95 protein-coding genes and 1 riboswitch (1 of these 96 only partly in view) are annotated in these 103,797 nt (G+C 41.0%); of the genes, 59 read left to right on the top strand and 36 right to left on the bottom strand.

Annotated features, from left to right (window positions below):
* Nucleotides 1–589, top strand: partial view of a DMT family transporter gene (locus MHN79_RS03320; protein ID WP_239171713.1) — the 3' portion only. The gene continues 302 nt to the left of window position 1, outside the view; 589 of the gene's 891 nt are visible here — the last part of the coding sequence; its start codon lies beyond the left edge, outside the window; the stop codon is at nt 587–589.
* A gap of 159 nt (nt 590–748) precedes the next feature.
* Here MHN79_RS03320 and MHN79_RS03325 read toward each other — a convergent pair whose 3' ends face one another.
* The 3 genes from MHN79_RS03325 to MHN79_RS03335 form a co-directional block, all read right to left on the bottom strand.
* Nucleotides 749–1,465 carry a YebC/PmpR family DNA-binding transcriptional regulator gene (locus tag MHN79_RS03325; protein ID WP_160928928.1) on the bottom strand — a complete coding sequence of 239 codons (717 nt, stop codon included), beginning with the start codon at nt 1,463–1,465 and terminating at the stop codon, nt 749–751.
* Between the two features lie 87 nt (nt 1,466–1,552).
* Nucleotides 1,553–1,762: a DUF3283 family protein gene (locus MHN79_RS03330; protein WP_239171714.1), complete on the bottom strand. Its 210-nt coding sequence runs from the start codon at nt 1,760–1,762 to the stop codon at nt 1,553–1,555.
* Nucleotides 1,763–1,884: 122 nt separating this feature from the next.
* On the bottom strand, nt 1,885–2,082 hold the full coding sequence (locus tag MHN79_RS03335; protein ID WP_152432389.1) for a hypothetical protein: 198 nt from the start codon (nt 2,080–2,082) through the stop codon (nt 1,885–1,887).
* 403 nt (nt 2,083–2,485) lie between these two features.
* Here MHN79_RS03335 and MHN79_RS03340 point away from each other — a divergent pair, with 403 nt between their 5' ends.
* Nucleotides 2,486–6,403, top strand: a complete 3,918-nt coding sequence (locus MHN79_RS03340) for a hypothetical protein (protein WP_239171715.1) — start codon at nt 2,486–2,488, stop codon at nt 6,401–6,403.
* Nucleotides 6,404–6,768: 365 nt separating this feature from the next.
* Here MHN79_RS03340 and MHN79_RS03345 read toward each other — a convergent pair whose 3' ends face one another.
* On the bottom strand, nt 6,769–8,742 hold the full coding sequence (locus MHN79_RS03345; protein WP_239171716.1) for a replication initiator protein RctB domain-containing protein: 1,974 nt from the start codon (nt 8,740–8,742) through the stop codon (nt 6,769–6,771).
* Nucleotides 8,743–10,052: 1,310 nt separating this feature from the next.
* On the opposite strand from MHN79_RS03345, the gene MHN79_RS03350 reads away from it, so the two are divergent.
* The 16 genes from MHN79_RS03350 (at nt 10,053) to MHN79_RS03425 (ending at nt 28,552) form a co-directional block, all read left to right on the top strand.
* Nucleotides 10,053–11,270, top strand: coding sequence for a ParA family protein (locus MHN79_RS03350; RefSeq protein WP_114785284.1), 1,218 nt, complete (start codon nt 10,053–10,055; stop codon nt 11,268–11,270).
* Between the two features lie 7 nt (nt 11,271–11,277).
* Nucleotides 11,278–12,252, top strand: coding sequence for a ParB/RepB/Spo0J family partition protein (locus MHN79_RS03355; protein ID WP_239171717.1), 975 nt, complete (start codon nt 11,278–11,280; stop codon nt 12,250–12,252).
* A gap of 143 nt (nt 12,253–12,395) precedes the next feature.
* Nucleotides 12,396–14,384 carry a GNAT family N-acetyltransferase gene (locus tag MHN79_RS03360; protein WP_239171718.1) on the top strand — a complete coding sequence of 663 codons (1,989 nt, stop codon included), beginning with the start codon at nt 12,396–12,398 and terminating at the stop codon, nt 14,382–14,384.
* 344 nt (nt 14,385–14,728) lie between these two features.
* Nucleotides 14,729–15,010: an STAS domain-containing protein gene (locus tag MHN79_RS03365; RefSeq protein ID WP_239171719.1), complete on the top strand. Its 282-nt coding sequence runs from the start codon at nt 14,729–14,731 to the stop codon at nt 15,008–15,010.
* A gap of 5 nt (nt 15,011–15,015) precedes the next feature.
* Nucleotides 15,016–15,375, top strand: coding sequence for a response regulator (locus MHN79_RS03370; RefSeq protein ID WP_114785288.1), 360 nt, complete (start codon nt 15,016–15,018; stop codon nt 15,373–15,375).
* A 46-nt stretch (nt 15,376–15,421) separates the two neighbouring features.
* Entirely contained in the window at nt 15,422–17,494 is a 2,073-nt protein-coding gene (locus MHN79_RS03375; RefSeq protein ID WP_239171720.1) for a chemotaxis protein CheA, read from the top strand.
* A gap of 60 nt (nt 17,495–17,554) precedes the next feature.
* Nucleotides 17,555–18,052 carry a chemotaxis protein CheW gene (locus MHN79_RS03380; RefSeq protein WP_239171786.1) on the top strand — a complete coding sequence of 166 codons (498 nt, stop codon included), beginning with the start codon at nt 17,555–17,557 and terminating at the stop codon, nt 18,050–18,052.
* Nucleotides 18,049–18,519: a chemotaxis protein CheW gene (locus tag MHN79_RS03385; RefSeq protein WP_152432380.1), complete on the top strand. Its 471-nt coding sequence runs from the start codon at nt 18,049–18,051 to the stop codon at nt 18,517–18,519. The genes MHN79_RS03380 and MHN79_RS03385 overlap by 4 nt, the downstream gene beginning before the upstream one ends.
* Before the next feature lie 34 nt (nt 18,520–18,553).
* Nucleotides 18,554–20,959 carry an aerotaxis transducer Aer2 gene (gene aer2, locus MHN79_RS03390; RefSeq protein WP_239171721.1) on the top strand — a complete coding sequence of 802 codons (2,406 nt, stop codon included), beginning with the start codon at nt 18,554–18,556 and terminating at the stop codon, nt 20,957–20,959.
* A complete protein-coding gene (locus tag MHN79_RS03395; protein WP_239171722.1) occupies nt 20,944–21,798 on the top strand; it encodes a protein-glutamate O-methyltransferase CheR in 855 nt (284 codons plus the stop codon). Before aer2 ends, MHN79_RS03395 begins: the two co-directional genes overlap by 16 nt.
* 8 nt (nt 21,799–21,806) lie before the next feature.
* Nucleotides 21,807–22,457 carry a chemotaxis protein CheD gene (locus MHN79_RS03400; protein ID WP_239171723.1) on the top strand — a complete coding sequence of 217 codons (651 nt, stop codon included), beginning with the start codon at nt 21,807–21,809 and terminating at the stop codon, nt 22,455–22,457.
* Nucleotides 22,454–23,494: a chemotaxis response regulator protein-glutamate methylesterase gene (locus MHN79_RS03405; protein ID WP_239171724.1), complete on the top strand. Its 1,041-nt coding sequence runs from the start codon at nt 22,454–22,456 to the stop codon at nt 23,492–23,494. Before MHN79_RS03400 ends, MHN79_RS03405 begins: the two co-directional genes overlap by 4 nt.
* 27 nt (nt 23,495–23,521) lie before the next feature.
* Nucleotides 23,522–24,682 (top strand): methyl-accepting chemotaxis protein, encoded by a 1,161-nt coding sequence (locus MHN79_RS03410; RefSeq protein WP_239171725.1) that lies wholly within the window; start codon nt 23,522–23,524, stop codon nt 24,680–24,682.
* A gap of 60 nt (nt 24,683–24,742) precedes the next feature.
* Nucleotides 24,743–25,042: an STAS domain-containing protein gene (locus tag MHN79_RS03415; RefSeq protein ID WP_152432374.1), complete on the top strand. Its 300-nt coding sequence runs from the start codon at nt 24,743–24,745 to the stop codon at nt 25,040–25,042.
* Nucleotides 25,043–25,059: 17 nt separating this feature from the next.
* A complete protein-coding gene (locus MHN79_RS03420) occupies nt 25,060–26,754 on the top strand; it encodes a fused response regulator/phosphatase (RefSeq protein ID WP_239171726.1) in 1,695 nt (564 codons plus the stop codon).
* A 124-nt stretch (nt 26,755–26,878) separates the two neighbouring features.
* Entirely contained in the window at nt 26,879–28,552 is a 1,674-nt protein-coding gene (locus MHN79_RS03425; RefSeq protein ID WP_239171727.1) for a FapA family protein, read from the top strand.
* Between the two features lie 71 nt (nt 28,553–28,623).
* Here the strand turns inward: MHN79_RS03425 and MHN79_RS03430 are convergent, their stop codons facing one another.
* Nucleotides 28,624–29,058 (bottom strand): universal stress protein, encoded by a 435-nt coding sequence (locus MHN79_RS03430; protein WP_239171728.1) that lies wholly within the window; start codon nt 29,056–29,058, stop codon nt 28,624–28,626.
* A 254-nt stretch (nt 29,059–29,312) separates the two neighbouring features.
* Between MHN79_RS03430 and mrdA the strand changes: the two genes are divergently transcribed.
* From mrdA to MHN79_RS03445, 3 genes are all read left to right on the top strand, one after another.
* Nucleotides 29,313–31,193: a penicillin-binding protein 2 gene (gene mrdA / locus MHN79_RS03435; RefSeq protein ID WP_239171787.1), complete on the top strand. Its 1,881-nt coding sequence runs from the start codon at nt 29,313–29,315 to the stop codon at nt 31,191–31,193.
* 84 nt (nt 31,194–31,277) lie between these two features.
* The gene (locus tag MHN79_RS03440; protein ID WP_239171729.1) at nt 31,278–32,915 is read left to right on the top strand and encodes a methyl-accepting chemotaxis protein; all 1,638 of its coding nucleotides are present in this window, start codon (nt 31,278–31,280) and stop codon (nt 32,913–32,915) included.
* Between the two features lie 486 nt (nt 32,916–33,401).
* On the top strand, nt 33,402–35,279 hold the full coding sequence (locus tag MHN79_RS03445; protein WP_239171730.1) for a PhoX family phosphatase: 1,878 nt from the start codon (nt 33,402–33,404) through the stop codon (nt 35,277–35,279).
* A gap of 92 nt (nt 35,280–35,371) precedes the next feature.
* On the opposite strand, the gene MHN79_RS03450 is transcribed toward MHN79_RS03445, so the two are convergent.
* Entirely contained in the window at nt 35,372–36,475 is a 1,104-nt protein-coding gene (locus MHN79_RS03450; RefSeq protein ID WP_239171731.1) for a DSD1 family PLP-dependent enzyme, read from the bottom strand.
* Nucleotides 36,476–36,755: 280 nt separating this feature from the next.
* On the opposite strand from MHN79_RS03450, the gene MHN79_RS03455 reads away from it, so the two are divergent.
* On the top strand, nt 36,756–37,211 hold the full coding sequence (locus MHN79_RS03455) for a VCBS domain-containing protein (protein ID WP_160928970.1): 456 nt from the start codon (nt 36,756–36,758) through the stop codon (nt 37,209–37,211).
* A gap of 13 nt (nt 37,212–37,224) precedes the next feature.
* Here MHN79_RS03455 and MHN79_RS03460 read toward each other — a convergent pair whose 3' ends face one another.
* Nucleotides 37,225–38,055 (bottom strand): HDOD domain-containing protein, encoded by an 831-nt coding sequence (locus MHN79_RS03460; RefSeq protein WP_239171732.1) that lies wholly within the window; start codon nt 38,053–38,055, stop codon nt 37,225–37,227.
* Nucleotides 38,056–38,180: 125 nt separating this feature from the next.
* A riboswitch (TPP riboswitch) is annotated at nt 38,181–38,295 on the top strand.
* 94 nt (nt 38,296–38,389) lie between these two features.
* Here MHN79_RS03460 and thiD point away from each other — a divergent pair.
* Both thiD and MHN79_RS03470 read left to right on the top strand, forming a co-directional pair.
* Nucleotides 38,390–39,220 carry a bifunctional hydroxymethylpyrimidine kinase/phosphomethylpyrimidine kinase gene (gene thiD / locus MHN79_RS03465; RefSeq protein WP_239171733.1) on the top strand — a complete coding sequence of 277 codons (831 nt, stop codon included), beginning with the start codon at nt 38,390–38,392 and terminating at the stop codon, nt 39,218–39,220.
* A 207-nt stretch (nt 39,221–39,427) separates the two neighbouring features.
* The gene (locus MHN79_RS03470) at nt 39,428–40,174 is read left to right on the top strand and encodes a phosphatase PAP2 family protein (protein WP_239171734.1); all 747 of its coding nucleotides are present in this window, start codon (nt 39,428–39,430) and stop codon (nt 40,172–40,174) included.
* Between the two features lie 61 nt (nt 40,175–40,235).
* On the opposite strand, the gene MHN79_RS03475 is transcribed toward MHN79_RS03470, so the two are convergent.
* On the bottom strand, nt 40,236–40,526 hold the full coding sequence (locus MHN79_RS03475; protein WP_152432362.1) for a hypothetical protein: 291 nt from the start codon (nt 40,524–40,526) through the stop codon (nt 40,236–40,238).
* Nucleotides 40,527–40,632: 106 nt separating this feature from the next.
* Nucleotides 40,633–41,499: a LysR family transcriptional regulator gene (locus tag MHN79_RS03480; RefSeq protein ID WP_239171735.1), complete on the bottom strand. Its 867-nt coding sequence runs from the start codon at nt 41,497–41,499 to the stop codon at nt 40,633–40,635.
* A gap of 100 nt (nt 41,500–41,599) precedes the next feature.
* On the opposite strand from MHN79_RS03480, the gene MHN79_RS03485 reads away from it, so the two are divergent.
* On the top strand, nt 41,600–41,971 hold the full coding sequence (locus MHN79_RS03485) for a nuclear transport factor 2 family protein (protein ID WP_239171736.1): 372 nt from the start codon (nt 41,600–41,602) through the stop codon (nt 41,969–41,971).
* 56 nt (nt 41,972–42,027) lie between these two features.
* Here the strand turns inward: MHN79_RS03485 and MHN79_RS03490 are convergent, their stop codons facing one another.
* From MHN79_RS03490 to MHN79_RS03515, 6 genes are all read right to left on the bottom strand, one after another.
* The gene (locus tag MHN79_RS03490) at nt 42,028–42,666 is read right to left on the bottom strand and encodes an ankyrin repeat domain-containing protein (protein ID WP_239171737.1); all 639 of its coding nucleotides are present in this window, start codon (nt 42,664–42,666) and stop codon (nt 42,028–42,030) included.
* On the bottom strand, nt 42,663–42,893 hold the full coding sequence (locus tag MHN79_RS03495; protein ID WP_239171738.1) for a hypothetical protein: 231 nt from the start codon (nt 42,891–42,893) through the stop codon (nt 42,663–42,665). The genes MHN79_RS03490 and MHN79_RS03495 overlap by 4 nt, the downstream gene beginning before the upstream one ends.
* A complete protein-coding gene (locus tag MHN79_RS03500) occupies nt 42,880–43,134 on the bottom strand; it encodes a hypothetical protein (RefSeq protein WP_239171739.1) in 255 nt (84 codons plus the stop codon). The genes MHN79_RS03495 and MHN79_RS03500 overlap by 14 nt, the downstream gene beginning before the upstream one ends.
* Before the next feature lie 549 nt (nt 43,135–43,683).
* Nucleotides 43,684–44,568 carry a Rossmann-like and DUF2520 domain-containing protein gene (locus tag MHN79_RS03505; protein ID WP_239171740.1) on the bottom strand — a complete coding sequence of 295 codons (885 nt, stop codon included), beginning with the start codon at nt 44,566–44,568 and terminating at the stop codon, nt 43,684–43,686.
* Between the two features lie 19 nt (nt 44,569–44,587).
* Entirely contained in the window at nt 44,588–44,995 is a 408-nt protein-coding gene (locus MHN79_RS03510; RefSeq protein ID WP_239171741.1) for a GFA family protein, read from the bottom strand.
* A 209-nt stretch (nt 44,996–45,204) separates the two neighbouring features.
* Nucleotides 45,205–45,336, bottom strand: a complete 132-nt coding sequence (locus MHN79_RS03515) for an entericidin EcnAB (protein ID WP_160928994.1) — start codon at nt 45,334–45,336, stop codon at nt 45,205–45,207.
* A gap of 187 nt (nt 45,337–45,523) precedes the next feature.
* Between MHN79_RS03515 and MHN79_RS03520 the strand changes: the two genes are divergently transcribed.
* The 4 genes from MHN79_RS03520 to MHN79_RS03535 all read left to right on the top strand — a co-directional run bounded on the left by MHN79_RS03520 (nt 45,524) and on the right by MHN79_RS03535 (nt 48,193).
* Nucleotides 45,524–45,817, top strand: a complete 294-nt coding sequence (locus MHN79_RS03520) for a metalloregulator ArsR/SmtB family transcription factor (protein ID WP_239171742.1) — start codon at nt 45,524–45,526, stop codon at nt 45,815–45,817.
* Nucleotides 45,818–45,844: 27 nt separating this feature from the next.
* Nucleotides 45,845–46,231, top strand: coding sequence for an MAPEG family protein (locus MHN79_RS03525; RefSeq protein WP_239171743.1), 387 nt, complete (start codon nt 45,845–45,847; stop codon nt 46,229–46,231).
* A 177-nt stretch (nt 46,232–46,408) separates the two neighbouring features.
* Nucleotides 46,409–47,797 carry a DASS family sodium-coupled anion symporter gene (locus MHN79_RS03530; protein ID WP_239171744.1) on the top strand — a complete coding sequence of 463 codons (1,389 nt, stop codon included), beginning with the start codon at nt 46,409–46,411 and terminating at the stop codon, nt 47,795–47,797.
* A 144-nt stretch (nt 47,798–47,941) separates the two neighbouring features.
* On the top strand, nt 47,942–48,193 hold the full coding sequence (locus MHN79_RS03535; protein ID WP_160929000.1) for a DUF3081 domain-containing protein: 252 nt from the start codon (nt 47,942–47,944) through the stop codon (nt 48,191–48,193).
* Nucleotides 48,194–48,231: 38 nt separating this feature from the next.
* Here MHN79_RS03535 and MHN79_RS03540 read toward each other — a convergent pair whose 3' ends face one another.
* The gene (locus tag MHN79_RS03540; RefSeq protein ID WP_239171745.1) at nt 48,232–48,588 is read right to left on the bottom strand and encodes a DUF413 domain-containing protein; all 357 of its coding nucleotides are present in this window, start codon (nt 48,586–48,588) and stop codon (nt 48,232–48,234) included.
* Between the two features lie 184 nt (nt 48,589–48,772).
* Between MHN79_RS03540 and MHN79_RS03545 the strand changes: the two genes are divergently transcribed.
* Nucleotides 48,773–49,666 (top strand): LysR family transcriptional regulator, encoded by an 894-nt coding sequence (locus tag MHN79_RS03545; protein WP_239171746.1) that lies wholly within the window; start codon nt 48,773–48,775, stop codon nt 49,664–49,666.
* An 82-nt stretch (nt 49,667–49,748) separates the two neighbouring features.
* On the opposite strand, the gene malT is transcribed toward MHN79_RS03545, so the two are convergent.
* On the bottom strand, nt 49,749–52,457 hold the full coding sequence (gene malT / locus MHN79_RS03550) for an HTH-type transcriptional regulator MalT (RefSeq protein ID WP_239171747.1): 2,709 nt from the start codon (nt 52,455–52,457) through the stop codon (nt 49,749–49,751).
* Between the two features lie 534 nt (nt 52,458–52,991).
* On the opposite strand from malT, the gene MHN79_RS03555 reads away from it, so the two are divergent.
* From MHN79_RS03555 to glgB, 3 genes are all read left to right on the top strand, one after another.
* Complete coding sequence (locus MHN79_RS03555) at nt 52,992–55,445, top strand: glycogen/starch/alpha-glucan phosphorylase (RefSeq protein WP_239171748.1); 2,454 nt, start codon at nt 52,992–52,994, stop codon at nt 55,443–55,445.
* Nucleotides 55,446–55,535: 90 nt separating this feature from the next.
* Nucleotides 55,536–57,713 (top strand): 4-alpha-glucanotransferase, encoded by a 2,178-nt coding sequence (gene malQ, locus MHN79_RS03560; protein ID WP_239171749.1) that lies wholly within the window; start codon nt 55,536–55,538, stop codon nt 57,711–57,713.
* 210 nt (nt 57,714–57,923) lie between these two features.
* Nucleotides 57,924–60,095, top strand: coding sequence for a 1,4-alpha-glucan branching protein GlgB (gene glgB, locus MHN79_RS03565; RefSeq protein WP_239171788.1), 2,172 nt, complete (start codon nt 57,924–57,926; stop codon nt 60,093–60,095).
* A gap of 76 nt (nt 60,096–60,171) precedes the next feature.
* Here the strand turns inward: glgB and MHN79_RS03570 are convergent, their stop codons facing one another.
* Nucleotides 60,172–61,446, bottom strand: a complete 1,275-nt coding sequence (locus tag MHN79_RS03570) for a dicarboxylate/amino acid:cation symporter (protein WP_160929010.1) — start codon at nt 61,444–61,446, stop codon at nt 60,172–60,174.
* 557 nt (nt 61,447–62,003) lie between these two features.
* Between MHN79_RS03570 and MHN79_RS03575 the strand changes: the two genes are divergently transcribed.
* From MHN79_RS03575 to MHN79_RS03610, 8 genes are all read left to right on the top strand, one after another.
* Nucleotides 62,004–63,857, top strand: a complete 1,854-nt coding sequence (locus tag MHN79_RS03575) for a carbohydrate-binding protein (protein ID WP_239171750.1) — start codon at nt 62,004–62,006, stop codon at nt 63,855–63,857.
* A 206-nt stretch (nt 63,858–64,063) separates the two neighbouring features.
* Entirely contained in the window at nt 64,064–64,663 is a 600-nt protein-coding gene (locus MHN79_RS03580; RefSeq protein ID WP_239171751.1) for a VTT domain-containing protein, read from the top strand.
* Nucleotides 64,647–65,777, top strand: a complete 1,131-nt coding sequence (locus MHN79_RS03585; protein ID WP_239171752.1) for a D-alanine--D-alanine ligase — start codon at nt 64,647–64,649, stop codon at nt 65,775–65,777. The genes MHN79_RS03580 and MHN79_RS03585 overlap by 17 nt, the downstream gene beginning before the upstream one ends.
* A 23-nt stretch (nt 65,778–65,800) precedes the next feature.
* Nucleotides 65,801–66,349 carry a DinB family protein gene (locus tag MHN79_RS03590; RefSeq protein WP_239171753.1) on the top strand — a complete coding sequence of 183 codons (549 nt, stop codon included), beginning with the start codon at nt 65,801–65,803 and terminating at the stop codon, nt 66,347–66,349.
* A 3-nt stretch (nt 66,350–66,352) separates the two neighbouring features.
* Nucleotides 66,353–67,096 (top strand): NRDE family protein, encoded by a 744-nt coding sequence (locus MHN79_RS03595; RefSeq protein WP_239171754.1) that lies wholly within the window; start codon nt 66,353–66,355, stop codon nt 67,094–67,096.
* Complete coding sequence (locus MHN79_RS03600; protein ID WP_239171755.1) at nt 67,093–67,530, top strand: YHS domain-containing (seleno)protein; 438 nt, start codon at nt 67,093–67,095, stop codon at nt 67,528–67,530. The genes MHN79_RS03595 and MHN79_RS03600 overlap by 4 nt, the downstream gene beginning before the upstream one ends.
* 14 nt (nt 67,531–67,544) lie before the next feature.
* Entirely contained in the window at nt 67,545–67,997 is a 453-nt protein-coding gene (locus MHN79_RS03605) for a hypothetical protein (protein ID WP_239171789.1), read from the top strand.
* Between the two features lies 1 nt (nt 67,998).
* A complete protein-coding gene (locus MHN79_RS03610) occupies nt 67,999–69,756 on the top strand; it encodes a GNAT family N-acyltransferase (protein ID WP_239171756.1) in 1,758 nt (585 codons plus the stop codon).
* A gap of 21 nt (nt 69,757–69,777) precedes the next feature.
* Here MHN79_RS03610 and MHN79_RS03615 read toward each other — a convergent pair whose 3' ends face one another.
* The 13 genes from MHN79_RS03615 to MHN79_RS03675 form a co-directional block, all read right to left on the bottom strand.
* Entirely contained in the window at nt 69,778–70,572 is a 795-nt protein-coding gene (locus MHN79_RS03615; protein ID WP_239171757.1) for a Cof-type HAD-IIB family hydrolase, read from the bottom strand.
* Nucleotides 70,573–70,699: 127 nt separating this feature from the next.
* Complete coding sequence (locus MHN79_RS03620) at nt 70,700–71,191, bottom strand: GNAT family N-acetyltransferase (protein ID WP_239171758.1); 492 nt, start codon at nt 71,189–71,191, stop codon at nt 70,700–70,702.
* Nucleotides 71,188–71,955, bottom strand: coding sequence for a carbon-nitrogen hydrolase family protein (locus tag MHN79_RS03625; protein ID WP_239171759.1), 768 nt, complete (start codon nt 71,953–71,955; stop codon nt 71,188–71,190). Before MHN79_RS03625 ends, MHN79_RS03620 begins: the two co-directional genes overlap by 4 nt.
* 37 nt (nt 71,956–71,992) lie before the next feature.
* On the bottom strand, nt 71,993–72,391 hold the full coding sequence (gene fos, locus MHN79_RS03630; RefSeq protein WP_239171760.1) for a fosfomycin resistance glutathione transferase: 399 nt from the start codon (nt 72,389–72,391) through the stop codon (nt 71,993–71,995).
* 16 nt (nt 72,392–72,407) lie between these two features.
* Nucleotides 72,408–73,115 (bottom strand): class I SAM-dependent methyltransferase, encoded by a 708-nt coding sequence (locus MHN79_RS03635; protein WP_239171761.1) that lies wholly within the window; start codon nt 73,113–73,115, stop codon nt 72,408–72,410.
* Between the two features lie 124 nt (nt 73,116–73,239).
* The gene (locus tag MHN79_RS03640) at nt 73,240–73,515 is read right to left on the bottom strand and encodes a RebB family R body protein (protein ID WP_114785332.1); all 276 of its coding nucleotides are present in this window, start codon (nt 73,513–73,515) and stop codon (nt 73,240–73,242) included.
* A gap of 89 nt (nt 73,516–73,604) precedes the next feature.
* Nucleotides 73,605–73,880 carry a RebB family R body protein gene (locus MHN79_RS03645; protein WP_114785333.1) on the bottom strand — a complete coding sequence of 92 codons (276 nt, stop codon included), beginning with the start codon at nt 73,878–73,880 and terminating at the stop codon, nt 73,605–73,607.
* 87 nt (nt 73,881–73,967) lie between these two features.
* Entirely contained in the window at nt 73,968–74,246 is a 279-nt protein-coding gene (locus MHN79_RS03650; RefSeq protein WP_152432337.1) for a RebB family R body protein, read from the bottom strand.
* Nucleotides 74,247–74,293: 47 nt separating this feature from the next.
* Nucleotides 74,294–74,566, bottom strand: a complete 273-nt coding sequence (locus MHN79_RS03655) for a hypothetical protein (RefSeq protein ID WP_114785335.1) — start codon at nt 74,564–74,566, stop codon at nt 74,294–74,296.
* 26 nt (nt 74,567–74,592) lie between these two features.
* Nucleotides 74,593–74,856: a RebB family R body protein gene (locus tag MHN79_RS03660; protein WP_114785336.1), complete on the bottom strand. Its 264-nt coding sequence runs from the start codon at nt 74,854–74,856 to the stop codon at nt 74,593–74,595.
* A gap of 27 nt (nt 74,857–74,883) precedes the next feature.
* Complete coding sequence (locus MHN79_RS03665; RefSeq protein ID WP_239171762.1) at nt 74,884–75,438, bottom strand: GNAT family N-acetyltransferase; 555 nt, start codon at nt 75,436–75,438, stop codon at nt 74,884–74,886.
* 9 nt (nt 75,439–75,447) lie between these two features.
* Nucleotides 75,448–76,260 carry an AraC family transcriptional regulator gene (locus MHN79_RS03670; protein WP_239171763.1) on the bottom strand — a complete coding sequence of 271 codons (813 nt, stop codon included), beginning with the start codon at nt 76,258–76,260 and terminating at the stop codon, nt 75,448–75,450.
* Between the two features lie 461 nt (nt 76,261–76,721).
* On the bottom strand, nt 76,722–76,934 hold the full coding sequence (locus MHN79_RS03675; RefSeq protein ID WP_239171764.1) for a hypothetical protein: 213 nt from the start codon (nt 76,932–76,934) through the stop codon (nt 76,722–76,724).
* 182 nt (nt 76,935–77,116) lie between these two features.
* On the opposite strand from MHN79_RS03675, the gene MHN79_RS03680 reads away from it, so the two are divergent.
* The 10 genes from MHN79_RS03680 to MHN79_RS03725 all read left to right on the top strand — a co-directional run bounded on the left by MHN79_RS03680 (nt 77,117) and on the right by MHN79_RS03725 (nt 82,065).
* Nucleotides 77,117–77,824: a hypothetical protein gene (locus MHN79_RS03680; protein ID WP_239171765.1), complete on the top strand. Its 708-nt coding sequence runs from the start codon at nt 77,117–77,119 to the stop codon at nt 77,822–77,824.
* A 395-nt stretch (nt 77,825–78,219) separates the two neighbouring features.
* Entirely contained in the window at nt 78,220–78,789 is a 570-nt protein-coding gene (locus tag MHN79_RS03685) for a structural protein P5 (protein WP_239171766.1), read from the top strand.
* Between the two features lie 73 nt (nt 78,790–78,862).
* Nucleotides 78,863–79,138: a RebB family R body protein gene (locus tag MHN79_RS03690; RefSeq protein WP_239171767.1), complete on the top strand. Its 276-nt coding sequence runs from the start codon at nt 78,863–78,865 to the stop codon at nt 79,136–79,138.
* A gap of 49 nt (nt 79,139–79,187) precedes the next feature.
* Complete coding sequence (locus tag MHN79_RS03695; protein WP_239171768.1) at nt 79,188–79,460, top strand: RebB family R body protein; 273 nt, start codon at nt 79,188–79,190, stop codon at nt 79,458–79,460.
* A 54-nt stretch (nt 79,461–79,514) separates the two neighbouring features.
* Nucleotides 79,515–79,790 carry a RebB family R body protein gene (locus MHN79_RS03700; protein WP_114785344.1) on the top strand — a complete coding sequence of 92 codons (276 nt, stop codon included), beginning with the start codon at nt 79,515–79,517 and terminating at the stop codon, nt 79,788–79,790.
* Between the two features lie 57 nt (nt 79,791–79,847).
* Nucleotides 79,848–80,123: a RebB family R body protein gene (locus tag MHN79_RS03705; protein WP_114785345.1), complete on the top strand. Its 276-nt coding sequence runs from the start codon at nt 79,848–79,850 to the stop codon at nt 80,121–80,123.
* 49 nt (nt 80,124–80,172) lie between these two features.
* The gene (locus MHN79_RS03710; RefSeq protein ID WP_114785346.1) at nt 80,173–80,448 is read left to right on the top strand and encodes a RebB family R body protein; all 276 of its coding nucleotides are present in this window, start codon (nt 80,173–80,175) and stop codon (nt 80,446–80,448) included.
* Between the two features lie 88 nt (nt 80,449–80,536).
* Nucleotides 80,537–80,812, top strand: coding sequence for a RebB family R body protein (locus MHN79_RS03715; protein ID WP_152432330.1), 276 nt, complete (start codon nt 80,537–80,539; stop codon nt 80,810–80,812).
* Nucleotides 80,813–80,861: 49 nt separating this feature from the next.
* A complete protein-coding gene (locus tag MHN79_RS03720) occupies nt 80,862–81,137 on the top strand; it encodes a RebB family R body protein (RefSeq protein ID WP_114785348.1) in 276 nt (91 codons plus the stop codon).
* Nucleotides 81,138–81,336: 199 nt separating this feature from the next.
* Nucleotides 81,337–82,065: a hypothetical protein gene (locus tag MHN79_RS03725; RefSeq protein WP_160929046.1), complete on the top strand. Its 729-nt coding sequence runs from the start codon at nt 81,337–81,339 to the stop codon at nt 82,063–82,065.
* 190 nt (nt 82,066–82,255) lie between these two features.
* On the opposite strand, the gene rimJ is transcribed toward MHN79_RS03725, so the two are convergent.
* The 3 genes from rimJ to MHN79_RS03740 form a co-directional block, all read right to left on the bottom strand.
* On the bottom strand, nt 82,256–82,843 hold the full coding sequence (gene rimJ, locus MHN79_RS03730) for a ribosomal protein S5-alanine N-acetyltransferase (protein ID WP_160929048.1): 588 nt from the start codon (nt 82,841–82,843) through the stop codon (nt 82,256–82,258).
* 1,159 nt (nt 82,844–84,002) lie between these two features.
* On the bottom strand, nt 84,003–84,302 hold the full coding sequence (locus tag MHN79_RS03735) for a hypothetical protein (protein ID WP_152432327.1): 300 nt from the start codon (nt 84,300–84,302) through the stop codon (nt 84,003–84,005).
* Between the two features lie 34 nt (nt 84,303–84,336).
* Complete coding sequence (locus MHN79_RS03740; protein ID WP_114785353.1) at nt 84,337–84,630, bottom strand: RebB family R body protein; 294 nt, start codon at nt 84,628–84,630, stop codon at nt 84,337–84,339.
* A gap of 843 nt (nt 84,631–85,473) precedes the next feature.
* On the opposite strand from MHN79_RS03740, the gene MHN79_RS03745 reads away from it, so the two are divergent.
* The 4 genes from MHN79_RS03745 to pdxH all read left to right on the top strand — a co-directional run bounded on the left by MHN79_RS03745 (nt 85,474) and on the right by pdxH (nt 93,467).
* Nucleotides 85,474–86,895 (top strand): glycosyl transferase family protein, encoded by a 1,422-nt coding sequence (locus tag MHN79_RS03745; RefSeq protein WP_239171769.1) that lies wholly within the window; start codon nt 85,474–85,476, stop codon nt 86,893–86,895.
* Between the two features lie 19 nt (nt 86,896–86,914).
* Nucleotides 86,915–89,950 carry a CDC27 family protein gene (locus MHN79_RS03750; RefSeq protein WP_239171770.1) on the top strand — a complete coding sequence of 1,012 codons (3,036 nt, stop codon included), beginning with the start codon at nt 86,915–86,917 and terminating at the stop codon, nt 89,948–89,950.
* A gap of 680 nt (nt 89,951–90,630) precedes the next feature.
* A complete protein-coding gene (locus MHN79_RS03755; protein ID WP_239171771.1) occupies nt 90,631–92,613 on the top strand; it encodes a hypothetical protein in 1,983 nt (660 codons plus the stop codon).
* 218 nt (nt 92,614–92,831) lie between these two features.
* Nucleotides 92,832–93,467, top strand: a complete 636-nt coding sequence (pdxH, locus tag MHN79_RS03760; RefSeq protein ID WP_239171772.1) for a pyridoxamine 5'-phosphate oxidase — start codon at nt 92,832–92,834, stop codon at nt 93,465–93,467.
* A gap of 59 nt (nt 93,468–93,526) precedes the next feature.
* Here pdxH and MHN79_RS03765 read toward each other — a convergent pair whose 3' ends face one another.
* Entirely contained in the window at nt 93,527–95,356 is a 1,830-nt protein-coding gene (locus tag MHN79_RS03765) for an SUMF1/EgtB/PvdO family nonheme iron enzyme (protein WP_239171773.1), read from the bottom strand.
* A 147-nt stretch (nt 95,357–95,503) separates the two neighbouring features.
* Nucleotides 95,504–96,613 (bottom strand): PEGA domain-containing protein, encoded by a 1,110-nt coding sequence (locus MHN79_RS03770; protein WP_239171774.1) that lies wholly within the window; start codon nt 96,611–96,613, stop codon nt 95,504–95,506.
* Between the two features lie 429 nt (nt 96,614–97,042).
* Here MHN79_RS03770 and MHN79_RS03775 point away from each other — a divergent pair, with 429 nt between their 5' ends.
* The 4 genes from MHN79_RS03775 to putP all read left to right on the top strand — a co-directional run bounded on the left by MHN79_RS03775 (nt 97,043) and on the right by putP (nt 103,449).
* Entirely contained in the window at nt 97,043–97,858 is an 816-nt protein-coding gene (locus MHN79_RS03775; protein WP_239171775.1) for an AraC family transcriptional regulator, read from the top strand.
* Nucleotides 97,859–98,045: 187 nt separating this feature from the next.
* Nucleotides 98,046–101,165 carry a bifunctional proline dehydrogenase/L-glutamate gamma-semialdehyde dehydrogenase PutA gene (gene putA / locus MHN79_RS03780; RefSeq protein WP_239171776.1) on the top strand — a complete coding sequence of 1,040 codons (3,120 nt, stop codon included), beginning with the start codon at nt 98,046–98,048 and terminating at the stop codon, nt 101,163–101,165.
* 22 nt (nt 101,166–101,187) lie between these two features.
* Entirely contained in the window at nt 101,188–101,886 is a 699-nt protein-coding gene (locus MHN79_RS03785; RefSeq protein ID WP_239171777.1) for a 1-pyrroline-5-carboxylate dehydrogenase, read from the top strand.
* Between the two features lie 75 nt (nt 101,887–101,961).
* On the top strand, nt 101,962–103,449 hold the full coding sequence (putP, locus tag MHN79_RS03790; protein ID WP_239171778.1) for a sodium/proline symporter PutP: 1,488 nt from the start codon (nt 101,962–101,964) through the stop codon (nt 103,447–103,449).
* The last annotated feature ends 348 nt before the right edge of the window (nt 103,450–103,797 follow it).

Below are 103,797 nucleotides of genomic sequence, written 5' to 3' on the forward strand. Positions count from 1 at the left end.
CCACTGGCTTGTGCATAAACATAAGCCCACATTCATTCAAGCTTTATCTGGTGCCATTTTGGTTATGCTTGCTTGGCTACTATTTTCGCCAAGCCAAATATCACTTGAACCACTCGGACTGTTAGCCATGCTTTGCGCTATTATGTGTATCGTTGTTGGTAGTACGATTACTAAATCCTTGGGGAATAGAATCCATTGGTGGACGGTATTAACTTGGCAAATGATTCTTGGAGGCTGCTTACTATCGGTAATCGCGATCCTTGATGCCAGTTCTTCTCCGGATCGATATTCTGCTGTTATAAATCATTTTTCGATACGAAATGGCGCTGGCTTACTATGGGTAATTGGTTTAAACACTGCTCTTGGGTATGGTATGTACGTCTGGCTACTACAACACATGACGGTGGTGGACTTCACATTTGGCGGTATTGCAAATCCGGTAGCTGGAATTATATCAGGATTGATATTACTTGGTGAGTCCTTTACCTCCTTCCAGTACAGCCTCATGGCAGGGATGATAGCCATGTCTCTTCTACCTCAAATAATACTCGCTATCAGGCAAAATAAACCTTTGCCTAATTCCAATTAGACAATGTGTGGCCGCACTAACTAGACTATCAATTTGGTAGTATTTTATTCATGAGAAAGCATAGTGTTTACAGTGTAAACCGATTTTAGAGAATTCTGGCGAACAAAATTATAAAAAAACCGAGTTTCAAAAACTCGGTTTTTCTTCAATGAAACTAACTTAAATTTCAGCGTTGTGATAAACCTGCTGAACATCATCACAGTCATCTAAAAGATCTAGGAACTTTTGAAATTTCTCAGCATCTTCGCCAGTAACGGGAGTATGGTTCTGAGGCACAAAGGTGATCTCTTCAACCTCCATGTTTAACTCTGGATATTCAGCATTAAGCGCTGTTTTAGCTTTGAAGAATTCAGTATGAGGAGCAAATACAGTAATGACTCCTTCTTCAAGCTCAATGTCTGTCACATCAACATCAGCCATCATAAGCGCTTCAAGTACGGCTTCTTCATCTTCGCCTTTAAACTGAAATACCGCTTGATGGTCAAACATATGAGCGGTTGTACCAGGAGAACCAATTTTTGCACCTGTCTTAACAAAGCATTGACGAACATCTTGAAAAGTGCGGTTCCCATTGTCTGTGAGACAATCAACAATGACGCTAGCACCACCAGGAGCAAAACCTTCATAGCGCGCTGGCTGATAGTCTTCACCACCACCACCACAAGCTTTATCAATAGCTTTATCGATCACGTGTGCCGGAACCTGATCTTTTTTCGCTTTAGTAATAAGGTGTTTTAGTGAAAGGTTCATGTCCGGATCGGAACCGCCATTCTTGGCACACATGTAAATTTCTTTACCGTATTTGGAATAAACCTTAATTTTTGCGCCTTGAGTTTTAGCCATGGAGGCTTTACGCACTTCAAAACTTCTTCCCATCGGGATATTCTCTCTAAATCAAATGAACGCGGAGGATTTTAGCAAAAAACAAAACCATTTCAATTTACAATATAAAGCAAGAATGCCTCAACCAAGTCCCATGATCCGCTTATATTTGGCGATGGACTCAAGGAACATATTTCTCTCGTCAGGATCTTGAATTTTATCAGCACTACGCGTTATTTCTTCCGGACTAGCTTTTGCTTCTCTCAGTTTCCAAACGAGAAACGATGCCTGCTTATCAAGCTCTATTTCGTTTTTGTCTTTTGCTGGGAGTGTAGACAGATTTATCGACATTTCAACACAAAGTCAGTTTACCAGTGTGGGGGCACTATAACACAATATCCTACCCATTTGGCATACAAAACTAAGGGTGGCTTAATTGCCACCCTTCTTAGACTGTTTGAAAAGTTGAGGTCTCAGTGCCATATGCCGAGTTCTTTCGCTTCTTCAAGTGTCAATCCACTTTCACGGATTTCCTTTAAGGCTTCGATGCGTCTGCGAGCTTGTGCTGATTTAACACTTTTGTTTGGCTTTTGTGACTCAACTTCATCATTGATATCCCACTTGTCAGTGATCTCAGTCATTTCATCATGGTCAATAGAATTAATGGACATTATAACCTCCGAAAAAACCATGCAGTGACAGCTAACGTATAGCAAAACCATACTGCCCTTGTTAATAATTTTAGACTCAGAATGTGATTAAGCTAATAATTTGAAATGAATTAATATCAATTTGATTAATAGATTCGAATGCAGCGTGAAGCCAGAAACATTGAATTAGTACCATCTATTCGGTCTTTCTAGACTAATAAATCTATACTGTTCAGGTATATAGCCAAGAAATTTTCTCTATTATACCTCTGTTAAATGGCACCATAGATACACCGAATATCAGCAATTCCGCGATCGCGTTTATTTAACCTAGATGACGGTTCAAACCTACTATTTACCAAACTATCAGTAATGCTAGCCTTCTGTAGATTTATTATCCAAGACTCTACGGGAGAGAAAATGTATGACTTCACCAGTGGCAAACACTAATCTGACAAGCCAAATCTTTAAAATAGAAAGTTTGGAGGGGCTGCTTGCAAGGAACTCTGAAAGTTTAGCTATGGACTCTGACCAACTATCAATTCGTCCTGCACTTATGGTACTTCAACCAGCAAAAGGCCCTCTGAGACTCTATTGGGAAATATCTCTCACTATCACAGCCTTCTCACAACTTCTAAGTAGCAACACTTCCAGTTCAGAGAAGCTGACCATGCTGGAAACATGTCTTGCTTCTTTATTGAATCAACGAGCACAGCTAAAAGATATTTTGAATCAACATAGCTCATCCCAAAGAATCAAAAATAGCATCAAGATCAACAATATTAATCGACAGCTTTGCAATCAACTCATCGACTATCTCAAGGACCCAAATCATCCTTCAGAAAGCATCCAAAAAATTCTCCTTCTAGAACAGCCCGAAGAATTTAGACTTATATCTAAGCCTAAATATAGCGAATTACCCCAATCTTTAAATTATCGAGGCCACCCTCTCCTTCCTGACATTACCGCGAGCGAGAATTATGTTCACTTTGGTGATGAATTAACCCCTGATCAACAGCGATCAATTCGTCTAAAATCTCGCATTCTCGATTTAGAACTCGGGGATCGGCTCAATATCACTAATCATGATGATGAAATAAGTAACACCCTACAACAAGCTATTGAACATGCTGGTTCAATCAAAGATGGATTATGGGAAAGCTTCTGCTTAGGTAAAATTAAAGACGAAACCAGGTTTCACAAGAAATACCGAATACTCTGTTCCACACACTTCATGTTATATGCAGGAAGGATGCACCATATTGCCAAATGGCAGCACCCTCAAGTAATAAAAGACTATCTCGAACGCAAAGGAAAGAGCCTCCCTTGTAAAATACTATGTAGATTCAGCGATGATGGAAACCGTTCAGTTCACTACTATTCGATACATACGCGCGATTTGTTGAAGAGTATTTTCCCCAAGCATGTCAGTACGGGTAATATCACCCTTTTTCTTGATGGCAATAGTAAGATTATCGCTGACAACTTGAAATGGATTTTCAACATCTATACATCAGGTCAACGTGATTCACTACCAGCATTACCAAGCTTCCACTTTACCCAACTGAAAAAATGGAGTGAGTGTGTCGATCAACATGAATATTATCAGCAATTTTCAGACTACAAAAATGACAAGCTCCCCGAAGCCCTTCTGCTAAAAGACTCTCAAACCTTTGCATCTTCGGCATTTTGCCAATCGTCTATCAACCCTTTGGACACGCAGGAAACAGCCGAAGTCCTTGGTCGTTTTGAGCTTATCAGGCCCTTTTATAAATATGACGAAATAGAAAAAATGTGGCAGCGGTTTGCCACCTTAGACAGTGATGACAAGAAAGCCGTCGCCATTTCTAATTTTCTTGCCCAAAGTGACGAGCCGCTCTTAGTCCTTTTCGGCGTCTTTTTTAGGGGAAAAGTCGCAGTGAAAAAGACGGGAGAAGCCATTTCCAATGTTTTTACTACGATTAAAAATCTGTTCAAGGAATACCATACTATTTCTGGAAGGATCACCATAGTAAAACTAAACACTGATCAGATCATGGTAATCTCGACGCTCATGCATGATACTGCTATTGGCTACATTGATCTTACACAAGACAATCAAGTGACTCGACTAGTCGGTGAGTTAATCAAAGCTGGAAATCAATCTATTAATTGGCTCAGCGAAACTAAAGACAATGCCAAGGCGCTACTTTCTGATCTCGGTTATAATCCGGACACTATCCTACCGACACCGCAAACTGACTCTGATAGTAACCACGTTATGTTCAGGAACTGTGCATTTGACAACGAAGCATGGGAAGTAAAAAATGAAAGCGTTTTGGTTAATCTTAATCCCATTGCAGCCCTCACACTTAACTCACTTCCAGGTATACCAATCAAAGGGATACCCACATCCTATGAAACCTTATACGACTGCGTCGAAGATGAAGCTCGCGAAGTTATGTTATATAACGCCAATATTTACAAAGCGTTTCTCAAAGACAGTGAATGGTGGGAAAAGCTCCCCTCGTTTGTGCCTTTCTTTGATCTATTCAACGCTTTGGTTAACGACCCAAGCTATGAGTTTGATCTTTCGTCAGAAATAGATGGCATCCTCTTTGATGTATTTGATCTTATCGTTACCGCTGTATGTATCGGTATTCCTATAACAAAACTAGCCACTGCAGGAAAAGTTGCATTTAGATCGTCAGTAAGACTTCATATTACAAAAGGGCTGAAAGGAAATGCTCTTAAACGGGCAGTCACAAGAGATATGTTAAAGATTGCGATGCCTGTGGTTAAAAATACCACTCGGGAATTGTTTGAGTTTCTCGTCGTGCCGCTTCCTTCACTAAACAGTGCGCCCAAACGAATGAGAACATCTAATCTCTACTCAAATCCTAGCCGTGCTCGATATGCGAGTAGCACTCGATATGAGCTAGATTTAGGTTCCAATAGAGAGAACCCATTTAAAACCCTTGAACAAAAGCACACATTAAAAAGTCACTTTATTCAAGAAGATTTGATTAAGGAACTGATATCAAAAGGTTCCAGTATCCCCAATAGAGGGGCCTGCCAGCAAATTTCAGCTTTATGGGTAAATGAAAAGCTAACTAAAAAAGTTTTTGGCCGAACTCAATTCCCAGCCCTTAAACACAAACCAGTTCAAGAAAGTAAGCGGGCAAAAAAATTATTCGAAAGAGCTTCTGAACTACAAGAAGCTGAACGTAAAAATAATCTTTATAAGCCTGAAGATAGTTTAGAATCACTCAAGCTAGAGTACGATCCTCCTATATCAATTGTTCCCAAAAACCCATCAAAACCAAATATCACTGATCAACAAAGATGCGTTAACAGTTTAGTAGGAGGGATTTCCCGAAGAGCAACGCAAGGTGACCTTCCCGTGGGTTTTACTCTCAGCTATGATCTCACCGGCTTAAAAGTCGGTCATAGCGTCGGCTTCTTATTGGATAGAAAAAGAGGCCTTAGTTTTTTTGAGCCAAATAGTGGTGAATATCTACTTACAGTATCTGATGGCTCCAAGGGCATAGACTCAGGCAAACTAACAGAGTTCTTCAATGACTATTTCGATTGCTTGCAGAAGAAATGGCCCAACTATATGCCAATAGAGTACGATAAAGTCATTATGATACCCGTAAGGAAGGCAGGTGGCCGAGTCACGAGTTCTAACCCCCTAGTCCGACATTCAAGTAACCAATATGAACTGAGTACACCTCTATCTCGTCCCTATGCGAATATGCATCAGGAGGGGGTGATAGTAACAGAAAGATCCAGAACATCAGTCGTAGAGCAGGGAAGCTTGGGAGGGGTGCGTCAGCGTAATCAACCCGTTCCAGCAGTAAAAAGTAGCAGAGGGGATTATATCTTCTCGAATACTCAGATGGGTTCCAAAGACATCATAATCTCCGGCAATAGCCGCAGCAGTATATTAGATCACCTAAATAGTAACGGCACCCAACGAATTACTAATGAAATCGACAAGGGTGAAATCTATGTAGGGTGGACAAAAGTGCCCAGCTCTACCAATAAGGTATTAAATCCAATAGGCGATTCTGCCAAAGCCACCATTAATGGCGCCACCAACTTAGCAGTAAGAGTAGGAGGAATACCATCTCCAGATATTGCAGGTACTGGTTTGAGTCCTGGTGGACTTGCAAAGCCAGCTGCAGGAGGCGGAGCTCGGCTTAGAATGATCAAAAAATGGAGAGGTGACCAAAAGGCTAACTATATAAACTCACGTGCTGCACTTGGCATTTCTTATATGCCCCAAGACGGATTTGTTGAGATAGGAAAAGGCTCTGTAACTTATGCTGAGATCGCAAATAAGATGAACCAACTTTAAACATCACACGAAAGCATGATCAAGTAAAACCCTTGATCATGCTTTCTATAAAGTGGGATGGACAAAAAAAAAGCGAGTTCTAAGAACTCGCAAAATATTCAGAATGAATGTAACAATATGAGCCAATCTACAAGGGATAATCCAGATCCCTCGTTCATTAGAAAGGACAAAAGGTTGTCTATTCGCGATAGATAGTAGCCAAAAGATAAAAAGCAAATGTCATATAATTGTCAGCAGAATGTAGGAGATATGTCTGATATTCAACAACTAATCTTCCTTTACCAAGCATAAAGTTCCAAACTAAGACAATAGTTTTTGGACAGCTTGGGCAAACTTAGCTTCATTCAAGCAACTAACAAATGATTTTACACCGCGACTTCATCAAGTGCTCGAAACACATTCTCGTCTAAATGTCCTTCATAGATTTGCTTACATACCTTTCTTCTCACAGCGAGCCCTGCTATCAAGCGTTCAATCGAAAGGTGCTTAACTTCATTTTGACTGTTATAAAGCTCAATAATCTTACTAAGTACCTCATAGGATATGATTTCCTGACCCACACGCAGAAAATCAAGCTTCTCCATAAGCTCCTTGCACTCCTCAAGGATAGAACTATAAGAATGTCCAGTCATAGCAGCTAAAGCGGTGACAGAGCGTTCTAGAGCTTCTGATGAGGTATATTTCGATAAAGTAATAGTTATCTCATCAGCATTAATCTCAACTAAGTGTTTACGTAACTTAACCCGACGGCCAAGTTTCCCTTTCGGTGAACGCTCTTTTCTTTGAATAGGCTCAAACTCACCATCAATAATTTGTGACATTTCATCTAGCTGCTGTTTCGTCACCATCTCATTGCGCAGCGGATTTGGCAATGTTGGTGCCATATTGCGCTTACCTGCATTGGTGGTACGAGCTCTTGCATAACGCAATACTTCCTCTGCATCACATTTTATGTCGACTTGGTAGTCTTTATTTTTAGAGCCTTGAACAACTGTAGAAATAGTTAAATGGTAGCCCCAAAGGTTGACGTTAAATGTTTCGTCATCACTTGGTTGATTCTCTGATAGTTTTTTTAGCTCGCGGATCAGATCCATTGAAAAACGACGCCAATCTATGTTGCGCGCCAGTTTCTGGTTCAATGTGCTTAGCAACATCACATCGGTATGACGCCGTGACATGCGACTACGGAAATAGCTATACAGTTGGAATACAAGTGTATGCTGTCTCAGAATTTCTGGGGGGAAGAGGAAAAAGTAATCACGTGTTAACAATTCCTCATAAAATGAAGGTTCCCAAACTAAAATATACAAATTAGGTTTTATTCGGATTTCTCCATCTTCACCTTCTGTTGGAGCCTCTTCAGACGCGGTTATGGTTCTGGCTAAGAAACGAAAACGATCACTTTTAAAGCCCTCAGGCATATTCTCACTTAGCCATCTACCTGTTAATTCATGGAGTTGAAAATCTGTAAACTCGATTCTATCGATACTGTCTCTTATTGAATCACGGGCAGGTCCACTGTCTTTTTTACCACGTAACGACAGAATATCAGTAATGTATAAAGGCGTTTTGTTTGGTGCATGTTTAGCATCAATATGATAGTCATGTTGATGATGTTCATGGTACTGAACCGTTAGAGTAAACAAAGCGAATAGCGTCATTAGATCATCAACCGTCATGATATTCTTGGATGATCGTGTCTCGATGACTGCTTTAGTGCCTGATATAGAAACTAAGCTTTTCTGATATTGCTTTCGAGTGCGTGGAGGAGCTAGAGCTTGATCAATGATCCCTGCCCAATTTGTCGGTGAAACAACAAATTGATCTGCTTCATCTTTCATCGCTGGTGGATTATTTAGCCCATGCTCATTAAGTAGCCTTTTGTTTACATGGGTTTGTGCTAACGCTTTAGAACGTTTCTGTTTTTCGTTTTGTTTAACCGATTCTGTGACTAGGCTGGTCGCACCTAATACCGAAATTAATTGGTTAGGATTGACAAAACGATGCAACATGGTTTTTCCTGCCAACCCATGTTCAAATCGAACCGGAATTTGCTGGAATAAACCAATATTTACAGCGGCTCGTAATCGTTGTTGTATTGCAGCTCGAGTAAGTTGGCCATCTGTTGCATCAATTAGTTCTGTAGTTGATACCAAGCCATCTTTACTCGTAAAACCTTGAAGTGAAATCAGATTTAATAACTCAACAATGCTTTTTGTGACACCTTTAAAGTGCTGATATTGTTCAATCCAACTCACAGCAACTTCAGAAACTTCAAACATGTGGCCATCTTTATGGCTTCTGGGCGCTCTAATAAGGACTTTGTCTTTTGAGGTCATGGATAGCTACCCGTATAACTTAGGCCGTAATTTAATTATTAATCCGGAAAGGATAGGGAAAAACACTTCATAAAGAAAGTAAAAGTTTGTCGAATGTTTTAGTTTGCTGCCAAGATCGAACAACTAGAAGGTAATTGGTTTCAGTTTCAGTTATGTAAGAATTTAAATCAAATAAAATTATTAGGGAAGATTTTCGCCTGATCTTTATGATTATAATGATCTAATATGATTATATGATCAATGATCCGGCCAGAAAAATAAAGATAAACCATTGTTACATTTAGATTATTTTTCTCAGGCGTTTGAAAGGATGATCAAGTAAATCTAGAAAGCATGATCAATTAAAAATGGAAACATGATCAATTGTTCACGAAACTATGATCACTGCAGCTTCGTATTGATGATCAATGATTTAATGAAAGCATGATCATTGTCTATTCACCTGTTATCCACATCGGTACGGAAGTGAATACGTCTCTTTTTTATCATTGTAACCGCATGCAGGCAAAATTTTCAGAACTATGATCATGGCTGTTTACAGTAGTTTTGTTTTGGGATGCTGTTTTTAGGTGAGGCAAGCTTTGATTTGGCATTCGTATCCATAAAACCATTTATACTCAATTTTCTATATCTTCGGAAACATGATCAAGAAAATAGCTGTTTTTAGCTTTAATTTGTTCTTCGATGTTTGAATTGATGCCATATCTTACTTAGTTGTATAAATTACTTGGTGAATCTACGTTTTTCCGTAATCTAGTAAGATATACTCATGCTTCCGTGGCTTGAATTTACTTGATCATCGATCCGTATAATGATCTGAGTCATAGGGGTATATAATATTATTTTATAGGGAGATATTATCTCTTGATCATCGTTCCTAAGCTCTAGTTTTCTATAGGAAGCATGATCAAGACATTCATCTTGATCATTGTTCCATTTATTTTACGAGCCCCCCTATTATAGGTGCATACTGATGGTCTTTTCCTAAATGACTTAAATTTTCTATCCCTAATAAGTCAAAATTACAGAAGCCGTAAAGTATGGTTAAGTATCAATCGTTCCGAACACATTATAATTTTATTTACATTGTAAATAAGTGACGTTGTAATATTTTAAATTCAGTAAATTTCGTATGCAGTTTCTCACCATATTTTTCGCTTTCATGACAGGTTTTTTACTTAAATCTATCTCATTTCTAAAAGTCATCCTATTAATGTGATTCTAATTCATAAATGTATGTTCAGCTTTTTGTTGTTATAGGTTTTTTTTGCTGTACAATTATTATCAGTGACTTAAAACGGAATGTGGCAATGAAAAGAGACCAAACAATTGAAAGTCTTGTTCAACTCGCAGAGCAAACGGCTCAGGTGCAAGCCGATCGAATTGAGATTGTTTTAGAGGAACGCAGCGATGAGCATTTTCCCCCAATGTCAAAAGCCCTTATGGAGACCCGCTCTGGACTGACTCGCAGAAAGTTAGACGAGGCTATCAGCAAGCTGGAAGCATCTGGGCATCAGTTTACTAAGAATAATGCCAATCATTATTCTATTTCGTTGCAGGAAGCCCATATGTTGATGGATGCAGCTGGAGTTCCCAAATTTCATCAGCAAAAGAATAATAATGACAACAAACCTTGGATTATAAATGTTCAAAATCAAAAAGGTGGTACTGGTAAGTCAATGACTGCCGTACATCTTGCTGCTTGCTTAGCTTTAAATCTTGATAAACGTTATCGGATTTGTCTCATTGATTTAGATCCTCAAGGTTCTTTGCGTTTGTTTCTCAATCCACAGATTAGCTTAACTGATCATGATAATATTTATTCGGCTGTGGATGTGATGCTTGATAATGTTCCAGAAGGTGTAGATATCGATAAAGAATTTCTACACAAAAATGTCTTGTTACCAACTCAGTATCCAAACCTCAAGACTGTATCTGCCTTTCCTGAAGATGCGATGTTTAATGCAGAGGCTTGGCAGAACCTATCCAAAAATCAGTCTCTAGATATTGTTAAGCTGCTAAAAGAAAAATTAATCGATCAAATTTCTGACGATTTTGACATTATAATGATAGATACTGGTCCTCATGTTGATCCATTGGTTTGGAATGCCATGTATGCCTCTAACGCATTATTGATCCCCTGTGCGGCCAAGCGGCTAGATTGGGCATCCACGGTAAACTTCTTTCAGCATTTACCAACCGTGTATGAGATGTTTCCTCAAGATTGGCAAGGATTAGAGTTTGTTCGTTTAATGCCAACAATGTTTGAGGATGACAATAAAAAGCAGGTTGCAGTATTAACAGAGATGAATTATTTACTCGGAGATCAAGTGACTATGGCGACGATTCCTCGCAGTCGTGCATTTGAAACTTGTGCTGATACCTATAGTACGGTGTTTGATTTAACTACTGGGGACTTTGAGGGCGGTAAAAAGACCCTTGCCACGGCACAGGATGCGGTACAAAAGAGTGCTTTGGAGCTTGAACGAGTTCTTCACAGTAATTGGTCATCACTTAATCAGGGATAAGTAAACAATGGCAATAAAAACTTCAGACTTAAATGCAAGGTTATTTGGTAAAGCAGATAAGCGCCATGTTGCAACTACTCAAGAGGCCCAAAAAGCAGCTAAGGACCAAGTTCAGATAATAGAATTAGCGGTTGCGGGTGAAGATCTTGTTACCTTTGAATTGCTGAAAGTTCCGGCTGACAAAATCGAACATGAAACATCAGTGTTTACTGATAACGCGCGGGAACAGGCATTTCTTAATGAGCATGCCTTATCCGATATTCTGAGCACTCTTAAAGAGCGAGGCCAGCAATACCCAGCGGTTGGTCGAAAGAGGGCAGATGGAAAAATAGAAGTTTTGGATGGCAGTCGTCGACGTATGTCCTGTATCCTAGCCAACAAAGATTTTCTTATCTATGTTGCAGAAGACATTAACAGTGAGCACGCTAAGTTCTTGTCTGATGTTGCCAATGCTCATAAGCCCTTATCTTTGTATGAAAAAGGGAAAGAAATGCGGGCTAAGCTCACTAGCGGTGAAGCAGATGATCAAAAAGCACTCGCAAAGATGTTTCAATGCAGTGAAGCTCTAGTTAGTGGTGCGTTGAAAGCAGCGGATCTACCTCTATCTTTACTTCAAGCGTATCCAAATGTCGCTGATCTTGGCCGTCCGACAATAGTCAAGCTACATAAGCAGTTTAATGAGCTCAGTGAAGCTAACCGAACCCAACTGTTAGAAAGATGCCAGTCTTCAGAAGGCTACGTATGGCAGAGAAGTCAAGCGCAAGGGGTTGCTCGAATCACTAAGGAAGTTTCAGAAACCATAGAGCAGTGGATTGATGAACTAGCGCCTAAGAAAAATGCCGGTCATAGTAAAGTTGAGCTGATTAAAGGCAGGGCAAGCTATAATCGCAAAGGATCTGACTTGGCATTGAACCTCAAGAAGATAGATGATCACTTGATGCAAGAAATTCTTAACTTTCTCACTAATAAGTTAGATGGGTGACATATTTGTCAGCTTTGCCCATATACGAAGTCTTTAACGAAAATACTCTAGTTTACAAAGCCGCCATGAGCGGCTTTTTTATCACTCTCATTTATTGAGCCAAGTTGTTATAATTCTTTTATTCTCAATGACTGAGCTCTACCATGCTTGATTACTTTACCCGTCTTATTGAACTCGCTCGCCAAACTAATCATAGATATGGGTTGGTAATGTACGGGGACCATGAATGGACCAGCTCTACTATAGATACTCTCAAAAGTCTCGTCTCCGATTCTGACATTGTTCAGCTAGGAGGGCCAGTAAGCGATGATCGAATTCGTCATATCTCTTATAAGCAGGGGAATACTTTGCTAGGGCAAGAATGTGAGTTATTGATTTGCGATTTTTCGGGGGGATTTGACGCAAATTCATTCTGCGCCGCTTTGGGGAGTGTGCGAGGAGGCGGTTTAGTCGTTATATTACCATGGTTAACTAACACTTCACCATTAGCACAGCAATGGCTACAAGATGCTTTTAAAAGGTTGATTCAACTTGAGCAATCTAAGCCCTTACCTAAGGTAAAAGAGACTAAGGCTCCATCATCGGCTCTGCTCGGCGATCAAGTAATAGCGATAGAGAAAATAAAAAAAGTTTCTACTGGGCATCGCAAGCGTCCACTCGTGATGACCGCTGATAGAGGCAGAGGAAAAAGCAGCGCATTAGGTATCGCATCGGCAGAGCTGATGAAGCAACGCCAGATGAAGATTCTTGTTACAGCCCCCAGTTTATCAACAGTACGGCCTGTTTTTGAACATGCCCAAAAGCGATTGTTAGACGCCCAAACAAAGAAAGGTAAGATTTGTTATTCGCATTCGTCTATTGAATTTATTGCTCCGGATGAGTTGCTTACTAGTCAACCGGAGTGCGATTTATTGCTTGTCGACGAAGCGTCAGCTATTCCTATTCCCATGCTGCAGAAAGTTGTGACTTTTTATCACCGTTGTGTTTTCTCTACCACAGTTCATGGTTATGAAGGCTGTGGAAGGGGCTTTACTGTGAAGTTTCAAGATTGGCTTGAGGGTAAGAGGCCAAACACGTCTTTTTTCCATCTAAATCAACCTATTCGTTGGGCGAAGGATGACCCATTAGAAAACTGGTTATTTGATACTTTTTTGCTAGATGCTGAGCTTGTACCACTGAAATTAAACCGAGGTTCCGACATTAGGTTAGAAAAAGTTCTTAAGCAAAACTTGATTAAACAACCCTCTTTATTGCGAGCCAGTTTTGCACTTTTGGTGAATGCTCATTATCAAACAGCACCAAGTGATCTTATGTTATTGTTAGAAGAAGAGGCAATACAGTTATATATAGCCTTTTCTGAGGGAGCGTGTATTGGTTGTGTGATGACCATTGATGAAGGTGGGTTAGAGGACAGCTTGATTAAATCAATTCAACATGGCAAGCGACGTCCAAGAGGTCACTTGGTGCCAGTGACTTTGGCTAACCAACTTGGTATTTGTTACGCAGCACGTCAACATAGCACCCGTATAATGCGTATCGCAATACACCCAGATGCTCAAAGAATGGGGATTGGTACTGAGATACTTTCTCAGCTCACCAAACAATCAACCGCTGATTTTATGTCAACTAGCTTCGGTGCCACTGATGAACTGATTCGATTTTGGACTAAAGCGGGTTTTTCTCCTGTTAAACTGGGTACACAGAGAGATCAAGCAAGTGGTTGTCACTCTATTATCATGATCAAGGGAGAGGTTGATTGGTTAGAGAATGCCGTAAGTTGTCATCGACACACAATGATTTATTTATTGAGCAGCGTTTTTTCCGATATTGAAGTAGACATTATTCGTAGATTACTAGTGACGAACAACATTTCTACAGATAAAGCTGAACTTCCCGCAGTCGTTGATAACTACTCTATGGGAGGGGCAAGCTACGAAAGTGTTGTGCCATTTCTATCTGATTGGATATTGTCATCACCAATTCTCATCAAGGAATCATCGGATCTACTGGTACGTAAGGTTTTGCAGCAGCGAACGTGGAGACAATGCTGTGAAGAGTTTCTAGTATCAGGAAGGAAGCAGTTGGAGCAAAAAATCAGAGATGAGCTTAGAGCATTAATAAAATCCAATTAAGAGTAACAATGGTGTTTACAGTGTAAATATCCTCTTTATAAGCGGGCTCACTTTTTCTCGCACCTGTAAAACACTGTTGTATTTACATTGTAAACTCGCCATCGACTATTTTAACAACCATATTTTCTATTCCATTAGAAAAATATGGTTTTTTTTTGATAAAGACAATTCGTATAACGTATTGAAAATAAGATCATTCTATTAATTCTCTTATAATTTATGTGTGTTTATATTCATAATGGGGTTGAGTTTGGTTGGCTAATCCGCAATTCCTTTCTACACTCAGATTGAGGCGTATGCTTCAACCAACGGCTAGGAAATATTAAAAAATAAAAGGTAGAAACATGTATTGTTTACTTCCTGAGTCACTAGACATCTCGACAGTATTGGATGTGACGACTCAATATCAAACATGGTTTGCACAACAAAGCGCAGTAGAAGTGAGCGCTGAGAATGTGGTGCGCGTCGATGCTGCTGGCATCCAACTCCTTTCTTGTCTTTTTATTTCCGCAAAAAAAAATCGCCGAGAGATTTATCTTATTAAGCCGACACAGCTTCTAACCGAAAGTATACAAACCTTGGGACTGTGTGAGGTGTTTGATGGAATAGCGAAAGTCGGGGAGTAATCAATATGACTAAGATACTTGCAGTAGATGACTCTGTGTCAATACGTCAAATGGTTAGCCATACATTGCGTGATGCTGGCTACGAAGTTGAAACCGCTAATGATGGTCGAGATGCACTTACCAAGGTAGCCAGTCACAAGTTTGATGTCGTTATCTCTGATGTCAACATGCCCATAATGGGGGGCTTTGAGTTAGTTAAAGCACTGAGAGATAAGCCCCAATATAAATTCATACCCATTTTAATGCTCACTACCGAAACAAGTACTGAAAAAAAACAGCAGGGTAAGACTGCAGGTGCAACAGGCTGGTTGGTTAAGCCATTCAATCCTGAAACGCTATTAAAAACACTAAAACGCGTTATTTGATCACAAGATCTGCACTGAAAAACGTCATCAGGCAAAGGAAAAACTTATGGCTTTAGATATGGAACAACTACGCAAGATGTTTTACGAAGAGTGTCGTGAAAATCTTGAAGTATTAGAAGATGTGCTCCTCAATCTAGATGTAAGTTGTGTCGAAGATGAGTCAATTAATACTATATTTCGAGCAGCTCATTCGATTAAAGGTGGAGCGGCAACGTTTAATTTGCTCGATATTAGTGAATTTACGCACTCAGTCGAGGCCTATCTCGACTTAGTTCGTAACCACCAGAAAGAACTCACAGCGACCACAGTAGACTTGTTGCTTAAAAGTGGTGATTGTATTCATGCACTGCTCGAAGGTCATGAGCAAGGAAGTGATGTTGATACTGAGCTTAAAGATCATGTTAGTTCTCAACTCAATGCTTTATTAGGTGAGTCACTTACTGAGGATACAGATTCCCCGTCGTCATTGGCACCAAATGATACAACATCGGGTGCTTGTGAACAATCCGATTGGCGGGTGAAATTTGAGCCTCATGCTGAAATGTTTTTTAGTGGCAATGACCCGCTGAGAATATTGAGAGAGCTGAAAGAATTGCATGCATCCTGTGTGATTAGTGCCGATGCTAGCCAGTTACCCGATATCGAAGATATTGAAGCTGAACTTTGTTACTTAAAGTGGACAGCGCACCTTCCAGCTGAAGTGGCAGAGGATGATATTCGTGAGATTTTTGAGTGGGTTGAAGATGAATGTGACCTTGCTATTGAGAGAGTCTCTCCAACCCAGCATGAGAATAAGGAAGACGTTGAGCAACCCAATGATACTGATTCTGCAAGCATAGACGTGAAACCCTCGGCTCCTAGCCTAGTAAAATCAGACCCTAAAGCGTCTAAAGTCGCAAAGTCTGAATCCAGCGTGAGTTCGATACGAGTAGATATCGATAAGGTCGATAGCCTAATCAATCTCGTTGGAGAGCTGGTGATTACTCAGTCAATGCTTACAGAAATTGGTAACGATTTTGCCATCGATAAACTCGGGAAACTTAAAGCTGGATTAGCCCAACTACTTCAAAATAGTAAAGATCTACAAGAAAATGTCCTTAACATTCGCATGTTACCGATGAGCTTTGCATTTAGCAGATTTCCTCGATTAGTACGCGACTTATCCAGTCGACTCGATAAGCAGGTGGATTTACAAATCCAAGGAGAACAGACAGAGCTCGATAAAACAGTACTTGAACGCATTGTTGACCCGTTAGTTCACTTGGTTAGAAATGGGATTGATCATGGCATTGAACAGCCAGACGTTCGTTTAGAGCGAGGTAAACCCGCTCAAGGAGTGATCAAGTTAAACGCTTTTCATCAAGGAGGTTCCATTGTGATCGAGATTAAAGATGATGGTGCTGGGCTTGACTGTGAAAAGCTTTGGAATAAGGCGACTGAAAAAGGTGTGCTTGCGGCGGAGGCTCGCCGTGAAGATATGGCTGATAAGCAAATAATGAATTTAATCTTTGCGCCAGGCTTTTCAACCGCAGAGGAAGTTTCTGACATTTCTGGAAGAGGTGTGGGAATGGATGTTGTAAAGCGAAACATCGAAGAACTCGGCGGACATATTGAAGTTGAATCAGAAATTGACATAGGTAGCTGCTTTACCATTAGTTTGCCGCTTACTCTTGCAATACTTGATGGACAGCTGGTCAAAGTGGGGGGGGAAGTATATATCATCCCACTTTTGACAATCGTGGAATCAATTCAGATAGATACAACTTGTATTAAGTCGGCTTCTGGAGGAGTGGAGCTCTATCGATTACGTGAGGAAAACATCCCTATTTTGCGACTTCAAGAAGAGTTAGAAATGGGACAAAGTGGGTCTCTAGACGCGAGAATCCTTTGTTTTGTTGAAGCGGCAGGTAATCGAGTGGGACTATTGATTGATGAGCTCCTTGATCAACAGCAAGTGGTTATCAAGAGTTTAGAATCAAATTACAGCAAGGTTGCAGGTATTTCTGGCGCGACTATTTTGGGAGACGGTTCTGTTTCTTTAATTTTAGATATTCAAGGTTTAATTACACGTTTTCTCAACAGAGCTTCTGACTCTGCAAGCAAGGGCCTTGCAGCTTAAGGAGGGAAAATGGAAACGGCTTTAACGGAACATGATGTCGCGTCAAAAACAGCACTGCCAATGCAAGGACAAGTCTCATCTGAGAGTGCTGAAGAACAGGGCGTCTCAGAAAGTGCGGACTTTTTAAGCTTTAAGCTAGATAGTGAATTATATGGTGTAGAAATCAATGATGTTGAAGAGATTCGTGTCTGGGAAAGACCAACCCCCATTCCGCATGCTCCTGAGTTTGTAAAAGGTGTGATCAATTTGCGTGGTATGATCGTTCCTGTCGTTGATTTAAGGTGTCGCTTTGGCGTAGGACGTAGTGAATACCTACCAAGCACAGTTGTTATCGTGCTTCGTCTTAAACTTGATGAAAGTGAACGTCTGATGGGCTTGGTCGTTGATGCAGTGAGTGATGTGGTTAGTCAAGGGCAAAACGAGTTGTATCCCAGTGTAGGGGAGTCGTTAGTGACGCCCTACTTACAAGGTTTATTGAATGTTGGTGATCAGGTGATGTCTCTACTCAATACCGAGGAGCTGCTAAATATTGAGCGTGTTCTGGGGAGGGAATCATGACGATGCCACAGGAATTTCTCAGCTTTATTTTGGGCGAAGATGAATATGGTGTCCCTATCCTTGATGTACGAGAAGTGAGAGGATGGGGAGCGGTCAGAGAGGTGCCTAATTCCCCCACTTATATGCTAGGAGTGTTGGAAATCCGAGGAGAATATGTCCCCATTGTTGATTTGCGGGCACGGTTTGGCTTACCACCAGCTGAAATTAGTGCAACAACAGTTGTGATCGTTCTCAATGATGCTCAGATGCATCCTTTAGGCATTATTGTTGATGGAGTCTCAGAAGTTTACCCATTAACAGATGAACAAATAAAACCAGCACCACATGTATCACGTTCGGTTGACCATAGCTATATCCGAGGTCTTGCTTCGGTAGAGAATGGTCATCTTATATTAATAAAACTAGAGGCTCTGTTCGATGTGGCAGAGTTGGCCGAACTCGAGCACAGAGATAAGAGTTTGGCTTAACAAGTCATACGAAACAATCAGGGAGAGGTGACTCATGGCATTTTGGAATCGTGAACCTAAATCAAACGCAGTTGAGCAATTTGAAATGGTTGCGTCAGATAGCTTAATGGAAATGGATACGCACGAACCTGAAGAACAAGGGCTATCTAAAGAACAACTCTCTTCAGCACTTAACGCTGCGCAAACGGCGTTAATGATGATTGATAGAGATTTCAACATTACCTACGTAAACCAGAAATCCATTGATTTACTAAAAACTCATGAAGGTTTATTTCAGTCTGTTTGGCCTAATTTTAGAGCCGATGAAGAGTTTCTGTTGGGGTACTGTATTGATGGCTTTCATGCTAACCCTGCCCACCAGCGTCAATTACTCTCCAATCCATCTAACCTCCCCTATACCACAACAATTACTGTGAAAGATGTACAGATTGAATTAAATGTCGGTGCGATTCTTGACAAGAATGGAAACTATGAAGGTAACACTTTGGAATGGTCTGATGTGACAGATGCGCTCAAACAGAAAGACGATATTGCCCGTTTGCGCGCCGCAGTAGATCAAGCTCAAACTGCAATGGTGATGATAGATAGAGATTTTAGCATTACCTATGTCAACCAATCGACCATAGAGTTATTTGGTAAACATGAAGCGGCACTGCGAACGGTTTGGTCAGGCTTTACAGCAACAGAGGAATGGTTAATGGGGCGCTGTATTGATGAGTTTCATAAAAATCCTGCTCACCAGAGGCAGATGCTATCAACCCCGAACAATCTCCCATATAAAACCGATATAGATATCGCAGATATAAAAATTGAGCTTAATGTTGCCGCTATTATGGATGCTAAAGGTAACTATATCGGCAACACACTAGAGTGGGAAGACGTGACAGAAAAACGAGCTAAAGACCAAGAAGTCGGTCGCTTGGCTTCTGCGGTAAAAGGCATGACAACCAATTTAATGATGGCAGATAAAGAAGGAATTATTCAATACCTTAACCCATCTTTGTCTAATTTACTTAAGTCTCGAGAAAGTGATTTACAAAAAGCCTTGCCAGGTTTTGATGCGAGCAATTTAGTCGGTAAGAGCATTGATGTATTCCATAAAAATCCGAGCCATCAAAGAAATATAATCAATAATCCAGAACGACTACCTTTCTCTTCAAATATTGCCGTTGGTGGGTTGGAATTTAACTTAACTTGTATTGCGATGCACGATACTCAGGGTAACTACATTGGACCAGCTCTCCAGTGGGAAGATATTACTGAGCAGCAGGATGGGCAGAGGCAGGTTGAGTCTTTAATTCAAAGAGCGATATCCGGAGAGTTAAATGAACGTATAGACACCACTGTATACAGTGGTTTTATGAAAGAATTGGGTGATGGCATCAATAGTTTGCTTGATACAATGGTGGAGCCAATCGGCCAATGTATTGACGTAATGAGTCGAGTGGCAGATGGTGACTTGAATACTAATATGTCTGAAAACAAGGGAGAGTTTGGCAGGCTGTCAGATGCGGTCAATACATCCATTGTTAACCTGCGGAATATGGTAGAAAAAATCACTCAATCATCTGCTCGTGTAGCAACCGCTTCTACAGAAATAGCCGAAGGAAATAACGACTTAAGTCAGCGTGTTGAAGCTCAGGCGTCGAATTTGGAAGAAACCGCGGCAAGTATGGAGGAAATGACGGCAACGGTTAGGCAAAATGCCGATAACGCCAAGGGCGCTAATACTCTCGCGGAAGATGCCACCAAAAAAGCCAGCAAAGGTGGAGATGTGGTTGGTCAAGCAGTATCGGCTATGTCTGAGATTAACAATGCTAGTAAGAAAATTGCCGACATCATTGGTGTTATTGATGAAATTGCTTTCCAGACAAACCTGTTGGCACTTAATGCTGCCGTTGAAGCTGCTCGAGCAGGAGAACAAGGACGTGGCTTTGCCGTTGTGGCTGGAGAGGTTCGTAATCTGGCGCAACGAAGTGCAGCGGCGGCCAAAGAGATTAAAGGTTTAATAAAAGACAGTGTTGAGAAAGTTGATGAGGGATCTAGGTTAGTTGATGAATCTGGAGATACACTTAATGAAATCGTCGAAGCTGTAGAAAAAGTAACTGAACTCATTGCTCAAATTGCTTCTTCTAGCCTAGAGCAATCGACCGGTATAGACGAAATCAATCGTGCTATCGCTACAATGGATGAAATGACCCAGCAAAATGCGTCCTTGGTTGAAGAGACATCAGCGGCTAGCCAATCACTTAAAGACGAAGGTAAACAGTTACTTCATCTAATGAACTTTTTCGCTACCGATGACAATGTAGCCACGTTTGAAACCAAAAGGCCCATTCCATCGGCTGCGAAGAATAATGTAAGAGAGATACGAACCCCAAAAGTTGCTAACTCCGGTTTTCAGGCCAGTGAGGAAGGGGACGAATGGGAAGAGTTTTAAGCCGTGAAGAAGGGGGGATAGGTGGGACCGAGTTTGAACTGACAGATACTGATTTTAGGTTCATTCAATGGTTTATGCACAAGCATGCGGGCATTTATTTCTCTGATCGAAAGCGTACCATGGTCTATGGCCGAATTAGCCGCCAGCTTAGGCGGTTAGGGCTTCGTCGTTTCGCTGATTATAAGCTTCTCATTGAGCGAGATAGTGAAGAGCGGGTTGGTTTCATCAACTGCCTGACAACCAACAAAACACAATTTTTTCGTGAATATCATCATTTTGAGTTTCTCGAAAATGTCATGTTAAAAGAGTGGTCCAAGCAAGGCGTCAGCAACCTGAACTTCTGGTCGGCAGGGTGTTCTACAGGCGAGGAGCCGTATAGCTTTGTCGCATCGCTGTACTCTAAAGGAGCTTTTAGTACTTTCGAACAGATTCAGATCTACGCCACGGATCTGGATACCAAGGTTCTCTCACATGCTACCCATGGAATCTACAGCGATGATGCGATTTCTTCTATTCCTCCAAAATACTTGCAACCATGCTTTTTTAAAGGAAAAGGCAGTCAACTTGGCAACATAAAGGTTGCAAAAGGGCTACAGCAAAGTATCAACTTTCAACAGCTTAACTTGTTAGATGAATGGAACTGGCAGGAGCCCTTTGATCTTATTTCATGCAGAAATGTCATGATCTACTTCGATAAGCCAACTCAAGAAAAGCTAATAAAGCGTTTTTGCCAACAACTCAAACCTCATGGAATTCTGTTGCTCGGGCACTCTGAAAGTATTGGATCTTGTAGCGACCTCTTTAAACACCTTGGGAAAACTATTTACATTAAACAGTAGGTATGACTATGGTAGGAAAAAAAAACCTGAAGCCAGTGCACGACGATAGTCATTTCAATCGTTTTTATCATCCTCAGAAAGAAATGCACATAGTTAAGGTTTTCCCTGGTGGTCTTTACTGGAGTCAGCAAGACGATGAGTTGATCGCAACAGGACTGGGATCTTGTGTTGCTGTATGCATGTGGGATGAATTAATTGGCATTGGAGGAATGAATCACTTTTTACTCCCATTTTGTAGCCACTCTGAGATAAGTGCTTGGCAGCCAGGCGAGATTGTTTCCACGGCTTCTCGCTATGGTAGTCACGCGATGGAAATGTTGATTAATGCCATGATTTCTCATGGCGCTCGAAGGTCAGAGCTTAACATTAAACTTTTTGGTGGTGCGCAAATGATGGGTAAGCACTCGATGATAGGGGAAAAAAATATTGCCTTTATTTTGGATTATGTTCAGCGGGAAGGCCTTAAGGTCGTTGCTCAAGATCTCGGAGGATCAGAACCGAGAAGAATTATATTCAACCCTGTAAGTGGGAAAGTATGGCTAAAGCGATTACCTTACACTGAAGTACATCAGCTTCAGCTTCAAGAGGACAAATATGCCAGTAAGTTAGGTAGAGAAAGCCACCGCTTTCATGACGATGATGTGGAGCTATTCGGATGAAAAAAATTAAAGTTTTGATTATCGATGACTCACCTGTATTTAGAGCATTACTTGAGCAGTTGATTAGCTCTGACCCTATCCTTGAAGTGGTTGCATTGGCCGAAGACCCCTATCAGGCTCGAGATCTGATTAAACAACATAACCCTGATGTCATCACATTAGATATAGAAATGCCGAAAATGAATGGTGTCCAGTTTCTAAAGAATCTAATGCGATTGAGGCCTACGCCTGTGATCATGATCTCAACCTTAACCCAGCATGGTGCACAGCCTACCCTTATGGCCTTGGAACTAGGAGCGGTCGATTATTTTCCTAAACCGTCGGTTGACAACACGGCTGACATGCTGAATTACAAAGATCTGGTCAACGACAAAATAAAAATGGCGGCAGGGGCTAATGTAAAGCATGAGTATAGCCAAAATTCTTCACAGAAACCTTTAGCGTGTAAAGGCAAAACATCTATCGAGCTTATTGCTATTGGGGCTTCTACTGGTGGGACAGAAGCGGTCAGGCAAGTATTGTCTGCTTTACCTGCGGGGCTTCCACCTATCGTCATCACCCAACATATTAGTGCGATGTTTAGTGCCTCCTTTGCTCAAAGGCTGAATGAGAGCTGTGCTCTACAAGTTAAGGAATTGTCGACGAATAAAGCACCTTTGATTAATGGGTGTGCTTATGTTGCTCCAGGAGATAAACATCTTGTAGTGGTGAAGCAGGGAAGCCATTTATATTGCCAACTTGATGACAGACCTAGTGTGAATCGACACAAACCATCCGTTGATGTGATGTTTGATGCTGTGGCAGAAACGGTAGGAAAGAATTCTATTGGTGTGATACTTACCGGAATGGGACAGGATGGTGCACAAGGCATGCTTCGAATGAGGCAACAAGGTGCAAGGACTATTGCGCAAGATCAAGCATCTTCGGTGGTATGGGGAATGCCTAGAGTAGCTGTTGAAATAAATGCTGCCGAGGAAGTGAAGAGTCTTAAGCAAATCCCACAACAAATTTGTGATTGTTTAGACAGTCATCATTGAGCCAACACGGCTAAGGCTAGGGATAGAATGAATAAAATAATTAAGGTTAATAAGAACCGCTATGGTATCGCAATAGGAATTCAACTCCTGCTATTGTCGATTGGTATGATGCTATCCTCTTCGTTAGCTCATGTTGCTGTTATGATTTTAGCAGCGGCAGTACCTTGGTTTGTTATCCCGCGAAAACAGGAATCTCAACCAGCGCAGCAGCCAAGTACTAAACCAGTCAAGGATGTACAAGCTGCGGCCAGAGATGTCAGTAAGCTCATTGAACAGATTTCACAACAGCTAAATGAGCCACTTGCTTTACAAAATAGTATTGTCTCTGAGTCTGTTGAAACCTTGAATGCGAGTTTTTTTGAACTGCAGAATTTAGCTGAGAGTCAAAATAATATTGCAGAGTCGCTCGTGCTAAAAACATTGGCAAATAAAAATGATGCGTACGACATCACTCAAGTTTTGCCGAAAACAGAAGCTATCATTCGTCAGTTTGTCGATACACTCATCACTGTATCAGAGAAAAGTATCTCTGCTGTACACAGCATTCACGATATGTCAGATAAACTAAATACAGTCTTTAAGCTTCTTGCACAAGTTCGAGGGCTTTCTGAACAGACAAATTTACTGGCTTTGAACGCTGCGATTGAAGCAGCTAGAGCAGGAGATGCTGGCCGTGGCTTTGCCGTTGTAGCGCAGGAAGTCAGGAATCTATCTGTCAAAGCGGAAGAATTAAATAGTCAGATAGAGAAAGAGATTAATGTTGCGCAAAATACGGTCAGAGAAGCCAACAAAACGGTCGGTGAAATGGCATCTATTGATATGACTGAAGCGATAGAGTCTAAAGATAAAGTAGATGAGATGTTGCATGGTGTACAAAAAATGAATGCCATGGTTGAACAAGAAGTACGGAAAATCAAATCTATCGGTGTCACGCTGCACAGTAAAGTAGGAGATGGCATCCGGGCGTTACAGTTTACCGACATCATCGTTCAGCAGGGTGATTACGCTAAGGGCAGCACAGCGTTTCTAGTCGAGCTAAAGAACACTTTCGAAGATTATGCAAGTGATAGAGTTGATGGTGACGGTTTTAATAGAGCGATAAATGATCTTAAAGATAATGTTTGTCAGAGGAGTACGCCAGCTGCTTCACAAGCAAGTATAGAAGAAGGCGAAGTCGAATTTTTCTGAATTTTGGTTGGGTGAATAAGGCAAGGCGTCTGAGCCTTGCTGGCTTAATAAGGAGATACTATGTCTGTAGAGTCACAAATTGATCAGGGTGCAAAACATATCACGATTGTCATAGAAGGTGCTTTTGGCTTTAGTCTTGTTCAGGAGTTCCGTCGTTGCTATTCAGACAAAAAAGATTATCGCTATACCATTGATTTACGCAAGGTCGATTATATCGACAGTGCAGGTTTGGGTATGTTGCTGAATATGCACAACTATCTAGAGCAAGATGATGGAATGATCCGCATCACTAACACGCTTCCTCAAGTAAGAAAAATACTGTCTATTTCTCGTTTTGATAAAAAATTTGCCATCGAGTAGATGCTGAGGAGAGTAGTATGCATGTCATGATAGTGGATGATCACGCGACGAATAGAGAGTTGTGTCGGTTTATGTTGGGTGACATCACGGAAAAAGTAACGACTTTCGAGAACGGAGAAGGTGTCGTCAATGCAATGCGACAAATGCCACTCTTGCCTGATGTTATTCTTCTTGATGTTATGATGCCAATCAAAGATGGTTTTGTTACAGCAAAAGAAATTCGGGATGCGTTTCCTGGAAGGCATATGCCGATTATCTTCCTTACTGTTTTGGACGATCACGACTCATTTGAGCGGTGCTTGACTGTAGGTGATGATTTCATTCTCAAGCCAGTAGAACGAAGTGTATTGATTGCCAAAGTACAAGCCCACTATCGTATCGTGAAAATACATAACCAAGTAAGAGAGCAAAGAGATGAGCTGAGTCATTTCCATGAACAAGTACGTTATGATTATGCGATTGCAGAATCGATATTTTCTAATTTGATGGATGAAATGAGTTCCCAGCTTAAGAATATCTATGGGATAGATTATAAGTCTACGCCATCAACTGTTTTTAATGGAGATATGATTGTTGTAGCCAATCGCCCTCATGGTGGTGTCTATGTGATGATAGCAGATGCAACAGGCCATGGTCTTCCTGCTGCGATATCAGCCATACCTGCGACACGCGCTTTCTTTTCTATGGCTGCGAAAGGTTTGTCTCTTGGTGAAATTGTTCGCGAGCTAAATGATGTGCTAGTTAGATTCCTGCCCATGGGAATGATGCTAGCCGCCAGTGTGTTTGAAGTTAGAGCCAATGGTTTTGAGGTATCCTGGTGGGGCGGGGGATTGCCCGATGGCTATTTACTCGGCAAAGACGGTACTATTGTGCGCAAATTAGTATCAACCCATATGCCTCTTGGTGTCCTGAAAGAGCATGAGTTCGAAGCCGAACTATTGCATTACAAGCTGGAACCTGAGCAGCGGATTGTATGTTATACCGATGGTGTGGTTGAGGCTGAAAACAATGTGGGTGAGCAATTTGGCCAAGATAGACTGGAAGAAGCACTCAAATCGGGGCGGGCTATCATTCCTACTGTTTTTGAAGCGGTCAATAAATTCTCTTGTCGAAATGTGGGTGACGATCTCTCAATACTGTCGATGACTTTTCCGATTTCAAATGGGAACGATAGAGTTACCCAACAGAACAAGTGCGACCTTAGCCGGACCCAATCTCAGTCCACAATCAATTTTCCAGCGTCTGTCCTAAAGTCGGTATCCGTAATGAATGAAGTTCGACGTTTTATGACAGGAGTGATAGCAGGGCCACATCTGGATCTCATTTGCTCAGTATTGTCTGAGCTATTTGCTAATGCGATTGAGCATGGCTTATTGAATATGGATTCTAAAATCAAAGAACAACCGGACGGCTTTTTTACGTTTTATCAACTGCGGGAACAAAAGCTTCAAGAATTGCCAGAGCAATACTGGGTGTCTCTATCTATCGATTATCAACCCGACGATACCAAAGTAGTAATGGCGCTTGAGCATAATGGCGAGGGCTTTGATCATTCTGTGCTAAAAAAGGACGACGATCAGTCTCTCACGCACGGTCGTGGCATTGTACTTGCCTCAGAATTATGTGATTCATTGGAATACTCAAAGCAAGGTAAATGTGTGACGGCTGTCTATCGTTTGGACTCTAAACATCACTTCCCGAGCTCTAATTAGTGATATTTACACTGTAAAAGCAGGTGGGTAGTGACCCAACCCTGACTTTGCTACAAATTAAATATTGTATTCCTTCCGGATTATATAAACTAAACTTAAAGGGATTAAAGCAAGCAGGCTGTAAATGTGGGAAAAGTTAGTCAGCTTATCTGAGGATAATCAACAGATTATCGCTAAGCTACCGCAAGACATGGCTCTTGACGGGAAACTGAGTGATAAAGGTGTTGACGAAGCATTGAACGATATTGGCGCCAACGACTTTTGTTTGCTGACAGATGAAGTGAATCGTTTTGTCAATTGTGCGAATGAAGGGAAGAGCGAAGCGCTGATAGGGTTTCCTATTGCTGAAGTTAGGGATGCTGAGGTCGAGGTAGTGTTATCTGATCATGACATGCTCGCCAGTATGGTTGTGACTGGTGCATATCGTGGTGCTCCACTTAAAGGGCCTCAAATTGTACATGCCTTGGCTCGTGCTCATGTCACTAAGGGTATAAATAAGCTTGCACTAAAGAAAGTTTTAGTTATGAGTCACCAGCTAAAGCCCGGAGAAACCTTTACCCAGCCAGTTGCTAAAGGGAAAAGTCCGGTACAAGGCCAAGATGCTAAGTTCATTCCTTTAGTCAAGGACGTTACCAAACAAGTGCTAGCGCCGACAAAAGATGAAAGTGGCAAAGTAGACATGTTAAACCTTGGTGAAACTGTTACGGTTGAAGCCGGGGCTCGTTTAATGAAACGTATCCCTGCAACTAAAGGTGTCCCGGGTATCACTGTTCAAGGAAAGTCTATTCCACCTAAGCCTGGTACTGATACTACCCTGAAAGTTTCAAAAGGTTCTGCAATTTCTCCAGATGACCCCAATCTACTTATTGCTGAAGTTTCTGGAATGCCTATCATCAAAGAGCGTTCTGTAGAGGTTGAAGACGCACTCTGCCTTCCTTCAATTGGGGTCGCTACTGGCCATATAAAATTCAAAGGTAACGTGATTATTACGGGAAATATTGAATCGGATATGGTGGTGCGTACAACAGGAAACCTTACTGTTGGTGGCTTTATTGAGTCAGCCGACGTGCAGGTGCAGGGGGATATTGAAGTTGCGAAAGGTATCATAGGGCACAATGTTTCAGAAGGTGAAGAGAAAAGCTGTAAGGTAAAATCTGGTGGATCAATTACAGCAAACTATGCGCAGTTTTCAGAGCTACAAGCTGGGGAAAATATCAACCTTTCTATTCATTGTATGAGTAATGAGCTTCGGTGTGGTAAGGACCTTACGGTTTCAGATGAAGCTGGAAAACAAGGTACACTTAGCGGTGGTAGTGCAAAAGTGGGTGGTAAAGTTATCTGCGTTAATTTAGGAGTTGAGGGCGATACTGCTACTCATGTTAATGCTTTTGCTCGTTATGCAAATTTTAAAGAGCGCCAACAAAAGTACAAAGATGAATACACCGCAGCTCAAGAAGCAACCATGAAAGTGGTTCGAAAAGAGCTTGAATTCAAGAAAACCCCCAAAGCTGAGCGTACCGAAGAAGACGAAGCCAATCTTGCTAAAATGAAACAAGAGTCTAACGAAAGGTTAGAAAAAGCGAAAATGGCAAGAGATCGGCTAGAGATGGAACTAGAGGAAGCGCTAGAAGAAAATACTATAGAAGTTAAGAATAAAGTCTATACGCATGTTACGGTGCAATTTGGTGAAGAAAAAGTGATCACAAAACGTGTTCATGGTACCAGTACTTTTAGCTTTACTCAGTATGAGATTAAGTGCGCTTCAGCGATGGACGAAGAAGCGCTAGAGCAAGAGTAAGTAAAACGCTATCAAGCTTGCCATCATAGCGATACCTAGGAGGCAAGTTTATTTTTTCATGCGCTATTATGCTAACAGTCGTCGCCTGAGATAGGAACGACGAGGATGTCTACAGGGGAGCGATTGATAAGCTGTCGAGAGTAGGAAAGAATCTTACTCCAAAAATCTTGATGGTGTCCGCAAAGTAACAAATCAACACGATAGTTTTCTATTGTCTCCGAAAGTTTATTGGCTAAGTTACCCGTTCCGACCAGAAAATGTCGAATGGGAAAGTCTACGTTAGCTTCGAAGGACCTTAACTTTTTCATAGCAAGCTCATTCACAGGTCTCACATTGGTATCGGAGTGAATATCAATAAGCTCTGGGTATATCTCTCCATGAGAGCCATCAAGGTGAATAAAAGAGATATCAGCCTTGTGTTGCTTAGCCATAAAGATAGCCCTCTCTATCAGAATATTACTGTCATCAGATAGTTCTAAAGCAACCATAATGTGTTGATATTGCATAGCTATTTCCTTCTATTGTCTTTGACTTTGATATCATAAAGCTGATTGAAGAAGAATATTGTTTGCCAGATCTCTAATGTGAAAGTTATTGGTTTATGCTCTCATCACTGTGATATAGTTAAATACTCCTTACCCTTAATTGTTGACACATTAGACACACAACTTTTACTCAGATTTGTTAAAGTTAGACCAACGATGATGATGCCTTCCCGTTCTTGGGTGGCCGAGTGTTTACCACAGTTTCTAAAAATTCTATGAAGTTAAATCGATGTACCAATCGTCTGCGCAACTACGATTTTGAACTGACTTTGTTCAAAAGACGAGCTGCAGTTGCTTTTATTGCCATGGTATCTTTATGTTTTATACTTGTTGCCAACCTATATAAGCTAGAAGTCGACAGTTTTTCTTACTATCAGACGCGAGCAAACGACAATAGGATTCAAGTGTTGCCTATTTCGCCTCCTCGAGGCGTAATCTACGACAGAAACGGAAAACCTGTTGCCCAAAATATACCTATTTATGTATTGGAAGTTGTACCGAGTAAAGTTGCTTCTATGAAAGATTCTGTTGAACGCTTGTCGAACTACATCGAGTTCACATCAGAGCAACAGCAAAAATTAACTCAATTACATCGCTCAAACCATAAAACACAGACAATTAAAACTGGTTTAAGTGAAATAGAAATAGCTCAATTCTCCGCCCATCAACATGAATTTCCGGGTTTTAAGATCAATGCTGAAATGAAACGCTACTATCCCTATGGTGAGTCACTAACCCATATTGTTGGTTACGTAGCGCACATTAATGACCGTGATTTAGAACGCTTAAAAGAAGAAGGGGAGTTGACTAACTATAGAGCGACAAAAATTATCGGTAAGTTAGGAATTGAACGGTACTATGAAAATATTTTGCACGGAAAGCAGGGATACGAAGAAGTTGAGGTAAATAACCGAGGTCGAGTAATAAGAACGCTTAAATATGTTCCTCCTATTGCGGGCAAAGATCTTGTCCTTAATATTGATGTCGATTTACAACAGCATGTTTATAAACTTTTGGGCGATAGGCAAGGCAGTGCTGTGGTCCTTGATCCTACTGATAATAGTGTTCTGGCGATGGCTTCCAGTCCTAGTTATGATCCCAACCCATTTGTTGATGGTATCTCCGGATCGGAATATCGTAAGTTATTGCAAGACCCCCATCACCCTTTACTCAATCGAGCAACCTTAGGTGTATACCCACCTGCGTCTACGGTAAAACCCTTCATCGCGATAGCTGGTTTAAGTGAAAAGGTAGTAAGCCCTGATACTGTCCGAAACGATCATGGTCGCTGGCAGATCCCTGGCTCTAAACGTGGTTCCAAGGCTTGGCGAGATTGGAGGCGCTGGGGCCATGGTGATGTCGATGTGACCTTGGCGATTGAAGAATCGGTGGATTCGTTTTTCTATCAAATGGCGTATGACTTAGGCATAGACAGAATATCGGACTGGATGGGGATGTTTGGTTTTGGCCAGAGAACTGGCATTGATATCTTCGAAGAAACTGCGGCGAATATGCCGACTAGAGAGTGGAAGCAACGCAGGCATCATCAGCCATGGTACAAAGGTGATACGGTTCCAATTGGTATTGGGCAAGGATATTGGACGGCGACACCGCTCCAATTAGCTAAAGCCACTTCTGTGTTGGTTAATCATGGGGCTGTGACCTCTCCACACCTACTCAAAGCTGTGATTGAACATGGGCAGGAGTTTAATCAAGCTCAGACAGTTGAATACGCAAAAACAAAAGAAATGAATCAAGTGAATGATGCATACTGGGATATTTCTCTTAATGCAATGCGTTTGGTTAATCAAGGCTCCAGAGGTTCAGGGCGCCGTTCATTTAGAGGAGCTAAATACTGTAGCGGAGGTAAATCTGGTACCGCACAGGTATTTGGCTTAAAAAAAGACGAGGTGTATAACTCCAAAGAGTTGAGCAAACATCTACTCGATCATGGTCTATTTACGGGATTTGCACCATGTGAAAGCCCGAAGTATGTTGCCACGGTAGTCATTGAACATGGAAATGGGGGCTCTAGGGTGGGAGCACCATTTATCAGAAAGGTCTTTGATTATTTGCTGGTAGAAGAGAAAACATAGTAGTTTGAAGTCATTTGATTTTTGAGATTCTCTATATATTAAACTAGATTCATATTGTCTGGTCATTTTCTAGAGAATCATCAAATGAAAAACATTCTATCAAATGTTTCAGTAACCAATCGTTTGTTGGCTATATCCATTATTTTTGTTGTCACTGTCGTTATTATCGCTATGGATGTGATTTCGACGCTTGAAAAAAATAAACAAGATGGAACGGTAATCAATGTTGCGGGTCGACAAAGGATGTTGACTAAAAAGTTTGCCAGTGAAGTGATGCTCACTTTACAAAAACAAAGCCAAGTTACTGCGCCTCAACTGAACTACGAAAATACCATTAAACTCTATGAAACTTCATTGCGTGCATTAAAATCTGGTGGGCAAACCTTCTCTGATTTGTCGATGCAGTCACCCATTATGCTAAAAGAGAGCTTCGCCGTTGATTTTAAAACAAAACTCATCGAAGTTGAGCGGCTCTGGTTCACGCAAAAAACGCTAGCTTTAGATTTGTTGCAGAGCGAAGTGCGCCCTTCTGATGAGAAAATAGATGCCTTTATGATGGCAAATCACAAAACATTGGCAGCAATGCATCAAGCCGTTCTGAGCTACAACAAATATTCTGATCGAAACATTAGCTCTTTAAAAACGGATATAGTGTTCATTTCTTTGGTCAGTTTAACCCTTACCATGGTACTCCTTTATCTAATCGGCAAAAGCTTGACTCAGCCAATTCACCAGTTGGTGAAGATCACGAGAGAGATTAGCAAAGGTGATTTAAGTGATAACCACTCTGCTGGGTTGGCCAATAAGAGTGAACTTGGCTTTTTGGCGGCCAATATTTTTTCTATGAGACATGCTTTATCCTCAGTAGTTAAAGGCCTAAAAACCAGCGCAGACAGTATTTCACGTTTATCCAATCGGGTTGAGACCTTAGCCCAAGAGGTGGACAGTAGCTATGATGACGAAAAGCGAAAGTATGATGAGATCGCTAAAATCTCCGATGACTTGGTAATGTCGTTTGAGCGTGTTTCTCAAGTGGTTGAAAAAACTTTATTGTCGGCGTCTGAAAGCCAAAAGAGTGCTCAGCTTGGTTTGGAGACAATACATAACAATATTAGAGCCGTTGAACTTGCTTCTGCTGAGTCAGAAAAAGTATCGGCTAACGTACAAGAGCTGAGTTTAGTCGCTGAAAAGGTTTATAGCATTATTGATGTCATTCAAGTCATTGCAGAACAAACTAACCTACTTGCTTTGAATGCGGCGATTGAAGCGGCCAGAGCGGGAGAGCAAGGTCGAGGATTTGCAGTTGTGTCTGACGAAGTACGCATGTTAGCCAGTAAAACAAACCACTCTACAGGTGAAATTAGTCACCTACTTAATGACTTAACTGACAGGGTGAAAGCCTCTGTAGAATCTGTGGCTCAGTTGCAAACAGAAGTCGAGAACAGTAAGAAGTGCAGTAACTATACTGCTGAAAACATAGACCGAATTTCTAACTCTATCTCACTGACCGTTGGTCAGCAGCATGAAATAGCTGCTTTGATTGATGAGCAGTCAAAAAGTATCCATGAACTTAGAGAAGCACAGGGTTACTTATCTAATTTGTTAAAAAATACCAATAAAAAAATCAAAGATAGCTCATTTATCGCGGTGGATATGAATGATATGGCGAAGGGAATTTCCTCTACGTTAGATGATTTTTCTTTATCCGCCAGTAGCCAGTAGCCAGACGTTCTATATGAGCGTGATCTTCTAGATTTCAGTACTATTTGAAAAGAAAAGCGGGTATGAATACCCGCTTTTGGTCACTTTCTTGATGGCAGTCTCAGGAGTTACTTTTGGGTGCACTTTTGTTTACCTCTTTCCAAAATTGAACGCGAATACGGTGCAGTCGGGCTCTTCTCATTTTTTTCATTAAACGTCCTCACTATGAGTATTTTCAGGTTATGACGATTGTAAATCAGTTACTTAGTGAACAAATTTAATGTAGTGACCGATAGAAAAGATCGCCAGAATTCGAGGTTTAGTTTTTCCTTAAATACTGAGTTTTATTTAATGAAAGTGAAGTTAAACTCATTTTCATGGAACTGTAATGTAAATCTCACCTCGCCTGATTGCGTATTCCTTACAAAAGAAACAATAGTTTAACTTTGTTGTCATTTTTGCGGTCTATCCTCTCCCAATATTAAAAAAACACACAAGGAGTCAGCAATGAAAAACCGCGAAGAGCAAGAGTCTCAATTTAGTCAAATGGTAGATGCGAGATTATCTCGTCGGCGTTTTTTAACTGGAACGGCTGCTGTTGGAGCAGGCGCTTTTTTATCCCTTAACCCAATTGCTAAAGTGTTTGCAGATAACAAGAAAAGCGTATTACTGAACTTTGATGCTGTTCCAGCCTCTACAAGCGATACTTTTATTGTACCTAAAGGTTACAAAGCAACACCTTTGGTTTCCTGGGGGGATCCTCTTTTCGCCGACTCCCCTGCGTTTGATCCAAGTGGAAAGCAAAGATCTAAAGCACAATTAAAGCAGTTTGGTGACAATAATGATGGCATGAGCTTATTTCCAATCAGCAAAGATAGGGCAGTCATTGCGGTTAATAATGAGTATACCAACTATGAATATTTATTTGATCATGGCGGTAAGTCAATGACGGTGGATGATGTGGTTAAGGCTCAAGCGGCACATGGAGTGACGGTATTTGAGATTACATCATCAGGTGGTAAATGGCAGCTAGACAAAAATGGCACGCGCAACCGCCGAATTACAGCAAATACTGAAATGAGATTAACCGGACCTGCGGCTGGACACAGTTTGATGAAAACTAAAATGGATCCCTCTGGAACCAAGCCGCTGGGAACGTTTGCAAATTGCGCCAATGGACAAACCCCGTGGGGGACTTACCTTACTTGTGAAGAGAACTTTGACGGTTACTTTGGCAGCGTTAAAAAAGTGGAATTATCTGATGATCATAAACGCTATGGCATTTCGGCACAGCAAAGCGAATGGCAGTGGCACAATACCGACGAGCGTTTTGACGTTTCATTGAACCCTAATGAGCCACATCGTTTTGGCTGGATTGTTGAAATCGATCCCCATGATCCGACATCGACTCCTCTAAAGAGAACGGCTCTTGGTCGTTTCAAGCATGAGAATGCCGCAGTTGTGGTCAATGATGATGGTCATGTTGTTGTATACATGGGAGATGATGAGCGTGGAGAGCATCTCTATAAATTCGTGTCCAAGAATAAATATCAGCAAGGCAATGACAAACAAAACAGAAACTTACTGGAAGAAGGAACTTTGTATGTTGCTAAGTTCGGTATGGATGATGACGAACTAAAAGGTCATGGACAATGGTTAGAGCTGACCTATGGGAAAAATGGTTTGGATAAAACCAATGGTTTCGGTGACCAAGCGGAAGTGGTTACATTTGCTCGCCGAGCGGCCACCCATGTCGGAGCAACAACCATGGATCGCCCTGAATGGGTTGCCGTTCATCCTGATAAGAAATTTGTCTTTTGTACCCTGACCAATAATAAACATCGAGGTGTCAAAGAGGGGCAGCCTGTCGGAGGACCTAATCCGCGTAAAAAGAACCACTATGGACAGATTGTTCGCTGGGCACCATCAAACGGCGATCATACAGCTAAGACATTTACTTGGGATCTTTATCTCATCGCTGGTAATCCAAGTGTGCATAAAGGCAATTTGTATGCGGGAAGTGACAATATTAACACAGGTAATATGTTCAATAGTCCTGATGGTATCGGTTTTGATAAGGCAGGCCGCTTGTGGATTCAAACGGATGGTGATTATTCGAACAAAGGGGATTTTGCTGGACAGGGTAATAACCAAATGCTTTGTGGTGATCCTATGACAGGCGAAGTACGTCGCTTTTTAACAGGACCTATTGCGTGTGAAATCACAGGTTTGACCTTCTCTGAAGATTATAAAACCATGTTCGTAGGCGTTCAGCATCCGGGAGACAATGGAGCTCCGTCTCATTTCCCTGCTGGCGGGAACAGTAAACCTAGGTCAACTATTATGGCGATTACCCGTGACGATGGCGGTGTGATTGGGGCGTAATCACGCTCGCGTATTTAGGCAAAAGAAAAAGAAGGAGCAGTAATGCCCCTTCTTTTCTTGGTTGTAAACCAACTAAAAACCTCACGTTCGCACTAATCTGAACGTCCTCGGCCAGAAATTTTCCATGTATCCACTACTTGTCCATTTTTCACAACATGCAAATAGTCAAAGTTGTTTAAAGTTGTGTCACAATGGCTAGGCGTTAGTGTTAAGGTTTGACCTATATTGAGTGTTTGGTGTGAGTCGATATGCAATATGCCATGTTCGTCACCACCACATTGATAGGTGATATCTTGCCTAGTATCGACAGTCGGCATCCCTAGATCGATTGAAAGTGATTTCATACCAGCGTCAATGATGGCGCGGCTTGGTGTTGGGTGGCTTATCACAGTGCTAAGTACTTTTAGAGCTGGGACAAACTGCCGGTTATCATCCTGATTTTGCTCGTCTCCGATCTTGGAATATGAAGCATCCATAAACAGATACGATCCAGCCTGTATCTCAGTGTAATGCAAACCTTGATACGCCTGATAAGTACCAGTCCCCCCCCCGCTGATAATTTGGGGGGTTAGGTTGCGTGGTTTGAGCTCAGTTTCTATGTAGTCAAATAGCTCGGTAACGGCTGTTCGTGCTTGTTTTTGTCTTTCTTCGAAGCCTTTAATAAGTTGCAAGTGACCACTGTATGCTTGTATGCCCGAGTAATTTACTCCTTGAGTATCGACGATTTTTTCAATCAGAGCTAATAAGTCTTGACCAACCGCGACACCACATCGTTGTTGGCCACTTTCGACCTCTATTAAAAGGTTGACTTCTACTTGCGACTGCTTGGCTACTTTAGCAATACTCTCAACGTGCAAAGGGTGGTCGATAACTTGATATAGCTTTGCTTTAGGGTATTGAGTATGGAGCTTAATTAGACGCTGGACTTTGTTATCCCCTGCAATAGGCGTGGTGATAAGAATGTCTTGAATGCCACCTTCGAGCATGATTTCAGCTTCACCGAGTTTAGAAGTACATATTCCTTTTGCACCGAAATCAATCTGTTTTTGTGCTAGCTGAGGGATTTTATGTGCCTTAGTATGAGGTCTGAGTGTTAAGCCGAGATGATCAATTCTACGTTGCATTTCTGTCAGGTTGTTCTCGACAGTTTCTATGTCAATGAACAAGGCTGGTGTATCTAGGTTTTCTAGTTTCATAGTCTGATATTTCTTATTTTATCGCATTTTGGGGAACATAGGATTTGTTGTTATGGCATGGTTTTGCCTAATATTAAACTATCGCACTTAATTGCCGTTAACATATTAGTAACCTTATTTTGTTTTGCGACTCATTTTGAAAGCGAGATTGTGTTAATAATGCCACATTAGCTATCTATTTGAACAGTAATAGCTTTTCCGAAATTATGATGGATTGATTTATGGCACACCGCTTGCGTTATTGAGAATATTCATGCATTTTGAATCACAGGAGGCGGTTATGGCTCATTCCCTTAATTCTCAGGCTGGCCACCGTAGTGTCAACATCTTTAGCCTACGTATGTTTGCTGACAACAGGTCACATCACCCTGAAGTAGAGAAGTATGACGTAAAGCATGATGATCATGATCGTTCCCAAAGTAACGGCTTTCCATTGCTGGTTGATTCCGGCGTGTTTGAACTTCCCGAACAAGTCTGTCCTTATACCAAGTTTGATACGGACAGTGTGATTGCAGAGAAAGACACATTAGGCTCTCTGACCATAGATTGTCATGGCCGCTGGTGCTACTCAGTGTATAACATCAAGATGCAATTTCTAAAACTTGGTGAGGAGAAAATGGAGCAGTTTTCTGTTTGCACCGAGCAAGGCCAGCAATTCACAGTTTTTTTGACTCTGATTGGGAGTCAAGGCGGTGCTATGGTTGATAAAGTAACAACGGAAACCTCCGCTTTCTAGCGTTGAGATCTGATTAGGCGGCATTGAGTTGTGCCGCCAGCTCACGGCCACTTCCACGAAACTTGTCTATTGTCGCTGCAAAGTCAGCGGGTATTTGTAGAAGCCTAGAATCTGGATGTTCATTGATGTATCTCATTTTAGACTCATCGGTCATGAGTTCATCCCAATCTCTATTTATCGTGCGCGCCAAGTGAATGGTTGTGGCCATTTGAGGAGATAACTCAGCGTCTCTTGGTTCATGGAAGTTTGCGATAGCATCAACCATAGGCGCAGGGAAGTGCCATGATCTTGCCAATTTCGCACCCAATGCTGGAGCGCTGATATTCAGCAACTCTTCTTGGACAGATATGGCGTCTTCTCCATTTTGTGTTCGTGTTGCTATTTGTACAGCAGCCTCAGGCACTAATGTATGAATCATGAGCTCGCCGATATTATGTAGGATGCCCGTAGTAAAAACTTCGTGAGGGTCCACTTTCATTTGCTCAGCAATTTTACTCGCGATGACGGACACTTCAAAAGTGTCTATCCAGTATTGATTGAGATCTAATGTTTTTACTTTAGGAAAGGCACTCGATAGTACAGAGGCAACGACTAATGTTCTTACCGGTCCTGTTCCCACACGTAATAGTGCTTGATGAACGGAAGAGACGGCCGTATTACCACCAAAGTGAGCAGAGTTAGCCATGCGCAAAAGTCTTGCGCTAAGCACCTGATCGGTTGATATTTTTTGTGAGAGTTGCTCGAAATCCACTTCATCTTCATTCACCATGTTAAGCAAATCTTGAAGTACTTTTTGAATGCGAGGCAGTTCGTTGATACGAGATAAAAGAGCTTCTTGCGCCATGTAGAAAACCTCTGAGCCTATGAGAGCCATTACTATAGGATAGCATGTTGGTGTGATGCCTGAAGCGTACGTTGGCACAATAAATTTTGGGGTGTTAGAGAACTCGATTTCTTGCTAGCATTGAATTTAAATAGTCGGGGAGCTTATATGGACTGGTGCCTTATAAGCTGAGATCGCATTGTGGGACCCGTCGAACCTGATTCAGTTAATACTGGCGTAGGGAACTATTTGCACGGGCGCGTAAGCGACACCTGTTCTCACTTTGCTCACTTATATCGTGTTGAGTGGTTGTGATTGGCAAAGCGTTTCTTTACTTCCAGTACAAGGAGCTATTATGCCAAACCAAGACCTCATCCCTCCAGTTGTATTAACCATTGCGGGTTCTGATAGTAGTGGAGGTGCAGGTATTCAGGCTGATATTAAAGCCATCTCCGCAACGGGTAGTTATGCTTGTTCTGTTATTACGGCGATTACTGCTCAAAATACACTTGGCGTTTCTGCTATTCATCCGACACCACTTCATCTCATTGAAAGTCAGCTAGATGCTGTATTTAGTGATCTTGATGTTGCCGCTGTTAAAGTAGGAATGCTTGTGGACTCAAGCGTAATCAAGATAGTTGTAGATAAACTTAAGCAATATAAACCCCGATACTTAGTCATTGATCCTGTGATGGTTTCGACCAGCGGACAAATACTCACACAAGATTCTTCAATTAGTACATTAAGAGAGAAATTGCTGCCGATGGCCGATTTAGTCACCCCTAACTTGCCAGAGGGAGCAGTGCTTATTGGAAAAAGTGAACCTAAGGATATACACCAGGTAGAGAGTATGATCGAGCCATTGCGTCAGCTTGAGTGTGAGGCTGTGCTTTTAAAAGGCGGACATATGGAGTCTTCATCAAATAGTTCCGATTTACTGATCCTACCTAATCGTACGGAGTGGTTGCATTCGAGACGTCATTCAACCCGCAATACACATGGTACAGGGTGTACACTATCTTCTGCTATTGCGTCTTATTTGGCTCAGGGTTATCGATTACATAAAGCCATATACTTGGCAAAACAGTATATCACGCAAGCCATCGCTCATGCCGAATTGCTTAATGTTGGGAAGGGAAGAGGGCCTGTTCATCACTTTTTTGATGGTCATACCAATGTTCGTTGATATGCGGTCACCCTTGGTGTTCATCTATGAACTGGCTCAGCAGAAACAGGCTATTGGTCCTAAGTTATTGAGTAATATAATGCTACTGTGTGATGGCTTTAACATGTTAGCGCGAACTTTCACTGATTTGACATTGATCTGATAAATTGTCCCTAGTGCATCGATTAATATTTTGCCTCTTCAAGATTTCGATGCGGAGTATAGGTGGTGAAGCATTCTTTATCTAGCAATCAATATTATGTGACACTTCTGGTCTTATTTTTTCTTGGAATAATGGCGTTAAGTGTCTTTGTTAATGATATTGATTTACTCAGCTCTGTGTCAGTCCCTGTAGGTATTAGCGCAACTGTCCTAACGTTTTCTGCTGGCCCCAAAGGGTTTGTTATTTCACTTATCGTTATGTTAGCTATTTCTTGGAAACTCATTCCAACACCTTCCGAGCGGGTAAAAAAAATAGTGCACCTAGGGTTGATACTTGTTCTAGGCTTTGTTTGTAAGTCGGCCCTTAAACAGCTGACTGAAATTCCTAGGCCATACACTGAAGTCTTAACTCAAAATCTTTTGATCCCCCAGCCTTCGCATTTCTATAACCTAAGCTCGTTGCAGAAAAATGAGGTGATAGCAGAGATGGGGGGGATAGTGAGCGGTTGGAGAACGTCTCAGTGGCAGGGAGAGAGAGACTACTCATTTCCCTCAGGACACACTATTTTCGCTGCTGTTTGTTTGGCATTTTTTGGTAATGTATTTCTCCGAAATGGTCGTTACTTGCTCACTCTAGCAATAAGTGCGTGGGCCATGGGAGTAGCATACAGTCGATTATGGTTTGGAATGCATAGGCCGATAGATCTTTTAGGCTCTGTGGTTTTTGTTTTGTTGATCTACCTGTTCGCTGACAAGTTGGAGCGCTTGAGTGATAAAATTTTGAGCTGGCGCCTTAAAGCGAAATTGGGATAGAGGTTTGGGAGAAAGAAACTGTCAGGAAAAATACAACGCTTCCCAACAGTTACACTTTACGTTATAGATCTCGCATAAGTGTTTCGTACTCTTCATTGGCTTTCGATATGAGGAGGTACAGCTCTATCGCGTCCTTGTCATCAAGGTCGAGTTGCCACTGGTTTTGTGCTTCCTTGCCTTTTAAGCGTGTCTTGCCTGCTAGTTTTTCAAAGCTTACGTTGCAAAGCTCTGTTTGGTGATGTTCTTTGTTCTCAATAATATCAACATCTAATAGCCCAGTCGGGTTTACCTCTATATGTGCATGAAAGTGATTTTTATCTTGTAGTTCGTAGTCTCTGAATGTTGAAATCATCGTTAATTCCCCCCTAGCAATTTATTGATGAGTTTTTCAATTGTAGGACAGTGTTTCGCGTGTGGTCACAAATAATCTCGAAGCTTGATCTTGGTTAAGTAGATGTTCAAAATTCCGTCACGGATTTCAGTCTTTTTTCGATGGCATTGATCGCATGAACGACAGATGCTGGTGGAGATTTTGAATAGGGATGAAGCGCATAGACATTGTTTATTGCTAGATAATGATCTTTAAAACAAGGCTCTATATCTGAATATTGAGCGAGCAAGAAATCTGGCAATAAACCAATCCCCATGTTGTGTTGAATCAGGCTAGCGACTTGATTGACGCTGTTTGCTCTGTGGTGGGACGTGTAGCTCAGTTCTATAGTCGATGCGCTTTGTTTGTTATGCAGAATATGAACTACTTCTTTGGGCTGCCAGTGGTTTGCAATGTAATTTGCGTCACTGGGCGACTCAAGGCTATGTGTGGATCGGCAGAGTATGTCTTGAAAGCGGCCAATTCTTTTTTGTTTTATGTGACTATTTGGGGACTCTCCAACTCGAATGGCAATGTCGATATCGTGCTGAAGCAAATCTAATTTTCTATCGTCGGCGATCAAGTGCAGTGATACCTTGGGATACAGGGCAAATGCATCACTTAAAGCTGGAATGACTATGCTATCGATCAGGGCGACAGGTGCGGTTACCGATACTTTCCCTTGCGGTTGATGTTGGAGTTGGTGTATGTCCTCCCATGCTCGCGACATCACATCATTTAATGCGACACAGTGCTGATAGAATTGTTCTCCAGCCAGAGTCAGTGATTGTCTTCGCGTTGTTCTCTTAAGTAAATCGACATTGAGTTCATTCTCTAGATGCTTAAGGTGATTACTAAGTACAGACTTTGATAGCTCAAGCCTCTCAGCTGCCTTCGAAATAGAGCCTGAGTCTACAATCGTTTTGAAGATCAACATTTGCTTGTGTTTATTCATTATTGTTCTCTTTTTATGAATAGTGTTTTCTAATTTGTTTGTTTTTCCATGTTAAAACTAGCAATACACTGCTCTCATCAAACTAGCAAGGAGAATTAAAATGAAACCATCAATTTTGACATTATGTAACTTGGGTAGTGAAGGATGGAAAACGGCATTTAACCAAAACGATGCTAGGGGATGTGCTGAGCAATATACTCATGATGCAGTTATGGTCGCTAAGCCTTTTGGTACCTTTGAAGGTCGTGAGCAGATACTTAAATTTTGGCAAGGTATCATAGATCAAGGCTTTTCTGATGTGGCTTACAGCGACATTCAATGGGAGCAAGTCGATGATAAAAGCTTTGTATTGTCCTCGCGTTGGATCATGAACAAAGCCTATGGCGTAGTTCATAAAGAAGTATGGACCTTATGCGAGGATGGGGCTGCGCGTTTGTCTTATGATGAATTTGAAGTGTTAGGTGAAAGATAGTAATGCTAACGGGGTTTATCCCCGTTACAGTATCGAAAGCTGACTAGAGTCAATGCTTATTTGAACATTATGAAGTCAATTTCATTCGCAGAGCAGGTCGTTTCCATCCAATCTTTCGGGGTCATCCCAATCGCATTTTTTGTCTTCATTTGAACTGAATTGGCTGTTTGAAGTAATGTCTTAGAAAAAACCAACTTGTTCACTCTTTTTATACTATTCTTTTCGTCGTTCTTTAATGCCCAATGAAGGGCAAATGCATCAAATACATTTCTTTCTTCGATAGATTCTGCCATAGATTTTAAATGGTTTCGGTTGCCCAATTCCGCAGCAATATGAAGGGGAGTAAAGCCTCGATGATCACAGAGTGAGCAACGTGTCGGCGAAAATTTAGTTAGATCCAGGTTATTATGAAAAGCACCGAAATGACAAGGTAGCTGACCTAGCTTGTTTTTTTGGCTGATTAGATTTGGGAGTCTTTTGGCGATTGAACTGGAAAGAGGAGAATTAATCATTAAGGCATAATGCAGAATATTATTGTCTATTGAATCTAGAACATTAACAATTTTTCTATTATTTATCATATCAATAAATAGGTCGGACTCTTGGTTGTCTAGGTTTTTAATTGGATTAAAGAATAAGTTAAAGAGAGTGACAGATCCTTTGTCTTTTTGACACTTTTCGATTAGTTCTTTCATTCCATTGTCACTGTGATTGTTTTCTCTGGGAGAAATTCGCTAATGAAGTCCCGGCAAGCTTTGATACTTTTGAATGTCGCAATATCGTTACGTTTGGTGACAAATACAAAATATTGATCTTTTAGTTTTCCTCGAAAGAATATGACTCTGTCAGAGATCACCATCTCGATATCATCCACGTAACTTCTAGTCAGAGCGTCCATATCATAAGCGCTAATTCTTATCATTTTTTAATTCAACTTGAAATGTATAAATACCTAGTTTTTTTAATGCCTTTAAGCATGAATCTAAGCTTTTAAAAATCTTTTTCATGCCGTGGGAGTCAGATAAATAAGCCGATTTCTCATCTTGGGTGAAAAAGTGAACACTGAATCCAAGTTTTTCTTCTATCACAGTTGTAAAGGATACAAAACCGAGCGATATCATAATTTGAGCTTTCCCCTGGGAAATCAGAATCTCATCGCTCATTCAACCGCCCAATCATTTGTCTAAAGCGTACCAAGAAATTATCCATTTTTCTTTTTGCTATATCAATACAAAAAGAAACAATAATTAATTATTGAAATAAATAATTCAATATTGCATTATTGTTTGGTTCTTTAAGAATGAGTTGTATTTTAAAAAGTCAATAAATATTGCTGACTATCCTATTTATTAGGTGGCGATCATGACTTAAAGCGTTGACATATCGAGCTGGTGCTTATTTATTGCTGACTTTATTAATGATAACTGTTGTCTTTGAAATAACCCCAAGTTTAGATATAAGTATAAAAAGACCTTGATAATCTTGCATGCATGACGCTATTGATAAAGATTGCAGCGAAAGCTGCGCTCTAGAAAAGAGCTTTTGGTTGACAGGGCCAAAAGCTTATTAGAAGGATTTTGGATTATGAGCGCTTGGATAACGGTATTATCTCATGCGTTAGTTCATTTTGTGCTTCGATACTTTGAGCCATGATCATTTTTTTAAAATATACGTAAAGGGCAGGCAAAAAAACATAATGGTATTCGTTCTCTTCAATTGCCGGAGAGCGATGCCTGCTGTAGCTGCACGTGGATATTCTCAAGAGATTCTGATGTTGCGCTACCTTGTCGTTTGGCCAAGTTTAGTGCCCACTTTCCAAGTGAAGAGTAGACATCGCTGAGCATGCCATCGTCATCTTTTAAGGCATCTAAGTGTTTACTGATCGTTTCTGAATCCCCTCGCGCTATAGGGCCAGTTAAAGCGGATACCGTTCCTAAGGTGAATACATTGGTGATTGTGCCACGTACAATCGGCTCCATGACTTTGAGTGCGCTCTGTCTGTCAAGACCTGAGTCAACATACATTGAGGTTGCGGCTTCTAATAGTGCAACAAGATTATTGCATGCCATCACAGTTGCGCCATGGTAAAGAGCTTTTTTATCGGTATCGATTTTAAAGCTTTGTCCTCCGATGCTGTGCAAACAGGTCTCGAGTATGTTTAGTGCTTTTTCATCCCCCTCGACTGCGCAAAAAGTACCGTCAAAATCTGACACTGCGATAGCAGGATCGGCAAAACTTTTGACCGGATGCACACTAGCGATATAGCACCCATGCTTTTGACCCCGTTTAAAAAGACTTGAAGGAGCAACACCACTGCAATGAAAAATCACGCTACCTTGTTTAAAGTTGTGAACATCCAACATGCGATCGCACACTTCTTTTAGAGCCCCGTCCGCCGTTGTTATCATATACAGATCGGCTTGCTCCATGTCATCTAAGTTGGCAATTGGAGTTCCTGCACCGATAAATGAAGCAGCTCTTTCAGCGCTTAATTTGGTTCGGTTATAAATCGAACCTAACTGCACAACGTTGGTATCGACCAGCAGTTTTCCAAGAGTTTGGCCAACACGACCTGCGCCGACAATATTTATTTTCATACAGGTTTCCATACACTTATTATCTTCTCGATGGTTCATGCCCTTCATAGACTGGCAGGGTTGTTTCTAGTTCTTCCCAATTTCCTTTTGACGTGATGAAATTATGAGATATTGGCCTTTCGACTATATCAGTACCGATAGCCCCTAAACGGATTCTCACTTTGTCTGGCTTGGTTGAATTGGAGCTATAAATGGGTGCACCACATGTTAAACAAAAATATTTTCGCTTACCTAAGCTACTTTCATAGTAAGTAAGAGTACCTTTTTTATCATTGAGCTGAAGATCGGAGTTATTCACATAACCATTGGTTGCAAACGCGCTACCACTTGCCTTTCGACATAGTGAACAATGGCAATAAATAGGGTCTGTGATTCCACCATGTATCTCGAACTGGATTGAACCACATAAACAACTTCCTTTGTACATTTCGCCTCCGTGGTGACTGAACAAGATATTTGTCTAACTATTTGTTAGTCCTATTGTGCAGTCTCTCCATTAGAAACTCAATTTATAATCAATGGGTTAATCACAGTGGTCAAACTTTGGCGGCAAAAGTATGTTAACCAATCTGGCTGACACGCTAAAGCATATATGTGCTCAATCAACATAGGATAAGGTTGCGAATACGACAGAGGTTAGTCTTCTGTCGCTTCATGGATCGCTTGCTTGGTGTCTTCCCATACTTTAGATGAGTCATCTTTTACTCCTTGCCACGTATTTGAGCAGCCGGCAACTAGTAATATCAGAGTGATAAATGCAATTCTCATGTTTTGTCCTCAGTTAGATTACTTGTTGTTAACTGTATCAAAAATGATGTGGTTAAACAGGTTCTTGCTCTTGCTTTGTGCTCCAATGTGATTCATATGCATCAAGAAAGTGAATAACCTAGCTGTGTTAACTGAAATCGGTTTATACTTCGACTGTTGTAGAAATGCTTGTGTTTAGGAGCAATGAATGAAACTTGAGGAAGTGGCAAAGGCGCTCAAAGAGCTTGGACACCCTACTCGTTTATCGATTTATAAATGTGTTGTCAAAGCGGGTAAGAAAGGTGTATCTGTCGGTACGATCCAAGATATGCTAGAAATTCCAGGTTCGACCCTTTCTCATCATATTTCGAGTCTAGCTTCTGCAAAGTTGATTACCCAGCGTCGAGAGGGGAGAACACTCTATTGTGTGGCCGAGTACCAAAATCTCTCTGAGGTAATTTGTTTTCTTCAGGCTGAGTGCTGTATCAATGAATCTTGTTAACAAACCCCGTTCATATAGGAGAAATGCATGATTTCAGCTTTTTATGCTTCGATATTAGCTGGATTAATGATCTGGCTTTCGTTTCAAGTCATTAAACAGCGTCGTAGTGCTAAAGTCGCTTATGCAGATGGTGGGGTTAGTGCGCTGCAAGTGGCTCGGAGTGCGCACGGTAATGCAGTTGATTACATTCCAATCACTTTAATTTTATTAATTTTGGTTGAGTATAATGGTGCTAGTTCGTGGATGATTCATGCCATCGGTATTTTGTTTTTTGTGGGTCGGATAATACACGCTAGGGCTATTTTGGCAGAAAATTTAAAAGGTCGAGTTCAAGGTATGAAGCTTACTTTTCTGTCGATGGTGCTACTGATGGTGCTCAATATGTTGTACTTGCCATACAGTCAGTTATGGTAGAGGCGCTGAGTGAACGCAGTTTGTAGTCTGCTTTGGTTTTTCTATACCTTTCATTATCCTTCTTTATCGGTTTTATGTTTTGAGACAGTTAACGTTTTTATAACAAAAAAACTCTTTTCCTCACTTTATATGGGATCATTTGGTGTGCTGCCTGAGCCTGATGAGGAAATATTATAGATGAATCGAAACGATAATGTCCCTTTGCCTACCAACACCAGTGAGTGGCTGTTTAATCGTAACAGCCTTATTGTTCTTGCTAATGTTGCTCTATTTATCACTTTATACTTCACTTTACCTTTTAAGCCTCAAGTCGTATTAGGCCTGAGTATACTGACGTTTATTGGTATTCTTTGGCTAACTGAAGCGCTACATGTCACTGTTACCGCAATTCTTGTTCCTATTTTGGCTGTCTTATTTGGTATTTTTGATACCCAAACTGCACTCAATAATTTCTCAAATTCGATTATCTTTTTGTTTCTAGGGGGCTTTGCACTTGCAGCGGCAATGCATCGCCAGGGATTAGATAAGGTCATTGCAGATAAAGTGTTAGTTATCGCTAGGGGTAAGATGAGCACAGCTGTATTTATGCTTTTTGGGGTTACGGCAGGGCTGTCTATGTGGATCAGTAACACAGCGACAACGGCCATGATGCTGCCGCTAGTTTTAGGCGTGCTAAGTAAAGTTAACTCTGAAAGCGGTCATAAAACCTATGTGTTTGTTTTGTTGGGTACGGCGTATAGCGCGAGTATTGGCGGAATTGCGACTGTTGTGGGTAGCCCACCAAACGCCATAGCAGCGGCACAAGTCGGTCTGAGTTTTACCGATTGGATGAGTTTTGGTTTACCAACTTCATTGTTACTTTTACCGATTGCTATCGCAGTGTTGTTTTATGTATTAAAGCCTAATTTGTCAGGTGAGTTTGAATTGGACCATGCGCCTATTGAGTGGGATAAAGGAAAGATGGTTACCTTGGCAATTTTCGCATTGACAGTGTGTCTATGGATTTTTAGTAAACCAATTAACGCTATGGTGGGAGGTTATGCCAAGTTCGATACTATTGTGGCTTTAGGTGCTGTTATTGCGGTTAACTTTGCTCGTGTTGTCCATTGGAAAGATATCGAGCGAACAGCGGATTGGGGGGTATTACTACTGTTTGGTGGTGGTATTTGCTTGAGTAACGTGCTCAAAGCTACCGGAACCAGTGTTTTTCTTGCCAATGAACTGAGCGAGCTGATTTCACAGATGGGCATTGTTGTTGTTGTCGCTATCATTGCAGCTTTTGTCGTGTTTCTTACTGAATTTGCGAGTAATACTGCCAGTGCCGCTTTACTTATCCCAATTTTTGCCAGTGTTGCTGAAGCGTTCGGATTATCACCGATTGTGCTGTCCGTATTGATAGCGGTTGCGGCTTCTTGTGCATTTATGCTTCCAGTGGCGACACCACCTAATGCAATTGTATTTGGCTCTGGTCATATCAAACAGAATGAGATGATGCGGGTTGGTTTTATTCTTAACCTGGTTTGTGTGCTTCTACTTACACTGATAGCAACCATTTTATGGGTCTGATACACCGAATCATTTTTCCATCCTGATCGGATTTCTTAGTGTCATAGTATGAAGTTTACCTGCTTTTGATTTGAGTCAAGGTTTGAGATGGCGAAAGCAGCAGATGCTATGCATACTAAACTGGTGAGATAAGGAGATGTCAGGATGAAAAATGAACTGGATCTAACTAAAGTTCTGCACGCTTATGAAACGGTCGTAGCAAAAGGAACACCGACTGAGCACGGTAAAATGTATGAGGGGGTAGAAGCCTTCTCAGACTACGATGGCTATAGCATTTATTTGCGTGGTAATGGAGTAGAGCTTAAAGTGGGCTTTCATAACACATATCATCTTGATTACGATCAAGAGCATTTGCGTGACAGCTTTCTTAAGAAAGTCTCCATGTTGGCCAAGTAGTCGAAAGCCCCTTATGTTAAGGGGCTTTTAATATCCACTTAATCTTCTTCTACTAAGGTCCCGTCATTTGAGTAATCTCCCACAGTTTCAGGTTTGCTCCGGCCATTCAATGTGTGGAAACGTTTCCTACCTCGAGCAAGCTGAACGTATTTTAGCCATACACGTTCTAGTTTAGACTTGGCTTTTGAGGGGTTTTCTAACACTTTAATAAAGTGTTTCTCCTCTGGATTATCGGGCTCTATTGTTCCTGTTTCCAGCCCCTGCATGGTATCACCGTACAGGGTTAGGATTTCTTCTTCAGCCAGTGTAAAGTCACCAGATTTGGCAAAGCCGCGGGGAAACTTTTCATTGTCAAAAAAACGTTTTTTGCCATGACGAAATAGAGTGTCAGACATATCAGGTCGCCTCTGTTACCATATTTAGTTGAACTAAAACGAAAAGTAGGCCTAAATTTCATAAAAGAAAAACAAAACCTTTTTATCGTATCCATTAAACACTTTTATTAAAGGTGTGAATCGGTTTATCTTGTAGAAATTATGTTGAACCAGTAAAGATGGTTGATTCCAATCGAGGTCTTTCATGGATGTTAAAGTTTTTAAGACATTTTTAGAATTGGCTAATGTGCGTCACTTTGGGCGTGCTGCAGAGAATTTGTACATTACTCAGGCAGCTGTTAGTGCACGTATCAAGCAACTTGAAAATTACTTTGATACACAGCTTTTCATTCGAAACAGAAACAATATCAAGTTAACGTCCTCTGGTGAACGTTTGGTAAGTTATGCTGAGGTTATGGTTGCGACGCTTCAGCAGGCTAAATTGGAGCTATCTCTTGAAAGCGGCAAAGCGCTTCAGTTAACTATGGGCGGGACGCCTAATGTGTGGGATGCATATTTGCAAAACTGTTTGAGTGTAGTGACTGATTCATTCGGTGGTTATGGCTTTATGGCTGAAGTGATGGGGCGAGAGTCTCTTAATCGTAGCTTGCAAGAGCGAACCTTGGACATGGCCTTTGCATTCGATCAAATTAAGGCCGATGAACTTTACTGTAAGCGAGTGGCAGACATAGTCTTGGTGCTGGTGTCTACCGATGAACATCACATTGGTAGTGTTTTTGAAGACAAATACGTGTACGTCGATTGGGGAACCAAATTTGCATCAGAACACGCGGGAAGACACCCTAAGATCCCAGCGCCATACTTAAGAACATCAACGGCTCGTATTGCGCTTGATTTTATATTGGAAAAAGGGGGGAGTGCTTACTTACCCACTTCCCTAGTCGAGCCTTTTGTTACCAGCGGACAGCTTTTTAAAGTTACTGGCGTTGACGATTGGAATCGGCCCATTTACCTGAGTTATCGCAAAGCGAGCTCGTCGATTGAAGCTATTGAGCAGGTCGAAGAGCTAGTGAGAGATATAGACCCCACGACGGCTTATTCACTGCAACAAATGGCCGATTTGCCGATGGATGAGTAAGCTTGCTCGTATAACTTATTTCTAGGGAGAGTTTGCTTTAAAACAGACTCTCCCTACTTCATTGAGATAAAATTTTAAAAACTCAATAGCCCATTAACTGCAATAGGTTTTCGGCCGTAGTAATGGCTTCTTTACGGTTAGCAATGGCAAGCTTTTGATATAGGTTACGGATATGAGTTTTGATCGTTGTTCCTGCAACATCGAGCTCATGGGCAATTTGCTCATTGCTAAATCCTGAATAGATTAACCCAAGCACCTGCCATTCGCGCTGAGTCAGTGGGCTGGTGCGTACTAGTTCAGGTACACTAGGATGATGGATTAACTTATCAACAAAATCTTCATCGAAATGCACAGAACGACTTCGCTGACTACTTGCTATCTCCTTGAGTAACTGTTTAGCACGGTGACACTCAAGATCGCTGAGCTCATTATTATTGATCAAATCATCTAAAACCGATCCAACTCGGGTTCCTTCAATAAGGAAGTTACCAAGAATTCCTGTCTGGTTAGTCAGCTCCAAGGCTTGTTTTAGCAATAATTTTGCTCTTGTGTCATCGTTTTGAGCGGTTGCAAGGACAGTTTCAACAATTAAGTTACGATTGTTATCTGTCACCAAATGATAGGCATTTGCTTCCTGTTGTAAAAAGTTTAGGGTTTCTGAAGCTTGATCGAGCATACCTAAGTTTATTTGGGCTCGGGCAATGTTTCTCCATTGAAGCTGAGTGAAATGATTGCAAGCCTGTTCTGGCTGTGAGGTATTATCCAGCCAGCGCTGCATAGATGACATATCATCTCTCGCTTGCCAAAACAGAATCAGTGATAACGAGGCGTTAGCCATCCAGTCGACATGATAAGTAGATTGTTGGAGTAAATGTAGGATGTTATCGATGAACTTGTTGGCTTTATCGAGCTCGCCTCTAGCTATTGAGATGCGGGCAAGCATTGAATAGCAATGCAGATGCTTACTTGGGCTTGCGTCGCCAAGAACCCTAAGACCTTTGTAGGAGCACTCTTCGGCTTCATCGAGTCGATTCCAGCACCAGAATACTTGTGCTCGAAGGCGTAGGAGAAATTCGTGCATTGGTACCTGTTGTAATTGGTGTTCTTCTACCAATCTAAACGCATTCTCTTGTACTTCGAATGCAGCTTGTACATACCCCTGAGCAATGAGTATTTCGCTTTGTTGAAGCATCGCCCAAAGTGCTTGATGGTAAACTTGATACTGCCGAGCCAGTTTCTCTGTTTGTTGCATCATAGGCAGTGCTCGGCTTAGATGCCCTAACACATGGTTAACTTCACCTATTACAGAAGTAGCGACGATTCGGCTGCGATATTCATTGTTATCGAGTTGTCCAAGAGACAGTTCAGCGAGCTCTAACGCTTTCTCAGGTTCATTTTGATTAATGGCTACTTGGGCACGTAGGGCATTCAACTCTCCCATTTGTTGAGTATTTAGAGATACATTAAGCGCTTTCATTTGTTCATCAGCTTGGGATAGCAAATGACCGACATCATTATATCTGTGTTGGCTTTGGGCGAGCCAAGCTTGAAGCATACATAACTTAGGTTGGCTGTATAGCTGTGTTTGAGACAAAGTATTCATTGCTTCTTCTAGTGTTTGAAGCTCACCAGAATTAAACATTTCCCAGCCATATTTGCACAGGATCTCTGCAGTGAGGTCTAGATTACCTGCCTTTTGAATGTGTTGGAGCGCTTGATGAGGTGATGACAGTTTTAACCATGCCTGCGCTGCGGTTTGATGTAAATCTTCAACTTGGTGAGGTATACGCGCTGCGCGTTCATGGGCAAGAAATTCAGCGAATAAATTGTGAAAGCGAAACCAGTTTTGTTCTCCTTCTAGTGGATGTATAAACAAACCATAACGATTGAGAGACTCGATAATATGTAAGGCATCTTTTCTTTGCGTAAGCTCGCTTGCTAAGACATCATTAAAATGGTCGAGAACCGAGCATTGCAATAAAAATTGGCGTGTGTCTGTATCAAGTTGCTCAAAGACTTCCTCAACCAAATAATCCCATAGATGGCTATGATTAAATTGTGAGTAGGACTCAAGTGACTGAGCTAGACTCTTGTGTTGACTCAGTGTTTGAAGTGCAATTAGCTGCATTGCTGATGGCCAACCTTCTACGTAGTCACGTATGTTACTCACGACAACATTATCGACATTCCCTGATATTCGAGCACTGAAAAAGCGGTTGGTTTCCTCGTAGTCAAAAGCGAGAAACTCATGACCAATTTCTATCATTAAATCGCGAACTCTTAGATTTGCCGTGCCAATAGGTGGCGTCGATCGGCTGGTGACAACCAAAGTAAGGTTGTCGGGCATGTGTTTGATCAAAAATCGCAATGCTGCGTGGATTTCAGTGTTAGAAATGAGATGAAAATCATCAAGAACGAGATAACACTCTTGGTTACAATGGACAAGTTCAGAACAGACTTGGCTAAATAGCGAATCAAGAGAAGAGAACTGCCTCTTCTCGGCGAGTTTTTGTGAAACAGAGCAGGTGTTATGAGTTGCTTTATTTAACGCTTTTAGTAAATAGTTGACGAAGCGAAAGGCGTCGTTGTCGCTTTCATCAATGTTATACCAGCCGACATGTGGCTTATCGATTAACCACTGTGAGGCCATTGTCGTCTTTCCGTATCCTGCGGGAGAGCGAAAAAGTATCAACTTGTAGCAGTGTGCGTTATGCAGCAAATCGAGAACTCGCGGTCGAGTAATCGCATGGTGCAAACGACCTGGGCGAGTTAGCTTAGAAGGAATCCACATCTTTTTTCCCCTGTGCTCTAATAATCATAACAAGGATGTATCTTTGGAGCTCGTCTGATAATGACATCGATGTTACTTGAGAACTTCGGAAGCCGTTATTGGTCAGCCACCATACTTTTGCACATTTCACACTTTGAATTCATCTACGCCCTAAAATTGGGAGGTGAATCACTTATAAGAGGCTCTATAGCTGTACCGAATGCCAAAAATTGCACCTATCTTGATGAAAGTTGCGCGGTCAAAGGAGATATTTTGTGATCAGATATGCATATTAATTAATTTGTTAAAATTTTGTCCCTTGGCGGCATCAAACAAAGATTATGGTTAAACACGTTGTGCGATGTGATCTTTATCACCGCCAGTTACTGTGGGCCTAGTGTATTTGGGAGTTAGATCACTGAGGTTAAGCGTAGTAAGATTCTACGCCCTACCTCCTCCTCCTAAAAGGCTTTGGAATTAGGAGGATGTTGCCGTTATTGCGTCATTGCACGATATCGCTGAAATGGATTAACCCCGATAGATGAGAATTCTCCAATGAAACCTACTCAACAGAAAAGTTTTGATACGGCAGCATTTAAGCAAAGCGTTAAGAAACATTTAACGTCAACTTATGCTACGACAGAAGAAAGGGCCAGTAGCCGTTCTTGGTATTTAGCTATGGGAAGTGCGCTGGCTGAACTGACAACGTTTGATATGCTTCAAACTGAGCAAGATAACAAGATTAACAACGCGAAAAGTGTTAATTATTTATCGCTTGAGTTTCTAATTGGCCGTTTGACGGGTAATAACTTAATTAGCCTTGGACTGTATGAGCAGGTTAGTCAGGCAATGACAGAGCTGGGACAAAGCTTGACCGATCTTCTGGAAGAAGAGCGAGATCCATCATTGGGAAATGGAGGATTGGGCCGGTTGGCAGCTTGCTTTATGGATTCTTTGGCAGCGCAAGAATTTCCAACTGTTGGGTATGGCCTCCATTATGAATATGGCTTATTTAAGCAATCTTTTGTTGATGGGCATCAACAGGAATCGCCTGATGCTTGGCGATGTGTTGAAGGTTACCCGTGGGAGATTGCTCGTCCTGAGCTTGCCCAAGAAATTGGTTTTTACGGTCACGTTGAGGTTTATCAAGAAGAGGGCAAAGAAAAGCGGCGCTGGATACCTGGCATGTCTGTAAAAGCTATGCCTTGGGACTTGCCAATTGTCGGTTACCAATCGGATACCGTTTATCCTTTGCGCCTGTGGGAATGTCGAGCAATTGCGCCTTTCTCACTGGCGAGCTTTAACAATGGCGATTATTTTGAAGCTCAGCATGCCCTGATTGATGCTGGGAATATTACCAAAGTCTTATACCCAAATGATAACCACGAGAAGGGAAAGACCTTACGCTTAATGCAGCAGTACTTCCACTCTGCGGCATCTGTGAGAGATATTTTACGTCGTCATGAAGAGGCTGGGCATACGCTAGCGTCTTTGCCCAAGTACGAAACCATTCAATTAAACGACACACACCCAACCATTGCTATTCCAGAGTTGATGCGTATTCTCATTGACGAGAAAGGCCTAGGCTGGGATGAGGCTTGGGCTATTAGCTCTGAGACATTTGCTTATACTAACCATACCTTGCTGCCAGAAGCTTTGGAAACTTGGAGTGAATCATTAATTGAGCGACTGCTTCCACGCCATATGGAAATTATTTACCACATTAACCATCTATTTTTACAAGAGGTACGCCGAAAATGGCCCGGTGATGTAGCGAAGCAACAAAAGCTATCCATCATTGAAGAAGGCTTTCATCGTATGGTGAGAATGGCTAACTTAAGTGTTATAGGTTCTTATGCCGTAAATGGAGTCGCTGCCCTTCATTCCCAGTTGGTTAAGCGCGATTTGTTTCCTGAATTTGATGACTTGTACCCATCTAAGCTACAGAATGTGACTAATGGTATTACTCCACGTCGCTGGTTGAAATTTTGTAACCCAGACTTGTCTGAACTTATCTCAAGTAGAATTGGCAATGAATGGCCAGCACACTTAGAGCAACTTGAGCAAATCGCTCAGTATGCCGATGATGCTGAGTTCCAGCAGCAATTTATGGCGGTTAAGAAGCGCAATAAGCAGCGTCTTGCTGATTGGGTAAAAGAGCAGCTGAATGTTGAACTCGACACCAAGGCTATTTTTGATGTGCAGATAAAGCGTTTACATGAGTACAAGCGTCAGCATTTAAATATGCTGCATATTTTGTCGCTATATCACAGATTACTCAATGATCCTGATTTTGATATGGTGCCTCGTGTTGTCTTCTTTGCGGCGAAAGCGGCGCCTGGATATCATCTTGCCAAGGACATCATATTCGCTATTAATAAGATTGCCGCGAAGATAAATCATGATCCGAGAATTGGTAACAAGCTAAAGGTTGTATTTATTCCTGACTATCGAGTGAGTATTGCTGAGATCATCATCCCAGCAGCTGACGTATCGGAACAAATATCAACAGCAGGTAAGGAAGCGTCCGGCACTGGCAATATGAAGATGGCACTTAACGGTGCATTGACTATTGGCACTATGGATGGCGCGAACGTCGAGATTCGTGAAGAAGTAGGCGATGACAATATCTATATTTTTGGTCTCGATGTGAATGAAGTCGCCTCATTGAGAAGCAACGGATACAACCCATTCGATTATTACCATGCTGATCCCTTACTCAAAGCATCGTTGGATCTTCTGCTAGGAGACGAGTTTACACCAGGTGAGCCAGACAGATTGCGCGCGACTTACGACAGTTTACTTGATGGCGGTGATCCCTACTTGTGTCTTGCTGATTTTGCGTCTTATGTGCAGGCGCATCAGGATATGGATAGGCAGTATAGAGACCAAAGCAGTTGGGCGAAAAAAGCGATACTCAATACGGCATTAGTCGGTAAGTTTAGCTCAGATCGTTCAATTAGAGATTACGTTAATAATATCTGGAAATTGGAAGCTATTAAGCGCTAGTAATACTCATCAAGCCAAGTCATTTATGGGCTTGGCTTTTACTTATCAACACTCAATACATGGAAGGTAGAGAGTTTTTCGGAGTTAGCGATGACACAAAAAAACGCATTAGAACAAGTCGCTGAAATGGCTAATATTGCCACTAGCTACGTCAGTGCATGGGGTCAAGAAACACAAGTTGAAGATCAGACTATTCGCAATTTATTGGCCTCTTTAGGTTACGACATAACCTCAGAGGAAAAGTTAATTCATTCGGCGGATAAAAAGCACAAACAAGAGGTTTTAAACCCAGTATTAGTTGTTCGTGATGGTGATCCTGTATATGTAAGCATGAATTTGGGAACGAGTGCTCGTGAAAGTGAGTTTAGCTGGCGTCTTGAGACCGAGCAAGGTGCTGTCTTAGAGGGGTATCTACAATCACAGATTGTGCGTGATGAGCGAAGTTCAGGAGGCCCTCTGGTCTTTGCATTACCCGATGACCTTGAATGGGGCTATCACAAGCTCACTATGACTCGTAAACGCCGTAAATCACCATATACCATGACCTTGATTATTGCGCCTAGGTCTTGTTACAAGCAAGAAGCCCTCAACAGCGGCAAAAAAATGTGGGGGCCAAGCGTACAGCTTTACACGCTTCGCTCTCAGCATAACTGGGGTATAGGTGACTTTGGGGACTTAAAACAGTTGGTATCTGATATTGGTTCAAGGGGAGGAGATTTTGTTGGCTTGAACCCTATTCATGCTTTGTTTCCCGCCAACCCAGAAGCCGCGAGTCCGTACAGTCCATCTTCACGCCGCTGGCTAAACATCATGTATATAGACGTCAGCTCAGTGGCTGAGTTTTCGCTCTGTGTTGAGGCTCAGCAAAAAGTGGGTAGCGCAGACTTTCAACAGCGCTTGCACAAAGTACGAGATGCGCATTGGGTAAACTACACAGAAGTTGCGAATCTAAAACTAAGTGTGCTTCCTTTACTTTACAGAGAGTTTAAAAAACGCCATCTAAATAAATGCACCAATAGAGCGGAGGCCTTTTTAGCATTTGTAGAGCAGGGTGGGGAAAGTTTGCTACACCAAGCTGCTTTTGATGCATTGCATGCTGCTCTGCAAAGTGAAAATCAACAAATTTGGGGCTGGCCAGCTTTTTCGCAAGATCTTCAACATTTTGATAGCAAAGTGGTTGAAAATTTTATTGCTGAAAATATCGACCAAGTACATATGTATATGTATTTACAGTGGGTTGCTGACATCCAAATTCAAGAAGCCCAGGCATTAGCCGAAGAAAAAGGGATGTCGATTGGTTTGTATCGAGACTTGGCTGTTGGTGTTGCAGGGGCGGGTGCTGAAACTTGGGCTGACAATGGCAACTTGGTTATGGATGTCAGTATCGGCGCTCCGCCAGATGTATTAGGGCCTTTGGGACAAAACTGGGGATTGCCTCCCCTTAACCCACAGACTCTGCAAGCTACTGGCTATGATGCTTACATTAAGCTTTTACAAGCTAACATGAAGCATTGCGGCGCATTACGTATTGACCATGTGCTTGGGTTGCTGCGTTTGTGGTGGATCCCAACTGGGAAAAATGCTACTCAAGGCGCCTACATGTATTATCCCGTTGAGGATATGTTATCTATTCTAGCGCTGGAATCGCACCGTCATCAATGTAGTGTTATTGGTGAGGACTTAGGAACCGTTCCGGATGAGATTGTTGAACTCTTAAGTGAAGCTGGTGTTCATTCTTATAAAGTCTTTTTCTTTGAAACATCAAAGGTAGACGGTGGATATGTTTCACCCAAACACTATACGCAGCAGTCAATGGCTACATTGTGTACCCACGATATGCCAACTCTGCGGGGCTTCTGGCATTGTGATGATCTTAAAATGGGTCAAGAGCTGGGGTTATATCCCGATAAAAATCAGTTGGATGATTTGTTTACTAATCGCCTGAAAAGTAAGCAAGGAATTCTTGATTCAGTGGCATGGCATGGTTATTTACCTGATGGGGTGGGCCGCGACGCTCAATATGTTCCTATGGATTCTTATCTCGCTGAAGGGCTTCAGCAACATGTTGCGGCGGGGTCTTCAGCACTGCTTAGCATCCAACTTGAAGACTGGTTAGAGATGGATAAGCCAGTCAATATTCCAGGGACCACCGATGAGTACCCTAACTGGCGGCGCAAGCTCTCTATGAATCTTGATGAAATATTTGCCAAAGAAGGGGTGAATCGTATAGCCAGTAAGCTAACTAAAGAGCGCAGTAAAGCAGGTTAGTTAATCTAGGATCGAGTTTTATGTAACAAGCTATTGGTGATGAAAGAGCCCGCATTTTAGAGCGGGCTTACGTGCATCTAATAAGGCATAGAGCCGGTTAAGCGCGTACTCATATAGGATACTCTTGGCCAAAAGAACTTGAGTGAATCGATATGTTTAATGAGTCAATTGCTGACTAATTCAGGCTAGGGAGAGAATCGTTTGAAAACGATGATACAAGACAAAAACAGTGTAATGCATGATCAGCTATCAAGTGCATCTTGCGCCGATCCATTTTCATTTTTGGGGCCCTATCAAGCATCAAAACGTTGTGCGCTAAGAGTTTGGATGCCAGGTGCAGATAAAGTTGAATTAATCATTGAGGGCGAAAAACGTTTGGCCCTAAAACGAGAAGGTGACTCAGGATTTGTACTGCGTGAGCGCTGCGATTTAAGTCAAACTCATTATAAACTTGCTGTGACTTGGCAAGATGATGAACACATCCTTGATGACCCTTACCAATATCACGAGATATACGCTGACTATGAGGACTTACATACGCCCAAAGGTATGTATCATCACATGGGGGCTCAATTCGTTACTTTACAACGTGCTGGTAGGTGTATCCAAGGTGTACGGTTTCTTGTTTATGCACCTCATGCATCAGCGTGCAGTTTAGTCGGAGAGTTTAATCAATGGGATGGTCGTCGCACCCCAATGCAAAGGTTAGACTATGGTATGTGGGGCATTTTTATTCCTGGCTTACAAGAAAACGAAAAATACAAATTTGAACTTAAAGGCCCAGATGGTAGAGGTTTACCGCACAAAGCTGATCCTTGGGGTGCTTATGCGGAGCAATACCCATCCTTTGCCTCATTAACCTACGATCACAGCCGATATAATTGGCAAGATTCACAGTGGCAGAGCCGCCCCGTTACTGAAAAAACTAAACAAGCTTTGTCTTTTTATGAGCTTCACTTGGGATCTTGGCGTCGAAAAGAGAACGGTGATTTTCTTACCTATCGTGAACTCGCCGAACAGCTTATTCCGTACGTAAAAGATATGGGTTACAGCCATATAGAGTTAATGCCAGTCTCTGAGCATCCATTTTATGGCTCTTGGGGCTATCAACCTGTGGGCTTGTTTGCTCCTACAAGCCGATTTGGTTCGCCAGATGACTTTAAGCACTTTGTCGATCAGTGTCATCTAGCGGGAATTGGTGTTGTGATTGATTGGGTTCCTGCGCATTTCCCCTCCGATGATCATGGTTTGGCTAACTTTGATGGCACTCCTCTGTTTCATGATCCAGATCCTCGCCGTGGCTGGCACCAAGACTGGAACTCTTACATTTATGATTTAGGTCGTGAACATGTGCGCCGTTTTCTTGTTTCTAACGCTTTGTATTGGTTTGAACAATTTCATATCGATGGAATTAGAGTCGATGCCGTGGCATCAATGCTGTATTTGGATTACTCCCGCAGCCATGATGAGTGGATTCCCAACGTTGATGGAGGAAATGAAAACTACGACGCTATTGCAACGTTAAAGTGGATGAATGAAGAGGTTTATCTTCATTTTCCAAATGCAATGACGATCGCTGAAGAGTCAACGGCGTTCCCTGGAGTATCGTCCCCAACTTTTCTTGGTGGTTTGGGCTTTGGATTTAAGTGGAATATGGGGTGGATGCATGACTCACTATCCTATATCAAAGAAGACCCTGTCCATCGTAAGTACCATCATGACACTATTACTTTTCCTATGGTTTATGCACACAGTGAGAACTACGTATTGTCTTTATCTCATGATGAAGTTGTGTACGGTAAAGGGGCAATCCATAGCAAAATGCCGGGAGATGAATGGCAGCAGACGGCAAATTTGAGAGCCTATTTAGGTTACATGTACGCGCAGCCGGGTAAAAAGCTTAATTTTATGGGGACAGAAATTGGCCAGACAGCGGAGTGGAACCATGAAGATCAATTGCAGTGGTTTTTACTTAAGTTTGAGCGTCATCAAGGTGTACAATCCTTAGTCCGTGACTTAAATAAACTCTACTCCTCTCAGCCCGCTCTGTATGAGCTTGATTGTGAACCTAGTGGCTTTGAATGGCGTTTACAAGATGCCGCACAAGCTTCTATTTTGGCGCATGAAAGGTTGAGTTCTCATGGAGACCGTATTTTGGTTGTCACCAACTTTACGCCAGTGCCACATGATAACTTTCGGCTTGGTGTCCCATCAGCTGGTGAATATCAGTTGTTACTTAGTACAGACGATACTTGTTATGTGGGGAGTGGCTATTTAGTTCCGCACTCTATATTGACAGAGCCAGTTGAAAGTGAAGGCCATTCTCAGTCGCTAAGAATGAAAATTCCGCCACTGGCAAGTGTGTTTTATAAGCTCACCTAGATGGTTTTATCTAAGAAAAGTAAACGCCCACTAACTTCTGAGTCAGTGGGCGTTTTATATTGTGGTTAATTAAGCTTTAGTTTGTTACTTGGCTGTGTTTGGGAGTTTCTGCTGAATGCTTTTGACTCCAGCGATCGACGACCATAGAGCCGATTAAATCACCTTGTACGTTAACGGCAGTTCTAAAGGTATCAAGCGGTCTTTCAATGATAAGAAGAATCGCGATTGCCTCAAGCGGAATTCCTGCGGCCAACAGGACTAATTGCATACCAGACATGGATCCGGAGGGCATTCCTGGCGCTCCTACTGATGAAACCATCGCCATAAGGAAAATCATAACAATAGCGCCTGTTGAAAGATCAATACCAAAGAGTTGTGCTAGGAAAACGGCAGCAACACCTTCAAATAGGGCGGTGCCATCCATATTCATTACTGCTCCCATAGGCAAGACTAGACTGCTTGTGGAGTCAGATACTCCAAGCTTTTCTTTCGCTGTTTGTAAGCTAAGAGGCAGAGTTGCTGAACTTGAAGAAGTAGCGAGAGCCATGGACATAGGCGCTGAAATCGCTTTGAACAATGAAATTGGCGATGTGCCAGTTGCCAGTTTTGCAATCACAGGCAGCACGACCAAACTGTGGATCATGGTCAGTCCAAAGACGAGTAAGCCAAACTCGAATAATTGGCTAAACAAGGTACTGTTAGACTCAATTGTTAGCTCGAAAACGATAGCAAAGACCGCAAATGGCGCTAAGCGAATAATACCTCTAACTAGGGTAGAAATGCTCTGATTGACTCCTTTGACAACCTCAAAAACAGGATGAGAATTATCTAAAGTTGCCAGCAGTGCTATCGCAATAAGAATGGAAAAAGTGACGATGGCAAGTAGGTTACCACCTGACAAGGCGGCAATTGGATTCATGAGCGCCATAGAAAGCAGTTTGTTTAAAATGCTTACCCCTTGAGCAGACGAATCATCAATCAGGGTTAAACTATCAGCGGCAGGAGGTGCAGAAGTCAGGGGAGTCCATTCAGGCATCATCAGCGCAGCGCCTAGGCCTATGCATATCGCAATGGTTGTTGTGATCAAGTAGTAGACAACAGCAACCGAGCCGACTTGTTTCAGTCTGACAAGGCTTCCGATATTGCTAATACCTTCGATTAAGCTGAACATCACCATGATGCCGACAATGGCTTTTAGAAGACCTAAATAAACTAGCTTGATGAGGGATAGAGGTTCACTTAGTGCCAGCAAAGTTTGTTTTTCAAAGGGTAGTAACTGAGTTGTAGCCCAAGCAACGAGTGCAGCAATAACAATTTGGGTAGTTAATGATTGTTTTAAAAAGGCTCCCATGCCTTGTTCCTTGTATCTATTTGAAAGAACGCCTTATGAAGAGACGAAGTCGAATAAGAGACGAAGGGTAAAATAAAATCCCTAGATTGGATAGTAGACTTTGGTTACATAACCAAAGATAAAGTTATAAGAAGTCGATAGATATTGTTTTTAAAAGACTCTTTAAGAGAATTATTTTTCATATCGACATTTTGCCTTATGGTTTACCATGATTTTTCTCAATTTCCCACCTTTATCCCTAATGCTAATTTCACATAGCAGGCTAAAAAGAAGAGGTCGCTTTCCCCCATGCAGATTAGGTTTTGTAAGGGCTTATCATTGTGTTCAAACTTATAGATTTTAACAAAATCGACATTATTAACGGAAAAAATAAAGCTGTTTTTATTAATTGTGAATTGCTGTTGATTGGTTGATGTTTTGCTGATTAACAATGTTTTTATAAAATTTCATTATGTCTATGGGCCATGGCTTGTTAGTTTTATGGACGTTATTTTGCATTGTGAAATAACTTATTTTTATATGTGATTGTATGGACGTAAAACATAGATAGGTTATATATGAAATTTAATAAATTGAGTGTATTAGTCGGGGTCGCTTTGCTTCCATCGTGGAACGTACTAGCGGATACAATAGAGCAAACATTAACTTTTGCTCCTGATAACTGTGTACCAGGCTGGTATTGCCAGTATAAGGCCAGCCCTAGTGATCAAGATGGTTTAGATACAAGTCAACTCAGCAGTTATGCAATAGAATTTAAGTCTCTTCCACAAGTACCAGGCGTTAATGTCGGTGAGTCTATATGGAGTAATGGGGCTTTCGTTGTATCTGGTGGGAATGCTGCTGGCCAAGAAATGCAGCAATGGCCAGAGTTTTCCGCCGATGTGGTGTTTGATGGAACGCCAAGCGGTGGAAGTGGCGGTGGAACAGAGGGTGGCACAGGTGCCTTGCCTACTGAAAATGCCATTGTCCATCACGTTACTTTCCCTTATGATGATGCACAGACGACAATTGATGTTTTCCACTTAAATACACCTTATGCGACAGATGTGGTCATTTCTAACTTGATTGCCGGTACTTTGTATTCTTACCTCGTTGAGAAAAAATATCCTGAAGTTAATTTCAATAAGGAATACCTAGTCGGTTCAATATTGTCGCAATTGTTGCAAGAAGCGGGGCTATCGGATTCTAGAATCAATCCTGATTATTCTGCGGAGGCCAAAAAACAACCTATTCATGAGCCAAACTATGCGAGTTCACTATTGGCCGTAGGTCAAGGCGGTCCATACCAAATTAATGACTACAATAAGCGTCTACCAGATACGACAACCGCAGGCTCTTTAGGGCTAATAAACTATGACGCACTATATCAAGGTTTGGGTTATACCATTGATGATCAGGACAGTGGTGTGCAAGGTGAGAGAGTTGGCCCTGATTCCCTAGAAGATATTTATTTTGGCCCAATCGCTGCGACGTATTTCCAATTTAACGATATTAACCGCTTAGAAGTTTTGGCTGGTCAAAGCTGGTACCAGAACCAAGAAGCATGGAACACTTGTTTTAATACAGCACTTAAGGATGAGAGATTTACTAGCGATCCTAATGCCCTTCGTTTGACCGATTTTTTAATAAATGTCATTTACAATGCTGGCAGCTATAGTGTTGCATTTGGTGATTACCTTGATGTTTGTGTCGATGCTTATGGAGACGGAACAACTTTCGACTTTACTTCAGAGTTACCATATTTAAACAGCTATGATCTAGGCCCAGAAGAGTATAAACAAAAGATATCTGCTTCAGGAGAAGAGTGGTGGTACCGTTATCCTCGTCAAGTATCCTTCTATGCAGATCAGTTGTTTGGAGAGGACTTAGTTGCATCTGGCCTCAATATGACAAACAACCAGCAGTTCACAGTGGCTGATCTCGAGCCTGTGTTTGTCAAAGTATTTGCTCAACTATCCTATAAAACCCAGCAAGATCAGTTGCCAACTCTAATTAATGAAGCTACCGCACAGCAAGCATTTGCTCAAGCGGTAGAAACTGCTGGAGTCACTCTTGAGACTAGATACTCTTTGTCCGATGAATCTCAGCGCAGTGCTTTATTTGATTTCCTCTATCAAGCATTTGGACAGCTAGAGTCTCGTACAGCAGATCTCGGTGCGGTTAGTGGAGAGATCACAGGTGACGATAATGGCGGTGACAATGGCAATGGTGGAATCACGCCTCCTCCTGTTGATGGCGCAGAATGGAATGCATCAACAGAATACAGTGTTGAATGTACCACGGTTACATACCAAGGTCAGGAATATCAGAACCAATGGTGGACGCAAGGAGATACACCGGATCCTGCTGAAGGTGATACGTATAACAAAGTGTGGCGTTTCCCCGGCGCTGCCAGCAACATGTGTCCGTAAATGATACTTTTGCATCGTTTCTAAGCGAATCAAGATCGAACAAAAACGCCATGAGTTCCTATTCATGGCGTTTTTTTTTCAACTAATTTGTATTTAGGTGAAATTTTATTAGATGTATTTCTATCTAGTTAACTAAGACGCTTAATGAAGGCTTGGCTTGAGTCAGGATGTAGCGTAGTGGTTTTTGTAAGAAAGTCGAGGTTGAAATGGAGCTAGCAAATCAGGTACAGGCGTGGTTATACGCCGGAAACTCGTCTGTTTTCGCACTATTTATTGGCATCATTATACTTTCTTATCTCCTTGAAGATTTGGCTATTGTTACGGCGGCGACACTTGCAGTGCAGGATGTCATGCCAATGGGTACAGCACTGTTTGCAATTTTTGTTGGTATCGCAACTGGTGATCTGGGTCTGTACTTCATGGGCAAAAGCGCTCAGCGAATTCGATGGCTGCGATATCGTATGTTTCAGTATCGGCGAGTTCGGCTGATCAATAGGAAGTTGCACCAGAATGCTTTCTTAACTCTGTTTATCGTTCGGTTTATTCCAGGGCTTCGCACCGTCGGCTTTACCTTAAGCGGTTTTATCGATATTCCTATTTTGCGCTTTTTAGTTGCGGTTATCAGTGCAACCTCACTTTGGACAATTCTGATTTTTGGCTCATTTTATCAGCTGGGGAATGTGGCTTGGCTCAAAGATAGCCACATTATCTGGGCTCTGATACCAGTGGGGCTATGCTTAATGTGGATGCTAAACAAAATTATTACAACGACCTTATTAAGAGGCATGTATGACAACGTTCGATAATATTCAAATAATTCCACAAGGCAAAGTTAATGGTGGTATGCCAATACTTCCGGCCCCTAAACGGACTATTTCGCCGTTTGAGTTTCTGCCAGCCTGGTTTGTCTACGCACCTGTTGTGGCACAAAGTGCCATCTTAAGTCTTTATCACAGAGACTGGGCGCTGCCTCTGATTGCCAATCCAGCCATCAAACTGAGTGGCATGGTCGGAGAGTCGAAACATGACATTTTTGGTGCTGCTGGAGAGCTAACACGCCAATGGATTTTGCCCTTTATTACGATAGAGAAAACACAAGCTGATCCTGCGAAACAATTTATTACTATCAAAGATAAAATGCAGCAGCATGCATTGTGCTATCCACTGGTTGCTAAGCCCGATCTTGGTTGTCGAGGGGTAGGGGTGAAGTTAGTCAAAAATGACCAACAGCTGCGAGATTACATTGATCTTTTCCCCCAACAAGGGCGCTTTTTACTCCAAGAAAAATCTGGCTATCGGGCGGAAGCGGGTATTTTCTACGTACGTCAGCCTGAAGAAAAGCGCGGAAAAGTTATTTCGATTACTTTGAAATATTCTCCTTCTGTTGTGGGAGACGGTCAATCGACGCTCAAACAGTTGATTGAAAGCTGTCCAAGGGCAGGACAATTAAAGCATTTGTACCTCCCGCGCCATAAGGAACATCTGGGGCTTGTTATACCGAAAGGAGACGAATTTCAGTTAGCATTTGCTGGTAGTCACTCAAGAGGATGTATTTTCCGTAATGGCAATCAATTTATTACGCCAGAGCTTGAGCAGAAATTAGATCAGATATTGGGAGAGTTCACCGGTTTTAACTATGGTCGATTAGATGTGAAATTTAGAGATATTCATAAGCTAATGTCTGGAGAAGATTTCGATATCTTAGAAATTAACGGAGCCAGTAGTGAAGCTGCCCACATCTGGGATAGCGACACCTCCCTATCACATATTTTTGGCACTTTGCTTCAGCAGTATCGTTTGTTGTACCAAATTGGTTCGAAGCACAAAAAACAAGGTCATAAGACCCCTACCCTAGGCGCATTATTGCAGGCCTGGCGTGAGGAAAAACTGCTAACCCAGCTCTACCCAATGACAGATTAATTGCACTGCTTGTAGGACATATTATGAAAAATATACCGACTGGCTCAGAAGAATTGAGTCAATCTATGCCTTCTCAAACCGTTATTGGGTGCCTTGAAACTCTCAATCAGGGGCTGGAGTTCTTAGAGAGACTTTCTCCAGAAGACTACACGTTTATCGCTGCTCCACATGTGACCAGCTCTATTGGAGAGCATTATCGCCATTGGCTCGATCTTTTCCATGCGATCCGTTTGGACTGCGATAAGATTGATTACAACGTCAGGCGACGTGGTCATCACGTTGAAAGAGAAATCAATACAGCTAAGCAGGAAATAAAACAGCTAATTGAATGGCTATTTGAGTTGCCTGCCAATCGCCTAGAACAAATCGTTATTGTCGAAACTGAAGTACTGTTATCTCAAACTTGTGCGCAAGAAGTTCAATCTTCTCTAGCCCGTGAATTGACCTTTGCTGCGCTCCATGCGACTCATCATTTTGCGATGATTAAAGTCATGGCCTCTTTAAAAGGCATCGCATCCGAGACTGATTTTGGGCTTGCCCCAGCGACAGTAACCTATCAGAGGGCGCAGTAGATTATGTGTACACTATCTTGGACCTATCACAACCGTGATCATTATGAAGTGTATTTTAATCGCGATGAACAGCGGACTCGTCTTGCGGCAATTGAACCTCAGGATTTCATTCTTGATAATACTCATTGTTTGATGCCCATTGACTCTGTTGGTGGTGGAAGCTGGATATCCACCAATCAATATGGAGTGACTATTTGTTTACTCAATTACTACCAAGGGCAATCACCGGACGGGATCCTTACAAGTAGAGGCTTGGTCGTCAAAGCTCTGGCAGGCAGTGACTCCAGTTTAGCGGTTAATGTACGACTATCAGAGATGGACTTATCTTCTTGTGCTCCTTTTACATTAGTTTCGTTTGACCTAAGCGGATCTAAGCAAGCGAATGCGTGGACATGGGACGGTAAAGAGTTGCAACAATCTGTTGTGAATACTCCAGTTATATCTGCGTCTAAGCATTTCCAGGCTGCTCGCCGTTACAGAATCGAGTTATATGAAAGATTACGCCAGTCCAATGATAAACAACATCTCGGGGTTCTTTTTCACCTTAACCGCGATAAAGATTGCCCGCATCTCTCGCCTTTGATGTCGCGAGATGATGCCAGAACGGTCAGTTTTACTTCAGTATCGGTTTGTGCTGACAAACAGGAAATGCACTACCAATCGATTGATGATACTGGCCGTATAGATTTTGAAATAGTAAAGAAATGTTTAATGACTAATATGACAGAGCAAGGAGTTTTTAAATGAAGAAGTTATTGGCCGTTTTAGTGTTATTGATCAGCTGGCCTTCTTGGTCTGCGGACAAAGTATCCACCGGTATCTTTAGTAATAAAGCGGTAAGTGGGTACGACACCGTAGCCTATTTTACTGAAGGAAAACCGGTTGAAGGAGACAGTAAATGGCAATTCGAATATCAAGGTGCTGATTGGTACTTTTCTTCTCAGGAGAATTTAGACAAATTCAAAGCAGACCCTGAAGCTTACGCACCCCAGTATGGCGGTTACTGCGCTTGGGCGGTTTCGGCTAAGAATGATTTTGCTTCTTCAGACCCTGAGCAATGGGCGATTGTTGATGGCAAGCTGTATCTTAATTACAACGAAGATGTAAAAAAACTTTGGGATAATGACCGCGCTGGTCATATTAAAAAAGCTGATGTTAACTGGCCAAATCTGATCAAATAAAAAGGATTTTGATGATGAAAATTTCTCCGGTAAAACATATTCCTTCTGCCTTTATCGCGTTTGTATTTATTCAATCGCTGTTCTTTAAATTCTCGGGCTCCTATGAGACCGACCATATCTTTGGCACTTTAGGTGAATGGTCAGGTATTGAGTGGTTTGGCGTTTATGGGGGGTATCTAATCGGTTTTGCTGAATTGACTGCTTCAGTGCTGCTTTTTACCCGATTTCATGGTGTGGGAGCCGCAATGAGTGCAGGAATTATGACCGGAGCAATTTTCTTCCATCTCTTTACCCCTCTTGGAGTGGTAATGCCTGAATTTAATGCCATGGGTGAGATTGTCGGCGACGATGGTGGTTTGCTGTTTGGTATGGCCTGTATTGTATGGGCATGTGGTGTTTTCTTGTTTATCCGAGATGTTAAGACGGAAGGTTCGTTCACTCGAAGTCTTCTAGTTAAAGGAGAGTAATATGCAGAAAAGTCCTTTTCGATTACCTCGTAAAACGCCTTTTGGCATTGGAGAAAGCGTGGTGGAGTGGGCGACTGGTTTGTCGACTTTAGATGCTTTGTATATGCAAGATGAGCTGCCTGAAGATAGCTTTGATTTCATGCATGAAGCACTCAATCGCATTGGAACGCAATATCGAGTGGATTACGGTAGCTTGGACAGCATTCCTGAAGAGGGGCCGTTGCTGATTGTTGCTAATCATCCATTCGGGGGTATTGAAGGGATTATTCTTGCGTCACTTATTTCAAAAGTACGTAAAGACGTTAAAGTACTGGCCAACGAGCTTCTAAAGAGAATTCCAGAATTGGATGACCTATTTATTGGCGTGGATGTGTTTGGTGGTAAGCAAGCACGGCTCACAAATAGCAAAGCGATTAAATCTGCCAATAAGCATTTGCAGAAAGGTGGAGTGCTCATTCTATTCCCTGCCGGTGAAGTGTCAGCTTGGCAGGCTCATGATAATAAGGTGACAGATAAAGCTTGGAGCAAATCGGTGGCCAAGTTTGTTAAGCATGCTCAAGCAACAACAGTTCCTATTTTTATTAACGGGAGAAACAGTAAGCTCTTTTATCAAGCGGGACGGATTCATCCACTATTGAGAACGGCTTTGCTAGGACGTGAGCTGCTAAATAAAGCAGGTCAAACCATTTCTGTGTCAGTGGGTAATCCTATCCCATTTTCAGAAATAAAGGGATTTGAAAAAGAGAGTGATATTACCCAATATCTGCGCCTCAATACCTACTTAATGGGTAGCATGGGCGGTAAATCAAACACTATTGACTCGACATTGATGAGTGGTTTACCCATTGTTGACCCGGTTGAATCGGATGACTTACAAACTGAATTGACTCAGATTGAGGAATACAAGCTTTTAGAGCAAGGTGACTTTGAAGTTTATTGTGCTCCGACATCTTCTATTCCACATATGATGAAAGAGATAGGACGAGTGAGAGAGCTGAGCTTTCGTGAAGTAGGCGAGGGTAGTGGTTTAGCGTGTGATATCGACAATTATGATCCTAATTATCACCAGCTGTTTGTTTGGCATAGAAAAAACAAGGATTTGGTGGGAGCTTATCGACTTGGGCTCGTTGATGAGTTAATGGCAAATGGTGGATTAGAGCAGCTCTACTCAACGAGCTTATTTAACTATGATCTCGCTTTTTTACAAACATTGGGTCAATCGATTGAAGTTGGTCGCTCTGTTGTGGCGAAGCAATATCAGCGCAATATACATTCTTTACTGCTATTGTGGAAAGGCATTGCTAAGTTTGTTCAGCGTCACCCTAAATATACCTACTTGTTCGGCCCTGTGAGTATTAGTAATGATTATAGCCCGGTGGCTCGTCAGCTTATTGCTTCTGTGATGTCAGTGCATTATTACGATGAAGAAAAAGCTAAGTTAGTTTCTCCCACCACACCGCTTAGAGAAAGTGGGCAGGAATTCTGGCGTCCAGATATGTTGACTTCGTTAGCAGATTTACCTTTGCTCTCCAAAGTATTAGAGCGCTTGGATCAAGGCATGGGCGTCCCCGTATTACTGAGACAATATCTTGGTTTACACGGTAAGTTAGTGTGCTTTAATGTTGATCCAGCCTTTAACTATGCGTTAGATGGCTTGATTGTTGTAGATCTCACTGCGGTACCTACCAATACATTAGGAAAATATATGGGGAGAGAAGAGGCAAAAGCCTATCATGCTCAGCATCTCGATACTGAATAGTGAGCAATTGCCACCTTTTAACTATATCAACTGTTTGAGCACTTTGATAACCCCATCTTCACGGTTACTGGGTGCTCTGAATTTGGCGGTCTTTTTGATGGTTTCATGCGCATTATCCACCGCATAAGAGTAATAGCTTTCTTCCAGCATTTCTAAATCATTTAAATAGTCACCGAAACTCATCGTTTGTTGATGATTGAAACCTAATGTATTTTGAAGGTGTTTGATGGCTGCACCTTTTGAAGCATCAATATTCATCACATCAAGCCATATCTTGGCGCTAACAACCACCTGATGAGAGTGGCCAAATTGTGGGTTCATTTTCGGAAAAACGTGTTCCTGCGTTCCGTTGAAATGACATATCGCGACTTTAATAAACTCATCTTCGACACTCAGTAGGTCATCAACGGTTTGGCAGCGGTGATAGTAATGAGAAATTTCCTCAAGTGCTTGTGGATCTTGAGTTTCAATATAGGCTGAGTGCTTACCACATAACACAATGTGCGCGTCTGCGATCTCTCGTGCCTGCGATATAATCGCTTTAATGGATTCGTTAGCAATGGTGCAGCAGTATAGTTCCTTATCTTGATGCATCACCAGAGTGCCATTTTCTGCGATGAATATCATGCGATCTTTAATCGGTTCAAATGTATCTCTTAAGCTGTAGTATTGACGGCCGGAAGCAGCGGCAAATCTAATGTTTTTCTGCTCCAGTTGCTCAAAAACAGCAAAAAATTCTGGGTTAAGCTGACCGTTTTCGTCTAAGAGAGTCCCATCCATGTCGGAGGCAATAAATTTAATATCCGTGAGCGACATACAGTGTTTACCTAAAGTTTTAAAATGACCAAGCCTAAAGGGGAATCGGCTAAAGATAGCAAATAAACTACAGTAACCAGAGATAATCGCAAGTCTATTAATAAAAGCGGGGCGTTTTTAGAGATATTTAAATACGAAAGCGGATAAAATGCATTTCTAGATCAACATCAATCGCCAATTCTGACAGGTAATCTGTTTTAACAATACTTTCAATTGTGGCTAACCAGAATTTCATTGCCACTTTATTTTCTTTTAGTATTCTAACTTGCCATTGTCCCGGGTACTTTTCAGTCAGTTGCTGAAAAGCGCGTTTCCCTACTCCCTGACCTTTGAACTTCTTCAGTACAAAATACTGTTCAATGTCCCAGATACTTTTACATTCAGGGTATCTTCTTAAAAGCACAAATCCGGCAATTTCATTCTCTACATAAATAAAATATGGCTTGTGATCATTCTGATGCCAATATGCAGTAAGGCTGTTTTTATCAAAGGTAAACAGACCATTATCAGTGATGCTTAACCCAAGAAATTCAGACATATCATAAACATAATAAGAAAAGAGATTTTCCAATACACATTTTTGGTTATACATGATCTCTTTAAGGTTTATATTGTTCATACAATAGCCTCTGCTACTATGGGATGAAACTGCCCAGCTATGCTTGCTTGATCAAGAGTGCATAATAAGACACCGGATCGCTTGTTGTTAGATCCTGCCACTTGCTCACCATTTGAGTACCAGGCACTGTTGTTGCCACATGTTTCCCATCCTCCAGTACGAGAAATATGGTTACATAATAAGGTGGGTAATTGGTGGTGATACGCTATCTTGGATAAGATTTCTGCATCATGTCGATAACCTGACGGTGAAATCAGTGCGCTGACAAGATATAGGTTAGCTTTATTTTCTATCGCACTTTGGGCGTGTTCAGGGTTGGAAAAATCAGCACACACAGCCAGTGCGATGTTATGCTCTCCAATGGTAAATTGGTAATTTTTTTCCCCTGCTGAGCAATATTGTTCTTCACCATGGTGTAAGTATTGCTTCGAATAAAAATCAACCTTACCGCAGGGTGAGCAAATCACTGACCCTATGTGAGGCTTAGTGCCTTTAGAAGCTAAAAAGCATCCTGCAATAACCATTATATTATTGTTTTTGCTGATTTTTGACAGTTCATCAAATAGGCGATCAGATGATTCTAGCGCTAGCTCATTAGCTAGATCGAGCTCATAGCCAGTTAATGATAGCTCCGGAAAAACGACCAATTGTGCGCCTAACGAAGCGGCGTGCTTTATATGAATAAGATGTTGATTCAGATTGGTATTAAGGTCACCCCGTATAACGGGACACTGAGCTAGGGCGATAGTGAGATTAGACTGCATGTTTTTCTCGAGTATGTTGTTGGTGAAACATGATTATTTACAGCCACTCTAAGCCTTCATAAGGCGCAAGCTGTAAACTGGTTAAGCGTGTGTTTAGATTTCCACAATGGATCTCCAACTTATGATCATCGGGGTCTAGCAGGTAAACTGACTGTCCTTCGCTGTGATTGGCTTTCCATTGCCTGACATTGTGTTGTTCAAGTTTGTGGCAAAGTGTTGAAAAATTCTCCTCCTCGACACTGAATGCGATGTGGCTGTAATCTTGGCTTGGGTAGGGTGTATCACAAGACAAGCATAACCATAAGTCGCCAGCACAAAGGTATGCCCCCTTTGTCCACTTTACCCGACCTTGCAAACCAAGGATTTCAATATAAAACGCGAGAGATGATTCTAAGTTGCTCACTGCGAGTGTGATATGATTAAGGCCTGAAATCATTGCTATTTCCTTAATATTAATTTTGCTTTAGCTTTTCACAGCGAAAGAAAATAAAGTTTGGATGGCTAGTTAATCGTCGATAAGTGGACTCACACTTGGTTTGGATTTTGTCATCAGCACACCCTTCAGTCATTCTTGAAATGATCAACCCAGAGTTACTAATGGCTTCAGTTATTTCCATTAACGGGCGGCGATAAAACTTCACTTTTACTGGCGTACCTATGGTGTCCCAAGTTTCTTCAATCAATTCGCGCCTAAAGTAATTAGAAGAAGGGCTGGCCGAAAAGTCATTGAAAGGGTGATGAGTAGAGAACACCATATAGCCACCAGGCTTTAACACTCGGTACACTTCTGAAAAAAGAGGCACTAGATCCTCAACATAGTGAAGTACTAGAGGGCTTATGATGACATCAGCACTGCTGGAGGTTTCACTGGGCAAGCCTTGATTCAGATTTTGTACATAGGCGTTAACTTGAGGGCCAAATTTGCTCTCAACCAAATTGATCATATCTGACGAGGCATCAACACAGGTTAATGTTTTAATTGACTGGCTGAGTATCCAGTGTGCATACACACCTGAGCCGCAGCCCATGTCTAAAACGTCGGCTCCTTTCAAGTTGCTCAGTAATTCAATGGTGGAAGGACGCTCAAACATTGCATTGTAAATATTGTTTTGAATTGCTGCGTCATACTGGTGAGCATGTTTGGTGTACATGTCGGACATGAACAAACTCCTAATCCATCAAGAAGGGATTGATAATAAATGAAAAATAGGAGTTTCACTAGAGGCGCAGGTTATGAAATGTAACCCTGCGCCTAATCGATGGTTATGTTATTTATTGATTGAATTAGCCTTTTTCAACAATACCTTCACCAGTGCGCCCGATAACGGCAGAGCCGATACCCATGATAGCGTTAACGCCTTGGACTGTTGCTGCCTGCATAGTTATTTGTCCTTGCTGCTGAGCTGTTGTAGCGTTGTGTGCTGCGTTAGATAAGGCATGTGAGGTAGACATCAGCAAGTTACCCATGGCCATTGCTGGGGTCTCTCCAACAACTTTAGTATTCACTTGGGTAACTGAATCAGTGATTTGCGGGTTTACGATTGTTGCTGTTTCTGACATCGGTTAGGTCCTCTTAAATTAATAAATGACAGTTTGGAATTGGGCCAACTTTAGTAGAGTCTTGGCCCCATGCTTTGGGTTATTAGTGATTAGCCTTTTTCAATGATCTCTTCGCTCGTGCGGCCTATAACTGCAGAGCCAACACTCATAAGAGAGTTTATGCCCTGAACCGTTGCTGCTTGCATGGTTATTTGGCCTTGCTGCTGGGCTGTCGTTGCGTTGTGAGCTGAATTAGACAGAGCGTGTGACGTAGACATCAGCAAGTTACCCATAGCCATTGCCGGGGTTTCCCCAACCACTTTAGTGTTTACTTGCGTGACGGAGTCTGTGATTTGTGCGTTTACTGTTGTTGCTGCTTCTGACATAAGATGTTTCCTTTATACAAATTTTGGGTTGTTGTGTTTGAAAGATTAGATTTACTGAATAGGTAATTAGCTTTGTTGTACTGACAACTAACCCTTTTCAATAATGCCTTCGCTGGTGCGGCCAACAACTGCTGAGCCTACACTGATCATTGAGTTTACGGCCTTGACCGTGGCAGCTTGCATCGTAACTTGTCCTTGCTGAAGTGCCGCTGTTGAGTTGTACCCTGCATTACCGAGTGAATGAGATGAAGACATAAGAAGATTTCCCATCGCCATTGCTGGAGTATCTCCGACCACCTTAGTATTCACTTGAGTAACTGAATCGGTAATTTGTGCATTAACTTGGGTTGCTTCAGTTTCTGACATGACTTTGCTCCATTGACGAAATAAACAAGTTGAAATAAATGTGAGTTCTAGTTGATATTTTCTTTTGCTCTCGTACCTAGCTCGGAGAAATTGCTAATCGCTTGGGTCACTACTTCTCCTGCTTTATCAATACCTTCTAGATATTTTGGGTCTCCTGTTTCTATAAACTGTCCTAGCGCAACACCTATAGCTGTTGTGCCAATAGATGATAAATTTCTTAGGTTGTCAGTTGCGTCAGATAGAGCCATTGCAGATGACTGTGCGATTGATTGTGTCGCTGTATTCTTTGCGCTTTCAATAGGCTTCGGTGGTTCATTCATGGTTACGGACCTTTAAAGTGAGGAAGTTACTTTTCTAAAATGGCTTCTGCTGCTTTTGAAATCGACGCTGAGCCAATCGCATTAATGGCGTTAATGCCCTGTGTTGTGGCTGCTTGCATTAGCATTTGACCTTGTTGTTGGGCTGCTGTGGCATTTTGATTGCTGTTACTCACTGCAGTGTTGGTTGCCATGATGAAGTTGCTCATGGCCATTGCCGGTGTCTCAGCAACCGTTTTTGTATTCGTTTGGGTAACAGAGTCGGTAATTTGTTCACATACTGAATCTGGCATAATTTTGCTCCACTTATTGATGAAAAATTAAAATATTTGAGTTAATTCTTTTTTGAGTAGATAGAAATCTTTCCACTCATTATTTACAATCGCATAGTCTTCAAATAAGCCTACTTTTTGAAAGTTAAGTGAATTCAAAAGTTTCAATGACTTCTTATTATTGGTCATACAATATGCAGTAACATATTTAATCTTTTGATACTTAGCCATCCACTTTAAAATAATATTTATCGATGACTTTATTATTCCTCTACCTTGGTATACCAAATCACTGGAATAGCTTATGTTGCAAGAATAATGTGGTTTTTTCTTTACATCACTGATATTAATTATTCCAACTATTTTACTGTCCAATTTTATTACGAATGAAAAGAACCTTGCTAAGTTATACTCTCTTATGATGGAAGAAATATACTTTTGCCAGTTTGATTGCATTTCAAGGTTATCATTACTCCTTGGTTCCCATTGAGTAAGATGCTTATTGTTTCTTTTGTAATAATCAGTGATAGGCTTGCTATCCGATACCGATAGTAGCGATATCGAATAGCTTTCGCCGTCAATGTTAAAAAAATCTTTAAACATAGTCCTAGCCTAACTTTGCTTTCGGATTGAATCTCTAAAATCACCTATGTTTGAACCTTCATATTTACGATATATTTTTCCAAAATGACTTAAATCATAAAACCCAACTTGAATAGCAACATTTGTTAATGTAACCCTTGGGTTGTGAGTAATGATCTCTCTTGCCTTGTTGAGTCGAAGAATAAATAAAACTTTCTTAAACTTAGTGTTTAACTTAGTCCTAAATAGATAAGACAAATGAGAGGGGCTAACATATGCGGACTTTGCAACTTCTTCTAGCGTTATATCATTTGATAAATTCTTGTATATATATGAGACTGCTAAATATAAGGAAGTATGATATTTCTTGAGATGTTCGATATCTTCCTCGCTACTCAATATATTTTTAAGCTGCTGTTCATCATCACAAGTCTCATCATACCCAATTGAATGAGTATTTTGTTCGATAGGAATATAAATATTGAAGAAGTCATCACTTAGGAATATATCAACTAAACCTTTCTTTACAGAGGTGTCATTGAAAGGAAAAATAAACTTTATCGACTTATCTTCTTTAATATTTCTAATGAATTTTAGTAGCTTGTCATAGTCCTCTTCTTCAAAGAGCTCCAGACCATTTATGAATACAGTAGTTTTTTCTTTTGTCTTTAGTAATGGTCTAATTTTATCAATAGTAGTCTTAACATTAGGGTCTCCATCAATTACAGAAAACTTACCATAATCGTTATCACTATTAAGGTGGAAATTTTCAACATGAAGCTTGATCAGATGCGCATTTCTACAATAGATACTTATCAACTTGTTTTTAGATTGTTGAGCCATATGAATATGTTTATTCAATATAGAGTTAGGGCAATTTTTCATTTCATTTATGATTCCGTTGTTTATCATGATCAACTCCGATGAAGTAACTTTGATAAAATTTTCACATTAATATTCACTAACTTATTGTCATTTTTGACTAACTTTAGGTAAATATTAGCTAATTATCCGTTTATTTGTTTTTTACTTATTAAACTAGATTGAAATAAATCCTTGGTCCCGGCCCACAAAACGTTGCATTTAATAAATGCCTATATCAAGGGCATAAATGAAGTCGTAGTAACTTAATTTTTGGGTTAAGACCACACTATTTGGTTGTTATTTGGCTAATGAATAGTAAGGTTTTGACTTATATATATTTTAAAAGCTTGTTTGATGAATATAAAATAGGATCTAATAATAGGTTTAATGGGGATTTAACGTACTTTGTGTGGTAATTTACTATAAGTATTTACCTTGTTTTAATAATCAAAGTTATCATGATAGATATATCCGCTATCATCGAATAGAGTATCAATGTTTTCGTAGACATTTAGGTAGTCGTTGTCTATCGTCCAGTCTAGATCCTCTTTATCGTTCAATATTTCATTTCCTTCATTACTGAAATTATCACTCTCATAATTACTTATTTCACATTCAGTGTCTTCAGTATTTTTATGTATAAAATCATTCATTATAAATTACTCCAAATAGTTCTTGATTTATTCTAACTTTCATTTTTTTTATTTATAGTAAAAAAAATTCAAATTTATATTAAATATCAATCATACCGTAATTATAAATCAGTAATTAATTACAAGATTGATTTTTTTAGCTGTGATTTAATTATCAAAACATCTATAAAGGAGTTTACTTCGTGAATAATATAAAGTTAACACAAATCGAGCTGTTGGGAGTTCCAGACCAAACGCAAGGAGTAGATGAAGGATTAACCTTATCTATCCTTACTCAATGTGAGAGGTTTGAAGCGGAAACATTATGTAGAAACTTGCGAACAAATGGGTACCCTAAAGCTGAAGTTATTTATGACATCAAGAGAACAGGTTTTGAGTCAATGAATGCAGAGAGTTATGATAGTGATTACAAACCCCATAAGATAAAAACTTGTATTGATAACTTAACTCGTGGCGTTGAGATTTTTGTTGTTGATCGAAATCTCGGTTTTGATCAGGATCTACCTGTTTTCGATAGTGAAGATGATAGTAAGCTAAACTTTACCAAACTCGGTAAAGAAACTAGCTGGATTTTATCGTCCGACGAGCTTGTAATTGGAGAGGGCTACAGATCTTGTCCTGAAACTATTACATATAAAAAAATGTGTCCAAATGATCATCGTGTAAGGACATTGAGTTATTGTAAAAATGATAACAACGCTATCATTACTTCTATCCTAACAGCTGCATATATTACTAGGTTTAATCCTCCAGCCTTGAGAGATGCGATGTACGAGGAACCTCTTCCTGAAGAACACGCAAAAACAGAACTCGCAAACCTAGTTCTTCACTTCAAAGCTAAATCTCAAAATTCGGTTACTCGCGATATACAAGATTTTGACTTTCGCTGATAGCTTCCTCGAAGCCTGAATGGCTATACAATGTAAGTCAGACAGGCTTCTCTCAACAAACTAATCTCATCTCCTATAACCTAGGTTTCCACGAGTTTATGCTCTATGAACATTTGATGGGTACCTTGGTTATAAATCACATCTGTTTATATATTAGTAATTAAGCATGTCCTTTTAATTCCACAAACAATTAATACTATCGCAATCATACATATTAACTGTATTTAAACTTTCTACTATTTTCACCTGATGATTATAAAAACACATCTTTAAACTTAGGATTTTAATTTTATTGTTTTGTATATGTTTTTAATTGATTTTGACTATCCGGACTGACCTAAAAAGAATTAATATTACTGCAACAAGGAGAGAAGATGAATATAGTTTGATTCACAATGGAGAATGATAAAGGTATTTATATAGGAAAAAATATACTACTTTTAATTTCTTTATCTTTAAACTTTTTTCTCATGACTATGATTTATTTAAGCCATGATGAAAAAAATTTAAATAATTCGGATTGGTTTTATTTTTCAATTCTAGATAAAGATAAGAATATTTCTAATGTTGAAGTTATGAGCAGAGGAATCAGAAACAATAACCCTTTAAATATAAGATATTCAGCAAGCAATAAATGGTTGGGTGAAGTTAAAAAGAAGCATGACTATGATTTTGAAGAGTTTATTAGTGTTGAATATGGCTTTAGAGCAGCCTACAAAACACTTATGACCTATAGGAATAAATATAATATAAAAACTATAGAGAAAATAATATTTAGGTTCTCACCACCTAACGAAAATGATACCGAAAATATAATTAAAAAAATATCAATTATGAGTGGGATACCTAGGGATAAAATTATTGAAAACGATGAATATCCAATAATCATTAAGAATATGGCAATTATAGAGTCCGGGAATTCTTTTCCAATCAAGATAATTAAAAAAGGTATTTCAATTAAATAACTGTAATTAATAGCGATATTAATTGTTAATTAAATAATCTCCACTAAGTTAGTAGCCAAATGAGGGTATAACAATGTCAGGCAATGTTTCAGCTGTAAATGCTCAAACTACAGACTCTGTTACACAAGTAAATACGAAAGTAGTTGGTGAGACACCAGCTATGGCCATGAGTAACTTACTAATGTCAACGTCACACGCGTTGAGTAATACAGCGCATAACGCGACCTCTTCTCAGCATCAAGGCCGAATAATGATGCAAGGTACCACAGTCCAAGGAGTAAATACCTTGGCAAATGTTGGGTCATTACTTTTAGACCGAGTTAGAGCGACGAGTATTAGAAAGAGATAAAGCATTGAGCAAGCCGAATAATCATCTTAATCAAAGGAGGTAGCACATTATGTCTGAGGCAATAGCAGCCGTTAATGCTCAGATGACGGACTCTGTCACACAGGTAAATACACAAGTGATTGGAGATGCGCCAGCTATGGCGATGGGAAACCTTTTAGTATCAACGTCACATGCGTTAAGTACTGGATCTCATAACGTCACCGCGTCGCAACAGCAGGGTCAAATGACAATGCATGCGGCAACAGTTCAGGGAGTGAATGCTCTGATAAGTGTTGGCTCTTCTGTAATCGGAAGAACTGGCGAAGAAATTATCGAAAAGTAATTAACAACCTTATCGAAATAACACAACACCATTAAATCAAATAGGAAACAGACTATGTCAGAAGTAGCAACTACTGTAAATCCACAAATCACTGATTCAGTTACTCAGGTAAATACTAAAGTCGTTGGCGAAACACCAGCGATGGCAATGGGCAACTTGCTCATTTCTACTTCTCACGCTCTAAGCACAGGTGCGCATAATGCGACTTCTGCTCAGCAGCAAGGTCAAATCACTATGCATGCAGCGACAGTACAAGGCATTAACTCTCTAATGAGCGTAGGTTCTGCCGTCATTGGCCGCACTAGTGAAGAGATCATCGAGAAGAAGTAATAGTCAATTTACAACAGATAACTATCTAATTAATTAAGTTAAAAAAGGAAATAAATCATGTCAGAAGCAGCAACCACTGTAAACCCACAAATCACTGATTCAGTTACTCAAGTTAACACAAAAGTAGTTGGTGAAACACCAGCAATGGCTATGGGTAACCTTCTTGTCTCAACTTCTCACGCTCTAAGTACTGGCGCGCACAATGCGACATCAGCACAGCAGCAAGGTCAAATCACTATGCATGCAGCAACAGTGCAAGGTGTTAACTCTCTAATGAGCGTAGGCTCTGCGGTTATCGGCCGTACAAGCGAAGAAATCATCGAGAAGAAATAATCGTTATTTATCTTAGTGAAAACAACTTAACTAATTAAGGAGACTACTTATGTCAGAAGCAGCAGCTGCGGTAAACGCACAAATTACAGACTCTGTAACTCAAGTAAACACTAAAGTTGTCGGTGAGACTCCAGCAATGGCTATGGGTAACTTGCTGATGTCTACTTCGCACGCACTGTCTAATGCAGCGCACAATGCGACGTCAGCACAGCAGCAAGGTCAAATCACTATGCAGGCAGCAACAGTACAAGGTGTTAACTCACTGATGAGTGTCGGTTCTGCAGTTATTGGTCGCTCGAGCGAAGAAGTTATCGAAAGAGGCTAAATTCTACAGAATAGCCGCATTTGGTTGACGTTTTAGCAACGTCAATCAAATCCAAATTGTCATTCATTAATTTAACAGGAACTAACCGATGTCAGAGACAGCAACAACCGTAAATCCACAAATCACTGATTCAGTCACTCAAGTGAATACCAAAGTAGTTGGTGAAACACCAGCAATGGCAATGGGTAACCTATTGGTTTCTACTTCCCACGCTTTGAGCACTGGCGCTCACAATGCGACTTCTGCTCAGCAGCAAGGCCAAGTCACTATGCAGGCAGCGACGGTCCAAGGCATTAACTCACTAATGAGTGTTTGCTCTGCTGCGATTGGTCGTACAGGCGAAGAAATCATCGAGAAAGGCTAATAATTAGCATACTAAAAAACTAAATAATTAATCAGAGAGGAAAAATATTATGTCAGAAACAGCAACCCAAGTGAATGGACAAGTAACAGACTCAGTAACTCAGGTGAACACTAAAGTGGTTGGTGAAACACCAGCAATGGCGATGGGTAACTTACTAATCTCGACTTCTCATGCTCTAAGTACTGGTGCTCATAATGTAACGTCAGCTCAGCAGCAAGGTCAAATTACTATGCATGCTGCGACTATACAAGGGTTCAATGCACTAATGTCTGTAGGTGGTTCAATTGTAGGTCGTACTGCTGAAGGAATCATTGAGAAAGGTTAATTAAACGGAGTAAATAAACAGAATATCTGTTTATTAATAAAAAATATAGCCATTATACATAATGGCTATATTATTATGATTAAATAAGGTAGTAACATGTATATTAGATGGTTGGACTTAATAATTTTGTGTTGGCTTTTACTTTTAACCGTCCCTCATATATCTAGAATGGTAGGGTAACTTTATGTAAGTGAGGAATATGGATATAAGAGAATTAATAGTATCTGATATAAGAAAGCTACTCTGGTTTGTATTTGATAGCGAAATTCTTACTCTAGAAAAAAAAGAAGATCTAAACATTGATCTTGCAGAAATAGAGAATATCGATAACTTAGAAGTGGATGACCTTTTTTCTTTGAGAGATAAGCTACTAGCGCTTACAAAAGATCATTCAATGGAGCAAATATCTGATAAGTATTATATGGCTTCCGTAGAGTCTCATAAGTTGTTGAGTTTGTTCTTGAGAGTGTTCCTTATATTGTTAATGTCATTTATATTAACATTGGTTTATCTACATCATAAAGATATTATTTCCGTTACAATTGATGAAGAAAACCTTATTAGCTTTACCTACACGAAAGGTTATTACTTATTTAAAGAGTATATAAACCCTTATATATTTGCATTAATGTCCGTACTGTTGCGTATAGTCTTTCTTTTAAACGGATGTATCATGACTTATAACAGTGCAAAAATAAAGAGAAATAAATATATAATTTACTCTGTTGTATGGCCACCTATTGTTGTACTAATGTCTAAATCTATAAGTCTAGAAAGTGTTCCAGTTCAATTCTTGTGTATAATATTAGGCTGGGGAGTAGAAACATTTATTAAAACAATAGAAAAGTCAGCAGTAATTTTTGAAAAGCAGGTATCAAAAAAAATACTAAGCATATTAAATATAATTAATGGATTTTCTGGGAAATGATGTAGAGTTGTAGCTCAAGGAAGTGAGCTACTATATTGTACTAAAAAGGGCTTTGTCTTAATGCAAGTCTACAATGTAGTTCGATAAGACGATAGTTGTATTCATGTGATTTTACACTATCCAACTAGAGTCATTGGCAGTTGAGTACTCTAGTCGGATTGACATCTAGGGGAAAATGCTAGCACTTATATTAGCGAGTCTGTGGCTTTATCCAGTTTGGATTCAATAAAGAGACTAGTTCATGATCTTCCCACTGTTTATTGATAAGTAAGTAGTCTTTGGCAAAGCCTTCAAATTTGAACCCTAATCGCTCGAGTACTGCTTTGCTTTTGCTATTCTTTGGCATGAAATAAGCTGATATCCGATGTAAGTTCTGAACTTTAAACATATAGTTAATAGCAGCAGTTAATGCTTTGGTCATGATTCCTTTTCCTTGAGCTTTCTCACTTAGTGAGTAACCTAAGCTGCAAGAATGAAAAGGAAAGCGAAAAATATTACTGAAAGATATACTACCAATCATCTCAGAAGATTGGCGATCTATAATTATGAAATAGACTAATGATCCATTTCGGTTCAGCTCATCAAACTTACAAAGGATTTGATACCAACCTTGTACAGTGAAAAAATTATTATCACGCTCAGGCTCCCACTTTTCTAAATGGTCTTTATTACTTTTATAATAATTAGTTATAGTTTCAACATCTGAAATCTGTGCAGTTCTTATTATAATATCATCTTCAGTCAAGCTGACATTATGAAGAAAGTTAAGTTGTGTCATTGCTACCTACCTTAAAAATAGTAAATTTGAATACTTCTATATTTAATATCAATGGTGAATGTTTAATGCTATATAACTAGTCGTATAATTTTTATCTCACTTCCTTATAGCTACGTTTGGTAACCATCATATTAAGTATCGACATCACTCTATAACAGAGACAAATTACTTAACTTTTAGTAAATAATGATTATTAAATGGACTGAGCATATAGTGACATAATAAGTCTGATTTGCATGATAACTACTTATAAATGCTGTTTATACATTTGTAGATGAATTTGTATGATGACTGAAGACATGAATAAAAATGAAAAAAGTATGACTTTCTAGTCTGTTTAGATTTATTCATTTTTGGATCAGCCTTTATGATACAAGGGGAGAAGCCTATTTATCTCTTTGAAAAACATTGTTTCTTGTCGCACATAGCAAATGATTCAATGCGGAAAATATTAGGAAAATATTTTTATATATTTTTGAAATTTTATAAGCCTTCTATTCTTTTTACCTAAAAAATAAATTAGGTTAATTATAATTATTATAAGAAAATCAGTGAGTAAGGATAATGAGTAGAAAGCTAAAGGCTTGTTTCAGGGCATATCGTTGCTTTCATAAAGCAATAGAGAAAACAGGGTATTTATCACTATCATCTATTGTAGAAAGTCAATACTATTACCCAAGAGATTACCCACTGCAACCCAAAAGGAATGATGTGTTGTTGGAGACGGATATGAACAATTTTGTACCTATGGGAAAAAGGGAGAAAGGTATTTTGGTCTCACGGTTTAAGAAAACTTAGCTAGATATTTTTAGCAGTACGTTAGTCGAGTTGAGCCATATCTGATAGATTAGCTAGAACCTAGAAAATCCTTTTTAGCTTTTGTTAATGGAGTTTGAGGTGTGTTATCAAGCATTTCTAGTCTGGATAGCATCCGTGACAAGGACTCTAGCTGTCGAGATTTACTCATCTGTTTATAGGTATCTATGGCTTTCTCGAGTAGAAGGAAAACGTCTTTTTCCAGCTGTATGTCTGTTTTAGGAGCCGATTTATACTTGTATATTATCTTTTTTGTTCTTCCGTTGGGGTATCTATACTTACGGCTATGAATTCTATATGTACCATTTTTACTCTCTTCCATCTTTTAACCTTTCTTGATAAATTAGAAAATAAGGAATCGCTTCTTTGGCTTATTTACTCGTGATGTTTCAGCGTTTTTCTGACGACATTCGATAGATAAAGACACTATTTTTTCATAATTTTCAATCGCATTTGCTATCAATTGATTCGATTCTGCGATAGTCGTTAAGCATGTGACTTTGTCGCCTCCCTCCAGCAGTTTTGCCATAGCGACGCCAGAAGCAGTGTTACATATATCGGTGACATTACGAATATTGTCGACAGCATCTTGAATAGCTATCGATGTTGCTTGATCGATGTAGTTATTCTGTTCATCGGCCATCAGGCTTATGCGCTATTCAAGATGCCCAGTAGTGCTATGAACGTGAAAAGAATCCAGCTAATCCACTTTTTTTCTTTTTCTCTCTTTCACGTTGTGCGCTAATACCGAACTCTTCACTAGAACCAGCCTTTTGAGAAGAAGCTTGAGGGATGGCAAGTAATCGTGCACATGCATTGGTTACTGATGCAGAAGTCGTCACTTGAGATTGCTGCTGGTTTGCCACTAAGTTATGCATAGTCAAGCCAATAGTTTCAGATAAGGTTGTTTCTGCTATCGATGTAGGTTGGTCAGAGAACTTCTGTAATGTAGTGTAATCTTGATCAGACATATGCCTTCCTTTACTGATACAAATGTGTATGAATAGAGAGATATATTAACCAATATGACAATATTATTTTATTATAAAATAGCCATCATTAGGTAATATCTGATTAACATGTTATCTTTTAAATCTAGATTAATAATCCTTTTTATATATTTATAGCGTCTTTCATATTCATTCATTTAATAATGAATGAACTTTTACATGCAAATTGAAAAAAACTTATGTCTATTTCGTCACTTAATGATATTGTAACTAATCAATAGAGAATTATACGGACTATGAATAGTGCAAGGAAACCTGTACTACCCTGTATAAAATAGGTTTCATTGTTAGAGATTGCTGGGCAAAAAATTATGTTTAACGCTTTTTATTGGGTAAGTAGCAGCAGAGTTCTATGACAAAGTATAAGTATTTACAAAGAGTATATGAAAGAAGAATTATTAATGCTAGTTCAATATCTGAACTTATTGTTAGAAGAAGGTATTATGGTGGATTTAATAGTAATTCTCTATCCATTCGGGTAGATAATGGCTATTTGACTTTGCGAAAATACAATATTCCTGATGAAGATAAGATAAAGTAGAATATTTTAAAATATTTATTAATTCTCATTCTTTTCATAAATTATAGTAATGCCTGTTTTTTATTTATAGTTGGCATTTTTAAACTATCCATTATTTCATGTATTTTGATATTGTTATATAAATCCGAAGTGAATAATATATCTTATACATGTGGATAAAAATATAGTATTAAAATCATATGAAATAGCTCCTATTGTGTGAAATTTAATAATTTATCATATCAAAAACTATATTTTTATCTTCATGTATATGAGGAGTATAAATGTCTGTTTTTGATTTTTTTCTATTCTATCTTTATTTTGTAAAATATATAGCTATATTTTTAATTATATTTATTTTTTTATTTGGAGTTGATGATTTATTCATCGACTTAATGTATTGGAAGGAGGTATTATTAGGAGTTAATTCAAAAGAAAACAGAGAGGAAAATGTAAAGACCGACATAAAACAAAGTTATATGGCAATAATGATACCTGCTTGGCAGGAGGATGGTGTGATTGAGAAAATGGTATCTCTTCTAGCATCTTCCTGTAAATACGACAATTTTCATATATTTGTTGGTACTTATCCAAATGATCTGGCTACTACGGCTTGTATAGAGGAAGTATGCACTGAATATAAAAATGTGCACAATGTTATCTGTAAAAAACCAGGACCTACAAGTAAAGCAGATTGCTTGAATAATATATTCAAATACATTTTGTTCGAAGAAAATAGAAAAGGGATAAAATTTTCAGGGTTTATTTTGCATGATTCCGAAGACGTTACTCACTCTTATGAACTTTCCCTGTTCAATACTTATCTTCCAGAATATGACTTAATACAAATTCCTGTCTATCCATACGTAAGAAAGTGGTACCAATTTACGTCTTCACATTATATAGATGAGTTCTCTGAATTACATGAAAAAGATCTCTTAGTTCGAATGTCTATGACGGGTCACGTTCCTAGCGCTGGAGTGGGAACATGCCTAAGTCGTAGGGCATTGTTCAGGCTGGCTCGCTCAGGCGGAGGAAAACCTTTTGATTGTCGATCGTTAACAGAAGATTACGATATCAGTGTGAGACTAAAGCAGTGGGGGATGAGCGAAATATTCGTCCGCTCTGTGGCCAAAAATATCAGCTTTAAAGACTCTGATGATAGTGATAGCCCGAGTCTTGTTTGTGTTAGGGAGTTCTTCCCTAGCTCTTTTAATGCCGCAGTTAGACAGAAAAGTCGCTGGATAATCGGCATAGTATTTCAAGGTTGGAAAAATATCGGCTGGTCGAAAAATTGGAAAATGAATTATTTTCTTTGGCGAGATAGACGTTGTGTCTTATCAAATACTGTTTCATTTTTGTCTATGGCAGTATTTCTTCAGATAGCATGTATATCCATTTATCAAATTATTTTTAAAGATAGCTATTTCTTCTTATCAATATTTGATGATTATTTTCTATTAGAATATATAAGCTATGCAAATATTTTGTTTTTTATAAATAGACTTATACACCGCTTTATATTTGTACGAAGGTTTTATGGATTACTAAGTGCATTTATTTCTATTCCTAGGACACTTTGGAGTAATATTATTAACTTCTTCTCAAATATTAGAGCATTATATCTTGTTTTTTCCAAAGATAACATAATGAAAATATCATGGGACAAAACTAAACATGATTTTCCTGACATTAAAAATTCATAAATAAAGAAGGAAAATAATCATGAGGAAAATACGTCTAATAAAAATAATTATAATAGTTATCTCATTGTTTACTACTCCAGTTTTGGATACAGTAAAGGACAGCACCACGTTTATAGCTTCGTCTCTAAGTGAATCTACTCACTTTCGTACTTTTCCTTATTTGAACAGAGCTTTTTCTTTTGAGCGTAGCCAGAGGTTTGTAGAAGCCATTACTGAAGTGAAAAGAGCTTTGAATATAGCTCCCAACTACCAACCTTTTTTACATTACCTATTCAAGTTGCAGCTAAAGGCAAAAACGTACACAGAAGCAGAGCAAACATTAGAGGCATTGCCGGAGCAAGAAAAAGTAAAGTTGCTTGCGAGTTTAAGAAGTGAAATGTCTGTTCAGCAGTTGAACCTACCTAACGTTGAATTTGTTGCCTTACTGGGTGATTTGCCGCCTGAAGCTAAGCGGCAGGTATACTTATATCGTCTTTACTGGTTAGCAGACAATTCTGAGTCATTGGCACTGGATTGGAGTATTTCCCAAGCTTCTGATATTAAGCCAGATCAAGCCATTCTTTATGAGTCTGAAGTATGGCTAAAGCGTGAAAACTACTTGAAAGTTATCGATACCATGTCTCAGATCAGACGCAGGAGAGCGCTGTCTGACAGAGAGCAATATATCGTTGGCCTTGCGCTAATCAAGAGTAAAAAAATAAAAGAGACTAGGGAGTTACTGACGGATGCAGACCATGGGGAGACAAAGATTCTGCTTACCAAGCAATTGATCCTCGATTTGATTGATGATCAAGAGTATGACCAAGCTCTATACTGGTATCAATGGTTGGAACAAGACTATGGCTTATCTTCAGATGACTATGAGCGCGCATTCCAACTTGCGATAAGCCTAGGCAATTGGCCGCTCGCCCGTGCGTATCAAACAAAGAGATCTAATGCTTCTTGCACTGAAAGCGCATTGATCAGTGCAAGATTGGGCAACCGTGAGTTAGCCAAGCAGCAATTGTCATCTTGTTCTTCATTCGAATCACCCAAGCTATGGTTGAGTTTAGCTGAAGAGTTAAACCTATCCTTTATGATTGAGGCCGCATCTTTTGATGATTCAGGACTTCTTCACAGGCAAAAGATAGTGGTTGCATGGAATAGATACCATCAGGGAGAATATCAAAAGGTAATAGATATCTTATCGTCTACCGCTTACCTTTCTTTGAGCAGCAGGCGGCTTCTGGCATTGGCATATGAAAAAAATGGTCAATTCAATCATTCAATGCTCGCGTGGGAAGCGGTTTATCGTCGTTCTAACCGGCAGTCTGACCTAAAAAGCTTGTTAGAAGCAATGAAAAAGGCACTTACTGAGGTTGAGTTAATCAGACAATACGAGAAGTTGTTATCGGTTAGTTATCTGCCTTCCAAGGTTAGGCTAGATATTGCTGAGCAACTACTCACGCTGTATTCAAAGCACCCCGGAAAATTTGCCCCGGAGATTGCTATGCAAATGAAGAACCTAGATATCGCTTCATTTGATAACGCATTGCTTTGGCAGCAGTATGATGGGTGTAACCTTGCCAAAAAAGCGTTCTCAAACCCTCAAACCTCATTTGCTTGGCAAGTCCTTGGGTATTGCAGCTACCCTGCTAATGTTGATAGAGCGTTAGAATATACCGACAATGCCTTGTTGATGCAGAAGTCATTTTCAGCGCGCTTGGCTATTGTAGGGACGAAAGCTCAGATGCTTTATCAGCAGCAGCGTTATCAAGAGGTACTTAACGTATTGCTACCCGAATGGCAGCACATACAATCACCTTATGTTCGGCTTTTAGTTGCAAGCTCTTATTACCAATTAAAACGATATGAGAAAGCCAGATTTTGGTGGGCTGAAAGTGATGACCAAGATATCTTAGACTGGTGGTTGCTCGGTACAGATATCTATTTAGCCAAAAAGGACTTCACTTCCGCCGAAAGCAACCTTGAGATGGTAGAAAACAAATTCGAATCGGATCGTCAGATTGTTTCTCGATATATTAGGCTGTATAAATTACAAGGAAGCAAGCAAAAGCTGACTGATTACCTTTCCTATCAACATAAACTTCACCCTCAGGATGTTTACATCGCTACTGAACTGGCTTATGCCTACTTCTTAAATCGTCCTAAAGACTCAGTTCGATTGTTTGAATCTGTTATCCCACAGTTAAATGGTCAAGATAAAATATCAGCGCGTCACCAATTAGCTCAAGCCTACAAAAATATTGGCTGTGGTGACAAAGCGCAACATGAATATAAAGTGCTTATTGACCAGCTCACTACCATGCCTGAAAAAGATACTCGACTTATTGACCAGCTGCGTGCTGAGAATCGTGCCGTGACTTCAGCTTGGCAATTTTCTTTCAGTGGAGAGTCCGGAAACAGTAGCCCGTTTCAGGGACTATTTGATGACCCTGATAGTGAGGGGTTTTATCAAGTCAGTGCGAGCTATGGTTTTGAGAGCCTCCCTTCGCTAGCCGGGCAAGTGAGTGTATTGAGCTCTGGATCTTGGGATTCTACTGGAGTTGATTTGGGACTGAAATGGAGGCCTTTGCAACGGTTTGACATGACATTTTCTTCAGGTGTTCGCCATTATTTAGGAGAAGATTCCTATACTACCACTTACGTAAGAGTGAATGGGGATGTATTTTCGGGCTTAGGTTGGGACAAAACTTGGCGAGGGGTTCAACAAGTAAGCTGGTCAAACAGTTTGTACTTTGATGCGTTTTATCAGTTTTACGATCAAAGATCATTGCTGTACACCAGAGGTGAATCTGGGCCTGTATGGGGATTAGCCCAGAATTACCACCAACGTTTACGTGTGTATGGACTACTACAGGCGAGCGCTGACATTGTCGATGAACAAAGTGATAACCAAGTGAAAACTGGTGCCGGTGTGGGTTGGTTAGCTTCTTTTAACAATGATAAATATACGGGGTATTCTAATGAGACAGAAATTTCATTGGAGTGGCAAAAATACCTCAGCGATAGTGAAAAAAATGCAGTTATTTTACGATTTAACCTCTCATACTAAGGGTATCGTTCATTATCTTTACCTATCAATTTATTGAAATGAAAGCTTAGGTGTTGATTATCTGTTCTAATTGTAAGATATAAGCCACTGTAGGCTTTATATTTACTATGTACAAATATATTAATTAATTAAATTTTATTTGTGACAGGTATTAAATCTATTGGTTTTATCCACTAATATTTATTGCATGTTAACGTAAACCTAAGAATTATTTTTCTTACCTGAATTTATAAAATATTTAACATTATGATTTTAAATGAATTTTAATTTTAACTTCGGATGGAAAAAGTCTTACAAAAATAACAGTATTATGCGGATTGTTTGACAGTTTAAGAATGATATACATTTCAAGTGTGTTAATTGCGTGTAAATTTTTTGTTTAATCTAAGGTTTGGTTATCTAGTCATTTTTATTCTAATAAAGTGTTTAGGTACTTGTGCTAAACCTTATTTCTAGACTCATTTTTAAGTTTTGCTTATATAGCGCTACTTATTTTTACAAGATGCAGATATCACATTTGGCGCTCATTTAACAATCGACAGGTTGTCTCGTTAATACCCATCAGCGAGAAAATGAGTTGCCGACTCTTGTAGTGATTTGTCATTAGAACAATGCACTACGTCCAATATATTAAGTGTGGGTTGTCTATTTGACCTTCACTTTTCATTAGAATAAAAAATATGAAAAAAATATTATTATCTTCTATTCTCGCTGCTTCTTTTTCTACGGGAGCAACAGACGCAACATTTACCCAGTACGATCACCATCAGACTATGCGTGATAAAGTGAGCCTATGGGTTGATTGGGACGCACAAGAGCATACATTAAGCGCGGTTGAAGCGCTTAATGTTGCAAAAAGAAAGCATGGCACCGCATATATGTCTAGCTTGTTTATGAATCGTTTAGGAGAAGTTGCCAATCAATCGTTTAATACCGATGGACTTTCGAGTCTAGAAGTTGGGATCATCAGTGAAGCAGCAACCTTGTTTGTTATGTCCCAAGCTCCGGATATGCCGCACCACGAGTTATTCCCGTCTGAATATATGTTGCAAACGTTTTTGGCAAACTTGGCGACTGAACTTGAAGTACTCTACCCAATGGCTGAAGACGAAGCCATGTATCTGCAAAGATATTATGAGCATGATCCACTGGGGTTGTCACTGTTTTCGATTGCTTTAAACATAAGTTTAGAGCGTTATGGAGAAGCCGATCTCGTCAGAAGGTTAGCCGATAAAACCAATAGTCGATACTCTGACTCTCTTCGTCAATTTTTGATCGCTAACTTTTCAGCAGGAGGTCAATTTAGAGATAGATTAGAGTTGGTGTTACTCGAAGAATTAAAGCAGTTTTCAGCAAGCTGGAAGCCGTCATACGATGAGTTTTCTCAGCCACTAAACGGGTTTCACCCATATGCGCGAGTTGGTGCTATGATGCAAAGCACGCTCTTGAGCCGATGGTCATCCCTACGACAAGATGAACGTGAAACATTAACAGATTGGCATGATCAGGTCTCTAAATTGCCTAGCCATAAATATGGCTACTCCATGGTTGGAGAGGCAGTGGTGAACCACTTCCGTCAGCATAAGCAGCAAGAGCATCACAGTCGTTGGAACTTTCCGACCTTTGCGGCTATCACTTTAGTCACACTCGTTGCTCCCGAATTATTGGGTGAACTTGCACTCGGTGAAGCTGCACAAGCCTTACTTTTCTCCCGAACTATGTTTACCGGCGCAAGAGTAGCTGACGCTGTTTACACCGACGAGTTTGTTGAACTCGCGGCGCAACAAACAGCAAGACCTGGTGCTGTATTGCCGCAAAGCCAAGCCTTGTCTATCAGTAAGATAAGTAGCTCAGCATCAATAGGCTCGGAAGTGGAGCCAGGTCTTCATCACTACCTTGGGACAGACGCCATCGAGGGCACTGACTATGTGGCAAATGTTCAAGGTAGTTGGCAAAGGGTCAGGCGTTTTCCTTTCACTGATGATTATGCTTTATTTGGTGGAATGGGTTCGCTAGGTGTACACAAAGTGGCTCGTACCGGCGCTGCAGGTTGGTTGTTACACCAAACTGCTAATAGTCTTAACAACTGGGTATCATCCGGAGATTTTAGGCATGTACTGCTTCTTGGTAAAGGACAACCAGAATCACTATTTCGACATTATGGTGAGAATGTGAAGAGTCGTTATGGCATCCCTTCAAGAAACATGGCCAGTGATGGTGATCTTGTATCCCACCTGCTAAATGGCATGTTTCCTCGGGCTAGCTCAAGTCAACTATCCTCATTGACGTTTAATCATCGTTTGGATGTGGTTGCTCATGGTAATCCTTACGGTCCCATTTGCAGTAATCAAAGTGGACTGGAGACATCGCTTTCACCAACTGAGCTTGCCAAGAAATTGTTTGATTTCGGTTTACGTGAAGTTGGGGTTTTAAAGGTTCAGTCTTGCAATGTGGGAGGGGGGTTCTATTTAACTAAGCTTGAACAAGCGTTGAAAAAAACAGGTATAAATGTTGGATTTCTCGCTGCACCTAAAGGCTATTTAGTTCAGTTACCAAGACTACCCAGAGCGGTATTTTCACCTTTCCCAAATTTCAGGTCAGATCGTTATGAAGTAATTTCAACAGGTCTGCATCAGGGCTTCCCCGGTACTCGCTACCACTAAATAACTCTGCAATCGATATAGGCATATTAAAGTGTTTTACTCACAACATGAGTAGAACACTTTCTTTATATTCCCAAGTGGCTGGTTTATGTTATCCAGTAACTCTTAATTTTTAGAATATTATTAGCATGCCGAAATTGTGATTAAGATATGGTTTATCGCCTTGTCTTTCTGTATATATAACAGCACAATCGGCAAAAAATGTTTCGGGAGATAAGATGGAACTTGAAGATATCCGTCGTGAGTACAGTAAGGGCGGTTTGCGAAGAAAAGATTTAAAACAAAACCCTATCGATCAATTTAATTTTTGGTTACAGCAAGCCATCGATGCGGGTTTAACGGATCCTACTGCCATGACAGTAGCGACGGTTGACGAACAGGGTCAACCATTTCAGCGCATTGTCTTACTTAAACATGTTGATGACGAGGGATTTGTTTTTTACACCAACTTAGGCAGTCGTAAGGCTCAGCAAATAGAAGGTAATTCTAGAGTAAGCTTACATTTCCCATGGCATACGCTAGAGCGTCAAGTGCATGTCACTGGCTGTGCGGAGAAACTGAGTGTGAAAGAAAATATTAAATACTTTTCTTCAAGACCGAAGGAAAGTCAGCTGGCGGCCATTGCCAGTAAACAAAGTAGCCGCATATCAACCCGAGGAGTGCTCGAAGGCAAGTTCCTTGAGCTAAAGCAGAAGTTTGCCAATGGTGAAATACCAGTACCGAGCTTTTGGGGTGGTTTTAGGGTAAAGGTCGAATCTATTGAGTTTTGGCAAGGAGGCGATCACCGTCTTCATGACAGGTTTTTATTCTCTAAACAAGAAAAAGCTTGGCAGATAGATAGACTTGCTCCTTAGTATTTTATTAAAAAACGCCGCTAAATGCGGCGTTTTTTAATTCTAGGTAAGTCCGTAGGTTAGTTTATTTCACGTAATACTCGGAAGCCTACATAATTTGCCGCAGATGAGTCAGATAGAGAAAGCTGCTCATGAGCGGCGGCCATTTCTGGAGAAAAGTTCCAAGCCCCACCTTTAAGAATACCGCGAGCGTCATTGGTCCATTGCCAAACGTTTCCGACGGTGTCGTATATACCTAGCTTATTGGGCTTGAAAGCCATGACTGGAGAAGTACTCTTGTTTGACCATGGAGTGCCCCCCCAACCCGTATTAGCCTGACTTGGAGCAAAATGATCGCCCCACCAATAATTGGATTCAGAGCCTGCTCTAGCCGCTATTTCCCATTCATCTTCACTTGGCAGCCTGTAGCTATGATTGGTTTTTCTACTTAGCCATTGCGCGTAAGCTTGTGCGTCGTTCTTACTTACGCAAACCACCGGAGAGTTAGCCGCTTGTTTGAAGCCTGGGTTGCGCCAATATCCTTTTGAAATAGGCGTGACTTCGCCTTTTACGATAGCGGTACAGGTATTTTTCAGCTCAGCATCGGTTTGATAATTCGTTGAGTTAACAAAGGTTTCAAATTGCTTCACAGTGACAGGAGTGGTACCAAACCCGAAAGGTTGTTTGATTTTCAACTGCTTAGAGCCATGTTCACCAAGCATATACTGACCAGGCAGAATGGTAGAAACTTCTGGACCTTGATGACCCGAACCAAGAGAATCGGCGAACTTATCTCCTTCACGCAGCGGGTTTGCCGTTTCAACTAACACGGCGCGAAGGTTGTGATCTCTTTTAATGGACAATTCTTTGTTGAAGTCTTGGTAACCCTCTTTCCTAATTAAAATAGAGTGTTGTCCTACAGGCAACATAATTTCTACAGGGGTGCTGCCATAGTTAACCCCATCGATTGTGACTTTATCATCGTATAAGTTAGAGCGAACGTTCAAGGTCACCCAAGCGATTTCTTGGTTGGTGACAGAGCTACCCTTGTCATCAGCACTATCGGGTTCGAAACAGTATTTTTTATTGATGCCAAGTAGTGTACATGCGGCGCTTTGCGTTGGCCTAGCTTGCATTTCGACATCCATGAGGCTTCGATAGCGTATACCGTCATAAAAACCCGACTCTTTAGCTTTAGAGCGCAATACGTGAATATTAAAAGGGATTTTGTGAGCGTTGGGCTCAATTTCTTTTGACTCGCTAGTGTTCGCGATAAGCTCAGATTGAAACTGGTTTACTGCTTTTTGTAGAGCAAGGTCTCGAGTTTGGCGGTCACATTCTGCAATGGTCATATTCGCCTGACAGCGATTAGTGAAACTTACAGACAGAGAATGAGATTCTGTCAGCTCACCTTGCAGGCGCTCAGCTCGGGCGCGCAATTTGTTTTGTTCCAACGAGTCAATACTTTGAGAAATCGCCTCTAGTTCATTGCTGGCTAAACTGAGTTGATGTTCAAGTTCTTGGAGTATTTGTTCTTCAAACAAACGCTGTTTCTGATTTTGTTTAACGGCCGACCAAGCGTCCTGATAGGCTTTCTGACTTGCAGCAAGGTCGACGGTTGGGTCGTCAATCATGCGGGCATAATTCGCCGCAAGCTGTGCTTTGGCTTGCTTAAATTTGTCATCCAGAGCTTTAGCCGATTTGGTTAGCTGATCGACAGACTGTTTCTGACCGTCAAATTCAGCCTGTTTGTCATCATGGCGCTCTGTTGCCGATTTTAGTTCTTCATGTTTGTCGAATAGCTTCTGATCGATTTTTACGATAGGGTCGCGCGCTTCCTCAGCTGCAATACCAGCAGAGACAAAGTAAGGTGACAAAGCAAGAAGGAAGGTTGGTAAACCAGTTCGCATTATTATTTCTACAATTCTTTTTAATCTTATGGAGTTATTCTAAACGAAAACGCCACTTTTTCGTAAGTTATTCCCTTATAACTTACGACAAAATGGCGTTTTTGGTCAATGTTGTACTGCTTCCTTCTACTCAAAAAGAGAAGCGCGTTAAATATCTGAATTTGGGCGTAACTTAACCCAGACAGTATCATTGCCATCAATAGCAATCATACGGTTATATGTCTGGTAACCATCTTTAGAGACAGTAAACTGATGTTTTCCTTTAGGTAAAACCACTTCTATTGGGGTACTACCGTAATTGACGCCATTGATTGTTACTCGATCTTCGTACTGATCCGAGCGAATAGTAATGTTTGCCCAGCTTTGTTGTGTGGTTGTTTTTTCTTTTTTGGCAACACTGGCACTATTGAGACAATAACGTGAGGATACATTGAGTAGCTTACAGGCAGCTGAGGCTTCTGGCCGAGCCTGAAGTTGGGCTTGCATTTCAGTGTAATAACTATTGCTGCCTTCAAAGCCTGAACGGATAATTTGGCTCTCTTGAACAAAGACATTCAGCTGGACGCCTTTGATGTTCTGTTTAGCGATATTGGCTTCGGTCAAGCTGTCGAGAAGTTTTGTCTTAAACGTATTAACAGCACGCTGTTTAGTGAGGTATTTACCTTGATTAGTACATTCACCTAGAGTCATGGTAGCCGAGCAGGTTGTTTTGAATGTGGTGTTCAACACATCACTTTCTCGCAGCTCTGCATCAAGACGTTTGACGCGCGCTTCAACTTTCTGCTCTTTGAGGTAAGATAATTCAGAATTAATCCTAGAACGCTTTTGCTTGATCTGGGACAAGCGCATCTCTTGCTCAGTAATGGTTTGCTCTTGTTCAAGTATCTGAGTTTGATTCTTCTTTACCGAAGCCCAAGCCTCTTGGTACTCTTGTTGAAAAGAAAGTAAGTCAACGTCTGGATCATCTAAAAGGCGGTTATACTGTTTGTCCAGCGCTGATTTGGCGCGATTCCGTTTAGCGTTCAGCTCATTCTCTTCACGTTGAAACTTACCTAGCTCTGCCCTAAGGGTTTGCAACCGTGATGATTCAGCCTCGAATTCAGAACCAAGCTCCTGTAACTCACTTTGTTTGTTTTCCAATTTACTATCAATAGTTGCGACAGGATCGGCAGAGTCCACCATTTCCGCAAAAATCGAAGTTGATGCCCATAGTGGGCTTAGCGCAATTAAAAGCGCTGGGATGCGACGTATTATCATATTTCCCTGCAACAATTAACGTTTATTGACCAACGTAAAAATCCAAAAAAAGACAAACTCATGACAGTCCTTGTGTTCCTGCCTCTTCCAAGTTTACTTCAACCCTGCATCTTTCTCTTGTAAAAAGATTAACCAGCTTTATGCAGATTACCCTAATTTAACGTATATAAAACTTGGATGCTATCTATCATTTTGAGTTGATTGGGGAAATATGCAAGTGAAGAATGGGTATCTGCAAAAAGAAAGTTGCTAGAAGTGACATAAACCGTAATTTATGTGCACTTGATCATTCTTCCGAAGCTAGTTACACATCGCTTTGCGGCAGTCTTTTCTGATTGTAGTTGGTCCAAAATGGATCGATAAATTTCGAATTAAGTCGGTTTTGTTATAACATGCCATCCTAATGCAATCTGAGGTCAAAACTGTCTCATGAGCTGTTTCAAATCTCGGCCTATTGTTGGCGAACTAAATAAACCTGTGTCTCCCAAACCAGCGGAGCTTGTTACCTTACCCTCACACATGGACTGCCATGATCATAGCTATACCCAAATCGTGATTGGGTTAAAAGGACAAGCCGAGTTTGAGGTTAGCGGCTGTGGTAACATGGTTGGTCCAGGACAAGGCTGTGTGGTGACCTCTGGTTCAGGTCATGCTTTTGGTGGGGTTGTCGAGCAGTCGGATATTTTAGTGCTTAATATGCCATTTCCAAGCGCTGAAGACCCACTGATGTTGCAAAAACTCAATGAGCTTAATCGAGGTGAAACCTACTTTCAGCTCGATAGCCAAATTCAAAAGCTCATCTATATGTTAGTGAATGAAATGCAATCAAGGCCAGAGGATCTTCTCCTTAGCCGAGCTTGTAGTGACACTCTGATCGCCTTATTGCAAAGGCATATGTCAAAATTCTCAACACCTTACAAAGAGTCTCGTTTCGACCTTGATGCCATTGATCGTTATATCGAACAACACTTAAGCCAGAAAATCTCAGTCGCTCAGCTAGCAGGTAGTGTTTTTTTAGGGGAGAGTCAGTTTCATAGTTTGTTCAAGGCGCAAATTGGTATAACACCTCATCAGTACGTACTCGGTAAACGAGTTGACATGGCAAAGTCTTTGATTAAAAGAGGCAACTTGACCTTAGGTCAGGTGGCTGACTTAACGGGTTTTTCTAGTCAAAGCACATTCAGCCATACCTTTTTTCGTTTGCAAGGCGTATCGCCATCCCAATACAAGAAACAATTTAGTTAAATAAGCAACAGCAGACGTATATTATTTTGTCAATTTAGATGTGATTCTGTTTTTGTTTTGTTAATAGGCGGAGTTTTCAGCAAAAAACTCGGAGTTTTTGACAAGTAATCCTCTCCCGCTCAAAATACACTGCAAACCATTGTAATAACTCTGATGAATTTATCAGGCTTGAGATTGAGGAAAACGCATGTTTACTGCAACTGATGTGTTGAATGCCGAGTTTGTTGAGCAGCCGCTAAATAAACTTTGGTCGCTGATCTCGCCACTTTACATGGTGGACGAATCCCAATGGCTTGAACAACTGTTGCCGCTCGCGACTCCGACAGCGGACGAAAAAGCGCAGATGTCGACCAAAACGACTGAGCTCATTGAAGCTATCCGTGCAGATAAAAAGTCGATTCAGATGATCGATGCTTTGCTGCTGGAATATAGTTTGGATACCCAAGAAGGCATATTGCTAATGTGTCTCGCTGAAGCTCTAATGCGTATCCCTGATGCAGCCACAGCGGATGCGTTAATCCGTGACAAACTCAGTGTCGCAGATTGGAAGTCTCATTTAAAAAGTTCAGACTCGGTTTTTGTCAATGCTTCGACATGGGGCCTTATGTTGACAGGCAAAGTTGTTGGTTTGTCTGAATCTGAAGCGCGCAGCCCAGTGTCGGCGGTGAATCGTCTTGTTAATAAAATGTCTGAGCCTGTTATTCGTAAAGCCATGCACCAAGCGATGAAGGTGATGGGGCATCAGTTTGTTCTTGGCCGCTCTATCGCTGAAGCGCAAAAAAATGGCCGTAGCATGCGTGATAAAGGGTTTACCTACTCTTATGACATGTTAGGTGAAGCAGCACTGACCACAGCGGATGCGGATAAATATTTTAATGACTATCTAATGGCAATCGAAGCGGTAGGTCGTGATAGATATGGCATAGAGACAAGCCCAGCTCCGTCTGTTTCGATTAAACTGTCTGCTTTGCATCCCCGCTATGAAGTGGCAAATGAAGAGCGAGTGCTGACTGAACTTGCCGACACACTCACGCAATTGCTGCGTAAGGCTGTTGAATTGGATGTCGCCATCACGATTGATGCTGAAGAAGCGGATCGCTTGGAACTCTCGCTAAAGCTGTTTGAAAAAGTATATCGAAGTGATGTTGTGAAAGGCTGGGGTAAATTTGGTCTTGTGATTCAAGCCTATTCTAAACGCGCTCTTCCTGTACTGGTCTGGATCAACGGTTTAGCCCGAGAGCAGGGCGATCTTATTCCACTGCGTCTTGTTAAGGGAGCATATTGGGATAGTGAGATCAAATGGTCGCAACAAGCAGGTTACGATAACTATCCGGTCTATACGCGAAAAGAAGCCACAGATGTTGCCTATTTAGCTTGTGCTCGTTTTTTATTGTCTGACAATGTACGAGGCAATATCTTCCCGCAGTTTGCCAGCCATAACGCTCAAACAGTGACTTCTATCGCTGTGATGGCAGAGCATAAAAACTATGAGTTCCAGCGTTTGCATGGGATGGGTGACTCTCTTTATCACCATGTTATGGAAACACACCAACAGCCAGTGCGCATATATGCACCTGTGGGTAGCCATAAGGATTTATTGCCGTACTTGGTTCGTCGTCTGCTTGAGAATGGGGCGAACAGCTCGTTTGTCCATCGTCTAGTAGATGCGCGTTGTCCAGTTGAAACTCTTACTCAGCATCCTGTCGATATGTTGGGGGCATTTGAGACACTGAATAATACCAATATTCCATTGCCGCCAAAGATATTCTCTGAGCGCTCAAACTCTTACGGAGTAAATATTGATATTGAATCCGAGGCCAAGCCTTTTGAGCAGCAAGTTGAAAGCTTTCTAGACAAACAATGGTTAGCAGGACCGATAATTAACGGTCACGTATTCACTGAAAGCATGATCAAGGATGATGTCACTGTTGAGAAAGTGACAGCACCTTATGACAGGCGCATAGAAGTTGGTCAGGTGGCTTTCTCAAACCTTGATCATGTTTCCGCAGCAATTGAAGGCGCACAAGCGGCCTTTAACGATTGGCAAGCAACTGCGCCAGCTCAAAGAGCACAAGCGTTAGAAAAGTTAGCAGATTTGCTTGAAACTCACCTTGCTGAGTTGGTTGCTTTGTGTCATCAAGAAGCTGGTAAAACAATACATGACAGTATTGATGAAGTGCGTGAAGCGGTTGATTTCTGTCGTTACTACGCCAAACAAATTGATAACTTGGGCCAAGTTGAGATTCAAGGCTTTGATACCAAGACGCGTAAAGTCGTGCGTGACGGACGCGGTGTCTTTGTGTGTATTAGTCCTTGGAATTTCCCGCTAGCGATATTCTTGGGTCAAATTACAGCAGCACTGGTTGCAGGCAATACGGTAGTGGCAAAACCTGCTGAGCAAACTAGCTTGATTGCAGCTCGCGCTGTCGAACTTATGATTGAAGCAGGCTTTCCTAACGGCACTATTCAGCTGTTACCGGGGCGCGGAGCTGATATTGGGGCGGCATTGACTTCTCACCTTGCGATTGCTGGTGTTGCCTTTACAGGTTCAACCTTAACGGCACAGCGTATCAACCGCACACTTGCAGAACGTGATACTGCGCCAGTACCATTTATTGCTGAAACAGGTGGCCAAAACGCCATGATCGTCGACAGTACAGCGCTTCCTGAGCAAGTGGTACGTGATGTGATTCGTTCAGCGTTTGCTTCTGCAGGGCAGCGTTGTAGTGCACTTAGAGTGTTGTATGTTCAGGAAGATATTGCAGACAGAATCATTTCATTGATTCAAGGTGCGATGCAAGAGTTAAAAGTAGGCTTGCCTTTCGATCATTCAACCGATGTTGGACCTGTGATTGACGCCAACGCCAAGAATAAACTGCTCAAGCACATCGAGCGTATGACGGCGACTCAGCAAAAAGTCGCTGGACTTGAGCTTAACGAATTGCACCAACATGGCGATTTCGTTGCACCTTGCGCGTTTGAAATTGATGATATTGCTTGTCTCGATGAAGAGCAATTCGGACCAATTTTGCATATTGTCCGTTTTAAAGCGAGTCAACTACACCAAGTGGTTGAGCGAATTAATGGCACTGGTTTTGGCCTCACGATGGGAATTCACAGCCGTAATGAGACCACGTATCGCTGGATTGAAAAGCATGCTCGAGTGGGGAACTGTTACATCAACCGTGATCAGGTTGGTGCGGTCGTTGGCGTTCAACCATTTGGTGGTCAAGGTCTGTCAGGTACAGGTCCAAAAGCTGGAGGGCCACACTATTTATTCCGATTCACTCAGACATCATTTTCTTAATCGGTAAGCAAGGAGAAAAATTATGGTTCATCAAGTTACTCGTTTTTCCGATGCTTATGCAGCATGGGAAAATTGGAATCTCACCAGCTTTGAGATAAGAAGTGAGTATGTACTTGGGTTTAAGCAAGCATTGCAGGGTGTTGAGCCTGCTTTGGCTGCCGTTATTGACTACCATTACCAACATTCAGCGCAGCTGTTGTCCAAAACCCATGAAATGCCTGGCCCAACAGGTGAGACGAATGAGTTGTATACCGCTGGCCGAGGTGTCGCTCTGATCATTCAGGATCACGTATCTCAATCAGCGCAGCAGGCAGCGATCGCTCAACTTACTTGTGCGCTTCTTGCTGGTAATAGTGTTATTGTGTGCAGTGATGATATTGATTTGATCAAAGCCCTAGAAACGACAGCAAAAAGTGCGTCTTTACCAATAAATCTATTACAATTCGCCTCTCTTGACGCTTACCATCAGTTACTTGAATCTGATGTGAGAAGTGTTGGGTACATAGGCAATCAAGAGGTTGAACGAAATATCAACCGCCAATTAGCGAAACGCACAGGTGCTATTGTAGGCCTAGTTTCAGAAACGGATGTTGAGTTGATTCCAGTCGCTCACGATCCACATTTATCGCTGCGCTTTATCACAGAGCGTACGAGAACAATAAATATAACTGCTGTGGGTGGCAACGCAACCTTGTTGGAACTTGGGAGCGAAGCCCACTAACCCTTTCTCCGAGAGCCCTCACTCAGTGTGCGTGAGGGCGTTCATGGAAGGCGATTTTTTTATGAGGACAAACACATGGAAAATAGCTTTGCTATTACGACCACGTTTATTGCGTATCTAATTTTGATGATGGCAATAGGCGTCATTGCATACCTACGAACGAAAAACTCAACGGATTACTTTTTAGGCGGTCGCTCTCTTGGGCCTTGGCCTGCTGCACTTTCTGCGGGTGCATCGGATATGAGTGGTTGGCTTTTGCTCGGTCTACCAGGTTACGCGTATGCCGCTGGTATTGAAGCATTATGGCTCGCTGGTGGTCTACTTGCGGGTACTTGGCTAAACTGGCTTATCAGTGCTAAAAGACTGCGTACTTACAGCATCACGACAGATGCTTTGACCTTGCCAGAATTCCTTTCTCGTCGTTTTAACGATACATCTAAACTTATCCAAGTTATCTCTGCATTCTTTATCTTGCTATTCTTCCTTTTCTACACCAGCTCAGGTTTAGTGGCTGGCGGAAAACTGTTCGAGACCGTATTTGGGCTGAACTATAGCACCGCCGTTATTATTGGTACTGTATGTGTTGTGTCATATACACTGTTCGGTGGATTTTTAGCGGTATCTTGGACTGACTTAGTCCAAGGTCTTCTTATGTCTGCGGCGCTGTTGATTGTGCCTATTGCGGCGATGGAAGGTGGTCTTGGCCAGCTAAGTAGCGATTTGTCGAATATCAACCCTGAGCTGCTTACGCTGTGGAATGATACCAAGGGTGAGCCACTATCAGCGATTGCGATCATCTCTTTGGTTGCATGGGGTTTAGGCTATTTTGGCCAGCCGCACATTCTTGCTCGTTTTAAAGCCGCGCGCAGTAATAAGGATCTAACAACAGCACGTCGCATTGCGGTTGTGTGGACAGCACTTTCTATGGTTGGTGCTATGTTAGTCGGTCTAGTTGGTCTTATCTATGTGACTAATTCTGGGGTATCGATAGATGATGGAGAGAAAATCTTCATGTTGTTGGTTAACTCCATTTTCCATCCTGTCGTTGCTGGTGTGCTGTTAGCGGCAATACTTGCAGCAATCATGAGTACAGCCGATTCGCAATTATTGGTGTCTTCTTCGGCATTAGCAGAGGACTTCTATAAGCAACTAATTAAGAAAGATGCAAGTTCAGAAGAGATTGTGATGGTAGGCCGCATTGCGGTGGTAGCAATCTCAATTGTAGCTCTTATTTTAGCTCTAACGCCAGACAGCTCAGTACTCGGTTTAGTCTCTTATGCTTGGGCTGGTTTTGGTGCTGCTTTTGGTCCTGCGCTTATTCTGAGCCTTTACTGGCCGCGCATGAACCGCAATGGTGCACTGGCTGGTATCGTTATCGGCGGCGTGACTATTGTTGTGTGGAAACAACTATCAGGCGGTTGGTTTGATGTTTACGAAATTGTTCCTGGGATCATCTTATCAGCGATTGCCATTGTTGTGGTTAGCTTAATGACCGCAGAGCCAGAAGAATCAGTGAAAGCTCAGCATGAGAAGTTCAAGAAACAACTGGTTGAGTTGGACTAATTAAAGATCGGTATTTATCGATAAATTAGTGGTTTGTTAACTAGCTACTTTTGTTAACCATCTTTGAGGCCTGACTTCGATGTACAATCGGAGTCAGGCCTCAATCGTTATTATGCTATACGCACTATTTTTACGTGTCGTATTGCTCAATTAATTGCGAGGTAAAATGTAAAATTCTTTGCCCCGCGACAGGCCTTATTTTACCGCTTATTATTCACAATAATTATGATTTTGTGATCTAATTATTATTTTTTTGCCTATATTCAACTTTTTTCTCATCTTTTTCTGATTTTCCTCCATTTATAACCATCAGCTTTATTCATCAATAAAAAAAGAGGTCCTATGGCG

Origin of the sequence: Vibrio sp. Of14-4 (genome assembly GCF_022347625.1) — a bacterium.
Lineage (GTDB): Bacteria > Pseudomonadota > Gammaproteobacteria > Enterobacterales > Vibrionaceae > Vibrio > Vibrio pristinus.

Bases quoted from the DNA above. Each gene is read 5' to 3' on its own strand.
- MHN79_RS03725 (WP_160929046.1), top strand. From the start codon at position 81,337: ATGGATATAAGAGAATTAATAGTATCTGATATAAGAAAGCTACTCTGG.
- MHN79_RS03395 (WP_239171722.1), top strand. From the start codon at position 20,944: ATGGGAAGAGTTTTAAGCCGTGAAGAAGGGGGGATAGGTGGGACCGAG.
- MHN79_RS03695 (WP_239171768.1), top strand. From the start codon at position 79,188: ATGTCTGAGGCAATAGCAGCCGTTAATGCTCAGATGACGGACTCTGTC.
- MHN79_RS03380 (WP_239171786.1), top strand. From the start codon at position 17,555: ATGCAAGGACAAGTCTCATCTGAGAGTGCTGAAGAACAGGGCGTCTCA.
- MHN79_RS03770 (WP_239171774.1), bottom strand. From the start codon at position 96,613: ATGATAATACGTCGCATCCCAGCGCTTTTAATTGCGCTAAGCCCACTA.
- MHN79_RS03530 (WP_239171744.1), top strand. From the start codon at position 46,409: ATGAATCGAAACGATAATGTCCCTTTGCCTACCAACACCAGTGAGTGG.
- MHN79_RS03665 (WP_239171762.1), bottom strand. From the start codon at position 75,438: ATGTTTAAAGATTTTTTTAACATTGACGGCGAAAGCTATTCGATATCG.
- MHN79_RS03480 (WP_239171735.1), bottom strand. From the start codon at position 41,499: ATGAATAAACACAAGCAAATGTTGATCTTCAAAACGATTGTAGACTCA.
- malQ (WP_239171749.1), top strand. From the start codon at position 55,536: ATGACACAAAAAAACGCATTAGAACAAGTCGCTGAAATGGCTAATATT.
- MHN79_RS03455 (WP_160928970.1), top strand. From the start codon at position 36,756: ATGGCTCATTCCCTTAATTCTCAGGCTGGCCACCGTAGTGTCAACATC.
- putA (WP_239171776.1), top strand. From the start codon at position 98,046: ATGTTTACTGCAACTGATGTGTTGAATGCCGAGTTTGTTGAGCAGCCG.
- MHN79_RS03475 (WP_152432362.1), bottom strand. From the start codon at position 40,526: ATGATTTCAACATTCAGAGACTACGAACTACAAGATAAAAATCACTTT.
- MHN79_RS03370 (WP_114785288.1), top strand. From the start codon at position 15,016: ATGACTAAGATACTTGCAGTAGATGACTCTGTGTCAATACGTCAAATG.
- MHN79_RS03460 (WP_239171732.1), bottom strand. From the start codon at position 38,055: ATGGCGCAAGAAGCTCTTTTATCTCGTATCAACGAACTGCCTCGCATT.
- aer2 (WP_239171721.1), top strand. From the start codon at position 18,554: ATGGCATTTTGGAATCGTGAACCTAAATCAAACGCAGTTGAGCAATTT.
- pdxH (WP_239171772.1), top strand. From the start codon at position 92,832: ATGGAACTTGAAGATATCCGTCGTGAGTACAGTAAGGGCGGTTTGCGA.
- MHN79_RS03450 (WP_239171731.1), bottom strand. From the start codon at position 36,475: ATGAAACTAGAAAACCTAGATACACCAGCCTTGTTCATTGACATAGAA.
- MHN79_RS03705 (WP_114785345.1), top strand. From the start codon at position 79,848: ATGTCAGAAGCAGCAACCACTGTAAACCCACAAATCACTGATTCAGTT.
- MHN79_RS03650 (WP_152432337.1), bottom strand. From the start codon at position 74,246: ATGTCAGAAACTGAAGCAACCCAAGTTAATGCACAAATTACCGATTCA.
- MHN79_RS03635 (WP_239171761.1), bottom strand. From the start codon at position 73,115: ATGTCCGACATGTACACCAAACATGCTCACCAGTATGACGCAGCAATT.
- MHN79_RS03515 (WP_160928994.1), bottom strand. From the start codon at position 45,336: ATGAGAATTGCATTTATCACTCTGATATTACTAGTTGCCGGCTGCTCA.
- fos (WP_239171760.1), bottom strand. From the start codon at position 72,391: ATGATTTCAGGCCTTAATCATATCACACTCGCAGTGAGCAACTTAGAA.
- MHN79_RS03600 (WP_239171755.1), top strand. From the start codon at position 67,093: ATGAAGAAGTTATTGGCCGTTTTAGTGTTATTGATCAGCTGGCCTTCT.
- MHN79_RS03490 (WP_239171737.1), bottom strand. From the start codon at position 42,666: ATGAAAGAACTAATCGAAAAGTGTCAAAAAGACAAAGGATCTGTCACT.
- MHN79_RS03775 (WP_239171775.1), top strand. From the start codon at position 97,043: ATGAGCTGTTTCAAATCTCGGCCTATTGTTGGCGAACTAAATAAACCT.
- thiD (WP_239171733.1), top strand. From the start codon at position 38,390: ATGCCAAACCAAGACCTCATCCCTCCAGTTGTATTAACCATTGCGGGT.
- MHN79_RS03555 (WP_239171748.1), top strand. From the start codon at position 52,992: ATGAAACCTACTCAACAGAAAAGTTTTGATACGGCAGCATTTAAGCAA.
- mrdA (WP_239171787.1), top strand. From the start codon at position 29,313: ATGAAGTTAAATCGATGTACCAATCGTCTGCGCAACTACGATTTTGAA.
- MHN79_RS03785 (WP_239171777.1), top strand. From the start codon at position 101,188: ATGGTTCATCAAGTTACTCGTTTTTCCGATGCTTATGCAGCATGGGAA.
- MHN79_RS03595 (WP_239171754.1), top strand. From the start codon at position 66,353: ATGTGTACACTATCTTGGACCTATCACAACCGTGATCATTATGAAGTG.
- MHN79_RS03325 (WP_160928928.1), bottom strand. From the start codon at position 1,465: ATGGGAAGAAGTTTTGAAGTGCGTAAAGCCTCCATGGCTAAAACTCAA.
- MHN79_RS03720 (WP_114785348.1), top strand. From the start codon at position 80,862: ATGTCAGAAACAGCAACCCAAGTGAATGGACAAGTAACAGACTCAGTA.
- MHN79_RS03535 (WP_160929000.1), top strand. From the start codon at position 47,942: ATGAAAAATGAACTGGATCTAACTAAAGTTCTGCACGCTTATGAAACG.
- MHN79_RS03580 (WP_239171751.1), top strand. From the start codon at position 64,064: ATGGAGCTAGCAAATCAGGTACAGGCGTGGTTATACGCCGGAAACTCG.
- MHN79_RS03350 (WP_114785284.1), top strand. From the start codon at position 10,053: ATGAAAAGAGACCAAACAATTGAAAGTCTTGTTCAACTCGCAGAGCAA.
- MHN79_RS03495 (WP_239171738.1), bottom strand. From the start codon at position 42,893: ATGATAAGAATTAGCGCTTATGATATGGACGCTCTGACTAGAAGTTAC.
- MHN79_RS03500 (WP_239171739.1), bottom strand. From the start codon at position 43,134: ATGAGCGATGAGATTCTGATTTCCCAGGGGAAAGCTCAAATTATGATA.
- MHN79_RS03610 (WP_239171756.1), top strand. From the start codon at position 67,999: ATGCAGAAAAGTCCTTTTCGATTACCTCGTAAAACGCCTTTTGGCATT.
- MHN79_RS03700 (WP_114785344.1), top strand. From the start codon at position 79,515: ATGTCAGAAGTAGCAACTACTGTAAATCCACAAATCACTGATTCAGTT.
- glgB (WP_239171788.1), top strand. From the start codon at position 57,924: ATGATACAAGACAAAAACAGTGTAATGCATGATCAGCTATCAAGTGCA.
- MHN79_RS03540 (WP_239171745.1), bottom strand. From the start codon at position 48,588: ATGTCTGACACTCTATTTCGTCATGGCAAAAAACGTTTTTTTGACAAT.
- MHN79_RS03335 (WP_152432389.1), bottom strand. From the start codon at position 2,082: ATGTCCATTAATTCTATTGACCATGATGAAATGACTGAGATCACTGAC.
- MHN79_RS03510 (WP_239171741.1), bottom strand. From the start codon at position 44,995: ATGTACAAAGGAAGTTGTTTATGTGGTTCAATCCAGTTCGAGATACAT.
- MHN79_RS03655 (WP_114785335.1), bottom strand. From the start codon at position 74,566: ATGAATGAACCACCGAAGCCTATTGAAAGCGCAAAGAATACAGCGACA.
- MHN79_RS03415 (WP_152432374.1), top strand. From the start codon at position 24,743: ATGTCTGTAGAGTCACAAATTGATCAGGGTGCAAAACATATCACGATT.
- MHN79_RS03545 (WP_239171746.1), top strand. From the start codon at position 48,773: ATGGATGTTAAAGTTTTTAAGACATTTTTAGAATTGGCTAATGTGCGT.
- MHN79_RS03745 (WP_239171769.1), top strand. From the start codon at position 85,474: ATGTCTGTTTTTGATTTTTTTCTATTCTATCTTTATTTTGTAAAATAT.
- MHN79_RS03585 (WP_239171752.1), top strand. From the start codon at position 64,647: ATGACAACGTTCGATAATATTCAAATAATTCCACAAGGCAAAGTTAAT.
- MHN79_RS03345 (WP_239171716.1), bottom strand. From the start codon at position 8,742: ATGACCTCAAAAGACAAAGTCCTTATTAGAGCGCCCAGAAGCCATAAA.
- MHN79_RS03740 (WP_114785353.1), bottom strand. From the start codon at position 84,630: ATGTCTGATCAAGATTACACTACATTACAGAAGTTCTCTGACCAACCT.
- MHN79_RS03605 (WP_239171789.1), top strand. From the start codon at position 67,545: ATGAAAATTTCTCCGGTAAAACATATTCCTTCTGCCTTTATCGCGTTT.
- MHN79_RS03690 (WP_239171767.1), top strand. From the start codon at position 78,863: ATGTCAGGCAATGTTTCAGCTGTAAATGCTCAAACTACAGACTCTGTT.
- MHN79_RS03640 (WP_114785332.1), bottom strand. From the start codon at position 73,515: ATGTCAGAAACAGCAACAATCGTAAACCCGCAAATCACTGATTCAGTT.
- MHN79_RS03485 (WP_239171736.1), top strand. From the start codon at position 41,600: ATGAAACCATCAATTTTGACATTATGTAACTTGGGTAGTGAAGGATGG.
- MHN79_RS03400 (WP_239171723.1), top strand. From the start codon at position 21,807: ATGGTAGGAAAAAAAAACCTGAAGCCAGTGCACGACGATAGTCATTTC.
- MHN79_RS03735 (WP_152432327.1), bottom strand. From the start codon at position 84,302: ATGGCCGATGAACAGAATAACTACATCGATCAAGCAACATCGATAGCT.
- malT (WP_239171747.1), bottom strand. From the start codon at position 52,457: ATGTGGATTCCTTCTAAGCTAACTCGCCCAGGTCGTTTGCACCATGCG.
- MHN79_RS03685 (WP_239171766.1), top strand. From the start codon at position 78,220: ATGGAGAATGATAAAGGTATTTATATAGGAAAAAATATACTACTTTTA.
- MHN79_RS03355 (WP_239171717.1), top strand. From the start codon at position 11,278: ATGGCAATAAAAACTTCAGACTTAAATGCAAGGTTATTTGGTAAAGCA.
- MHN79_RS03575 (WP_239171750.1), top strand. From the start codon at position 62,004: ATGAAATTTAATAAATTGAGTGTATTAGTCGGGGTCGCTTTGCTTCCA.
- MHN79_RS03520 (WP_239171742.1), top strand. From the start codon at position 45,524: ATGAAACTTGAGGAAGTGGCAAAGGCGCTCAAAGAGCTTGGACACCCT.
- MHN79_RS03365 (WP_239171719.1), top strand. From the start codon at position 14,729: ATGTATTGTTTACTTCCTGAGTCACTAGACATCTCGACAGTATTGGAT.
- MHN79_RS03505 (WP_239171740.1), bottom strand. From the start codon at position 44,568: ATGAAAATAAATATTGTCGGCGCAGGTCGTGTTGGCCAAACTCTTGGA.
- MHN79_RS03375 (WP_239171720.1), top strand. From the start codon at position 15,422: ATGGCTTTAGATATGGAACAACTACGCAAGATGTTTTACGAAGAGTGT.
- rimJ (WP_160929048.1), bottom strand. From the start codon at position 82,843: ATGACACAACTTAACTTTCTTCATAATGTCAGCTTGACTGAAGATGAT.
- MHN79_RS03625 (WP_239171759.1), bottom strand. From the start codon at position 71,955: ATGCAGTCTAATCTCACTATCGCCCTAGCTCAGTGTCCCGTTATACGG.
- MHN79_RS03340 (WP_239171715.1), top strand. From the start codon at position 2,486: ATGACTTCACCAGTGGCAAACACTAATCTGACAAGCCAAATCTTTAAA.
- MHN79_RS03615 (WP_239171757.1), bottom strand. From the start codon at position 70,572: ATGTCGCTCACGGATATTAAATTTATTGCCTCCGACATGGATGGGACT.
- MHN79_RS03765 (WP_239171773.1), bottom strand. From the start codon at position 95,356: ATGCGAACTGGTTTACCAACCTTCCTTCTTGCTTTGTCACCTTACTTT.
- MHN79_RS03385 (WP_152432380.1), top strand. From the start codon at position 18,049: ATGACGATGCCACAGGAATTTCTCAGCTTTATTTTGGGCGAAGATGAA.
- MHN79_RS03430 (WP_239171728.1), bottom strand. From the start codon at position 29,058: ATGCAATATCAACACATTATGGTTGCTTTAGAACTATCTGATGACAGT.
- MHN79_RS03410 (WP_239171725.1), top strand. From the start codon at position 23,522: ATGAATAAAATAATTAAGGTTAATAAGAACCGCTATGGTATCGCAATA.
- MHN79_RS03590 (WP_239171753.1), top strand. From the start codon at position 65,801: ATGAAAAATATACCGACTGGCTCAGAAGAATTGAGTCAATCTATGCCT.
- MHN79_RS03755 (WP_239171771.1), top strand. From the start codon at position 90,631: ATGAAAAAAATATTATTATCTTCTATTCTCGCTGCTTCTTTTTCTACG.
- MHN79_RS03425 (WP_239171727.1), top strand. From the start codon at position 26,879: ATGTGGGAAAAGTTAGTCAGCTTATCTGAGGATAATCAACAGATTATC.
- MHN79_RS03330 (WP_239171714.1), bottom strand. From the start codon at position 1,762: ATGTCGATAAATCTGTCTACACTCCCAGCAAAAGACAAAAACGAAATA.
- MHN79_RS03405 (WP_239171724.1), top strand. From the start codon at position 22,454: ATGAAAAAAATTAAAGTTTTGATTATCGATGACTCACCTGTATTTAGA.
- MHN79_RS03710 (WP_114785346.1), top strand. From the start codon at position 80,173: ATGTCAGAAGCAGCAGCTGCGGTAAACGCACAAATTACAGACTCTGTA.
- MHN79_RS03715 (WP_152432330.1), top strand. From the start codon at position 80,537: ATGTCAGAGACAGCAACAACCGTAAATCCACAAATCACTGATTCAGTC.
- MHN79_RS03660 (WP_114785336.1), bottom strand. From the start codon at position 74,856: ATGCCAGATTCAGTATGTGAACAAATTACCGACTCTGTTACCCAAACG.
- MHN79_RS03525 (WP_239171743.1), top strand. From the start codon at position 45,845: ATGATTTCAGCTTTTTATGCTTCGATATTAGCTGGATTAATGATCTGG.
- MHN79_RS03645 (WP_114785333.1), bottom strand. From the start codon at position 73,880: ATGTCAGAAGCAGCAACAACAGTAAACGCACAAATCACAGACTCCGTC.
- MHN79_RS03570 (WP_160929010.1), bottom strand. From the start codon at position 61,446: ATGGGAGCCTTTTTAAAACAATCATTAACTACCCAAATTGTTATTGCT.
- MHN79_RS03360 (WP_239171718.1), top strand. From the start codon at position 12,396: ATGCTTGATTACTTTACCCGTCTTATTGAACTCGCTCGCCAAACTAAT.
- putP (WP_239171778.1), top strand. From the start codon at position 101,962: ATGGAAAATAGCTTTGCTATTACGACCACGTTTATTGCGTATCTAATT.
- MHN79_RS03420 (WP_239171726.1), top strand. From the start codon at position 25,060: ATGCATGTCATGATAGTGGATGATCACGCGACGAATAGAGAGTTGTGT.
- MHN79_RS03445 (WP_239171730.1), top strand. From the start codon at position 33,402: ATGAAAAACCGCGAAGAGCAAGAGTCTCAATTTAGTCAAATGGTAGAT.
- MHN79_RS03620 (WP_239171758.1), bottom strand. From the start codon at position 71,191: ATGAACAATATAAACCTTAAAGAGATCATGTATAACCAAAAATGTGTA.
- MHN79_RS03440 (WP_239171729.1), top strand. From the start codon at position 31,278: ATGAAAAACATTCTATCAAATGTTTCAGTAACCAATCGTTTGTTGGCT.
- MHN79_RS03750 (WP_239171770.1), top strand. From the start codon at position 86,915: ATGAGGAAAATACGTCTAATAAAAATAATTATAATAGTTATCTCATTG.
- MHN79_RS03675 (WP_239171764.1), bottom strand. From the start codon at position 76,934: ATGAATGATTTTATACATAAAAATACTGAAGACACTGAATGTGAAATA.
- MHN79_RS03670 (WP_239171763.1), bottom strand. From the start codon at position 76,260: ATGGCTCAACAATCTAAAAACAAGTTGATAAGTATCTATTGTAGAAAT.